This is a genomic window from Micromonospora sp. NPDC049047, from assembly GCF_040649135.1.
Classification (GTDB): domain Bacteria; phylum Actinomycetota; class Actinomycetes; order Mycobacteriales; family Micromonosporaceae; genus Micromonospora.
Genome location: NZ_JBEZEY010000029.1, coordinates 1 through 98,049, shown reverse-complemented (window position 1 = coordinate 98,049; position 98,049 = coordinate 1). Strand labels below are relative to the sequence as shown.

General features: G+C 71.7%; 98 protein-coding genes and 1 tRNA gene. 60 read left to right on the top strand and 39 right to left on the bottom strand.

Features of this window, described 5'->3' with window-relative positions; genetic code table 11:
• Window positions 1–233: 233 nt before the first annotated feature.
• Window positions 234–1,328 carry a 3-deoxy-7-phosphoheptulonate synthase gene (locus tag AB0B86_RS30825; RefSeq protein ID WP_357406999.1) on the bottom strand — a complete coding sequence of 365 codons (1,095 nt, stop codon included), beginning with the start codon at window positions 1,326–1,328 and terminating at the stop codon, window positions 234–236.
• A gap of 274 nt (window positions 1,329–1,602) precedes the next feature.
• On the opposite strand from AB0B86_RS30825, the gene AB0B86_RS30820 reads away from it, so the two are divergent.
• The gene (locus AB0B86_RS30820; RefSeq protein WP_357406997.1) at window positions 1,603–1,821 is read left to right on the top strand and encodes a hypothetical protein; all 219 of its coding nucleotides are present in this window, start codon (window positions 1,603–1,605) and stop codon (window positions 1,819–1,821) included.
• On the opposite strand, the gene AB0B86_RS30815 is transcribed toward AB0B86_RS30820, so the two are convergent.
• A complete protein-coding gene (locus AB0B86_RS30815; RefSeq protein ID WP_357406995.1) occupies window positions 1,788–2,525 on the bottom strand; it encodes a phosphodiesterase in 738 nt (245 codons plus the stop codon). The genes AB0B86_RS30820 and AB0B86_RS30815 overlap by 34 nt on opposite strands.
• A gap of 100 nt (window positions 2,526–2,625) precedes the next feature.
• Between AB0B86_RS30815 and AB0B86_RS30810 the strand changes: the two genes are divergently transcribed.
• The 4 genes from AB0B86_RS30810 to AB0B86_RS30795 all read left to right on the top strand — a co-directional run bounded on the left by AB0B86_RS30810 (window position 2,626) and on the right by AB0B86_RS30795 (window position 7,125).
• The gene (locus tag AB0B86_RS30810; protein ID WP_357406993.1) at window positions 2,626–3,915 is read left to right on the top strand and encodes a pitrilysin family protein; all 1,290 of its coding nucleotides are present in this window, start codon (window positions 2,626–2,628) and stop codon (window positions 3,913–3,915) included.
• Window positions 3,912–5,249: a pitrilysin family protein gene (locus tag AB0B86_RS30805; RefSeq protein ID WP_357406991.1), complete on the top strand. Its 1,338-nt coding sequence runs from the start codon at window positions 3,912–3,914 to the stop codon at window positions 5,247–5,249. Before AB0B86_RS30810 ends, AB0B86_RS30805 begins: the two co-directional genes overlap by 4 nt.
• A gap of 296 nt (window positions 5,250–5,545) precedes the next feature.
• Window positions 5,546–6,571: an aspartate-semialdehyde dehydrogenase gene (locus tag AB0B86_RS30800; protein ID WP_357406989.1), complete on the top strand. Its 1,026-nt coding sequence runs from the start codon at window positions 5,546–5,548 to the stop codon at window positions 6,569–6,571.
• Window positions 6,572–6,684: 113 nt separating this feature from the next.
• The gene (locus AB0B86_RS30795) at window positions 6,685–7,125 is read left to right on the top strand and encodes a PPOX class F420-dependent oxidoreductase (RefSeq protein WP_357406986.1); all 441 of its coding nucleotides are present in this window, start codon (window positions 6,685–6,687) and stop codon (window positions 7,123–7,125) included.
• 10 nt (window positions 7,126–7,135) lie between these two features.
• On the opposite strand, the gene AB0B86_RS30790 is transcribed toward AB0B86_RS30795, so the two are convergent.
• The gene (locus AB0B86_RS30790; RefSeq protein ID WP_357406984.1) at window positions 7,136–7,714 is read right to left on the bottom strand and encodes a nucleotidyltransferase family protein; all 579 of its coding nucleotides are present in this window, start codon (window positions 7,712–7,714) and stop codon (window positions 7,136–7,138) included.
• 250 nt (window positions 7,715–7,964) lie between these two features.
• Here AB0B86_RS30790 and AB0B86_RS30785 point away from each other — a divergent pair, with 250 nt between their 5' ends.
• The 6 genes from AB0B86_RS30785 (at window position 7,965) to AB0B86_RS30760 (ending at window position 13,529) form a co-directional block, all read left to right on the top strand.
• A complete protein-coding gene (locus tag AB0B86_RS30785; protein ID WP_357406982.1) occupies window positions 7,965–8,381 on the top strand; it encodes a CBS domain-containing protein in 417 nt (138 codons plus the stop codon).
• A 207-nt stretch (window positions 8,382–8,588) separates the two neighbouring features.
• Window positions 8,589–8,957 carry an SCP2 sterol-binding domain-containing protein gene (locus tag AB0B86_RS30780; RefSeq protein ID WP_357406980.1) on the top strand — a complete coding sequence of 123 codons (369 nt, stop codon included), beginning with the start codon at window positions 8,589–8,591 and terminating at the stop codon, window positions 8,955–8,957.
• Window positions 8,957–11,017: a glycogen debranching N-terminal domain-containing protein gene (locus tag AB0B86_RS30775; protein ID WP_357406978.1), complete on the top strand. Its 2,061-nt coding sequence runs from the start codon at window positions 8,957–8,959 to the stop codon at window positions 11,015–11,017. Before AB0B86_RS30780 ends, AB0B86_RS30775 begins: the two co-directional genes overlap by 1 nt.
• Before the next feature lie 84 nt (window positions 11,018–11,101).
• Entirely contained in the window at window positions 11,102–11,854 is a 753-nt protein-coding gene (locus AB0B86_RS30770) for a lysophospholipid acyltransferase family protein (RefSeq protein ID WP_357406976.1), read from the top strand.
• A gap of 81 nt (window positions 11,855–11,935) precedes the next feature.
• The gene (locus AB0B86_RS30765) at window positions 11,936–12,544 is read left to right on the top strand and encodes an isochorismatase family protein (RefSeq protein WP_357406974.1); all 609 of its coding nucleotides are present in this window, start codon (window positions 11,936–11,938) and stop codon (window positions 12,542–12,544) included.
• Window positions 12,545–12,548: 4 nt separating this feature from the next.
• Entirely contained in the window at window positions 12,549–13,529 is a 981-nt protein-coding gene (locus AB0B86_RS30760; protein ID WP_357406972.1) for a DJ-1/PfpI family protein, read from the top strand.
• Here AB0B86_RS30760 and AB0B86_RS30755 read toward each other — a convergent pair.
• The 4 genes from AB0B86_RS30755 to AB0B86_RS30740 form a co-directional block, all read right to left on the bottom strand.
• Window positions 13,411–14,133 (bottom strand): hypothetical protein, encoded by a 723-nt coding sequence (locus tag AB0B86_RS30755; RefSeq protein WP_357406970.1) that lies wholly within the window; start codon window positions 14,131–14,133, stop codon window positions 13,411–13,413. The genes AB0B86_RS30760 and AB0B86_RS30755 overlap by 119 nt on opposite strands.
• A 72-nt stretch (window positions 14,134–14,205) precedes the next feature.
• Complete coding sequence (locus tag AB0B86_RS30750) at window positions 14,206–14,919, bottom strand: response regulator transcription factor (RefSeq protein ID WP_355028971.1); 714 nt, start codon at window positions 14,917–14,919, stop codon at window positions 14,206–14,208.
• Window positions 14,892–16,007, bottom strand: a complete 1,116-nt coding sequence (locus tag AB0B86_RS30745; RefSeq protein ID WP_357407109.1) for a hypothetical protein — start codon at window positions 16,005–16,007, stop codon at window positions 14,892–14,894. The genes AB0B86_RS30750 and AB0B86_RS30745 overlap by 28 nt, the downstream gene beginning before the upstream one ends.
• Before the next feature lie 82 nt (window positions 16,008–16,089).
• Entirely contained in the window at window positions 16,090–17,265 is a 1,176-nt protein-coding gene (locus AB0B86_RS30740; protein ID WP_357406968.1) for an ATP-binding protein, read from the bottom strand.
• A 356-nt stretch (window positions 17,266–17,621) separates the two neighbouring features.
• Here AB0B86_RS30740 and AB0B86_RS30735 point away from each other — a divergent pair, with 356 nt between their 5' ends.
• The 3 genes from AB0B86_RS30735 (at window position 17,622) to AB0B86_RS30725 (ending at window position 20,256) form a co-directional block, all read left to right on the top strand.
• Window positions 17,622–18,623: a hypothetical protein gene (locus AB0B86_RS30735; protein ID WP_357406967.1), complete on the top strand. Its 1,002-nt coding sequence runs from the start codon at window positions 17,622–17,624 to the stop codon at window positions 18,621–18,623.
• A gap of 254 nt (window positions 18,624–18,877) precedes the next feature.
• Window positions 18,878–19,624, top strand: a complete 747-nt coding sequence (locus AB0B86_RS30730) for a GAF and ANTAR domain-containing protein (RefSeq protein WP_357406965.1) — start codon at window positions 18,878–18,880, stop codon at window positions 19,622–19,624.
• Between the two features lie 302 nt (window positions 19,625–19,926).
• Entirely contained in the window at window positions 19,927–20,256 is a 330-nt protein-coding gene (locus AB0B86_RS30725) for an STAS domain-containing protein (protein ID WP_357406963.1), read from the top strand.
• 112 nt (window positions 20,257–20,368) lie between these two features.
• On the opposite strand, the gene AB0B86_RS30720 is transcribed toward AB0B86_RS30725, so the two are convergent.
• Both AB0B86_RS30720 and AB0B86_RS30715 read right to left on the bottom strand, forming a co-directional pair.
• Window positions 20,369–21,415 carry a hypothetical protein gene (locus AB0B86_RS30720; RefSeq protein ID WP_357406961.1) on the bottom strand — a complete coding sequence of 349 codons (1,047 nt, stop codon included), beginning with the start codon at window positions 21,413–21,415 and terminating at the stop codon, window positions 20,369–20,371.
• Complete coding sequence (locus AB0B86_RS30715) at window positions 21,415–21,912, bottom strand: SigE family RNA polymerase sigma factor (RefSeq protein ID WP_357406959.1); 498 nt, start codon at window positions 21,910–21,912, stop codon at window positions 21,415–21,417. Before AB0B86_RS30715 ends, AB0B86_RS30720 begins: the two co-directional genes overlap by 1 nt.
• A gap of 658 nt (window positions 21,913–22,570) precedes the next feature.
• On the opposite strand from AB0B86_RS30715, the gene AB0B86_RS30710 reads away from it, so the two are divergent.
• Complete coding sequence (locus tag AB0B86_RS30710; protein ID WP_357406957.1) at window positions 22,571–22,873, top strand: MerR family transcriptional regulator; 303 nt, start codon at window positions 22,571–22,573, stop codon at window positions 22,871–22,873.
• Between the two features lie 42 nt (window positions 22,874–22,915).
• On the opposite strand, the gene AB0B86_RS30705 is transcribed toward AB0B86_RS30710, so the two are convergent.
• The 3 genes from AB0B86_RS30705 to AB0B86_RS30695 all read right to left on the bottom strand — a co-directional run bounded on the left by AB0B86_RS30705 (window position 22,916) and on the right by AB0B86_RS30695 (window position 24,977).
• Window positions 22,916–23,473 (bottom strand): dihydrofolate reductase family protein, encoded by a 558-nt coding sequence (locus AB0B86_RS30705; protein WP_357406955.1) that lies wholly within the window; start codon window positions 23,471–23,473, stop codon window positions 22,916–22,918.
• A 74-nt stretch (window positions 23,474–23,547) separates the two neighbouring features.
• Window positions 23,548–24,468 (bottom strand): sigma-70 family RNA polymerase sigma factor, encoded by a 921-nt coding sequence (locus AB0B86_RS30700; RefSeq protein WP_357406953.1) that lies wholly within the window; start codon window positions 24,466–24,468, stop codon window positions 23,548–23,550.
• Between the two features lie 128 nt (window positions 24,469–24,596).
• Window positions 24,597–24,977 (bottom strand): VOC family protein, encoded by a 381-nt coding sequence (locus AB0B86_RS30695; RefSeq protein ID WP_357407107.1) that lies wholly within the window; start codon window positions 24,975–24,977, stop codon window positions 24,597–24,599.
• 119 nt (window positions 24,978–25,096) lie between these two features.
• Between AB0B86_RS30695 and AB0B86_RS30690 the strand changes: the two genes are divergently transcribed.
• A complete protein-coding gene (locus AB0B86_RS30690; protein ID WP_357420293.1) occupies window positions 25,097–25,621 on the top strand; it encodes a hypothetical protein in 525 nt (174 codons plus the stop codon).
• A 104-nt stretch (window positions 25,622–25,725) separates the two neighbouring features.
• On the opposite strand, the gene AB0B86_RS30685 is transcribed toward AB0B86_RS30690, so the two are convergent.
• Window positions 25,726–25,798: transfer RNA gene (locus AB0B86_RS30685), tRNA-Arg, on the bottom strand.
• Window positions 25,799–25,958: 160 nt separating this feature from the next.
• On the opposite strand from AB0B86_RS30685, the gene AB0B86_RS30680 reads away from it, so the two are divergent.
• Window positions 25,959–26,654: a hypothetical protein gene (locus tag AB0B86_RS30680; protein ID WP_357420292.1), complete on the top strand. Its 696-nt coding sequence runs from the start codon at window positions 25,959–25,961 to the stop codon at window positions 26,652–26,654.
• Between the two features lie 29 nt (window positions 26,655–26,683).
• Here AB0B86_RS30680 and AB0B86_RS30675 read toward each other — a convergent pair whose 3' ends face one another.
• Together AB0B86_RS30675 and AB0B86_RS30670 are read right to left on the bottom strand one after the other, a co-directional pair.
• Window positions 26,684–27,715, bottom strand: coding sequence for an alpha/beta hydrolase (locus tag AB0B86_RS30675; protein WP_357420291.1), 1,032 nt, complete (start codon window positions 27,713–27,715; stop codon window positions 26,684–26,686).
• A gap of 161 nt (window positions 27,716–27,876) precedes the next feature.
• Entirely contained in the window at window positions 27,877–28,317 is a 441-nt protein-coding gene (locus AB0B86_RS30670; protein ID WP_357406917.1) for an HPF/RaiA family ribosome-associated protein, read from the bottom strand.
• A 304-nt stretch (window positions 28,318–28,621) separates the two neighbouring features.
• Between AB0B86_RS30670 and AB0B86_RS30665 the strand changes: the two genes are divergently transcribed.
• The 3 genes from AB0B86_RS30665 to AB0B86_RS30655 all read left to right on the top strand — a co-directional run bounded on the left by AB0B86_RS30665 (window position 28,622) and on the right by AB0B86_RS30655 (window position 32,361).
• A complete protein-coding gene (locus AB0B86_RS30665) occupies window positions 28,622–29,437 on the top strand; it encodes a single-stranded DNA-binding protein (protein WP_357420290.1) in 816 nt (271 codons plus the stop codon).
• A gap of 288 nt (window positions 29,438–29,725) precedes the next feature.
• Entirely contained in the window at window positions 29,726–30,823 is a 1,098-nt protein-coding gene (locus tag AB0B86_RS30660; RefSeq protein WP_357406913.1) for a cobalamin biosynthesis protein, read from the top strand.
• Window positions 30,820–32,361: a cobyric acid synthase gene (locus AB0B86_RS30655; RefSeq protein ID WP_357420289.1), complete on the top strand. Its 1,542-nt coding sequence runs from the start codon at window positions 30,820–30,822 to the stop codon at window positions 32,359–32,361. The genes AB0B86_RS30660 and AB0B86_RS30655 overlap by 4 nt, the downstream gene beginning before the upstream one ends.
• A gap of 491 nt (window positions 32,362–32,852) precedes the next feature.
• Here the strand turns inward: AB0B86_RS30655 and AB0B86_RS30650 are convergent, their stop codons facing one another.
• Complete coding sequence (locus AB0B86_RS30650; protein WP_357067235.1) at window positions 32,853–33,254, bottom strand: rhodanese-like domain-containing protein; 402 nt, start codon at window positions 33,252–33,254, stop codon at window positions 32,853–32,855.
• Between the two features lie 299 nt (window positions 33,255–33,553).
• Between AB0B86_RS30650 and AB0B86_RS30645 the strand changes: the two genes are divergently transcribed.
• The 4 genes from AB0B86_RS30645 (at window position 33,554) to AB0B86_RS30630 (ending at window position 37,914) form a co-directional block, all read left to right on the top strand.
• Window positions 33,554–34,180: a hypothetical protein gene (locus tag AB0B86_RS30645; protein WP_357406909.1), complete on the top strand. Its 627-nt coding sequence runs from the start codon at window positions 33,554–33,556 to the stop codon at window positions 34,178–34,180.
• A 260-nt stretch (window positions 34,181–34,440) separates the two neighbouring features.
• Entirely contained in the window at window positions 34,441–35,784 is a 1,344-nt protein-coding gene (locus AB0B86_RS30640) for a dipeptidase (protein WP_357420296.1), read from the top strand.
• A gap of 80 nt (window positions 35,785–35,864) precedes the next feature.
• Window positions 35,865–36,071 carry a hypothetical protein gene (locus tag AB0B86_RS30635; protein ID WP_030488220.1) on the top strand — a complete coding sequence of 69 codons (207 nt, stop codon included), beginning with the start codon at window positions 35,865–35,867 and terminating at the stop codon, window positions 36,069–36,071.
• Between the two features lie 250 nt (window positions 36,072–36,321).
• Entirely contained in the window at window positions 36,322–37,914 is a 1,593-nt protein-coding gene (locus tag AB0B86_RS30630) for an ATP-dependent DNA ligase (RefSeq protein ID WP_357406905.1), read from the top strand.
• Window positions 37,915–37,923: 9 nt separating this feature from the next.
• Here AB0B86_RS30630 and AB0B86_RS30625 read toward each other — a convergent pair whose 3' ends face one another.
• The gene (locus AB0B86_RS30625) at window positions 37,924–38,568 is read right to left on the bottom strand and encodes a hypothetical protein (RefSeq protein WP_357406903.1); all 645 of its coding nucleotides are present in this window, start codon (window positions 38,566–38,568) and stop codon (window positions 37,924–37,926) included.
• A 139-nt stretch (window positions 38,569–38,707) separates the two neighbouring features.
• Window positions 38,708–39,529, bottom strand: coding sequence for an SURF1 family protein (locus AB0B86_RS30620; protein ID WP_357406901.1), 822 nt, complete (start codon window positions 39,527–39,529; stop codon window positions 38,708–38,710).
• Window positions 39,530–39,700: 171 nt separating this feature from the next.
• Here AB0B86_RS30620 and AB0B86_RS30615 point away from each other — a divergent pair, with 171 nt between their 5' ends.
• Window positions 39,701–41,101: a cobyrinate a,c-diamide synthase gene (locus AB0B86_RS30615; RefSeq protein WP_357420288.1), complete on the top strand. Its 1,401-nt coding sequence runs from the start codon at window positions 39,701–39,703 to the stop codon at window positions 41,099–41,101.
• Between the two features lie 30 nt (window positions 41,102–41,131).
• Here the strand turns inward: AB0B86_RS30615 and AB0B86_RS30610 are convergent, their stop codons facing one another.
• Window positions 41,132–43,261, bottom strand: coding sequence for a transglycosylase domain-containing protein (locus AB0B86_RS30610; RefSeq protein ID WP_357406897.1), 2,130 nt, complete (start codon window positions 43,259–43,261; stop codon window positions 41,132–41,134).
• 121 nt (window positions 43,262–43,382) lie between these two features.
• Here AB0B86_RS30610 and cobC point away from each other — a divergent pair, with 121 nt between their 5' ends.
• The 3 genes from cobC to cobA are packed head-to-tail and all read left to right on the top strand — an operon-like array spanning window position 43,383 to window position 46,928.
• Window positions 43,383–44,450, top strand: coding sequence for an Rv2231c family pyridoxal phosphate-dependent protein CobC (gene cobC, locus AB0B86_RS30605; protein ID WP_357420287.1), 1,068 nt, complete (start codon window positions 43,383–43,385; stop codon window positions 44,448–44,450).
• Window positions 44,450–45,583, top strand: a complete 1,134-nt coding sequence (locus tag AB0B86_RS30600; protein WP_357420295.1) for a nicotinate-nucleotide--dimethylbenzimidazole phosphoribosyltransferase — start codon at window positions 44,450–44,452, stop codon at window positions 45,581–45,583. Before cobC ends, AB0B86_RS30600 begins: the two co-directional genes overlap by 1 nt.
• 40 nt (window positions 45,584–45,623) lie before the next feature.
• Window positions 45,624–46,928: a uroporphyrinogen-III C-methyltransferase gene (cobA, locus tag AB0B86_RS30595; protein ID WP_357406893.1), complete on the top strand. Its 1,305-nt coding sequence runs from the start codon at window positions 45,624–45,626 to the stop codon at window positions 46,926–46,928.
• Between the two features lie 211 nt (window positions 46,929–47,139).
• On the opposite strand, the gene otsB is transcribed toward cobA, so the two are convergent.
• The 4 genes from otsB to AB0B86_RS30575 all read right to left on the bottom strand — a co-directional run bounded on the left by otsB (window position 47,140) and on the right by AB0B86_RS30575 (window position 51,956).
• Window positions 47,140–49,719, bottom strand: a complete 2,580-nt coding sequence (otsB, locus tag AB0B86_RS30590) for a trehalose-phosphatase (RefSeq protein ID WP_357407101.1) — start codon at window positions 49,717–49,719, stop codon at window positions 47,140–47,142.
• 26 nt (window positions 49,720–49,745) lie between these two features.
• On the bottom strand, window positions 49,746–51,146 hold the full coding sequence (locus AB0B86_RS30585) for a trehalose-6-phosphate synthase (RefSeq protein WP_030488230.1): 1,401 nt from the start codon (window positions 51,144–51,146) through the stop codon (window positions 49,746–49,748).
• 143 nt (window positions 51,147–51,289) lie between these two features.
• Window positions 51,290–51,679, bottom strand: a complete 390-nt coding sequence (locus AB0B86_RS30580; RefSeq protein ID WP_357406891.1) for a hypothetical protein — start codon at window positions 51,677–51,679, stop codon at window positions 51,290–51,292.
• A complete protein-coding gene (locus tag AB0B86_RS30575) occupies window positions 51,672–51,956 on the bottom strand; it encodes a hypothetical protein (RefSeq protein ID WP_357406889.1) in 285 nt (94 codons plus the stop codon). The genes AB0B86_RS30580 and AB0B86_RS30575 overlap by 8 nt, the downstream gene beginning before the upstream one ends.
• A 211-nt stretch (window positions 51,957–52,167) precedes the next feature.
• On the opposite strand from AB0B86_RS30575, the gene ettA reads away from it, so the two are divergent.
• The 4 genes from ettA (at window position 52,168) to AB0B86_RS30555 (ending at window position 55,751) form a co-directional block, all read left to right on the top strand.
• Window positions 52,168–53,844, top strand: a complete 1,677-nt coding sequence (ettA, locus tag AB0B86_RS30570) for an energy-dependent translational throttle protein EttA (RefSeq protein ID WP_357406887.1) — start codon at window positions 52,168–52,170, stop codon at window positions 53,842–53,844.
• A gap of 12 nt (window positions 53,845–53,856) precedes the next feature.
• Window positions 53,857–54,303, top strand: coding sequence for a thioesterase family protein (locus AB0B86_RS30565; RefSeq protein ID WP_357406885.1), 447 nt, complete (start codon window positions 53,857–53,859; stop codon window positions 54,301–54,303).
• Window positions 54,300–55,034, top strand: a complete 735-nt coding sequence (locus AB0B86_RS30560) for a hypothetical protein (protein WP_357406883.1) — start codon at window positions 54,300–54,302, stop codon at window positions 55,032–55,034. The genes AB0B86_RS30565 and AB0B86_RS30560 overlap by 4 nt, the downstream gene beginning before the upstream one ends.
• A gap of 132 nt (window positions 55,035–55,166) precedes the next feature.
• Window positions 55,167–55,751, top strand: coding sequence for a YbjN domain-containing protein (locus tag AB0B86_RS30555; RefSeq protein ID WP_357406881.1), 585 nt, complete (start codon window positions 55,167–55,169; stop codon window positions 55,749–55,751).
• A gap of 19 nt (window positions 55,752–55,770) precedes the next feature.
• Here the strand turns inward: AB0B86_RS30555 and AB0B86_RS30550 are convergent, their stop codons facing one another.
• The 3 genes from AB0B86_RS30550 to AB0B86_RS30540 form a co-directional block, all read right to left on the bottom strand.
• Window positions 55,771–56,199, bottom strand: a complete 429-nt coding sequence (locus AB0B86_RS30550; protein ID WP_357406879.1) for a globin — start codon at window positions 56,197–56,199, stop codon at window positions 55,771–55,773.
• A 160-nt stretch (window positions 56,200–56,359) separates the two neighbouring features.
• Complete coding sequence (locus tag AB0B86_RS30545) at window positions 56,360–57,742, bottom strand: MFS transporter (RefSeq protein ID WP_357406877.1); 1,383 nt, start codon at window positions 57,740–57,742, stop codon at window positions 56,360–56,362.
• A 233-nt stretch (window positions 57,743–57,975) separates the two neighbouring features.
• Window positions 57,976–58,986 carry a mechanosensitive ion channel family protein gene (locus tag AB0B86_RS30540; protein WP_357407099.1) on the bottom strand — a complete coding sequence of 337 codons (1,011 nt, stop codon included), beginning with the start codon at window positions 58,984–58,986 and terminating at the stop codon, window positions 57,976–57,978.
• A 337-nt stretch (window positions 58,987–59,323) separates the two neighbouring features.
• On the opposite strand from AB0B86_RS30540, the gene AB0B86_RS30535 reads away from it, so the two are divergent.
• Window positions 59,324–59,860 carry an HNH endonuclease gene (locus tag AB0B86_RS30535; RefSeq protein WP_030333470.1) on the top strand — a complete coding sequence of 179 codons (537 nt, stop codon included), beginning with the start codon at window positions 59,324–59,326 and terminating at the stop codon, window positions 59,858–59,860.
• A gap of 79 nt (window positions 59,861–59,939) precedes the next feature.
• Here AB0B86_RS30535 and AB0B86_RS30530 read toward each other — a convergent pair whose 3' ends face one another.
• Window positions 59,940–61,520 carry a DUF6194 family protein gene (locus tag AB0B86_RS30530; protein WP_357420286.1) on the bottom strand — a complete coding sequence of 527 codons (1,581 nt, stop codon included), beginning with the start codon at window positions 61,518–61,520 and terminating at the stop codon, window positions 59,940–59,942.
• Window positions 61,521–61,575: 55 nt separating this feature from the next.
• Between AB0B86_RS30530 and AB0B86_RS30525 the strand changes: the two genes are divergently transcribed.
• Window positions 61,576–62,349: a TioE family transcriptional regulator gene (locus AB0B86_RS30525; RefSeq protein ID WP_357420285.1), complete on the top strand. Its 774-nt coding sequence runs from the start codon at window positions 61,576–61,578 to the stop codon at window positions 62,347–62,349.
• Here the strand turns inward: AB0B86_RS30525 and AB0B86_RS30520 are convergent.
• From AB0B86_RS30520 to AB0B86_RS30510, 3 genes are all read right to left on the bottom strand, one after another.
• Window positions 62,292–63,068 (bottom strand): class F sortase, encoded by a 777-nt coding sequence (locus AB0B86_RS30520; protein WP_357407095.1) that lies wholly within the window; start codon window positions 63,066–63,068, stop codon window positions 62,292–62,294. The genes AB0B86_RS30525 and AB0B86_RS30520 overlap by 58 nt on opposite strands.
• A gap of 102 nt (window positions 63,069–63,170) precedes the next feature.
• A complete protein-coding gene (locus tag AB0B86_RS30515) occupies window positions 63,171–63,695 on the bottom strand; it encodes a hypothetical protein (RefSeq protein WP_357406842.1) in 525 nt (174 codons plus the stop codon).
• A gap of 142 nt (window positions 63,696–63,837) precedes the next feature.
• Window positions 63,838–64,290, bottom strand: a complete 453-nt coding sequence (locus tag AB0B86_RS30510) for an Lrp/AsnC family transcriptional regulator (RefSeq protein ID WP_357406840.1) — start codon at window positions 64,288–64,290, stop codon at window positions 63,838–63,840.
• A gap of 147 nt (window positions 64,291–64,437) precedes the next feature.
• On the opposite strand from AB0B86_RS30510, the gene AB0B86_RS30505 reads away from it, so the two are divergent.
• From AB0B86_RS30505 to AB0B86_RS30440, 14 genes are all read left to right on the top strand, one after another.
• Complete coding sequence (locus tag AB0B86_RS30505; RefSeq protein ID WP_357406838.1) at window positions 64,438–65,340, top strand: tryptophan 2,3-dioxygenase family protein; 903 nt, start codon at window positions 64,438–64,440, stop codon at window positions 65,338–65,340.
• Between the two features lie 14 nt (window positions 65,341–65,354).
• Entirely contained in the window at window positions 65,355–66,635 is a 1,281-nt protein-coding gene (kynU, locus tag AB0B86_RS30500; RefSeq protein WP_357406836.1) for a kynureninase, read from the top strand.
• The gene (locus AB0B86_RS30495) at window positions 66,632–67,969 is read left to right on the top strand and encodes an NAD(P)/FAD-dependent oxidoreductase (RefSeq protein WP_357420284.1); all 1,338 of its coding nucleotides are present in this window, start codon (window positions 66,632–66,634) and stop codon (window positions 67,967–67,969) included. The genes kynU and AB0B86_RS30495 overlap by 4 nt, the downstream gene beginning before the upstream one ends.
• 23 nt (window positions 67,970–67,992) lie before the next feature.
• Window positions 67,993–69,474 carry a 2-hydroxymuconic semialdehyde dehydrogenase gene (locus AB0B86_RS30490; RefSeq protein WP_357420294.1) on the top strand — a complete coding sequence of 494 codons (1,482 nt, stop codon included), beginning with the start codon at window positions 67,993–67,995 and terminating at the stop codon, window positions 69,472–69,474.
• A gap of 20 nt (window positions 69,475–69,494) precedes the next feature.
• Window positions 69,495–70,292 carry a fumarylacetoacetate hydrolase family protein gene (locus tag AB0B86_RS30485; protein WP_357420283.1) on the top strand — a complete coding sequence of 266 codons (798 nt, stop codon included), beginning with the start codon at window positions 69,495–69,497 and terminating at the stop codon, window positions 70,290–70,292.
• Window positions 70,293–70,368: 76 nt separating this feature from the next.
• Window positions 70,369–71,301, top strand: a complete 933-nt coding sequence (locus tag AB0B86_RS30480; RefSeq protein WP_357420282.1) for an acetaldehyde dehydrogenase (acetylating) — start codon at window positions 70,369–70,371, stop codon at window positions 71,299–71,301.
• Window positions 71,298–72,359 carry a 4-hydroxy-2-oxovalerate aldolase gene (gene dmpG, locus AB0B86_RS30475; protein WP_357420281.1) on the top strand — a complete coding sequence of 354 codons (1,062 nt, stop codon included), beginning with the start codon at window positions 71,298–71,300 and terminating at the stop codon, window positions 72,357–72,359. The genes AB0B86_RS30480 and dmpG overlap by 4 nt, the downstream gene beginning before the upstream one ends.
• Window positions 72,356–73,129, top strand: coding sequence for a fumarylacetoacetate hydrolase family protein (locus tag AB0B86_RS30470; RefSeq protein WP_357420280.1), 774 nt, complete (start codon window positions 72,356–72,358; stop codon window positions 73,127–73,129). The genes dmpG and AB0B86_RS30470 overlap by 4 nt, the downstream gene beginning before the upstream one ends.
• Window positions 73,126–73,548, top strand: a complete 423-nt coding sequence (locus AB0B86_RS30465) for a RidA family protein (protein ID WP_357406824.1) — start codon at window positions 73,126–73,128, stop codon at window positions 73,546–73,548. Before AB0B86_RS30470 ends, AB0B86_RS30465 begins: the two co-directional genes overlap by 4 nt.
• Window positions 73,545–74,069: a 3-hydroxyanthranilate 3,4-dioxygenase gene (locus AB0B86_RS30460; protein WP_357406822.1), complete on the top strand. Its 525-nt coding sequence runs from the start codon at window positions 73,545–73,547 to the stop codon at window positions 74,067–74,069. The genes AB0B86_RS30465 and AB0B86_RS30460 overlap by 4 nt, the downstream gene beginning before the upstream one ends.
• On the top strand, window positions 74,069–75,076 hold the full coding sequence (locus tag AB0B86_RS30455; RefSeq protein ID WP_357420279.1) for an amidohydrolase family protein: 1,008 nt from the start codon (window positions 74,069–74,071) through the stop codon (window positions 75,074–75,076). Before AB0B86_RS30460 ends, AB0B86_RS30455 begins: the two co-directional genes overlap by 1 nt.
• Before the next feature lie 240 nt (window positions 75,077–75,316).
• Entirely contained in the window at window positions 75,317–76,780 is a 1,464-nt protein-coding gene (locus AB0B86_RS30450; protein ID WP_357406818.1) for an amidase, read from the top strand.
• Between the two features lie 75 nt (window positions 76,781–76,855).
• Window positions 76,856–77,152 (top strand): hypothetical protein, encoded by a 297-nt coding sequence (locus AB0B86_RS30445; RefSeq protein WP_357407091.1) that lies wholly within the window; start codon window positions 76,856–76,858, stop codon window positions 77,150–77,152.
• Window positions 77,139–77,546 (top strand): DUF5130 family protein, encoded by a 408-nt coding sequence (locus AB0B86_RS30440; RefSeq protein ID WP_357406816.1) that lies wholly within the window; start codon window positions 77,139–77,141, stop codon window positions 77,544–77,546. Before AB0B86_RS30445 ends, AB0B86_RS30440 begins: the two co-directional genes overlap by 14 nt.
• Before the next feature lie 64 nt (window positions 77,547–77,610).
• Here the strand turns inward: AB0B86_RS30440 and AB0B86_RS30435 are convergent, their stop codons facing one another.
• Window positions 77,611–77,841, bottom strand: coding sequence for a hypothetical protein (locus tag AB0B86_RS30435; RefSeq protein WP_357406814.1), 231 nt, complete (start codon window positions 77,839–77,841; stop codon window positions 77,611–77,613).
• A 131-nt stretch (window positions 77,842–77,972) separates the two neighbouring features.
• Window positions 77,973–80,522 carry an aminopeptidase N gene (pepN, locus tag AB0B86_RS30430; RefSeq protein ID WP_357420278.1) on the bottom strand — a complete coding sequence of 850 codons (2,550 nt, stop codon included), beginning with the start codon at window positions 80,520–80,522 and terminating at the stop codon, window positions 77,973–77,975.
• Window positions 80,523–80,742: 220 nt separating this feature from the next.
• On the opposite strand from pepN, the gene AB0B86_RS30425 reads away from it, so the two are divergent.
• From AB0B86_RS30425 to AB0B86_RS30410, 4 genes are all read left to right on the top strand, one after another.
• Complete coding sequence (locus AB0B86_RS30425; RefSeq protein ID WP_357406810.1) at window positions 80,743–81,369, top strand: disulfide bond formation protein DsbA; 627 nt, start codon at window positions 80,743–80,745, stop codon at window positions 81,367–81,369.
• Window positions 81,370–81,540: 171 nt separating this feature from the next.
• On the top strand, window positions 81,541–82,008 hold the full coding sequence (locus tag AB0B86_RS30420; RefSeq protein WP_357406808.1) for a hypothetical protein: 468 nt from the start codon (window positions 81,541–81,543) through the stop codon (window positions 82,006–82,008).
• Between the two features lie 80 nt (window positions 82,009–82,088).
• Window positions 82,089–83,288, top strand: a complete 1,200-nt coding sequence (locus AB0B86_RS30415) for a DUF1015 family protein (RefSeq protein WP_357406806.1) — start codon at window positions 82,089–82,091, stop codon at window positions 83,286–83,288.
• 88 nt (window positions 83,289–83,376) lie between these two features.
• Window positions 83,377–83,844 carry a ribose-5-phosphate isomerase gene (locus AB0B86_RS30410; RefSeq protein WP_357406804.1) on the top strand — a complete coding sequence of 156 codons (468 nt, stop codon included), beginning with the start codon at window positions 83,377–83,379 and terminating at the stop codon, window positions 83,842–83,844.
• 4 nt (window positions 83,845–83,848) lie between these two features.
• Here AB0B86_RS30410 and AB0B86_RS30405 read toward each other — a convergent pair whose 3' ends face one another.
• Window positions 83,849–84,190 (bottom strand): hypothetical protein, encoded by a 342-nt coding sequence (locus tag AB0B86_RS30405; protein WP_357406802.1) that lies wholly within the window; start codon window positions 84,188–84,190, stop codon window positions 83,849–83,851.
• 140 nt (window positions 84,191–84,330) lie between these two features.
• Between AB0B86_RS30405 and AB0B86_RS30400 the strand changes: the two genes are divergently transcribed.
• Window positions 84,331–84,876, top strand: coding sequence for a hypothetical protein (locus AB0B86_RS30400; protein ID WP_357406800.1), 546 nt, complete (start codon window positions 84,331–84,333; stop codon window positions 84,874–84,876).
• A 182-nt stretch (window positions 84,877–85,058) separates the two neighbouring features.
• Here the strand turns inward: AB0B86_RS30400 and AB0B86_RS30395 are convergent, their stop codons facing one another.
• The gene (locus AB0B86_RS30395) at window positions 85,059–85,325 is read right to left on the bottom strand and encodes a hypothetical protein (RefSeq protein ID WP_357406798.1); all 267 of its coding nucleotides are present in this window, start codon (window positions 85,323–85,325) and stop codon (window positions 85,059–85,061) included.
• Between the two features lie 115 nt (window positions 85,326–85,440).
• Window positions 85,441–87,585: a M14 family zinc carboxypeptidase gene (locus tag AB0B86_RS30390; protein WP_357406796.1), complete on the bottom strand. Its 2,145-nt coding sequence runs from the start codon at window positions 87,583–87,585 to the stop codon at window positions 85,441–85,443.
• A gap of 210 nt (window positions 87,586–87,795) precedes the next feature.
• Between AB0B86_RS30390 and AB0B86_RS30385 the strand changes: the two genes are divergently transcribed.
• The gene (locus AB0B86_RS30385) at window positions 87,796–88,305 is read left to right on the top strand and encodes a SigE family RNA polymerase sigma factor (protein WP_357406794.1); all 510 of its coding nucleotides are present in this window, start codon (window positions 87,796–87,798) and stop codon (window positions 88,303–88,305) included.
• On the top strand, window positions 88,302–89,141 hold the full coding sequence (locus AB0B86_RS30380) for a hypothetical protein (RefSeq protein ID WP_357406792.1): 840 nt from the start codon (window positions 88,302–88,304) through the stop codon (window positions 89,139–89,141). Before AB0B86_RS30385 ends, AB0B86_RS30380 begins: the two co-directional genes overlap by 4 nt.
• 40 nt (window positions 89,142–89,181) lie before the next feature.
• On the opposite strand, the gene eccCa is transcribed toward AB0B86_RS30380, so the two are convergent.
• A complete protein-coding gene (eccCa, locus tag AB0B86_RS30375) occupies window positions 89,182–93,204 on the bottom strand; it encodes a type VII secretion protein EccCa (protein WP_357406790.1) in 4,023 nt (1,340 codons plus the stop codon).
• Window positions 93,205–93,320: 116 nt separating this feature from the next.
• Between eccCa and eccD the strand changes: the two genes are divergently transcribed.
• Window positions 93,321–94,643 (top strand): type VII secretion integral membrane protein EccD, encoded by a 1,323-nt coding sequence (gene eccD, locus AB0B86_RS30370; RefSeq protein ID WP_357406788.1) that lies wholly within the window; start codon window positions 93,321–93,323, stop codon window positions 94,641–94,643.
• A gap of 33 nt (window positions 94,644–94,676) precedes the next feature.
• On the opposite strand, the gene AB0B86_RS30365 is transcribed toward eccD, so the two are convergent.
• From AB0B86_RS30365 to AB0B86_RS30355, 3 genes are read right to left on the bottom strand one after another with little or no spacing between them, the layout of a single operon-like run.
• Window positions 94,677–95,012, bottom strand: a complete 336-nt coding sequence (locus AB0B86_RS30365; RefSeq protein WP_357406786.1) for a hypothetical protein — start codon at window positions 95,010–95,012, stop codon at window positions 94,677–94,679.
• A 20-nt stretch (window positions 95,013–95,032) separates the two neighbouring features.
• The gene (locus AB0B86_RS30360) at window positions 95,033–95,779 is read right to left on the bottom strand and encodes a hypothetical protein (RefSeq protein WP_357406784.1); all 747 of its coding nucleotides are present in this window, start codon (window positions 95,777–95,779) and stop codon (window positions 95,033–95,035) included.
• Between the two features lie 10 nt (window positions 95,780–95,789).
• On the bottom strand, window positions 95,790–96,083 hold the full coding sequence (locus AB0B86_RS30355; protein ID WP_357406782.1) for a hypothetical protein: 294 nt from the start codon (window positions 96,081–96,083) through the stop codon (window positions 95,790–95,792).
• Window positions 96,084–96,143: 60 nt separating this feature from the next.
• Between AB0B86_RS30355 and AB0B86_RS30350 the strand changes: the two genes are divergently transcribed.
• The 4 genes from AB0B86_RS30350 to AB0B86_RS30335 all read left to right on the top strand — a co-directional run.
• Window positions 96,144–97,004: a hypothetical protein gene (locus tag AB0B86_RS30350; RefSeq protein ID WP_357420277.1), complete on the top strand. Its 861-nt coding sequence runs from the start codon at window positions 96,144–96,146 to the stop codon at window positions 97,002–97,004.
• Window positions 97,005–97,070: 66 nt separating this feature from the next.
• The gene (locus AB0B86_RS30345) at window positions 97,071–97,406 is read left to right on the top strand and encodes a WXG100 family type VII secretion target (protein WP_357080014.1); all 336 of its coding nucleotides are present in this window, start codon (window positions 97,071–97,073) and stop codon (window positions 97,404–97,406) included.
• Window positions 97,407–97,425: 19 nt separating this feature from the next.
• The gene (locus AB0B86_RS30340) at window positions 97,426–97,719 is read left to right on the top strand and encodes a WXG100 family type VII secretion target (protein WP_357080017.1); all 294 of its coding nucleotides are present in this window, start codon (window positions 97,426–97,428) and stop codon (window positions 97,717–97,719) included.
• Window positions 97,720–97,855: 136 nt separating this feature from the next.
• Window positions 97,856–98,049 (top strand): hypothetical protein (locus AB0B86_RS30335; RefSeq protein WP_357420276.1); only part of this gene is annotated, 194 nt, incomplete at its 3' end.

The following is a 98,049-nucleotide window of genomic DNA, read 5'->3' as shown; positions in this document are numbered from 1 at the left end:
GGTGGACGTGTTCATCGGGGTGGACACCGGACCCGAGGTGGTCACCGGGTCGACTCCGGGGGCGGCGCTGGTGTCGGTGTGCAGGTCGCCTCTCGGCGAGTGGCACGACGCGGCTCCAGCCGAACGGTATTCCGCGAGGGCAATTTAGGTGAGGCCCGGGGACACTGGACACACCGACACCCCTGTCAACGAGGCTACCCCCGCCCGTGTTCCGTGCCCCGCGGTGTCGACGGTCACACCACCGCCGGCAGGGTGGCCCGGCGCGCCCGCACCGCGGTGGCCAGGTGGTCGAGCACCTCGACGGTGTCGTCCCAGCCGAGGCAGGCGTCGGTGACCGACCGGCCGTACTCCAGCTCCCGGGTCGGGTCGAGATCCTGCCGGCCGGGCAGCAGGAACGACTCCAGCATCACGCCGGTGATCCCGCGCTGGCCGGCGGCCAGTTGGGCGGCCACGTCGGCGGCCACCCGCGGCTGGTTGCGGTGATCCTTGCCGCTGTTGGCGTGACTGGCGTCGATCACCAGCCGCTCCGGCAGCTCGGCGGCGCGGAGCAGGTCGAGCGCTCCGGCAACCGAATCGGCGTCGTAGTTGGGTCGGCCACCCCCGCCGCGCAGCACCAGATGGCCGTCGGTGTTGCCCCGGGTGTGCATGATCGCGGGGGTGCCGGAGAAGTCGATGCCGGGGAACACATGCGGCACCCCGGCGGCGCGGATCGCGTCCACGGCGGTGCCGATGCTGCCGTCCGGGCGGTTCTTCATGCCGATCGGCATGGACAGACCAGAGGCGAGCTGGCGGTGCACCTGACTCTCCACGGTGCGGGCCCCGATCGCGCCCCAGGCCACCGTGTCCGCGATGTACTGCGGCGTGATCGGGTCGAGGAACTCGCAGCCCACCGGCAGACCGACCCGCAGCACGTCGAGCAGCAGCGCCCGGGCCAGCCGCAGACCGGTGTTGACGTCCCCGCTGCCGTCCAGACCCGGGTCGTTGATCAGGCCCTTCCAGCCGACGGTGGAGCGCGGCTTCTCGAAGTAGACCCGCATGACGATCAACAGGTCGTCGGCCAGCCGGTCGGCTGCCGTGCGGAGACGCCGCGCGTAGTCGAGGGCGGCGGCCGGGTCATGCACCGAGCAGGGGCCGACCACCACCAGCAGACGGTCGTCCTCGCGATCCAGCACCCGGCCCACCGCTCGGCGACCGGTCAGCACGGCCGACGCGAGCGGGGCGTCCAGGGGTAACTCGTGGTGCAGCAGGGCGGGCGTGGTCAGCGGCACGACACGGTCGATCCGCTGATCGCTTACCCGATCGGTCTCCGGGGTCGTCACGGTGGGCATCCTTCCGCCGACCGTGCCCGGGGCCGGTGCCCGGGACGAGCCGGCTGCTCGTACGCAAAAGGGCAGGAACGACAGCTCCTGCCCAGCCGGCTCGGTCCGTGGTGACGTCAGTTCATGGTGAAGTCACCGGCGTGCGAGCCGGCTGCCTAAACCATCGATAGGAACGTGTCACGGGGGCAAGCGTACCCGACCGGACGGGAACGGCCGGCCCGTCGTCCCAAGATGCGGGGCACAGCCCGCGTGCCAGGGGCGGGGTCGGGGTAACAGGGGTGCCATGACAGAACACCAGAGCGATCAGGATCGGGTGGAGTCCCGCGCCCACCACCTCCTGCCGGAGGAGGCCGCCGTGGGCAGCGACGACCCGGAGGCGCAGGCCGAGGCCATCCTCACCGAGTCGGACATCCGGGAGGCGGACCAGAACGCGGCACCCGACACGGTGCTGGAACGTCGTACCTCCGATCAGACAGTGGTCGCGGTCGAGCCGCCGGACTGAGCGGTGGCGCCCCGCGCCCGGCGGGACCCCCGGTAGGTGTGCTCCCGCAGCCAGGTCAGCGGACCTGCCGCCCGCAGTTCGGACGGCAGGTTCCGCACCGGGTCGAACGCGAGCGCGGCGTCCTGCTCGGCGCTGAGCGGGACACCGATCGCTACCTGCCCCACCGGCCGCCACGGCCCGACGGCGGACGCGACAGCGAGCACCAGGCGCGGCGTGTCCGTCCGGGTCGCGGCGGCCACCGCGGGCAGGCTGCACCCGAGGTCGACGGAGTCGGGGTCGGCCAGCGCGGCCAGCCAGATGCGGCGGCGGCCCACGCGGTAACCCACGATCGTGCTGTACGTCCCGGTGAAGCAGCGTCGGGGCAGCGGCAGGTGTCGCAGTAGCGGGGCCGCGCCGCTGGAGCTGACCAGCAGGTCGAACGGTCGGCCCGCGTCGCGGTGCAGGCGCAGCGCGACGCCCAGCACGTCCGGCCAGCCGTCGGGCGTGGGGGTTCCCTTGGACAGCCGGACGGTGGCCCGGTACCGGCCGGGATCGTCAAGCAGGCCGACCCCGGTGGGCGGTCCGGGCGTACCCCAGATCATCACCTCGCCGACGAACGAGCGACCGGCCGGATGCAGCAGCCTGCCGTGGCGCAGCCGGCCGAGCGCGGCGCTGGCCCGTTCGACGACGACGGCGGACCGGGACGGGGGCGGGGTGACTGTCATTGCCCTCCGGTACCCCGGACGGCGGTCCCGATGCCCCGGGTCGGCTCGCCGACCCACCACAGGTCACCTTTCCGCCCACGAGATCGGATAGCGTCGGGGTATGCCCGACAGCGGTTACCCCTGGCCCATCGAGACGTCCCGACTGGACAACGGCCTACGCGTGGTGGTGAGTGAGGACCGCACCGCACCCGCGGTGGCCGTCAATCTCTGGTATGACGTCGGCTCCCGGCACGAGCCGACCGGGCAGACCGGCTTCGCCCACCTCTTCGAGCACCTGATGTTCGAGGGCTCGGTGAACGTGGCGAAGACCGAGCACATGAAGTTGATCCAGGGCTCCGGCGGCTCGCTCAACGCCACCACCAACCCGGACCGGACCAACTACTTCGAGACGGTTCCGGCCGAGCACCTGGAGTTGGCGCTCTGGTTGGAGGCCGACCGGATGGGCGGGCTGGTGCCCGCGCTCACCCAGGAGACGCTCGACAACCAGCGGGACGTGGTCAAGAACGAGCGCCGGCAGCGGTACGAGAACGTTCCGTACGGCGACGCCTGGCTGCGGTTGCTGCCGCTGCTCTACCCGCCGGGACACCCGTACCACCACGCGACGATCGGCTCGATGGCCGACCTGAACGCCGCCGACCTCGCCACCTTCCAGGCGTTCCACCAGACCTACTACGCACCGAACAACGCGGTGCTCACCGTGGCCGGCGACGCCACCGCGTCCGACGTGTTCGCGCTCGCCGACAAGTATTTCGGCGCGCTGCCGGCACGCGACGACATCCCGGCCGCCCCGGACGGCCGCACCGTCGCGGCGACCGGGCAGACGGCTGTCGAGTCGGTACGCGCCGACGTGCCGGCGCCGCGGGTGTACATCGCCCACCGGACCTACCCGTTCGGCAGCCCGGAGTACCACGTGGTCACCGTGCTCGCCACAGTCCTCGGCAGTGGGCGGGGCAGCCGGCTCTACCAGCGACTCGCCGACGGTGAACGGATCGCCCAGCCGGACCTGGTCGGGGCGTACGGGGTGGATCTGGCGCACGCACCGGCGCCGCTCATCGCCACCGCCACCGCCCGCGCCGGAGTGGGCGCCGAGCGGCTGGCCGAGGGCTTGGCCGAGGTGGTCGACGAGTTGGCCACCGTGCCGGTCACCGCCGCCGAGCTGGATCGGGCCAAGGCGATGCTCAGCACCGGGTGGTGGCGTCAACTGTCCACGGTGGATGGCCGCGCGGACCTGCTCGGCCGGTACGCCACGCAGTTCGGTGACCCGGCCCGCATCGCCGACCAGTTGCCGGGTCTGCTCGCCGTCACCGCCGAGCAGATCGCCGAGGCCGCCGCCGAGGTGCTCGCCACCGACCGGGTGCTGCTGACCTACCTGCCCGAGGAGACCCCATGACGCTTATCGCCGACCGTCCCGGCCCGGGTGCCGCCCGCCCGTACCGGTTCCCGCCGGTGGTCCGTCGCACCGCGGCCGGTGGTCAGGTCGTCGCCGCGCACCTGCCGGGGCAGAACCTCGCCGTGGCCCTGTTGCTGCTCGACGTGGGCGCGGGCCAGGAGCCGGTCGGCAAGGAGGGCCTGTCCGGGGTGTTGGCCAAGGCCCTCGAAGAGGGGACCGCGCAGCGGGACGCCGCCGCGTACGCGCTCGCCGTCGAAGGGCTGGGCACCGCGTTGTCGACCGGGCTGGACTGGGACTCGTTCCAGGCCAGCGTGGTGATCCCGGTGGACCGGCTCAGCGCCGCCGTGGAGTTGCTCGCCGAAGCGGTCCGTACGCCGAGGTTGGACCCGGCCGACGTCCGCCGGGTCCGGGACGACGAGGCGACAGCGCTGCGGATGGACTGGGCCAACCCGGGCCCCCGCGCCGACGCCGCGCTGCGCGGTGACCTGTTCGGCGCCCAGCACCGTTGGGGTCGGCCGATGCACGGCGACCCGGAGTCGGTCGCCGGGCTGGACGTGGAGGACGTCACGGTCTTCCACTCCGAGTGGTTCCTGCGCCCCGGCACCCTGGTCGTCGCCGGTGACCTGGACCGGATCGACCTTGACGCACTGGCCGCCGCGGCGTTCGCCGGCACCGGTGGCGGCCCGGCCGAGCGGGGCGGGCCGATCGAGGTGCCGCTGCACGACGGGCGGCGGATCATCCTGGTGGATCGGCCCGGCTCGGTGCAGTCCACGCTGCGGCTGGGCCACCCGTCGCCGCACCGGGCGCATCCCGACCACGTGCCGATGACGCTCGCCGGCACGGTCCTCGGTGGGGCGTTCACCTCCCGCCTCAACCACCTGCTGCGCGAGGTGCACGGCTACACCTACGGCGTCCGGGGCGACTTCGCCTCGTCGCGCCGCTTCGGTCGGTTCGGGGTCAGCTCCGGCGTGCAGACCGCGGTCACCGTGCCGGCCCTGGTCGAGGCGGTGGGTGAGATCAGCCGTACCCAGGCCACCGGGGTGACCGAGGACGAGCTGGCGGTGGCCCGGTCCTGGCGGGCCGGGCAGCTCTCGGTCGAGTTGCAGAGCCCTCGGGCGATCGCGTCCGCGCTCACCACGCTTGTGGTGCACGACCTGCCGGACGACTACCACGCCCGGCTGCGCGAGTCGCTGCTGGCGGCGGACGTGGACCAGGTCTCCGCGGCGGCGGCCACCCACCTGCACCCGGACGCACTGACCCTGGTCATCGAAGGCGACGCCGCGGTCATCCGCGACGACCTGACGGCCGCAAACCTAGGCACCATCCTCCCCTGACCCCATCCCGACCCACCCCACCCGGCCCACCCCGCCCTTCGGCCGGCCCCGCCCTTCGGCCGGCCCCGCCCTTCGCCGTTGATCATGAAGTTGTTGTCACCTGCCTCGGCGTGTCGTGGCAATAACTTCATGATCAACCGGGAGGCGGGCGGGTGGGCGGGGGCGGGTGGGAGGTGGGAGGGGGAGGGCGGGGGGCGGGGTGGGAGGGGTGGGGTGGGGTTTGGGGGTGTGATGCGGGACCCGGGGGGTGGGAAACGGTTCCCGTGTTCGGGGGTGGGCTGGGTAGCCTCGCGGGCATGAGGATCGGCATTGTGGGGGCCACCGGCCAGGTCGGTGGCGTGATGCGGCAGGTGCTGGCGGAGCGGAAGTTCCCGGCGGAGCAGGTGCGGTTGTTCGCCTCGGCGCGGTCCGCCGGGCGTGCGCTGCCGTGGCGCGACGGCGAGGTGACCGTGGAGGACGCCGCGACCGCGGACTACGCCGGGCTGGACATCGTGCTCTTTTCGGCAGGTAAGGGCACGGCACGGGAGTTGGCGCCCCGGGTCGCCGAGGCCGGCGCCGTGGTGATCGACAACTCCTCGGCGTTCCGGATGGATCCCCAGGTGCCGCTCGTGGTCGCCGAGGTCAACCCCCAGGCGGCCACCGACCGCCCGAAGGGCATCATCGCCAACCCGAACTGCACCACGATGGCCGCGATGCCGGTGCTGCGCCCGCTGCACGCCGAGGCGGGGCTTGTCGGCCTTGTCGTCTCCACGTACCAGGCGGTGTCCGGTGCCGGGCTGGCCGGCGTCGCCGAGCTGGACGAGCAGGTCCGCAAGGTCGCCGAGCACGCCACCGCGCTGGCCTTCGACGGCTCGGCCGTGGAGTTCCCCGCGCCGCGCTCGTTCGCCGAGCCGATCGCCTTCAACGTCCTGCCGCTTGCCGGTTCGATAGTGGACGACGGCTCGTTCGAGACCGACGAGGAGCAGAAGCTCCGCAACGAGACCCGCAAGATCCTGGAAATTCCTGACCTGAAGGTGTCCGGGACCTGCGTCCGGGTGCCGGTCTTCACCGGGCACTCCCTTCAGATCAACGCCCGGTTCGCCCGGCCGCTCACCCCGCAGCGGGCCCACGAGCTGCTGACCGACGCGCCCGGGGTGGCACTCACCGACGTGCCGACGCCGCTGCAGGCCGCCGGCCAGGACCCGACCTACGTCGGCCGGATCCGCGCCGACGAGACCGCCGAGTACGGGCTGGCACTGTTCTGCTCCAACGACAACCTGCGCAAGGGTGCCGCCCTCAACGCGGTGCAGCTCGCCGAGCTGGTCGCCGCCGAACGTCGCTGACCGTCGCGTCACCCGAGCCCTCGCCGGTCAGCGGCGGGGGCTCGGTCGCGTTCCGGGCGGCGGTCGGCCGGGCATGCTTGGATGGACAAAGCCGACGTCCACCTGGAGGAACCGTGCCGGACGACCGCACCCAGCAGGCGCTTACCGATCTGATCGCCGGCCGCTCGATGGGCGTGCTGGCAACGATCAGGCGGGACGGACGACCGCAGCTGTCCACAGTGGTCTACTCGTTCGACAGGGACGCCGGGCTGATCCGGGTCTCCGTCACCGACGGGCGGGCCAAGACCGCCAACCTGCGCCGGGACCCGCGGGCCAGCTTCCACGTCAGCAGCGAGGACGGCTGGGCGTACGCGGTGGTCGAGGGGCGCGCCGAGCTGACCCCGCCCGCCACCGAACCCGACGATGCCACAGTCGAGGAACTGGTGGACCTGTACCGGACGCTGAGCGGCGAGCACCCGGACTGGGACGAATACCGCCAGGCCATGGTCGACGACCGGCGGCTGGTGCTGCGTCTGCACGTGCAGCGCGTCTACGGGCTGGCGCCCCGCCGCTGACCCGGCCGAGTCAGCCCGGCTCGATCACTGTCACGCCGGGCCAGCGGTGCGCCGGCCGGTGCCGGGCCAACCGTTGCCGGGACCGGCCCACGTCCACCCGGGTCGGGTTGTGCCGCCAGATCCCGTCCAACAGATCCGTCAGACCGTACGGCGCGCAGATCTCCAGCTCGTCTGCCGAGCCCAGCCGTACGGCCACCGCTGTCGCGTACTCCGGCCAGGTGGCTACCGCCTCGGCCACACTGCGGTACGGCTCGATCGGGTCGCCGCCGAACTTCGCCGCGTACCAGGTGTGTACCGCCGCCTGGTTGCGGGCCTGCCACGGCGGTTCGGGCCATGCCGTCACCAGTCGGGCGGTGGCCCGCTGGTCGTCGTCGCGGCTCAGCCTCGCCGGGTCGAAGAAGACCACGTCCACGTCGTGGACTGTGGTCGGGTCGAACCCGTCGCCGTAGCGCTCGCCCCAGACCAGGTCGCGGAGAACACCCGCGCCGATCCAGGCGTCCGGCAGGCCGGAGTCACGCACCACGGTCAGCGCCCGGGTCAGCCAACCGTTGTCGGCGATCAAACTCCGCAACTCCTCCGCGCCGGTCATCGGTTCACCATAAGCGGCGGAGCCGACCTGCGTCCGCCTCGGCCGGGTGGGCCGGTGGTCGACCCGCCCCGCCCCGACCGCCCCGGCCCGCCGGCCCGCGCCGGCCCAGCCGACCGACCTGCCCCGGCCCGACCGGCCCGGCAGCAGCGGCACGGCGGGTGGCAGCGCGTCGGTAGTGGCGGGGAGGCCGGCGTTACCCCCTGCCGAGCGGCGGGTAGACGGGCCGTGCCGACACCGAGAGGGGAGCACCATGACAACGGTCGGAGAGTTCATGACGACCCGGTTGGTGACGATGGACGGCAACGACACACTCATCGCGGCCGCGCAGGAGATGCGCGACAGTGCGATCGGTGACGTGGTGGTGACCGACGGCGACAACGTGGTCGGCATCGTCACGGACCGGGACATCACGGTCCGGGGTGTCGCGGAGAACATGGACGCGGGTTCGACGCGGCTGAACCAGATAACCACCCGTGACGTGATCACGGTGAGCCAGTACGACGACGCGGTGGCCGCCGCGGACCTGATGCGCACGTACGCCGTACGCCGGCTTCCGGTGATCGACGACGGGCGCCTGGTCGGCCTGATCTCGATGGGCGACCTCGCGGTCGAGCGGGAACCGCAGTCGGTGCTCGCGGACATCAGCGCCGACGACCCGAACAACTGACCGTCCGCCGCGGGCGCGCGCCGGCTCTCCCCTCGCGGGGCGGGCCGGCGCTGCGCTGCCGGGACGCCGCCGCAGCTCACCCGATCCGGGCGAGATTGACCGGAGGGCCGGCGGGGACCCGTGCGGGGACGTGCAACGCCGGCCGGCCGCGCGACGCGAGTGCGGTGTGGGATCCCGGGCCCGGCAACTGGGAGGAGTTGACTCGAGGTGGACGCGACCACGAGGTTCTTCGAGGACCTGGACCGGCGGGGGTACGAACCCCTGCTGGCGAAGACCTCCGGGACCCTGCGTATCGACCTGCACGAGGGGGCGCAGACCCGGCACTGGCTGCTGAGTATCGACCACGGGCGGCTCGACGTGAGCCAGGAGGATCGAGAGGCCGACACGGTGATTGGTGCCAGCCCCGTCCTCTTCGACGACATCGCCTCGGGTCGGGAACACGGCCTCGCCGCACTGTTGCGTGGAGACATGACGGTGACCGGTGACGCCCGGCTGGTGGTGCAGGTGGAGCGGATCTTCCCGAGTTCGCCGGACGCCCGCGGGCCCCGTCGACGCTTCGCCGAGGAGGAATTCTGATGGGGCAGTCGAACACGGTCCGGATCCTGGACGGCAACACGTTCGTCGTCTGCGAGGACACCGGCGACATCGAGGCGACTCCGAGCGAGCCGACCGGGCTCTTCTCCATCGACACCCGGTTTCTGTCCACCTGGGTGCTGACCGTCAACGGTGAGCGACTCAACTCGCTCTCCTACGACGATCTGCAGTACTTCGAGTCGCGGTTCTTCCTCGTCCCCGGAATGGCCACGCACTACGTGGACGCGAAGCTGTCCATCATCCGCGAGCGGATGGTGGGCGGCAGCTTCCGGGAGCAGCTCACCATCCTCAACCACGACGAAAAGCCTGTCGATCTAGAGGTCCGGATGGACGCGGCGTCGGACTTCGCCGACCTGTTCCAGGTCAAGGACGAGATCCTCAACAAGAAGGGCGAGATCTACGCCGAGGTCGAGCCGGAGCAGCTCCGGCTGGGCTACCGCCGGGGCAACTTCCAGCGGGAAACGGTGATCTCCTCCTCGATGCCGGCCCGGTACGACCGCGACGGTTTCGCGTACACGGTTCATCTGGAACCCAACGAGCAGTGGGAAGCCTCGATCGACGTCCGGACGCACGCGGTTGGTCCGGGTGGCCGGGACCTGCGGTTCGGGCTGCGGGTGCACGGCACCGAGCGGCTCGCCCTGCAGCACGACCTGGAGCGGTGGATCGCCGACGCGCCGAAGGTCAACAGTGAGCATGGCCGGGTGGCCAGCACCTACCGGCGCAGCCTGATCGACCTGGCCGCGCTGCGCTTCTCGCCCCTGTCGCTCGGCGGCGCCACGCTGCCGGCCGCCGGCCTGCCCTGGTTCATGACCATGTTCGGTCGGGACAGCATCCTCACCTGCCTGCAGACGCTGCCGTTCACACCGCAGTTGTCGAAGACGACGCTGCGCATTCTCGCCTCGTTGCAGGGCAGTCGCTTCGACGACTTCCGGGACGAGGACCCGGGGCGCATCCTGCACGAGATGCGCTACGGCGAAACCGCGGCCTTCGAGGAGCAGCCGCACTCGCCGTACTACGGGTCGGTGGACGCGACGCCGCTGTTCGTCGTGCTGCTCGACGAGTACGAGCGGTGGACCGGGGACGTCGCGCTCGTCAAGGAGTTGGAGCAGGAGTCCCGCGCGGCGCTGCGGTGGATCGACAACTACGCCGACCTGGTCGGCAACGGCTACATCTGGTACGAACGGCGCAACACCGACACCGGCCTGGAGAACCAGTGCTGGAAGGACTCCTGGGACTCCATCTCCTACGCCGACGGGACGCTGCCGCCGTTTCCGCGTGCCACCTGCGAGGTGCAGGGGTACGCGTACGACGCGAAGATGCGCGCGGCCCGGATGGCGCGCCAGTTCTGGGGCGACCCGGCGTTCGCCGACCAGTTGGAGCGGGAGGCGGCAGCGCTGAAGGAGCGGTTCAACCGGGACTGGTGGGTGGACGACGGCGAGTTCTACGCCCTGGCCCTGGACCCGGACGGCCGCCAGTGCGACATCCTCAGCTCCAACATCGGCCACCTGCTGTGGAGTGGAATCGTCGAACCCGAGCGGGCGGAGAAGATCGCCCAGCACCTGGTGGGGCAGCGGCTCTTCTCCGGTTGGGGGGTGCGGACGCTCGCCGTGGGGGAGGCCCGGTACAACCCCATCGGCTACCACAACGGCACGATCTGGCCGTTCGACAACTCGTTCATCGCCTGGGGTCTGCGCCGATACGGCTTCGCCGAGGAGGCCGCGACAATCGCCAACGGCATCCTGGACGCGGCCACGTACTTCGACGGCCGGTTGCCGGAGGCGTTCGGCGGCTACCCACGGGACCTCACCAAGTTCCCTGTGGAGTACCCGACCGCGTGCAGCCCGCAGGCCTGGTCGACAGGCACCCCGCTGCTGCTGCTGCGGACCATGCTCGGTCTGGAACCGCACGACGGTCACCTGTCGGTCGAGCCGCGACTGCCGGTGGGCATGGGCCGGATCGAGGTGCTCGACATCCCGGGTCGCTGGGGTCGGGTGGACGCGTTCGCCCGGGGCCGGCTGGAACTGGACAAGCTCGCCGACTGACGGACCCGCCGGCCGACCCGGCGGCGGCGCGCGGGGCACGCCGCCGCCGGGTCGCCACCCAGCCTGGCAGGGTAGATTCTGCCAATGCCGGAGCTCGTGTACCCGCCCGTTATCGCCGCTGCGAAGACGATGTTCCGTCTTCTCGATCTCAAGATCACCATTGAGGGTGCCCACCACGTACCTCGTACCGGCGGGGCGGTGCTGGCCGGCAACCACATCAGCTACCTCGACTTCATCTTCGCCGGCCTGGGCGCGAACGCGTCGGGCCGACTGGTTCGGTTCATGGCCAAGAAGTCGGTCTTCACGCACAAGATCTCCGGCCCGCTGATGCGCGGGATGCGGCACATCTCGGTGGACCGGGACGCCGGCGCCGCCTCGTTCCGCACCGCCGTCGCCGCTCTCAAGCGCGGCGAGATCGTCGGCGTCTTCCCGGAGGCGACGATCAGTCAGTCGTTCACCGTCAAGGAGTTGAAGAGCGGCACGGTCCGGATGGCCCGCTCGGCGAAGGTCCCGGTGTTGCCTGTCGCGTTGTGGGGGACCCAGCGGCTCTGGACCAAGGGCCGCCCACGCACCCTGACCCGTCGGCACACGCCGATCACCATCCTGATCGGCGAGCCGATCGACCCGGCGGACTTCCCGGACCCGAACCTGCTGGCCGCCGAGCTGACCACCCGGCTCAGCGCGCTCGTCGAACGGGCCCAGCGGGAATACCCGGACGCGCCGGCCGGCCCGGACGACACCTGGTGGTTGCCCGCGCACCTGGGCGGCAGCGCTCCCACTCCGGAGGAGGCCGCCGCGCTGGAGGCCGCGGAGGAGCAGCGCGAGACCAGCCGCTGACAGTGGGTTGGCCGGATCGTTCCGCACCCGGTCAGGATGATGTCTGCCGGTGCGGACGCCGTTCGGTCAGGATCTTCAGACATGAGCAGAGCGGCCCTCGTCGTGATCGACGTCCAGGAATCCTTCCGGCAGCGCCCGATCTGGGCGTACGGCTCCAACCCCGACCTGGTCCGGCAGGTCGAACGGCTGGTCGCCGTTGCCCGTGAGCGCGGCGACCTGGTGGTCTGGGTGCTGCACTCCGAGCCCGGCACGGGCGGGGTGTTCGACCCCGCCGTCGGGCACGTGCGGCTGATCGACGGGCTGGTGCCGGCCGCTGACGAGCCGACGCTGGTCAAGACCGCGCACAACGCCTTCACCACCACTAACCTCCAACAGCTACTCACCCAGGCCGGCATCCACGACATCACGGTCTGCGGCATCCGCACCGAACAGTGCGTGGAGACCACCACCCGGGTCGGCGCGGACCTCGGTTACCGGATGACTGTCGTCACCGACGCCACGCTCACCTTCCCGATCCCGCACCGGGACCTGCCGGAGACCGCCACCGTCGCCGAGATCCTCGCCGACCCGCGCACCCTCACCAACGAGGAGATCGTCACCCGCACCGAGTACGCGTTGGCCGGCCGCTTCGCGACCATCCGTACCGTCGACGAGGTGACCGGCGCGACCCTCGCCGGCACCCGGAGCTGACCCGATGACCCGGGTCGTGTTCCTGCTGGTGCCACAGTTGCACCTGCTGGACCTCGCCGGACCGGCCCAGGTCTTCTCCAGCGCCGCCGACCTCGGGTACGACTATCTGTCGCACTACGTCGCCGAGCGGGAGCACGTGCCCACCGTGCAGGGCGTACCGCTGGTCGCCGACACCCGGTGGCCCGAGCTGACCCCGGACGACCTGCTGATCGTGCCGGGTTGGCGGCCGGCGGCCCATGGCCCCGAGGGGCCGGTGTCGCCCGGCGACCTGCGGCGGCTGGCCGAGCACCACGCGGCCGGCGGCACTGTGGCAAGCGTCTGCTCCGGCGCGTACGCCCTGGGCCGGGCCGGGCTGCTCGACGGCCGGCGGTGCACCACCCATCACGAGGTGCAGGACGACCTGGCCCGCCGTTACCCGGCGGCCCGGGTCGTCCGCGACGTGCTGTACGTGGTCGACGACCGGGTGGTCACCTCGGCCGGCATCGCCAGTGGAATCGACGTGGCGCTGCATCTGATGGCCACCCGGCACGGCCCGGCGGTGGCGGCGGAGATCGCCCGGACCCTGGTCGTCCACGCCCGCCGCAACGGGCACGAGCAGCAGGCGAGCGCGCTGATGCGGCACCGTTCCCACCTGTCCGACTCGGTGCACCGGGTGCAGGACCTGATCGACGCCCGGTACGCCGAGCCACTGCCACTGGCCGACCTGGCCGCCGCCGGGGGCGTTGCCGAACGCACGCTCACCCGGCTGTTCCGCGCGATGACCGGGCTCACCCCGCTCGGCTACCAGCAGCGGCTGCGGGTGGAGCGGGCCGAGCACCTGATCGGGCACGGCGCGACTGTGGAGTCCGCCGCCCGGGCCGTCGGCTTCACCGATGCCCGGATGCTGCGCCGCCTGCGAGCCCGCTCCACGGGGTCGGCTCCGGCCCTGAGCGATAGTAGTCGTCCCGGGAGTGGAACTCCACAGGCAGCGACCCGGGCAGCGTGACCCGGGCGTCCCCGGCCAGCAGACTGGGGCCGGCCCGCAGCAGCAGCACGTCGCGTTCCTGGGCCGAGAGGTCGACAAGTTGGGGGCGGGTGAGCCGGAACTCGGCCACCGCCCGGCGGACCTGCTGGGCCAGCGCCACCACCGCGGCGGACGGCCCGCCCAGGGCCAGCGCCGGCTGCTGGATGGTGCGCAACGCGTCGCAGACGATCAACAACTGCGGCGGAGTGTCCCGCTCGGCGGCCGGCAACTCCAACCGGGACGGCCACTGCCAGCGGATCTGGCCGCTCATCAGGCCGTTCAGCCGGGCGGTTGGCCGGACCCGGGGCGTGTCGCCGCCGACCAGCGACAGCTGCGCGCCGCTGCCCACCCAACAGATCCGCTGGTCGGTGACGGTCACCGAGACCGGTCCGGGCAGCTGCCAGCGACGCCGCGCCTCGGTCGGCCCGAGCAGGTAGCCCGCGACCAGCAGCCGGTGCCGCCCGAGCACCCGCTCACCGGGTGCGGGGCGCAGGTTGTAGTGGCGATCCAGGGTTGGCCCCGCATCATCGTCCGGAGCGTCGAACCGGTGGGGCCCGATGAAGAAGGGGGACGTGTCGGCGTGCATCGTCACGACCTTCCGGTCAGCTGGCTTATGTAGGCAGCCTGCCGGATGCCAGCGGCGCTGTCATGACGCCCGTTAGGGGGTCGGCCGGTCGTGCGTCGCGTGTGACCGGTAGATGCCAATCTCCTCCGGGCGGACGAGGCCGTCCTCGATCGCCCGGGCGAGCAGCGCCGACTTGGTGGCCGCTGGCCGCCCCGCCCGGGTGTACTTGATCCGGGCCCGGTCGACGTACTGCTTCACGGTGTGTTCGCTGATCTGCATCCGGCGGGCCACCGAGGCCTTGGACATCGACTGGAACCAGAGCAGCAGCGCCTCACGCTCCTTGTCGGACAGCATCGGCCGGTCCGGCCGTGGGTCGCCGACCATCGCCCCGGCCAGCGCGGGTGGCACGTACGGGCGGTCGCTGGCGGCAGCCAACACTGTCGCCACGCAGTGCTCCCGACCCTCGTGCTTGGCCAGGAACGCCACCGCCCCGGCGTCCAGCGCCGCGAGCATGGTCGGCGGGTCGGTGTGCTCCGAGTAGACCACCACCCGCCGCCCGGCGGCGCTGAGCTCGGCCAGCTTGTCAAGCGCCATCCGTCCGTGCAGCCGCAGGTCGAGCAGGACGACGTCGGCGTCCGGTGCCGTCCGCAGCACCTCGTCCGGGTCGTCCCCGGTGGCCAGTACGGTCAGCCGCGGCTCGGTGGCGAGCCAGGCGCGGACCCCCTCGACCACCACCGGGTGGTCGTCGACGATCGCCACCCCGATCGGCCGGTCACCGGTCACCGCCGCCACTGGGTCTGCGCCCATCTGATGCTTCCGTCCCGTTCGTAGAGGTGCTGCACCGGACCGTCGTCGTGCTCACCGGGGGGTGGGCCGGTGGCGTCCGGGCCCTCCCGGTCCGGTGTGACAAGGCTGACCACCACCTCGTCCGGCCCCGACACCACTGTCAGCCGGGCCCAGTCCCGGGCGTCGGCGAGGACGCCGGTAAGCGGGTCGGCCAGCCGGCGTCGGATCTCCACCGGCAGCGGCGGCGGCGTGCCGATGGTGACCAGGTCGATCGGTAGGCCGTTGCGTTCGGCCAGGTCGGCGGCGGCCCGCAACTCGTGCAGCAGCGGGTCGGGCACGTCGTCGGACTCGGCGATCAGTCGGCGCAGCCGGGCGGCGGCCAACACGCAGCGACGCTGCACCTCCGGGTCGTCCGGGTCGGCCTGGCCGGCGGCCAACTCCCCGAGCACGCGCCCGGCCGCCGAGCTGACCAGGGCGAGCCGCTCCCGGCGCTCCTGGAGGCCACGTTCGGCGGCATCGCGCTCCGCCGCCATCGTGTGACCGGCGGCGGAGACGGCGGCCCGCTCACGAGCCAGGCTGACGATCGTCGCGCTGCCCACGAACACCGCCACCGGGAGTGAGAACGTGCCGTAGACGTACATCACGTAGCGTGCCACGTCGGCCGGGTCGGGGCCGTGCCCGAGCACCGCGACGAGCGCGATGGCCGCGTGCGTGCTCAGCAGCGCGACAAGCCCCACCACCCGCCGGCCCCACAGTGCCAGCACGAAGAACCAGCCGAGCGTGCTCCAGACCCAGTTCGCGGCGGTGAACAGTTGTCCCTCGCCGACCGCGGCGAAGACCGCCACGTCGACGGCCAGCAGCAGCCCGGCCAGCGGCCACGGCGGCAGCGGCGAGCCGCGCAGCAGCCGCACCCCGGCCACCGCGCCGGCCACCGCGACCACCGCCCAGGCACCGAGCACCACGGTCGGCGCGGTGAACTCCGTGCGGACGGCCAGCACCGCGGGCAGCCCGATCGCGACGTGCCAGGCCAGCGCGATGGCCACGGCGGCGATCCGGGCACCCCGGTCGGACGCCTGCGCCACGGCGGCCGGCGCGGCGAGCCCTGCCACGGATGCCGGCTCCCGGGGGGTGGGGACCCGGGGGTGCTCCGCTGCCTCCGGAGGGCCGGTGTGCGGTGCTGGTGCGTCGAGATCAGCCGACACCGGGCCACTCCAGTCGGATCCGGGTGCCGGCTCCGGGTGCCGATCGCACGTCGGCCCGCCCGCCTACCGATTCCATCCGGCCGTGGATCGACTCGCGCAACCCGTACCGGTGGGGAGGCACGGTCGCCGGGTCGAAGCCGGGGCCGTCGTCGCTGACCTCGACCACGACGCCGATCGCGTCGCGGCTCAGCCGCAGCGCGACACCCGCGCCCGGCGCGTGACGTGCCACGTTGGACAGCGCCGCGTAGGCGCTCTCACCTATCGCGTCGGCCACCCCGGCCGGAACCGCGGCCGGTGCCAGGTCCAGCTGCGGGGAGAGCTCGGGCAGCCGGCCGGCCGCCGCCCGCAACCGCGCGTCGAGCGGCACCGGGCCGTCGCCGGCCACCGGGTCGACGTCGGTGAGTGCGACGAGGGTACGCAGGTCGCCGGCGCACCGGTCCCGGAAGCTGGCCGAGGACCCCGCCACCGCGCCGAGCCCCACCATGGTGAGGCTGCCGAGCACAGTGTCGTGCAGGTCGCGGTTCTGCTGGCGTTCGGCGTCGCGGGCGGCGCGGGCGACTAGCGCCTCCCGGGTCAGCCGCTGATGCTCGACGAACGCGCGGTCGGCCCGACCGATGCGTCGACGCATCACCGCCGCCATCATCGCCGTGCAGGCGGTCTGCACAAGCAGAGTGGCCGCGTGCGCCCGAGCCTCGGTGGGGCTGCCGGCCGCCTGTGCGCCAGTGGCGTACGTGGCGGTGAGGAGCAGCCCGGCCGGGATCGACAAGCGCGCCGGGGCGGTGGCCTGTGTGTTGATCACCGTGGTGCTGGCCAGCACGGCGATCCAACTGCCCTCGCCGGGCAGCACACCGGGTGCGACGAGCACGGGGATGAGGAGGCAGGCCAGCGCGGTGAGCGCGACGTCGGCGGCGACCAGGTGCGGGGTGATCCCGTGGCGTATCGCGCGGTAGGCGTACCAGATGGACCAACCGGTGAGCGTGGCCACGACGGGCAGCAACACGGCTGGTTCGACCGGGTCGGCCTGCACCGACAGGGCCACCGCCCCACCGACCACTCCGCAGGTCAGACGCAGCAACGCCGGGATGGTGGTGAAGATGAGGCCCAACGCGCCACCGGCCGGGTTGTCCAGCGTGGGCGACACGGCGGGGGAGGCAACGGCCGGCATCGGGAGGTGTCCTTCCGACAACGACCCGGTAGGGGTCCGCGCGGCAGAGATCGACATCGGAGAATAACATGCGCGGCGGTGAGCGTAACCCACTGTACGTGCAGTGTCGCCGATGCGTCATAGGGTGCGGCCGGTGTCCTCCAGCGACTCGAAACCGAGGTCGCCGGCATGGCTGTCGACCGCCTCGTCGTACCCCCTGACCAGCAGCGCGCCAAGGTGCCGGCGGGCGTCGCGGGTCTGCCCGGCGTCCCCCGGTCGCTCGGGTCACGCCCGACGGCCTGGCGCCCCGACCGTCCGGTTGGAACCGGGCGCGCCCGTCGCCCGTCCCATCCTCGGGTGGAAAGGTGGTGAGCCGGATGCGCTCGGGTCGAACGGCACTGACTGTGGCACTGCTCGGCGTGGCGCTGGGTGGCTGCGGTGGCACGGGCAGCGGGCCGGGTGGGGGCGGCGAGCCCGGCCCGGCCCAGATCGTCGAGACGTGGACCTCCTGCGCCGAGGCGGCACCGCAGGCCGGCGCGATCGTGTCCGTGCCGAGAACGGGAGCGCCGACACCGACCGGAGTCGAACCGACGGTCGGGCGCGTCGACGCCGCGTTCACCCCGGTCGCGGCAGTGCTCTGCGGGCGGGAGCTCAAACCGCGCCCCGGCGGAGGACGGGACCAGGTCGCCACCGAGCGGCGCGCCGCACAGATCGCGCCGCTGCTCGCCGCGCTGCGTCTGCCCGATCAGGAATCCGACAGGGGGATGGCCTGCAGCCTGGAGATGGTCGTGCCACCGTGGCTGGCCCTGCTCGACGACCGGGGCCGCTGGCTGCGGCCGTACCTGCCGACGGACACCTGCGGCAAACCGCGCGCGGAGGTGCGGACCGCACTTGCCGAGTTGCCGACGACAGTCGTGGCCAGCCGCGTCGTCGGGCAGGTCGAGGGCCCGGCTGCCGAGGCCGCCGGATGCGCGCAGCGGTGGACGGACCTGGTGTGGGTGGAGACAAACAACGGCCGACCCGGGCCACCCGCGCCGGCCACCTCGCCGGCCGCCGGGCCGCTGCGCCTCTGCGTCTACGAGGTGCCCCCGGCGGAGCGGGGTGGCGGCAAACCGGCAGGCGATTTCGTGTACGGCGGGCAACTGCCGACCGAGCGTCAGGCGGGCGTGCTGCGGGCGCTTGCCAACCGTCGCGCGGTGGCCGACTGCACCACGCCGGCGTCCCGTTTCGCGGTGCTGCGCCCACTGGACGGCACCGCCGGCCCCGACCGGTACGTGGAACTCGACGGCTGTCGACGCTTCCTGGTCGCGGCGTCGACAGGCGGTGGGCAGCTCGGCCAGGGCGACGAGGCGCTGGCCGCCCTGCTGGGGCCCGTCTGAGCCGGCGCACCGGATTCGGCAGGCGGCACCCGCCGTCTGCCAGCGGTAGGGGGGACGCTTCGCGGCCAGGGAGTAGGGTGAAAATTCTGTAGCCGATGCTCCTGGACGGGGCGAGGCGAGCCGGCGTCAAGAAATCGGCGCGGGTTCCAGATCTGTCCGAGGATCTGTGCAGCAGTGCGCCAGGCGCGCTGCCATCCGCGCGCCCATCGGCTCCGCTGCCCGGCGGGCGCGCCGGCACCGAGGATCTGGTGCACATGCCCCGCCGACCGACCGACCCCGCCGCCGCCTTCGCCGAACTCGGGAGCATCAAGCTCTCCGAGGTCAGTCTCGACGAGGTTCTGCAGCGCGTCGCCGAACTCGCGAAACGCGTCCTGCCCATGCCGGTGGAGGTGTCGGTCACGTTGATCCGCGGTGGGGTCGGACACACGGCGGCCTTCACCAGCGAGCTGGCCCGTGAGACGGACGATCGGCAGTACGCCGAGGGCCGCGGTCCGTGCCTGGACGCCGCGGCCAGCGGTGACGTCCTGTCCGTGCCCGATGTCGCAAGCGAGGACCGGTGGTCCGAGTGGGCCGACCGCGCGCGGCAGCAGGGCCTGGGCAGTTCACTGTCCATCGGCCTGCCGATCCAGGAAGCTGTCGTCGGAGCGCTCAACGTCTACGCGCACACACCCGAGGCCTTCGACGCCGAGACCGTGACGGTGCTGGAGACGTTTGCCGCGTACGCAGCGGTCGCCCTGTCCAACGCCCAGCTCTACGACAGCACCGCGAACCTGGCCCGGCAGATGCATGAGGCGATGGTCAACCGGGCGGTCATCGAGCAGGCCAAGGGCATCATCATGGGCGAGCGGCGCTGCACCCCGGACGAGGCGTTCGCGGTCCTCGCCAAGGTGTCCCAGGACGCCAACCGCAAACTGCGCGACGTCGCCGCCGCGCTGGTCGAGAGGGCCGCCCGGCCGTCGAGCCCCAAGCGTGATCGCGGCGAGGTGGGATACCTACCGTGACCGCTCGACAACGGGTGTGCCGCCCGTGGTGACGGTCCGGCAGGCGTAGGTCCGGCCGGTCCGCCACCGGGCGTACGAGTCGACTGGCGGTCGGCGGTCGGTCCCATTACCGTGGAGTTCGGGTCAAGCCACGCGCCCATCCTGTTACGGATCATGACAGGGGGCACGAGCCTATGATCGAGCGTCAATCACTTTTCCAACCGCATTTCACGCGTCCCACTGCGGCAGTCAGCCCTGGGCCTGTCGCCCCAGCGCCACTCGGCACCCACCATGCGGCTGACTCGGCCGAGTTGTCGTTTCAGGTGACTCGCTTCACCGAGCCCACGGACCTGACCGCGACCATCTCCGCCGACCGGATGGTCGTCGCCCCGGTCGGCTATGTCGACATGGACACCGCGCCGCGCCTGGCGACGGCACTGTGCAACGCGATCGACAGCCATCCCGAAGTCTGCTGCGACCTCACCGGCATCAGCTTCTTCAGCGCGGCAGGTGTGCACGCCCTCCTGCTGGCGCGTGACCGGGCGGATCGGGTCGGTTCCCGCTTCTCGATCCGAGGCGCCACCGGAGTCACCCTGCGGGTGCTGCGGATCACCGGGGTGGCTCCTCTGCTCCTCGACCACGAACGTGGCTGAGACGCTCCGATCTGTGGGGCCGGCGCACCCCCGTCGACGGGCGGGTGCCCAGGCCAAGCAGTGCCGATCCCTGGCGTCCGCCGACCTGTTCGGGTCACCCGCCGCGGCGGCGTCACCAGGTGTCGGGGCGATCCAGGTCGCGGATCGGCTGGTAACCGCCGAGGACCACCAGCCCGTCCGACTCACCGTAGCCTTTCCCCCAACCCCTGAGGAACGCCTCGACGACGCAGGGCGCGGCGACCATCTGCAGGACGTCGCTCCCCTGCCGACGCGCCCGATACGGGCCCGCGACGAGATCGCCGGATCCGACGTCGTAGCCGTTCGGAGCGGGTTGGGCCCGGACGGTGAGCCAGCGACCGGCGTCGTCACCGACGACGAGTGAGCCTTCGACGAAGGAGCCATGCCCCGACCGGCCGAGGGTGACCGAGCATTCGAGCAGCCGTCCGCCGGGAGGCATCGACTCCAGGCGGAACGGCACGACACAGCGGTGGGCCGCGTCGAACCGGACCCGGCTCGTCATGGCTGTCGCCTCGTCACGGCTGGCGGCGTACGTGTCCAGTTGGGCCCAGAGCCCGTCGGCGGGTTGCCAGCGCACGAACCAGAGCTTCTGGTCGCCGGACGGATCGAACCAGGCGACCCCGGGCCGGTCACCGACGCGCACGTCGGTGTGGGCCTGCGGCCGTCCAATCGAGGGCAACGTCTGCTGTAGATCGTCCAGCGACGTCACGGTGCGGGCAAGCGCGAACCGGGCCTGACCGGTCGGCCCCCGAAGCTCGACGCTCTCGATGCCGCGCCCGGCGCGCCAGGTCGCGTACTCGGCGCCGTCCACCAGGGAATCGACCGAGAAGTGCACAAGGTCAGGGTCGACGCCGACGTCCTCCGGGCGTGCGGTGGCGCCGGCCTGCCCGGACGCTTCGGGCAGCAGGAGCGCCGCGGCCGGCATGATCGGCTTATCGGCGCCCCCGCCGATTGGCAGCGCCACCACCGCGGCGAGAGCGAGACACGCCGCTGCCACGCCCCCGGCCACGAACCCGCGGTGACGGCGTCGGAGCTGCCGACCCCGCTGACGTGCCTGTTCCACTATCGGTGTCGGGTCGATGTCGCCACCCGCACGCCTGTTGAGCGTGGCGGCGAGCTGCTGATCGAGGTCGCTGAACATCAGAACCCTCCTGTCCGGGCGGGGATCGTGGCTTCCTGCCGCTTCCGCAGCGCGGCCAGCGCACGCTTCGCGTGGGTGCGAACGGTGCCTGCCGAACACGACATGATTTCGGCGATCATGGCGTCGTCCAGATCCTCGTAGTAGCGCAGAACGATCACGGTGCGCTGACGGGTCGGCAGCTCACGGACGAGTCGCCACAACGCGTCGCGTTCGGCGACAGTTGCGGCCTCGTCCGCAGTGCCGACCCGGTCCGTCACCGCGGCGACCGAGACCTCCCGGCTGCTGCGACGACGCCACCACGAGTGCTGCGCGTTGACGAGCATCCGACGGACGTAGGCGTCCGGCTGATCCGTCCGGGAGATGCGCCCCCACCGGGCGTAGGCCCGGGCGAGAACCTCCTGAACGAGATCCTCAGCTCGGTGCTCGTCGTCGGTCAGCAGCCGGGCGAGCCGGATCAGCGCTGAAGTGCGAGCGAAGGCGTACTCCTCGAACGTCACGCCCTATTAACGCCGTGGGTCAACCGGCCCGTAGACACCCGCCGGGTGTTTCTCGTCGGCTGCGCGGCGTGTGCCCGACCGACCGGCGGCGGTCCCGGCCGCAGGCCGCCGGGCCTCCTCACGCCGGCAGAGAAAATCTTTGTCCGAAGCAATAGATTTTCTGCCGGCCGTGAGCTAACGTTCCTGAGGTCAAAGACGGAGCACGTAAAGACGCTGACGTGACCGCCCCACCCGAGGGCGAAGGAGCGAGGCCAGAAACGAGGGCCCGCTCGCAACAGGTACGGGTGCGGCCAACGCACGTTCAGGGCTGCACCCGAGGCAGGGTTCGTCGTACGTGTCAGGGCCAGGAAGTCGCGTGGGGCTCCGACACCGACGGACAGCACGAGGAACGACAGAGGAAATCAGAGGCAAGGGAGGGCGCAACACCGTTGGATCGCCCGCCGTCAGCCGCAGTCCTGGGCTGGGCGCGGACACCGCAGTTTCCATCGAACGAAAGGTGGTCTCCGGTCACGCTTATGCGATCCTCGCACCCGACTCCGTCGTCGACGGCCGGTGCGGACAAGACAAGCCGACGATCCGTCGGCAGATGGTGTTCCTGACCCACAACCCTTGGGCCCCGGTGCTTCCGAGCACCGGGGCCCTCGTGACGGAGGTTTCATTGACCCAATCCGACGACATGCTCGACGACGAGGACTACCCCGCCTACACCATGGGCCGTGCCGCCGAGATCATCGGCTGCTCGCAGGACTTCCTCCGTAGGCTCGGCGACGCCAAACTGATCGACCCGCAGCGCTCCAGTGGCGGGCACCGCCGCTACTCCCGCTATCAACTGCGCCTTGCCGCGCGCGCCCGGGAGATGTGCGACCAGGGCACCGACATCGCCTCGGCCTGCCGGATCCTCATCCTTGAGGACCAACTCGAAGAGGCCCTTCGACGCAACGAGCGCTACCAGCAGGGCTGAGCACTCCCCGTCGGCCGTCCAGCCGACCAACGGGCGATCGGGTCATCGGGCCGGCCTCCCGTACCGGCTGAGGACAGCGGCGCCGACCTGCTCGGCCGACAGGCATTCCAGGTACGTGGGTGGACCGCCGGCGGGAAAGAGCCGCTCCTCGGTGCCGAGGATGGTGGGGAAGGTCAGGAGCCGGTACTCGTCGATGAGGTCTTCGGCCATCAGCGTGTGCACGACGCGCAGGCTGCCAGTGATGATCACATCGCGTTGTTCGTGTTTCACGGTGTCGGCGAGGTTGCCGTTGATGACCTGCGAGTTCGTCCACGCCGAGGCGTCGGTCAGGGTGCGGGAAGCGACCAGCTTGGGGATGGTGTTCATCCGGACGGAGAACGGGTCGTCGCGTCCTGGCCACAGCCGCGAGAAGAGCTGCCAGGTCGTGCGGCCGAGCAGCAGGACGCCGTCGTCCAGTGCGCTGCCGAGCCGGAACTTGTCTCCGGCGACGGTCTCGGGGCCGTGCCGGAACGCCCAGCCGCCGGTCGGCGTGCCACCGGAGCCATCCGGGTCAGACACGATGCCGTCCAGGGTGATGAACTGTATGACGATGACGCTCACGATGGTGTCCCTCTCCGTCGATGGTCACCGGTACATACCTGCGGCTCCCCCCGGACTCATCGCGGTCGACGAAACTAGTCACCAGGAATCTGTCGGGGCAGGTCGAATGCCTCCCATACGGCAGGGTCAGCGAACACGACGTTGCGCGCGACCCGGCCGTCGTCGACGCTGAGGACCTGCAGCGTGTGCAGCCGGTGTCCGCCGCCGGGCTCCGGCGCGTAGGCGGCGAGCGCGGGTTGCCCGTTGGCGGTCAGGTGTGTGACCCGCCAGCGCGTCCCGCGCATCTGGAACACCCGGTCCATGAACCGCCCGTAGTCGCTGTTGCCTCGGTACCACAACGGCACGGGCGGCATCTCCAGGACAGCGTCGTCGGTGAGCAACCGCACGAGCCCGCTGACGTCGGCCGCCTCGAACGCTCGCGCGTACCGCTGGATCACCGCGCGTACCCGCGGATCGTCAGGCTCGGTGACCTCGTCGAGATCCCCCACGTCGGCCAGGGCGGCGCGGGCCCGCTGGAGCGTGCTGTTCACCGCCGGGACCGTCGTCGCCAACAGCGCGGCGACCTCGGCGGCGCTGAAGTCGAGTACGTCGCGAAGCAGGAGTACGGCCCGCTGACGCGCGGGCAGGATCTGCATCGCCGCGATCAGCGCGAGCCGCAGGCCGGCTCGCGCCTCCTGCTCGATCCGCCCATCGGGAAACGGCTGCAGCCAGGGGATGTCGAGCGCCGGGGTGAGCGGCGCGCCGGGATCGTCGCTCGGCGCGCCCAACCCGGACGGCAGCGGCCGTCGCGCCCGCCCCTCCAGCGCGGTCAGGCACGCGTTGGTGGCGATCCGGTACAGCCAGGTCCGCACGGACGCCCGACTGGGGTCGTACCGGTCGAGGGCCTTCCATGCCCGCAACATCGTCTCCTGCACCAGATCCTCGGCATCATGGAACGAGCCCAGCATCCGGTAGCAGTAGGCCAGCAGCTCACCCCGATAGCGCTCCAACTCCACGCGATCATCATGGGGCACACCATCGCCGCGTCCGCTCACGTACGCGCGGGCGGGCGGTGCAAGAGATGGCCATCGCTGGATCCGGTCTGATGTCAGGCGCTGATCGGGTCGGCGTGTTCGGGCACGGGTCAGAGCCGCTGGACGATCTGGATCGGGTTGCCGTCCGGGTCAGCCGTCCAGGCGATCAGCAGATGATCGAGCCACCGGTGCGGCGCGGCCAGCGCGGGGGCGCCCTTCGCCGTCAGTCCGGCGTACGCGCCGGCGGTGTCATCGGTCCACAGGATCACCGCCGCCCGCTGGCCCCGGGACACGGGGTCGAGCCCGTGATCGTCCCGTGTGGAGGCCACCGAGGCGATGCCGATCTTGTAGCCGTCCAGCATGACGTCAATGTGGATCGGCACGCCTTCGGTCGGCACCCGGAAGGTCTCGGTGAAACCAAGACCGGCGTAGAACTCGGCGGCGCGCGGCACGTCCTCAGTAAAGAGGATCACCTGAGGGGTGCGGAACATCGACACCCGACGACGCTAGCAGCGCTACGGCAGGGCTGGAGTCCCTGTTCATCCTCGATGCCGTCAAGCCGTCCCCCCGTCGTGACCATCTGGTGACCGTCGGTGCTCACGCTGAAGGGATGCGACGGGCGGGGACACTGGGACTGATCTGCGCGTTGGTGCTTGCCGGGCTGACCGGATGCAGCCCAGTCACCGAGGGCGCGGTCGGGGTACGGCTGGACGCCGACGGTCAGCTGGTGGGAGTGTTCGACTGGTGCCGGGGCAAGGGGAGTGCCGACATCACCCTCTACCTCGGCGATGGAGACGGCGGGGTCACCGAGAAGGTGATTGAGCTCGATCGGGATCCCGGCCACCGCGCCCGCACCGCGGAGGAAGTCGTGCTGCTCAACCCGGCGACCGGCTGGCAGACGAAGCTGGCACCGCCCACGCTGGACGACGACAAGGTCTACGACCTGCGCTCGTGGAACAGCGGTGGCGGGCCGGTGGAAGACTTCCCGTTCCGGATCAGCGAGTTGCGCGGCCGGTCCGGCTCCGCCGTGATCCTCACCAAGCGGTGGGAGGGCGAGGAGAACGGCGGATACGTCGCCACGTTCCACACGCTCGAGGGCTTCGCCCGTTACGCCGACACGGTGTGCGACGACTGAAAAGGCCGCACCGGACCCGCTCGGCACCCTCTGGCGTGCCGACGCGCAGTGCCCCTGACCCCGGCGGGCGGGAGCGGCAAGCCGCTGACCTGCGGTGATGTGGGTGCGCCCGGCAGGATTCGAACCTGCGGCCTTGGGATTAGAAGTCCCCTGCTCTATCCGCTGAGCTACGGGCGCGTGTGGCGTGAATGTCGCGCCCAGAGGGTACCGCCGCCCAACTGTCCGGCGGCGAAAAGGGTGCCCGCGTCCACGTTGCCGAGCAGGGTCTCACGTTGACCGCGTGGCGGGCATCCGGGTTCCCCCGAACCGGCCTGGCTCCGAACCGTACCTTTGGCTGGTGCTGCTGGATCCCGACGTCGAGAGCGACGTCGCCTACGAGCTGTGCCAGATCGTCGGTCGTGCCATCCTGCCGTACCGGTCGGGCGACGACTTCGGCACCGCGTTCTTCTTTCGGGGTGGCGAGGACCCGGTGGGGGAGTCGCTGCTGACGGCGGCCGACCTGGTCGGCACGCCGGGTGGTGAGCTGGGGCTGCGGGCGAGCGTGACCGAGCCGGCCGGGGTCGCCCCGGCCGTCGTCCCCGCGGTCGAGATCGTGCCCGGCTGGTCCCGGTTCCCGCCCGACGGCGTGGCGGTGCTGCCGACCGCGGGTCTGCACCGGTACGCCGGGGACGGCGGCTGGCGGTGGCGGGTCCAGCCGGTGCCGGCGGGGATCGCCGCCGGGCCCGAGGTGGTCGCCCGTCTCACCGCCCACGCCGGTTCCGCTTTCGTGCTTGCCCACGGGGTACGCGAAGACGGGTCGCGCCCGTTGGAGGTCGCGATCGAGCGGGTGGTCCGCGACGGGGACGCCGTCCAGATCACCACCGAACTGCCGCAGGGGTACGTGGGTGCCCCGGTCTTCGTCGTCCAGCCCGACGCCACGGGGGAGTTGTCGCCGTACTGCCTGGGTCTGGTGCTGCCCGGCGTCGGGGCGCACCCGGTGGTGACCTTCGACCGGATCCGTGCGGTCCTCCCGGCGGCGTCCGGCGACGTCTGAGCGGCGAGCCGCGTCGGTCTTCGGATCGGTCAGCCGCCGGTTGTCGCCGCGCCTGCCGCCGCCGTGTCTGTCGGTGCGGGGTTGGTGGTGACCGGGTCGGCGGGCGCGGTGGGGCCGGCGGCGAGGAACGCCTCGGCCCAGCGGCCGACCTCGTCGAAGACCTTCCTGCGGACGGCCGGGCCGGAGAGCGTGAGGTCGTGCAGCCCGCCGTCGAAACGGGCCAGTGTGACGTGGCGGCCGAGGCGGGGCGCGTACCGGACCATGTGCTCGACGTCCAGCACGGCGTCGGCCAGTGTCGCGTTGTCATGCCACTTCGTGCCTCGGAAGGAGCGGGTCGAGCAGGCCAGCAGCACCGGCACCTGGATGTCCAGACCGGCGCGCAACCGGCGTTGGCCGGTGCGGATCGCGTTCAGCCAGCCGGCCCGGACCGGGAACCCGGCGAGCGGCTTCCAGGCCAGGTCATAGGTCCACTCGCCGCGGTGGTCGGAGTGGATGCTCTCGCCGTACACAGTGCCCAGGCCGAACGGCAGGATGCGGTGCGGCGCCCTGCGGCCCAGTCGGGAGGCGGCGGCCGCGAGGGGTCGACGGACCGCCCAGGGGGCGTTCAGGTCGAAGAAGGGGCTGTTGAGCACCAGGCCGTCGACGGTGCCGGTGTCGCGGCGGGCGTCCGCCCAGAGCGAGAGGATCAGACCGCCGGTGGAGTGGCCCATCGCCAGCAGGGTGTCGTGCCCGTCGTCCGTGCGAATGATCTCGGCGGCGGAGTCCAGCTCGGGAAAGTAGTCGCTGATGTCGCGGCAAAAGTTGGGGGTCTGGCCCGGGAGCAGACTGCGACCGTATTTGCGCAGGTCGAGCGCGTAGAAATCCCAGCCGCGCTCGGCGAAGAAGTCGGCCAGGTGGGTCTGGAAGAAGTAGTCGACGAACCCGTGTACGTAGAGAACGGCCCGGCCGGTGGGGCGCTCGGCCCTTCGCCGGACCAGTGTCGCGACGACCGGTCCTTCGTCGTCGGTGCCCAGGTCGATCGTCTGCCGCTCGTACGGCGGCCCCAACACGTCCGGTTCCACGCCCGCGACGCTACGCCGCCCCACCTACCCGACGGTAGCCCCGCCCCCGCCCGGCCGCCCGGCCTCCCCGGTCGATCATGGAGTTGTGGTGGTCTACAAAAGGGGTATTCGTGGATCTAATGCCCGCCACAATTCCATGATCGACTCGGAGGGGGTCAGGGTCAGGCTGTTTCCGCGTCGGCGCGGCTCGGGTCGGCGGTGGGCAGCTGCTCCTGGTCGTCGGTGGGGTTCAGCTCGCCCTGGGGCTGCGGGAGGTCGCGCAGGTGCTTGTTGTGCCGGGGCTCCTGGCGGGTCTTGGCGTCGTTGAGCCGGCGGCGCAGGTCGTCGCGGACGTCGTTGAGCGCGGCGTGCAGGTCCTCCTCGGCGGAGGTGGTGACGATCTTCTGCCGGCCGGCGATCCAGCACTCCAGGGTGACCTTCTGACCACGCGCTTCCCGGTCCTTCACCGACACCTCCAGCTCGGTGGCGTCGGCGTGGAAGCTCGCCAACCGGGCGTCGAGCGTGGCGAACTGCTCGGCGATCCAGTTGCGGTCGCCCTGCGAGAACCCGGCGCCCACCCGCAGGCACTCTGCGACGGTGGCCGGGTTCGCCGCGGCGCTCATCGCCGAACCTCGGAAGCGATCGCGGAGCCGATTCTGGTGATCATCATGGCGCTGACCTCTCGTCGACGTGGAGCTGTCGGTGGTGCGTTGATCAAGTGCTTACCCAAAGTGGTTGGTCTCGGAAACCGCTGACGCCCGGCCGGCCGGGTTGGCCGTACCACACCAGGGCGTGATCAGGGCGTTGTCCACAGGCGGGTTCGTCGTCCACAGGTTGGGGTCGGGCGCTGGTGATGCCCGCCCACAGCACCGAGGCTCGGTATCGAGTCGACTCGCGCTGGCAGGCCCCGATCCCCCTGGAGGGACGATGTTCGACACTTATGTAACAATAGTCGGCAATGTGCTGACTGCTCCGGAATGGCGGCGCACCAGCCAGAGCAACACGCTGGTGGCCAACTTCAAGGTCGCCTCCACCGCCCGTCGACTCGACCGCGACAGCGGTCGGTGGGTCGACGGCAATTCGCTCCGCGTACGCGTCAACTGCTGGCGCAAGCTCGCCGAGGGCGTGGCGGCCTCCGTGATGGTCGGCGATCCGGTGGTCGTGTGCGGGCGGCTCTACACCCGCGACTGGACCGACGACGCCGGCAACCACCGCACCCTCTACGAGTTGGAAGCGGTTGCCGTCGGCCACGACCTGTCCCGGGGCCGGGCCCGGTTCCTGCGCAACCGACCGAGCTTGACCACGAGTACGGTGGAGGACGCCGAGGCCGAGAGCCGGGTGCACGGCGAGCCCACCGAGCCGGTGCCGGCCGGGCACGAGCCCGCGCTGCCGGTCGACCGCTCGCTTGACGACGACTTCGAGCTGCCCGACTACGCCGCGCTGCGGACCAGCCCGTTCGTCGACGACCCGATGGCCGGCGAGGGCCCCGCGATCGGCGACTTCTCCTCGTCCGACGATTTCTCCCCGTCCGGCGGGGTTCCCCCGACCAGTGGGGAGATCGGGCCGGGCGACGCCCCGACCGGTTTCGACGTCGAGTCGGGGCGTCCGCCCGAGGGGGATGACAACGGCAACGACGCCGACCTGGACGACGAGTTGGAGCCGGTGCCCGACGACGGGCCGCAAGAGCCGGTGCCGACGGGCCGGGGGCGGCGTGGTCGGGGCCGGGTCCCGCAGCCGGCCTGACCGCTCGGCTCAACGATCGAACGTTCGCGGCGGCTCGACGTTCGCGGATCGGGCGGCGACCGGGCGATCGGGGCCCGGTGCTGATCGCCGGTGCCACGGCGGGGCGGCCGACGCGGCCGGGCACGACGGGGGCGGGGTGGCGGCGCGGCAAGCGTCGTCACCCCGCGTGACAGCAGCCCAGGGGCGTCGGCAAGGGCCCGGTGCGAGGCACTGGTAGCCCGAGCGCGCCGTGGGTCGGCGTGGTTTCCGGGACGCTCGTCTAGGCTGGCCGGCTTGGAGGTGGTGCACGTGCGACGGAGCGCGCCGGTGGCGAACGCGGTGGGGCTGCTGGCCGGGTACGCCCTGGACAGGCTGCTCGGTGATCCGCGCCGATGGCACCCGGTGGCCGGCTTCGGGCAGGCCGCGGGCGCGCTGGAGCGCCGTCTCTACCGCCCGGACCGCACGGCGGGCGCGGCGTTCACCGCGCTGGCCGTGGGCGGGCCGGTGCTGCTCGGGGCGGTCGCCGCCGCAGCCACCCGGCATCGGCCGCTGACCCGGGCGGCGCTGGTGGCCGCCGGCACGTGGACGGTGCTGGGTGGCCGCACCCTGCGCCACGAAGCCACCGCCATGGGTCGGACGCTGCGTGACGGTGACCTGCCCGCTGCCCGACGACGCCTCGGCCACCTCTGCGGGCGGGACCCGTCGACGCTGGGTGAGTCGGAGTTGGCCCGCGCCACCGTCGAGTCGGTCGCCGAGAACACCTCCGACGCGGTCGTCGCCCCCCTGGTCTGGGGTGCGGTCGCCGGCCTGCCCGGCCTGCTGGGCTACCGGGCGGCAAACACCCTCGACGCGATGGTCGGGCACCGGTCGGCGCGCTACGCCCGGTTCGGCACACCGGCCGCGCGGTTGGACGATCTCCTCAACCTGGTGCCGGCGAGGATGACCGGGCTGCTCACCATCGCCGTCGCGCCGATCGCCAACGGGGATCGGCAACGGGCCTGGCAGGTCTGGCGGCGTGACCGCAACGACCACCCGAGCCCCAACGCCGGCCAGTGCGAGGCGGCGATGGCCGGCGCGCTCGGCGTCCGCCTCGGCGGTCGCAACGTCTACTTCGGTCGCTCCGAGGTGCGGCCGTTCCTCGGCGACGGTCCCCGCCCGGAGGCCCGTCACCTCAAGCGGGCCGCCCGGATCTCCGGCGCGGTCGGGCTGGCCGCGGTGGGGCTGGCCGCCGCCTACCCGGTGACCCTCGGCCGCCTGGTTGGTGCCGTTGGTCGCCGTGGCCTCGGTGCCGTTGGTCGCCACGGGTCCGCTGCCCTGGGTCGCGGTGGGCACGGGCTCGCTGCCCTGGGCCGCCGTGGGCAGGGGCTCGGTGCGGCCGGCTGGTCGCGACAGGCGAACGGGCGGTGAGCGGCGGGCTGCTTGTCGCCGGCACGACCTCCGACGCCGGCAAGAGCGTGCTCACCGCCGGCATCTGCCGCTGGCTGTACCGGCAGGGCGTGAAGGTGGCGCCGTACAAGGCACAGAACATGTCGAACAACTCGGCGGTGGTCGTCGGGCCGGACGGGCGCGGCGGCGAGATCGGACGGGCCCAGGCCATGCAGGCCGCCGCCTGCGGCCTCGCGCCTGACCTGCGGTTCAACCCGGTCCTGCTCAAGCCGGGCAGCGACCTGGCCAGTCAGGTGGTGCTGCTCGGCGAGGCGGTCGACACGATCACCGCGGGCACCTTCCGGCACCTGCGCCCCCGGCTCGCCGAGACCGCGTACGCGGCACTCGCCGAACTGCGCGACACGTACGACGCGGTGATCTGCGAGGGCGCCGGCAGCCCTGCGGAGATCAACCTGCGGGCCGGTGACTACGTCAACATGGGGCTGGCCCGGCACGCCAACCTGCCCACCATCGTGGTCGGCGACATCGACCGTGGTGGCGTCTTCGCCTCGATGTTCGGCACCGTGGCCCTCCTGGACCGGGCCGACCAGGCGCTGGTCGCCGGCTTCGTGATCAACAAGTTCCGCGGTGACCGCGGGCTGCTCCAGCCAGGGCTGGACATGCTGGGTCACGTCACTGGTCGCCCCACGTTCGGGGTGCTGCCCTGGGCACTGGACCTGTGGCTCGACGCGGAGGACTCCCTCGCCTACGGCCGGGTGCTGGGCCGCCCCGCGGCGCCGCACGGCACCGAATGGTTGGACGTGGCGGTCGTCCGGCTACCCCGGATCAGCAACGCCACAGACGTGGAGGCGCTGGCCACCGAGCCGGGCGTTCGCGTCCGGCTCACCATCGAGCCGACCGAGTTGGCCGCCGCCGACCTGGTCGTCCTGCCCGGCTCCAAGTCCACCGTCGCCGACCTGGCCTGGCTGCGCGAGACGGGCCTCGCCGACGCGGTGACCACGCACGTGGCGGCCGGCAAGCCCCTGCTCGGCCTCTGCGGTGGTTTCCAGATGCTCGGCCGCGCCATTCACGACACCGTCGAGAGCCGGCGGGGCAGCGTGCCAGGGCTTGGCCTGCTGCCCATCGAGATCACCTTCGATCCGCGCAAGACCGTCCGGCAGTCGGTGGGCACCGCCCACGGCGACGTCGCGGTGCGCGGTTACGAGATCCACCACGGGTTCGTCTCGCACACCGACCCCACCCTGGCCCCGTTGCTGACCGGCGACGACGGTGTCGGCGAGGGAGCGGTGTCCGGTCCGGTGCACGGCACCCACTGGCACGGGGCGTTCGAATCCGACGGGTTCCGCAGGTGGTTCCTCACCGAGGCGGCGCGCCTGGCCGGGCGCAGCGGGTTCCGGGTCGCGCCGACGACCAGCTTCGCCGCCGCCCGGGAGCGTTCCCTCGACCTGCTCGGTGACCTGGTCGAGGAGCACCTGGACACCGCCGCCCTCTGGCGGCTCATCGAATCCGGCCCACCCGCCGGCCTCCCGTTCATCCCACCCGGCCCGCCACCGTCCTGACGGTCTGCCGTCCCACTCGGCCCGCCACAGTGCTGCCCGGCCCGGCCCGGCCCGCCACCGTGCTGCCCGGCCCCTCGTCCGGGCTGCTCGGCTCCCCACTGTCGTGACGGTCTGCCGTCCCACCCGGCCCGGCCCGCCGTCCGATGCGGAGTGTGGGCGGGCATCGAGGGGTGATCGTGCTCGATCCTTGTTGTAGTGGCCTCGTGGCCGAGGGGAGGGGCCTCTTTCCTGGATCGAGCACGATCTTGAACCGGCCACCTGACGAATCGGTCCATGATCCGCGCACTTTCCCTGAAACTGCTGCCTCACCAGGCCGGGAGGCAGCAGTTTCAGGGAAAGTGCGCGGCGTTTCAGCATCCGGCGCGGTTGTCGCCGTGCATCGTCGGTGTCGGTGTCGGTGTCGGTGTCGGTGTCGGTGTCGGTGTCGGTGTCGGTGTCCGGGGTCTTGGGTCTGGGGTCTGGGTCGTGGGGCCTTGTCCGGATGGACGGAGTCAGGGGCGGATGTCGGCGGGCCGATCACTGGTGGGCAGACCGGCGGCGAGCCAGGCGTCCACACCGCCGATCATGTCGGTGGCCCGGCGTAGACCAAGGGTCTGCAGGCTGGCGGCGGCGAGGCTGGAGCTGTAGCCCTGTCGGCACACCAGCACGATCTCCCGGTCGTATCCGGTGGCTTCCGGGATCCGCCAGGCGCTGGCCGGATCAAGCCGCCATTCCAGCACGGTCCGGTCGATGACTACCGCACCCGGCAGGTCGCCCTGTTCACGGCGTTGCAGGTCGGTGCGGGTGTCGACAAGCAGCGCGCCGCCGCGGACCGCCTCGACGGTCTGCTGCGGAGTCAGTCGGTGCAGCCCGGCGCGGGCCTGTTCGAGTAGGGCGTCGATGCCGGGGCTCATCACGTCTCGGAGCACCACCCGATCATGCCGATTTGGTAGCGCCCCGGGCGGCGAACGGGCCGCCCGTCACCCGTCGCCGCCCCAATTCCCCCGGACGTGACGGCACCCGGCCAGGTTGGTCAACCGGACGTGTCGGCACGGCCGTCGTCGACAGCCGTTGCCGCGTGATCCACTCGGCTGCACGAACACCGCGGTGTCCCGCCATCGGGATACCGCGACATCGATGATCTGGAGCCGATCATCACTGGACTGCTGTCGGGCGGCATACTTCGGTAATGCGCCGGGCGAGGCTGTGCTGAATGCCGGCCGTGGTGGTTGTCGAGGCGTACGCCGAGTTGGCTCGTCGGGTGCTCGCGGGCCCGGCGCGGTTGGGGCGGACCCGGCTCGTCGCGGTGGACGGGCCGAGCGGCGCGGGTAAGAGCCGGTTCGCCGCGCACCTCGCGGATGCCCTGGCGGCTCGGCTCGGCGGCGCCCGCCCGCCCGTGGTGCACACCGACGATCTGCTTGACGGTTGGGACGATCAGGTCACCTTCTGGCCCCGGCTCGACGAGGAGGTGCTCGCCCCGCTGCGCCAGGGGAAACCCGGTGCCTACCGGCGCTACAGCTGGGTGCGGCGGCGTTTCCTGGCCCGGCCGGTGCCCGTGCCGGTGGCGCCGGTGCTGGTGGTGGAGGGGGTCAGCGCCGCCCGCGCGGTGGTCCGGCCGGAGTTGACCCTGGCGGTGTTCGTCACCGCGCCCGCGTCGTTGCGGCTGGCCCGCGCGGTTGCCCGGGACGGGTCGGAGATCCTGCCCGAGCTGCGGCGCTGGCACACCGGGGAGCGGGCGCACTTCGCCGCCGACGACACGGCCGCCCGGGTGGACCTGCTGGTGGATGGCGCGCCGACGCTGCCGCACGACGCGGACCGCTATTACGTGCGCCTCCGCTGAGCGGGCGGTGGACGGCCGTCAACGGCAACGGCACGGTGCGAAAAGGCAACGGCACGGTGCGAGAAGGCCGCGACGACGACGGCTCGACACGTGTCTGCGAGGAGATCAAGGTGGCTGCCGCCACCGAGGCGGCGGGCCGCGCACAGCGTGCCGGTCGGGCCGCCCCGGGTGCCGGCCCGGCGGACGACGGTGCCGGTACGGGCTCCGCGGGCACGCCCCGGTAAGGCCGGCATACGATGCCGGTCATGACCTCACCGATCATGTCCGAGTCCGAGGTGCGGGCCGCCGTCGAGCGGGAGATGCCCGGCGTACGCGCCGACCTGGAACGCCTCGTCCGCATCCCCGGCATCGCCTTCGAGGGTTTCGACCACTCGCACGTGGAACGCTCCGCCGAGGCGGTCGCCGAGTTGCTGCGCGGCTGCGGCCTCGACGTCGACATCGTGCGTTCCGGCGGCCAGCCGGCGGTGATCGGCCGGCGGGCCGCTCCGCCCGGTGCCCCGACCGTCATGCTCTACGCCCACCACGACGTGCAGCCGGTCGGCGACCGGTCGCTGTGGGAGTCCGACCCGTTCGAGCCGGTGGAACGGGACGGTCGGCTCTACGCCCGGGGTGCTGCCGACGACAAGGCCGGCATCATGGCGCACGTCGCGGCACTGCGGGCGTACGGGGACGCGCTGCCGGTGGGCGTGGTGCTCTTCATCGAGGGTGAGGAGGAGTACGGCTCCGACTCGCTCGAGCGGCTGCTCGCCGAGCACCGCGACAAGATCGCCTCGGATGTCATAGTGATCGCCGACTCCGGCAACTGGGACATCGGCGTACCGGCGTTGACCACCTCGCTGCGCGGCATCGTCAACTGCTTCGTCGAGGTGCGCACGCTTGACCACGCGGTGCACAGCGGCATGTTCGGTGGCGTGGTGCCGGACGCGCTCACCGCGCTGGTCCGGTTGCTGGCGACGCTGCACGACGACGCCGGTGACGTGGCGGTGGCCGGGCTGGTCGGCCGGGAGGGCGCCACGGTCGACTATCCGCAGGACCGGGTCCGGGCCGAGGCCGGGTTGGCCGAGGGCGTGCAGTTCATCGGCACCGGCCGGATCACCGACCGACTCTGGACCAAGCCGGCGCTGGCAGTGCTCGGGATCGACGCCCCGGCCACCGGCGAGGCACCGAATGCCCTGGTCCCGGCCGCGAAGGCGAAGCTCAGCATCCGGCTCGCCCCGGGCGACGACCCCAAGCGGGCGTACGCGGCGGTGCGTGCGCACCTGGAGCAGCACGCCCCGTGGGGCGCCCAGGTGACCGTCAGTTTCGAGCACGACGGCAACCCGTGCGTGATCGACGCGTCCGGGCCGATGTTCGACGCTGCCCGGTCGGCCTTCCGGACCGCCTGGGACGGCACCGACCCGGTGGACATCGGTGTCGGCGGCTCGATTCCGTTCATCGCCACCTTCCAGGAGATGTTCCCGAAGGCGGCGATCCTGGTGACCGGTGTGGAGGACCCGCACGCCCGGGCGCACGGCCCGAACGAGAGCCTGCACCTGGGTGAGTTCGCCAAGGTCTGTCTCGCCGAGGCGCTGCTGCTGGGCAAGGTGGCCGCCGCGGCCAGTTAGGTGTCGGAACGGCGGCGATTTCGGGCCTGATCTGGGAGTTAACGGCGTGTCGGGCGGGCGGTTGTTATAGCCTTTCGTACATGAGTACGAACGAGGTGATGGCCCGGTTGGGGGCCGCTGTCAGCGCACTGGGAGATGTCGACGTCTCCGCGTGGTCCGAGGACACGCTCAACGAACAGCTCGGTGAGCTCTCCGCTGCTCTGGTCGCCCTCGACTCGGTGCTCTCCCGGGTCGCCGGCGAGGTCCGCGCGCGGGGGTTGCGCATCGAGGAGCCCATCTCAGCTTAGGGCCTGCTTCATGAGGACTGGCCGGCCTGCGGCGGTCCCGGACGACGCCCGGCGGCGTTGCGGTTTCGTCCGGATACGACACCGGTATCCGGACGAAACCGCGCCTTGCCGGATCGCCGCCCGGACTCCGCCTCGGCTCGACCGCCCTCATGAAACAGGCCCTGATCCGTCGTCCGCGGAAGCGGGCGGCACCCTGCCGACACCGCCCGGGCACGGCAATGCCCGGGCGGTGTCGGAGGTGACTGGCAGGATGGGCGACGTGCGGTTCCTCGACCTGGCAGCGACGTCCGCGGCCGTCGGCGCCACAAGCGGCCGGCGGGCCAAGGTGGAGCTGCTCGCTGACGCGTTGCGCCGGCTCGACCCGGCCGAGGTCGAGCCGGGCGCCGGCTACCTCGCGGGTGAGCTGCGCCAACGGCAGACCGGCGTGGGCTATGCGAGCCTCCGTGACCTGCCGCCGCCGGCCGCCGAGCCGACGCTCACCGTGGCCGCCGTCGACGCGGCCATCGAGCAGCTCGCCGCTGTGCACGGCCCGGGTTCGCAGGCTCGGCGCCGAGCGCTGCTCGGTGCCCTCTACGCCGCGGCGACGGCCGAGGAGCAGCGTCTGCTCACCGGTCTGTTCGGCGGTGAGCTGCGGCAGGGCGCCCAGGCCGGGCTGCTCGCCGACGCGGTGGCGCGGGCCGCCGACGTGCCGGTGGCGGCGGTCCGCCGGGCGTTGCTGCTCGCCGGCGACCTGCGCGCCGTGGCGGTGGCCGCGCTGGCCGGTGGCGCGGCCGAGTTGGCCGGCTTCGGCCTGCGGGTCGGTCGACCGTTGGCGCCGATGCTCGCGCAGAGCGCCCCCTCGGTCGACGAGGCGCTGGCCGCGACGGGCACCCCGGCGGTGGTCGACGTGAAGCTCGACGGCATCCGCATCCAGGTGCACCGGTCCGGGGCGGACATCGCCGTCTTCACCCGCAGCCTCGACGAGATCACCGGCCGGGTGCCCGAAGTGGTCGCCGCGGTCCGGGCCCTGCCGGGGCGGGAGTTGGTGCTCGACGGCGAGGCGATCGGCCTGGACCAGACGGGGCGTCCACTTCCGTTCCAGCAGACGTCGAGCCGGGCCGCCCGACGCACCACCCCGAGCACCACCGGGCGCACCCCGGTCGCCCCGGCGGTGCTCGCGGCGGCAGCCAGCACCGGCGCGACGGTGCTCACTCCGTACTTCTTCGACCTGCTGCACCTCGACGGGCAGGATCTGATCGACCTGCCCGGCCGCGAGCGGTGGGCCGCCCTCGCCGGTGCGGTGGATTCGTCGCTGCTGGTCGGGCGGATGGAGGTCGACGGTCCGGAGCAGGCCGCCGCCGCGTTCGCCGCCGCACTGGACGCCGGGCAGGAGGGCGTCGTGGTCAAGGCACCGGACGCCCCCTACGACGCTGGTCGGCGTGGTGCCGCCTGGGTCAAGGTCAAACCCCGGCACACCCTGGACCTGGTGGTGCTCGCCGTCGAGTGGGGCAGTGGCCGGCGCAAGGGCTGGCTGTCCAACCTGCATCTGGGTGCGCGTGACCCGCACACGGGTGGCTTCGTCATGCTCGGCAAGACGTTCAAGGGGCTCACCGACGAGTTGTTGCGCTGGCAGACCGAGCGTTTCCTCGACCTCGCCGTGGAGCGCGGCGACTGGGTGGTGCGGGTCCGCCCCGAGCAGGTGGTGGAGATCGCCTTCGACGGGGTGCAGACCAGCTCGCGTTATCCCGGGGGGATGGCGCTGCGGTTCGCCCGGGTGGTGCGGTACCGCGACGACAAGTCCGCCGCCGAGGCGGACACCATCGACGCCGTGCGGGCCATCCACGCCGGCCGGGTTGCCGGCTGACCGGCCGGGTCACCTGCCAGACAACGACCGGGCGTAGTTGACCTGGTTGTTGATGTGCTGCACCTGGCCCTGGTCGCTGACCGGGATCCGGGCTACGTACTGCTGATGGCCGTTGGTGACCATCACCTGCACGGTGCCGTGGTGTCGGGTCTCCTTGATCAGCAGGAAGAGCAGGCTGAACAAGGTCAGGCAGAAGAAGCCGACGATCGCGCAGACCAGCGCCCAGGTCGCCACCTTCTCCTCGCTCTGCCAGTAGTCGGTCACGTGCCAGCTGGCACCGGCCAACGGCAGCACTCCGGCGGGCGTGCGGATGACCGGCGGGCACACCGCGATCTCGCCGATCTGCACCGCGACCACCTCCGGCCCGCCGAACGCGAGCGGTGCCGGGTGTGCGGAGACCGGCGACGGAGGGTACGGTCCCGCCGCCGGCCACGCCCCGCCGGGCAGCGCCGAGTGCTGCGCGGGCGGGCCGGAGAACTGCGGTGCTGGCGGCGCCGAGAACTGCGGTGCTGCCTGCGCTGGGAACGGCGGTGCTGGAGGCGGTGTGGCCTGCGGAGGCACGCTCGGGAAGGGTGTCGTCGACGGGGTGGTCGGCAGCTGCTCGGTCGACGAAGCGGCGGTCCATGGATCGATTGGCCGCTGCGGTTGGGTCACCGGCTCAGGCTGCGCGGCCGTGGGATCCGAATTCACCGAGACCTCCAACACGGGATCGTCACGTGGCGCAGGCTACCGGCTGCCCTGTCGTCCCGCATGCCCCCGAGTGTCTGTTTGGGACGCCGACCCCGGGTCTCGGTCAGGCGCTCGCGCTCGGCGTCGGTTCGGCGGCCCGGTCCAGCGGGGCCGCGGTGACGCCGATCCCGGCGGCCCGGCGGGCCTCCCGGCGGGCCACCCAGCCGTAGCCGAACAGGGACATCACCGCGAACAGCCACCACTGCACCACGTAGCCGAAGTTCTGCCAGTTGTTGGCGTGCCCCACGGGCACCGCCTTGAACACCGGATCGGCGGCCGGGGTCTGCTCGTCGAGCAGCAGGTAGGCGCCGTAGACGGGGTAGGGCAGCTCGCCGGCGAGGCGCGACACACCAATCCGCCGAATCTCCAGCCGCCCGTCGCGCCGCGCCACAGCGCCCGCGCCGCTCTCGGTCTCGTGCACCCGGCCGATCACCGTCACGTCGCCGGTCGGCACGGCGGGCACCGCCGGCTGGGCGGTCGCCCCACCCGGTGCCGGCGGGATCCAACCCCGATCCACGAGCAGCGCCGTGCCGTCCGCGAGCACCAGCGGGGTGAGCACCTCGAAGCCGACCCGGCTGTCCACCGTCCGGCCCCGGACCAGCACGGTGTTCGTCGGGTCGTACCGGCCGGTGACGGTGACCCGGGTCCAGACCTTCTCCTCGGCCGGCGCCGGGCCGACCGTCCCCGCGCCGCCGGTGGGGGCTCGCAGGGCGTCGGCCAGCGGCGTGGGGGCCATCCGCTGGCCCGCGTCGATCCGCTCGTTGACCTCGGTACGCCCCCGGTAGCGGTCCAGCTGCCAGTTGCCGAGGAACACCATCACGGCGGCGGCGACCAGGGTGAGCGCGAGAGCGCCCAGCCAGCGTGGGCTCAGCAGGAACCGGTACACAGCACGAGGCTACCCGTATGACCGGCGCCACTGACCTGGACCGGGCCGGGAGCGGGCCGCCGGCCCCGGTTGGCGGTGCTCGCGTCGGCAGCCGGCCGGGTATCGTCACGCCGACGGATCGGCCCCGGTCGTCCCCGTCGCGTACCCGCCGCCGCTCGCGAGGAGTCGATGATGACCGTCGTGCCGCGCCTGGTGCTCAGCGCGCCGTCCTCCGGGCACGGTAAGAACGCGCTGGCGATCGGGCTGCTCGCCGCCCTGGCTGAGCGTGGGGTCGACGTCGCCGGGTTCAAACTCGGTCCGGACCATGTCGACGCCGCGTACCTCGGGCTGGCCGCCGGCCGGCCGGGTCGGGTGATCGATCCCCGGCTGGTCGGCACCGACCGGCTCGCCCCGCTGGTGGCGCACGGCGCGGCCGGAGCCGGGCTGGCCGTGGTGCAGGGCAGCATGGGGCTGTACGACTCGGTCGGTGGCCGCCCCGAGCAGGAGTCCACCGCCGCCGCGGCAGCCGCGCTGCGCAGCCCGGTGGTGCTCGTCGTCGATGTGGCAGCGATGGGTCAGTCGGTGGCGGCCCTGGTGCATGGTTTCCGCTCGTACGACGAGCAGTTGTGGCTCGGCGGGGTGATCCTCAACCGGTTGGCCTCCTCGCGACACGAGGGCATGCTGCGTGAGGCGTTGGACGACGTGGGGGTGCCGGTCTACGGTGCGCTGCGTCGGCACGACCTGCCGGCGGTGCTGCCGTCGCGGCGGCACGGTGTGGCGCCGGTGGTCGACGGGTCGGCCGACGCCGTCCGAGCTGTTCGCCGGTTGGGTGAGGCCGTCGCCGCCACAGTGGATCTGGAACGACTTCTCGGCCTGGCCCGCTCGGCCCCGCCGATGCCGGCTCCGGCCTGGTCTGCCGAGGAGGCCCTCGGCGGGTTCACCGCCCCGGCGGACCGCCCGCTCGTGGCACTTGCCGGTGGGCCGGGCGGCAGCTTCAGCCACCCGGAGACCGCCGAGCTGCTGCGGGCCGCCGGCGCCGAGGTCGTGACCGTCGACCCGCTGCGCGACGAGGCACTGCCGGTCGGCACCCGCGCGCTTGTCGTCGGGGGCGCGTTGCCCGAGGCGTACGCCGAGCAGTTGTCGGCCAACCGCCGGCTCTGCATAGCGGTGGCCGAGTTGGCGCGGACCGGGCGTCCGGTGATCGCCGAGGGCGCCGGCCTGCTCTGGTTGGCCCGCGAGTTGGACGGGCTGCCGATGTGCGGGGTCCTCGACGCGGTGGGGGTCAGCCGGGACGGCCTGGTGGCGGGCTACCGGGAGGCGACCGCCCAGACCGACAGCGTGGTCGCCGCCCACGGCACGGTGCTTGTCGGCCACAAGGCGCACCGTGCGGTGCTCACCCCGCGCGCTGGTCAGCGCCCGGCGTGGAGCTGGGAGGGCGGCACGCCGGAGGGTTTCGTCTGGCGCAACGTGCACGCCTCGCAGCTCACCCTGCACTGGGCCGGTCATCCGGCCACGGCGGCCCGGTTGGTCGCCGCGGCGGCCGACCCGACGAGTGCGGCGGTGCCCGCGGAGTCCGGCGGGGTGCCGGTCTGATCCCGCGGAGGGCGGTACGCACCGCCCGGGTCAGCCGACGATCGCGTCCGACGGTGGGGTGAACTGGCGGGTCGGTGTGCCCTTCAGCCCGTCGCGGAGGGTTTCCGAGACCGCCTTGATCGGGATCTGGGACTGCCCGTCACCCACTGCGTTGAACGGGTTGTCCGGGTCGGAGATGAAGCTCGCCGCTGCCAGTTCCGGGGTGTAGCCGACGAACCAGGCGGACCGGGTGCTGTCGGTGGTGCCGGTCTTGCCGGCCACCGGGCGTCCGACAGTGCCCCGCACGCTGTCGGCGGTGGACCAGCCGCCGCAGCTACCGCGCGCCGGGGTGTCTCCGGTCGGGCAGCGGGCGGCGTCGGTGGCCGCCCGAGCGGCGTCCGCGCTGACCACCTGCCGGCAGCGGGGCTTGGCCACCTCACGATGGATGCCACCGGGGGTGGCGTACGTGGCGGGCGTGCCGTCCCGATTCATGATCGATTGCACCGGGATCGCCTCGCAGTAGCGGCCGTCGGCGGCGATGGCGGCGTAGGCGTTCGCCATCTCCAGCGGCGTGGCGTCGGAGACGCCCAGGGTGAACGCGCCCCACTTCTTCACCTTTGTCGGGGACGCCTGTTCCCGGTCGACGTCGGTGCGCCACCGCAGCCCGAGCTGCTCGGCCAACCGGACCGCCCGGTCCGCGCCGACCTTCTCCTCCAGCCACACGAAGTACGTGTTCACCGACTTGCCGAAGCCGGACCACATGGTCTGCTGGCCGGTCATGGCGGCGCTGGCGTTGGAGGGCGCCCAACCGTCGTAGACTGCCGACTTGTAGCGGTAGGGGGCGTTGAACGAGGTGGAGAGCGTCATCCCCGAGTCCAGCGCGGCAAGCATCGGGAACATCTTGAACGTCGACCCGGCCTGGTAGCCGGCCAGGTCACCGCCGCCGAGCAGCGGCGCCACCGTGTTCGGGTAGTTGGCCTTCACCTTCGGCCCGGCCTCGGGGTTGGAACTCGGCGGGTTCTCGCTGAGGTCGAGTGAGTACGTCCGGTTCACCGCCATCGCCTTCACCCGGCCGGTGCCCGGCTCGGAGACCACGATCCCGTTGGCGAACGGGCTGCCGGTGGCCTCCTTGCTGCCGACGTTCTTTTCGGCCGCCGCCTGGATCTTCGGGTCGAGGCTGAGCACGATCCGGTAGCCGCCCCGGCGCAGCTTGTCCATCCGTTCCAGCGGGGTCGCGCCGAAGGCGGGCTGCGCGCTCCACCAGTTCTTCAGGTAGTCGCAGGCGAAGCCCCAGCTGTTGTACTTCTCCGTCACCGCGGCACAGTCGTGTGGCGGGGTGGTCAGCTTCAGCCGGATCGGCTCGGACTTGGCGGCGGCGGCCGAGTCGGGGGAGAGGTACCCGAGCTGGCTCATCCGGTCCAGCACGTAGTCCCGCCGCCCGGTGGCCTCCTTCTGGTCGGAGTCGGCCGGGTCGTACTCCGACGGGGACTTCACCAGCCCGGCGAGGGTGGCGGCCTCGACCGGGGTGAGGTCCTTCGGGGTCTTGGAGAAGAAGATCTCGCTGGCCGCGTAGATGCCGTACGCCCGGTGCCCGAAGTACGCGGAGTTGAGGTAGCGCTCCAGGATCTGCTCCTTGCTCAGCTCCTTCTCCAGGTCCAGCGCCATCCGCATCTCCTTGACCTTGCGCAGGCTGGTCTGCTGGGTGGCCTCCTGCACCTCCTTGGGGGTGGTCGCGCTGTCCCGCAGGGCCATCCGGACGTACTGCATGGTCAGGGTCGACGCGCCCTGGGAGCCCCCGGAGCGGGCGTTCGACACGAAGGCGCGGGCGACGCCCTTCGGGTCGACGCCGTGGTGCTGGTAGAAGCGGTTGTCCTCGGCGGCGACGATCGCCTGCTGGATGTTCGGCGACATGTCCGACAGCTTCGTGTACTGCCGGTACTCCTCGTAGAACATGGTCAGCACGGTCTTGCCGTCCGGCGCGTACACGTACGAGGTCTCGGCGGGCAGGGCGGTGGTCAGGATCTTGGTCTTCTGCTCCACGGCGTGCGCGGTGGCCTTCGCGCCGATCCCGGTGAGGGCGACGAGTGGGTACGCGACGGCGGCGATCACGATGCCGGCGATCAGGCCGGCGCGCAGGAGAGGGACGAGTCGACCAGCGGCAGTAAGGGGTCGGTTACTCACATGGCCAAGTTATGACATTTCCGATTCGTACCTGAGAAGAACTCATAAACCGACGAGTGGTGACGTGGCTTACGCCGAGATCGTCTGTCCCAACGGCCGCCTTCCCGGCAGGATCGCGAACATGCCCGAGCCGATCGCCGCCATCGAGCCCGACCTGGCGCACCACGGTGACGTCGAGGTCGGCGACGGCCTGATCGACCTCGCCGTCAACGTCCGCCGGGCGCGTCCGCCCGCCTGGCTGGCCGAACCGGTCGCGGCCACCCTGACCGACCTGGCCCGCTACCCGGACCCGGCGCCGGCCCGGGCGGCGGTCGCCGCCCGACACCACCGTCACCCGAACGAGGTGCTGCTCACCGCCGGCGCCGCCGAGGGCTTCGTGCTGATCGCCCAGGCGTTGCGCGGGGTGCGCCGGCCGGTGGTGGTGCACCCCCAGTTCACCGAGCCGGAGGCCGCGCTGCGGGCCGCCGGGCACCGGGTCGAGCGGGTGCTGCTCGACGCCGCCGCCGACTTCCGGCTCGACCCGTCCCGGGTGCCCGCCGACGCCGACCTGGTGATGATCGGCAACCCCACGAACCCGACGTCGGTGCTGCACCCCGCGCGGACGGTGGCCGCGCTGGCCCGCCCCGGCCGGGTGCTCGTGGTCGACGAGGCGTTCGCCGACACCACAATGGCCGCCGGGCACCCCGGCGAACCGGAGTCACTTGCCGAACGCGGCGACCTGCCCGGGCTGCTCGTGGTGCGCAGCCTCACGAAGACCTGGGGCCTGGCCGGGCTGCGGATCGGCTACCTGCTCGGCGCCGCGGACCTGCTGGCCCGGCTGGCCGCCGTCCAGCCGCTCTGGGCCGTCTCCACGCCCGCGCTCGCCGCCGCGTCGGCCTGCGCCACAGACGTCGCCGTCCGGGCCGAGCGCGCCATCGCCGCCGATCTCGCCGCCGACCGCGATCACCTGGTCGCCCGCCTGGAAAACCTGCCCGGGGTACGCGTCGTCGGCCGTCCCGCGAGTGCGTTCGTCCTGCTGCACCTGCCGGGCGCGAGTGAGATCCGCGCCGCCCTGCGCGAGCGCGGCTGGGCGGTCCGCCGGGGCGACACCTTCCCCGGTCTCGGGCCGGACTGGCTGCGGGTGGCGGTACGCGACCGAAACACCTCAGACGCGTTCATCGACGTGCTGCGCGAGACCATGGAGGCATGATGCTGGAGACCACGATCGCGGCGATCCGCCCGGCGGACGAAGCGGCCATGGCCGCCGCCCGCGAGCTGCACGGTCGGCTGACCAAGCCGGCGGGCTCGCTGGGTGCGTTGGAGGAGCTTTCGGTACGCCTCGCCGGCCTGGCCGGAGCCTGCCCACCACCGCTGCCCGAGCCGGCCGCAGTGGCGATCTTCGCCGGTGACCACGGGGTGCACGCCCAGGGGGTGAGCCCCTGGCCGCAGGAGGTCACCGCGCAGATGATCGGCAACTTCCTGGCCGGTGGAGCGGTGGTCAACGCGTTCGCCCGGCAGGCCGGCGCGTCGGTCACAGTTGTCGACGTCGGCGTGGCGACCCCGCTGCCCGCCGACCCGGCCGTCGTCGACCCGGCCGTCGTCGACCCGGCCGTCGCCGACGCGGCCGTGCTCGACCCGGCCGTGCTCGACCCGGCTTTGCCCCGGCTGGTTGTCGCGTCCGTCCGTCGGGGCACCCGGGACCTCACGGTGACCGCCGCGCTGACCCGGGACGAGACGCTGGCGGCGGTGCAGACCGGCATCCGGATCGCCGACGAGTTGATCGACGCCGGGGCGGGCATCCTGCTCACCGGGGACATGGGTATCGGCAACACCACCCCGGCCGCCGCGCTGATCGCCGCGTTCACCGGCGTCGACGCGCTTGACGCCACCGGTCGGGGCACCGGGGTCGACGACCCGACGTACGCGCACAAGGTGGCGGTGGTACGGGCCGCGCTGGCCCGGCACACCCCCGACCCGGCCGACCCGCTGGGGGTGCTGGCCGCCGTCGGTGGCCTGGAGCACGCCGCCCTGGCCGGGCTGATCCTGGGGGCCGCGGCGCGCCGCACACCGGTGCTGCTGGACGGCGTGATCGCGGTCTCGGCCGCGCTCGCCGCCGCCGCGTTCGCCCCGGACGCGGTAGGCGCCATGGTCGCCGGCCACCGCTCGGCCGAGCCCGGTGCCACTGTGGCGCTGCGCCACCTCGGCCTCGACCCGCTCATCGACCTGGGGTTGCGCCTCGGCGAGGGCACCGGCGCGCTGCTGGCGTTGCCCGTGGTCACCGGCGCGGTCCGGGTGCTGCACGAGGTGGCGACGTTCGACTCCGCCGGGGTGGCCGAGAAGTGACCACACGCGGCGAACGAACCCTCCGCCCCGGTGGTGCGGCGTGACCTCCAATCCGTACCCCCTCGGTCTGCGGCTGCACGGGCGGCGGGTGGTCGTGGTGGGCGGCGGCGCGGTCGCCACCCGGCGCGTACCCGCGCTGCTGGACGCCGGTGCGGACGTCCTGCTGGTCTCCCCGGAGCTGACCCCGGCACTGCGTGCCCGGGTCGACGCGGGTCGGCTGCACTGGGTGCCGCGCCGGTTCCTGCCCGAGGACCTGGACGGCGCCTGGCTGGTCCAGGTGGCGATCGACGACCCGATAGCGGCGGCCTCGGTGAGCGCCGTCGCCGCCGAGCGGCGGATCTTCTGCGTCCGGGCCGACGACCGCACGGCCGCCACCGCCTGGACCCCGGCGGTGACCCGGCACGGCCCGGTCACCGTGGCGGTGCTCGGCGGCGGCGACCCCCGCCGGGCGATGACCGTCCGTGACGCGATCCGCGACCTCCTGGCGGTCCGCCTGGCACCGGACGGAGTCGCTCCGACGCCGAGCCAGTCGACCGGCACGACCGGCACGACCGACGCGGCCGGTGCGGCCGGTGTGGCCGGCGCGGCCGGATCGGCCGGTGCGGCCGGTGGGCGGCGGGCCGGGCGGGTGGCGCTTGTCGGGGCGGGGCCGGGTGACCCGGAGCTGATCACCGTGAAGGGTTGGCGGCTGCTCACCGAGGCCGACGTGGTGGTCGCCGACCGGCTGGTGCCCGGGCTGCTCCTCGACGAGCTGCGCCCGGACGTCGAGCTGGTGGACGCCTCGAAGATCCCCTATGGACCGTCCCGCGCCCAGGAGGAGATCAACCAGATCCTGGTCGACAGGGCCCTGGCCGGTGCCTTCGTGGTACGGCTCAAGGGCGGTGATCCGTACGTCTTCGGCCGCGGCGGCGAGGAGTTGCTGGCCTGCGCGTCGGCCGGCGTTCCGGTGACAGTGGTGCCCGGGGTGACCAGCTCCATCGCCGCGCCGGCCGCCGCTGGCATCCCGGTCACCCATCGGGGGGTGGCGCACGAGTTCACTGTGGTCTCCGGGCACCTGGCACCCGACGCTCCGGCCTCACTGGTGCGCTGGGACGCCCTCGCCGGCCTGCACGGCACCCTGGTGATCCTGATGGGGCTCAAGAACCTCGCCGCCATCACGGCCACCCTGATCGCCCACGGTCGGTCACCGCAGACGCCGGCCGCCGTCGTTCAGGAGGCCACCACGGGCACCCAGCGGGTGCTGCGGTCCACGCTCGGCGCGGTGGCCACCGACCTGCTCGCCGCCGACCTGCGCCCGCCCGCAGTCGTCGTGGTGGGCGACGTGGTGGAGGCGCTCGACGGCTGAGGCGACGGAGCGCGGCGAGGCCCCAGCCCTGTCGAGCGGGTGCCCGTGGTCCGCCGCACCCCCCGGGTCGATCATGGAGTTGTGGTGGTGGACAAATGCCGCGATCATCCGCACAACGGGCACCACAAGTCCATGATCGACCGGGGAGGGGGGCTGGCACGGAGGACGGGCCGGAGCAGCCTGCTCCGGCCCGTCGTGGTTCGTTGCCCGATTACTGCTTGAGCATGTTGTCGAGCAGGAGGGCACAGCGGATCAGACCCAGGTGGCTGTACGCCTGCGGGTGGTTGCCCAGCCCGCGCTCGGCGAGCGGGTCGTACTGCTCGGGGAGCAGCCCGGTCGGGCCGGCGGTGAGCACCATCTGGGCGAACAGCTCCTCGGCGTCGGTGCGGCGGCCGGTGCGCAGGTACGCCTCGATCAGCCACGCCGTGCAGATGTGGAAGCCGCCCTCGCGGCCGGGCAGGCCGTCGTCCCAGTGGTAGCGGTAGACGACCGGACCGCTGCGCAGGTCGGCCTCGATGCGCAGGACTGTGGACAGGAAGCGCGGGTCGTCACCCGGGAGCAGGCCGGACAGCCCGATCCAGAGTGACGAGGCGTCCATGTCCTCGTCCCCGTACGCGACGCTGTACGCCTCGACGTCGGAGTGCCAGCCCTGCTCCAGGACGTTGGCGCCGATCCGGTCGCGCAGGTCCTTCCACTCCGGCCGGTCCTCGCCGCCGTGCTCGCGCATCACGTGCAGCGCCCGGTCGACTGTCATCCAGCACATCACCTTGGAGAAGACGTGGTGCCGGGGTGGCAGCCGGGCCTCCCAGATGCCGTGGTCGGGCTCGTGCCAACGGCGGCGGACCGCCTCGACCATGTTTTCCAGAACCCGCCACTCGTCCTCGCGAACCGAACCGCGGGCGTCGGCGACGGCCGCGATCAGGTCGGCGATCGGACCGAACACGTCGAGCTGGAGCTGGTGGTTGGCGAGGTTGCCGACCCGGACCGGCCGGGAGCCGGCGTACCCGGGCAGCGTGTCGATCACCGCTTCGGCGCCCAGCTCGTACCCGTCGATGGTGTAGAGCGGGTGCAGCCGTTCCGGGTGCCCGCCGGTGCGCTCGATGCAGCCGTCCACCCAGCGCAGCAGCGCCTCGGCCTCCTCGACGGAGCCGAGGTCGACAAGTGCGCGGGCGGTCAGCGCGGCGTCGCGCAGCCAGCAGTAGCGGTAGTCCCAGTTGCGGACGCCACCCAGCTCCTCGGGGAGCGAGGTGGTCGCCGCGGCCAGGATCGAGCCGGTGGCCTCGTGACAGAGCCCGCGCAGGGTGAGGGCGCTGCGCGCGACCAGGTCACGGGCGGTGGACGGCAGCCGCAGCGAGGCCACCCAGTCCTTCCACGGCTGTTCGGCGGCGGCCTGCCGCTCGTGGATCGGCACCCGGTGGTGCTCCAGGCTGTGCGTGCCGAAGCGCAGCTCAAGCACTACCTGTCCACCGGCGGCGGACAGGTCGACGATCGCCTTGGCGGTCTCGTACCCGCCGTCGTTGCCGACCTCCCACTGCACGCCGGGGGCGTAGAGCGCCACCGGTTCGTTGGAGCCGAGCACCAGCAGGCCGTCGCCGAGTGGCTGCAACTGCACGGCGACCTGCCCGAACTCGGGCCTCGGCGCGAACTCCACCCGGGCCTTGCCGCTGCCGGTGAGCACCCGGATCAGGGTCGAGTCGCCGGTGATGACCGCGGGGCTGTCGTCCGGAGTGGTCTCCCGGGCCGGCTTGTCCAGCCAGTCGGTGACGGTGAGCCCGGACCACCGGGTCTCCACTGTCATCGTGCCGGAGCGGTAGCGCTGGCCCAGCGGGATGCCGCCGCGTTCCGGGGCGACGCTGAAGTGACCGGCCGGGCTGCCACCCACCAGGTCGGCGAAGATCGCCGCCGAGTCCGGCTTGGGGTGGCAGAGCCAGCTCACCTTGGCCTCGGGGGTGAGCAGCGCGACGGTACGGCCGTTGGCCAGCATGGAGTGGCGCTCGATCGGCACCGCCCGCTCACCGAACAGCCAGTGTCGACGGGTCTCCAGCAGCAGCGCCAGCGCGCGGGCGGCCTCCAGCGGGTCGGCGACCCGGAAACCGGCCTGGGTGTCCCCGGGGCCGATCTTGATGCCGAGGTCGGGGCCGTGCAGGTGCGCGAACCCGTTCTCGTCGGTGATGTCGTCGCCGATGAACAGCACCGCGCTGGAGGCGAGCTGGGTCCGCAGCTGGTCGAGTGCGGTGCCCTTGTGGGTGGCCACGACGGAGAGCTCGATGACCTCCTTGCCCTGGGTCACCGTGACGCCGTCGAAGGTCGCCGGGCCGTTGCGGACCGCCTCGATGGCGGCGGCGGCGACCTGCGGGTCGACCCCTCGGGTGTGCATGGCGACGCTGGCCGGCTTGCGTTCCAGCCGGATGCCCTGGTGGTTGGCGGCGATCTCGCGCAGCGCGTTGCGCACCCGCTGGCGCACCGCGACCAGCTCGGGCGAGAGTCGCTCGACGAAACCGATGTCGAACTCGGAGCCGTGGCTGCCGACGAGGTGCACCTCGCTGGGCAGTCGGGACAGCGCGGCCAGGTCGCGCAGCGCCCGGCCGGAGACGACAGCCACTGTGGTCTGCGGCAGCGCGGCGAGCGCGCGGACCGCGGCCACCGACTCGGGCAGCGGGACGGCTGTGCTGGGATCCTCCACGATCGGCGCCAGTGTGCCGTCGTAGTCGCAGGCGACCAGGAGTTGGGGGACCCGGGCGATCCGGCCGATGGCGGCGCGCAGCTCGGGGTCCATCACCCCGGTGGCCATGGCCGCCCCATCATTGACTGTCGTGTTCACTCGGCCTCCGCCTCGGGGACTCCGAGTTCGGAGAGGAAAGACTTGGCCCAGTGGCCCACGTCGTGGGTACGCAGGTGACGTTGCATTGTCCGCATCCGGCGGCGTGCCTCGGTTTTCTCCACGTGCACGGCCCGGAGCAGGGCATCCTTTACCGCGTCCGGGTCGTGCGGGTTACATAGAAAGGCCTGGCGCAGCTCCGTTGCGGCGCCGGCGAACTCACTGAGCACGAGCGCGCCACCCTGATCGGCGCGGGACGCCACGTACTCCTTGGCTACCAGGTTCATGCCGTCGCGTAGCGGTGTCACCATCATCACGTCGGCGGCAACGTACATCGCGGCCAGTTCACTGCGACTGTACGACTGATGCAGGTAATGCACGGCCGGCACGCCGACCCGGCCGAATTCACCATTAATCCGGCCAACCTCACGTTCGACCTTGACTCGAAGTGCCTGGTAGTGCTCGACCCGCTCGCGGCTGGGTGTGGCCACCTGCACCATAACCGCGTCGGGAACTGTCAACTTTCCGTCAGCAAGCAACTCCCGGAAGGCCTTGAGTCGCAACTCGATGCCCTTTGTGTAATCCAACCGGTCCACGCCCAGGATTATCGTCTTCGGGTCGCCCAACTCGGCACGGATCTGCTTGGCCCGAGCCTGGATCGCCGGGTCGGCGGCCATCCGCTCCATCTCCTGGGTGTCGATCGAGATGGGGAAGGCGCCCGCCTTCACCTGCCGACCGTCGACCTGGATCATCTGCCCTTCGTAGCGCAGTCCGAGCAGGTGCCGGGCCAGCCGGACGAAGTTCTGCGCGGCCAGCCGCTGCTGGAAGCCGACCAGGTCGGCACCGAGTAGACCGCGCAGGATCTCGGTGCGGAACGGCATCTGCATGAACAGCTCGATCGGCGGGAACGGGATGTGCAGGAAGAACCCGATCCGTAGGTCCGGGCGCAGCTCACGGAGCATCGCGGGGACCAGCTGAAGCTGGTAATCCTGCACCCAGACCGTCGCACCCTCGGCCGCGACGTCGGCGGCGGCCTCCGCGAACCGGGCGTTGACCAGGCGGTACGCCTCCCGCCAGCGGCGCTTGTAGGCGGGCGTCTCGACCGCGTCGTGGTAGAGCGGCCAGATCGTCGCGTTGGACTGGCCCTCGTAGTAGCGCTCCAACTCCTCAGCGCTCAGCGGGACCGGGTGCAGCCGGATCCCCTCCAGGTCGAACGGCTCGGGGGCGGCACCGGTGCCACCGGCCCAGCCGACCCACGTGCCCTGGTGTTCGGCGAGCACTGGGTGCAACGCGGTGACCAGCCCGCCAGGGCTGCGTCGCCACTGCCGGCCCTCGGGGGTGCTCACCTCGTCGACCGGCAGACGGTTCGCCACTACGACAAAGGAGCTACGGACGGTCACGATCGGCCACCTCCGGGTACTGACGGGTCCACCGCGATCAGCGTACTGAGCGTAGCTGCGGCGTCTTGTGCCTAGTGCCGGAGTCTCCTACCCGCCTCGTGCTCCTCAAAATCCGGGAGGTGATCTTGTCGACAGCCAGTGCCTCAGAGGTCGATGATCGGCCATTCCTTCGGCAGTACCTCGCCGAGCAGCTCCCGCCGATCCGTCATGATCGGAACGACCGCTCGGGCTGCCGCTTCGATCGCAACCTGGGCGAGGTCGATGCTGCCCAGGAGGCGGGACCAGCCCCCCAGGATGGGGCACATGTTGTGATCGACCGGCGTGACAAGTACGGCTTCGAGATCGGAGACGATGTCAAGCAGCGGCCAGCCGTCGCTAGACACCCGGCGATACGCGGCTGTCAGGCACATGGCCGGAATGATCACGGACTCCCGGCGGTAGGCAACCTTGGCGATCTGGACGCCAACAGCCGGTTCTCCTTCGGAGTAGGCCAACAGTGCGGTCGTGTCGAGTACGAGTCCCGCGTCAGTCACAGACCTGCATCCGTCCCCGCGACGCCTCGTTCAGCAGCGCGGCGGCCTTGGCGCGCAACTCGGGAGTTATCGCCTGGCGCGCCTGATCCAACTTGCGCCCGGCCTCCGCGAGCCCTTCGTCGGTGATTTTGAAGCCGAGCTGCTCCAGGGTCCGCCGTGTTCGCTCACCGGCCATTCGTTGGCGGATGCTCTCCGTCACGAAGGCGGACACGTTGGGCTCGGCGGCCAGCCGCTCTGCCACGTCATCCGGCACGCTGATGGCGATCTTCTTGGTCATACCAAGGACGCTAGCGAGTAATACCATGCTCGGCAAGGAGGCTCGCCCGCGTACTCCTGGGGTGGGGTGATGTGGGCGAAGCGCGCCGTACCTGTCAGGATTGACGATGGCGTGCGCGCGGCCGGCTCCCGGCCGGCGGCGGTGGGCGGTCCTCACAGCCCGCGCCCGTGCCGCCGATCAGCGACAGCAACCGACGGAGGTAGCCCGCACCGTGGCCCAGTACATCTACGTCCTGGAAAAGGCCCGCAAGGCGCACGGCGACAAGGTCGTGCTCGACAACGTGACGTTGAGCTTCCTGCCGGGGGCCAAGATCGGTGTGCTCGGTCCGAACGGCGCCGGTAAGTCGAGCCTTCTCAAGATCATGGCAGGCCTGGACAAGCCGAGCAACGGCGAGGCCCGGCTCATGCCCGGCTACACCGTCGGCATGCTCGCCCAGGAGCCCCCGCTCAACGAGGCCAAGACCGTGCTCGGCAACGTCGAGGAGGCGGTCGCCGAGACCAAAGCCAAGCTGGAGCGGTTCAACAAGATCGCCGAGCAGATGGCCACCGACTACTCCGACGAGCTGATGGAGGAGATGGGCAAGCTCCAGGAGGAGCTGGACCACCTCGACGCCTGGGACGTCGACTCCAAGCTCGAACTGGCAATGGACGCGCTGCGCTGCCCGCCGCCGGACGCCGACGTGACCCAGCTCTCCGGTGGTGAGCGTCGCCGGGTCGCGCTCTGCAAGCTGCTGCTGGAGGCGCCCGACCTGCTGCTGCTCGACGAGCCCACCAACCACCTGGACGCGGAGAGCGTCTCCTGGCTGGAGCAGCACCTGGCCAAGTACGCCGGCACCGTCATGGCGATCACCCACGACCGGTACTTCCTCGACAACGTGGCCAACTGGATCCTCGAACTGGACCGTGGCCGGACCTACCCGTACGAGGGCAACTACTCCACCTACCTGGAGAAGAAGGCCGCCCGACTGGCCGTCGAGGGCCGCCGCGACGCCAAGATGAAGAAGCGCCTCACCGAGGAGCTGGAGTGGGTCCGCTCCAACGCCAAGGCCCGGCAGACCAAGTCCAAGGCCCGCCTGGACCGGTACGACGAGATGGCCACCGAGGCGGAGAAGACCCGCAAGCTCGACTTCGAGGAGATCCAGATTCCGCCGGGCCCGCGCCTGGGCAGCACGGTGATCGAGGCGAACAACCTCAGCAAGGGGTTCGGCGACCGGCTGCTCATCGACAACCTGTCGTTCTCGCTGCCCCGCAACGGCATCGTCGGCATCATCGGCCCCAACGGCGTCGGCAAGACCACGCTGTTCAAGACCATCGTCGGGCTGGAGGAGCCGACCAGCGGGTCGGTCCGGGTCGGTGAGACGGTCTCGCTGTCGTACGTCGACCAGAACCGCGAGGGCCTCAACGGTGACAAGACCGTCTGGGAGGTCGTCTCCGACGGGCTTGACTACCTGATGGTCGGCAAGGTCGAGATGCCGTCGCGGGCGTACATCGCCGCGTTCGGCTTCAAGGGCCCGGACCAGCAGAAGCCGACGAAGGTGCTCTCCGGTGGTGAGCGCAACCGGCTGAACCTGGCGTTGACCCTGAAGATCGGCGGCAACGTCATCCTGCTCGACGAGCCGACGAACGACCTGGACGTGGAGACGCTGTCCAGCCTGGAGAACGCCCTGCTGGAGTTCCCCGGCTGCGCCGTGGTCATCTCGCACGACCGGATGTTCCTGGACCGGGTCGCCACGCACATCCTGGCCTGGGAGGGCGACGACCAGGACCCGTCCAGGTGGTTCTGGTTCGAGGGCAACTTCGAGGCGTACGAGAAGAACAAGATCGACCGCCTCGGCGCGGAGGCTGCCCGGCCGCACCGGGTGACCTACCGCAAGCTGACCCGCGACTGACCGGCGCAGACGGTGTCTGACCGGTTCGTCTACCACTGCACGCTGCGCTGGTCCGACCTGGACGCGTACGGGCACGTCAACAACTCGCGCTTCCTCACCCTGTACGAGGAGGCGCGGGTGGCGTTGATGTTCGCCGGCGGGCGGGCCTGGGGGGTCGGCTCGTTCGCCGACGGGGTGGTCATCCGCCGGCACGAGGTCGACTACCTGCGCCCGGTCGACTACGCGCTGGGTCGGGCCACCGCGGAGGCCGCGCCCACCGTCCGGATCGAGCTGTGGGTGGAGGAGATCCGGGCTGCCTCGTTCACCGTCGCCTACGAGCTGTACGACGGCGAGGTGCTGGCCAGTCGGGCCCGTTCGGTGCTGGTGCCGTTCGACCTGACCTCCCAGGTGCCCCGGCGGATCACCACCGAGGAGCGGGATTTCCTGCTCACCTACGCGCCGCAGGGCGGCCTGGCATGACCCGGCCGGGCCCGGGAGGGGCGACGGCGTCCACCCCGACACACGGTGTGGCCGGGGTGGCCGACGCGGGTGCCTTCCTGGCCCGGCTGGTCCGGTTGGATCCGGCCGCACCGGTCCGGTTGCGGTCGGCCGGTGGGCCCGGTCGGATCGCCCTCTGGGCCCGCCTGCCCTGGCAGGTCCTGGTGGTCCGGACGGTGGCCGGTGGGCCAGCCGACGGCGCCGCCGAGGACGTCACGGTGGCGGCCGCGGAGTTGCTCGCCGAACTGGAACGCGGTGGTACGGCCCGGCCGGTCCGCCGGGACGCGCAGTGGCGTTGGCCGCTGCCTCCGGCGCGTAGCCGGATGGTGGAGGCGCTGCCCGTCGGCGAGCTGCGGCGGATCGCGGACGCGGCGGCGGGCACCCTGCGCACGGCGAGCGAGCAGGGCGTGGCCGGGCGCGCGGTGGGCCAGCGGGCGCTGCGGGACGCGCTGCTCGATCACGTGGCGGTGCTTGTCACGCCGGACGGGCCGCCCGCCCCGCCGGTCGAGGTGTCGCAGCGGCTGGTGCAGGGGGTGGTCCGGATGGGCTTCCTCGGTGCCGCCGACGGCCCGACCGGCGGCCCCGGCGAGGCGACCGCTCAGGTGCGGGTGGCCGGGCGTTGGGTCGGCCTGGTGGGACCATACGGAGCGGCGTGGTCGCAGACCGCCACGGATCTTGCGGTGAGACCCCTCGGTAGTCCTCCGAACGGCTGACCCCTGCTCATTCTTCTGGGCTGGTGCGGTCGTTGGGGGGGTGCCTCAACTCGGCTGTCCGGGTACCGTCCATGCTCGGATCCAACGCACCGTAGGCGTCTGGATCCGCTGGGGAGTGAGGTGCGACGAGCGATGCCGTGGTGGTCATGGCGCCCCGGTCCCGCCGACGGCGGCGATCCGGAAACCCGAAGCGGGATCACAGTGGAGAGCGCGGTCCGGGTCGGACCGCCCAACCCTCGCCAGCCGGGAGACGACTGCCCGGCCAGCGAACGACCGGTGTTACCCGAGATGCTGGCCACTGTCGAGCCGGTGAGTCTGCGCCGCGTCTGCGACGCACTCGACCTGCTCGACGTGCGCTATCTGGCCGACGGCGACGGCAACCTGCTGGCCATGTGGGAGCGGCACGCGGTGCTTGTCACCCTCGAAGGGCCAGAGGACGAGATCCTGGTCATGCGGGCCCGCCCGCACGCCACGGTCCCACCGGACTGGGCCGACCGGGCCTATCGGGTGGTCAACGAGTGGAACCACACCCGGCGGTTCTGCAAGGCGTACATCGGCGACCCGACGGAGCGCGGGCAGTTGCCGATCTACGCCGAGCTTCAGGTGCCGCTCGGCGCCGGCACCCACGACGCGTTGCTCGTCGAGATGCTCGACTGCGGCGCGGCGGTGGCCACCAGCTTCGTGGACTGGCTGCACGACGAGGGCGCGCTGCTCTGAGGCTGCCCCGGCCGGGCGGTCAGCCGCCGTGGGCCGGGTCCTCCTCGGCGTTGACCATGAAGTACGCGGCCCGCTCCAGGTAGTCCCAGAGCGTGGCGGCGATCGCCGGATCGAGGTCGAGCTGGTCCACCGCCCGGCGCATGTTGCGCAGCCAGGCGTCCCGCTCGGCCGCGCCGATCCGGAACGGCGCGTGCCGCATCCGCAGCCGCGGGTGGCCACGCTGGGCGGAGTAGGTGTTCGGGCCGCCCCAGTACTGCATCAGGAACAGGGTCATCCGATCGGCGGCCGGCCCCAGGTCGTCCTCCGGGTACATCGGGCGCAGCAGTGGATCTGTGGCCACGCCGGCATAGAACTCGTCGACCAGCCTGCGGAAGGTGGGCTCGCCGCCGACGGCTTCGAAGAGGGTCGTCGAAGCACCGGGACGCTCGGATTCACCTGCGGGGTTCACCGTTCCATCCTGCCAGGTGCGCCAGGCGCCGGACCGACCCGCACACCGTGCGTCGGATCACGCCGGGCCGATGCCGGGCTCCCGGCCTGCCCGGGTCCGCCGATCCCGTCGAGCCCGCCGCGCCCGCCGGGTCCGTCCGATCCGGGCCGGCGGGTCCGGATCAGGTGACCACGTGCCGGCGGTCGCCGGGACGTGGCTCGGGAGGGCCTGCCGCCGGGTCGCCGCCGGTGGCGGGGGCGTCCGGGTGCTCGATCGGCTCGGCATTGGCCGCCGTGGCCGCCGCGATCGCGTCGCTGAACGCCTGCCGATCCGGCCAGCGCAGCGCGGCCACCGCCATCAGCACCACGCCGGCCGCGCTCCACAGCCCCACCACCAGGGGGATGTTGTCGAAGCGGTCGGCGATCAACCCGGTCGCCAGCACGGCGAAACCCTGGATGACCTGGACACCGGTCGCCATCACCCCGAAGGCGCGGGCCCGGAAGCCGTTGGGCAGGGCCTGGACGAAGAGCCCGTTCGCCATCGGCAGCATGCCGGCGACCGCGAATCCACACAGCGCGGCAAGCAGTGCCACCACCAGGGGGGACGGGTCGAGCAACGTCGGCACCAGTATCAGGGGGGCGAGCACCGCGAGCGGCCGCATCAGTTTCAGCCGGCGGGCCGGCCCGAACAGGCGGCTCACCAGCAACCCGCCGAGGATGAAACCGACCGGGCCGGCCACCATGATCACTGCCTGGGCCGTGGTCGCGCTCATGTCGCCGTGACCCTCGTCGTGTGCCCAGCCGACGGCGAGCCCCTCGGGGAGGACCGAGAAGAGCATCGCGCTGAACACCAGCACCGCGATCGCCCGCAGCACCGGTGTGCCGAACACGATGGCGAAGCCCTGGCGGGTCTCCTGCAGGAGGTGACCGCGCTGCGCCGGGTTCGGCACCGCCGAACGGTTTCGCACTCCGAGGCGGACCAGCAGCGCCGAGGCACCGAACGTGGCCGCGTTGAACAGCAGCGCGACCTGCGGGTCGATCGAGGCGACGGCGGTGCCGAGCACGTACCCGACGATCTGGGCCGCCTGCCCCACGCTGCTGTTGAGCGACAACCCGAGCACCAGCCGGTCCCCGGCGAGCATCTGCGGCATCAACGCGGACTTCGCCGCCTGACTCGGCGGGTTGGCGAGCGTGGCGGCGAAGATGAGCACCAGCACTGCCTGGTACGGCAGTTGCGGGATGGCGATGAGCAGCATCAGGGCCATCCGGATCAGGTCACACGCCACCATCACCCGCCGGTACGGGTACCGCTCCGCGAGTGCGGCGAGCACCGGACCGCCGAGCAGCCAGGGCAGGAAACTGACAGCGAAGGCAGCCGCGGAGAGCCCGACCGACGAGGTCTTCTGATAGACGAGCAGGGTGACGGCAGCCTTCGCGACGTAGTCGCCGACCCAGGAGAGAGCGCCCGCAACGAACACGGCGCGGAACTCTTGCTGGGCGAACACCTCGCGAAAAGTAGCTGGGCCTTCCGCGGAAGGTCGCTCGTCGGGCACCGTCGCCTCCATCGGCCTCCGGGTCGGCCGCTCGTGGCAGCCCGGCCGGAAGCGCTCGTCAGATCTACGGATCAGCGAGGTTGTGATCACGCTTTGGCGGGAACGCGTGCTCCGGATTCTGCCCGATCGTCTGACAACTATCTAGGTCGAACGGGTCGTTCGTCGCTTCCCCGACTGAACGAACGGACGATACCTGAGGGGCCGGGCGGCTCGCGACCCCGGATTCGAGGACAATGTCGGGTGGGTCAGGTGGCACCACCCTGGCCCGTTTCCCCTTCGGACAGCGGCCGGGTGGGCAGCCCGGGGAAGATGCGACCAGCGGCGATCTGCGCGGTGATCCCCGAGTTCTCCAGCGACTCCGCCAGCCGCCTCCGCAGCTCCCGGCCCACCGCGAACTGGCCGTCCGCTGTCGTCTTCACCACCGTCCGGATGACCGCACCGTCCACCGTCACCTGCTCGACGCCCAGCACCTCGGGCGCCTCGACGATCTCCGGCGACAGCTCCGGGTCCATCGCCACCGAGGCGGCCGCGGTCCGCAGGACGGCGGTGGCCTCCTCGGTGCTGTTGAAGCCGATCGGCAGGTCCACCACCACGAGGGCCCAGCCCTGGCTCTTGTTGCCCACTCGGATGATCTCGCCGTTGCGGATGTACCAGAGCACTCCGCGCCCGTCGCGCACGGTGGTCACCCGGAGCCCGACCGCCTCGACCACGCCCATCGCCTCGCCCAGGTCGACGTTGTCGCCCACGCCGTACTGATCCTCGATCAGCATGAACAGGCCGGCGATCAGGTCCTTGACCAGGCTCTGCGCGCCGAAACCCAGCGCGACCCCGGCGATTCCCGCGCTGGCCAGCAGCGGGGCCAGGTCGAAGCTGAACTCCCGCAGGATCATCAGCAGCGCGATGCCGAAGACGAACGCGGTGGTCAGGCTCCGCAACACCGAGCCGATCGCCTCGGCACGCTGCCGTCGTCGCTCCGGCACGAACTCGGTCGGGTCGGCCGCCGCGCTCGGCACCCGCTCGCGCAGCGGACGCAGCATCGTCGGCACCGCGCCGTCGGTAGTCGTGCGGACCAACCGGTTGATCGTGCGATGCACCGCCCAGCGAGCCACCATCGCCAGCGCCAGGATCAGCAGCACCCGCAGCGGCTTGAGCAGGATCCAGTAACTGCCCTCGGCGAACCACGCCGAATGGGTCATCTCGTACAGGAACTCGCAGGAGGAATCGCCCTGGCAGTTCACCGACCCGACGGTGGACAGGGCAAGGGGCGTCACGGTTGCGGCACTCACCCTGTCTTAGTACCGCAAGGGGCCCGAGCGCCCACCGCCGACCCACCGGCCACGACCACGTTGACCAAGGGCTGTCAACCAGTGTCAGGCAACGGAAAGGGTTCGCCCAGGCCAGCATGGTGATCCGCCCCGATGCGGATGATCCTCATACCCCATGCGGGATTAGTACGTGCAATCCGGGGTCCGATCAGGGACTATTGGCGCAACGGACGTCGGTGATCGGCCCGGCGTCGACCGTGTGGGTGGTCATGCCCGCGCTCGGTCGACGGCGGTGCGCAGCAGCCGCTGAACCGGGAGGGTGATCGCGATGCCTGACATACGACCCACGGTGGGCTCTGGCGCTCTGGTCCTCAACGCCACCTACGAGCCGCTGTGTGTCGTGTCGGTGCGTCGCGCCGCGATTCTCGTCCTCTCCGCCAAGGCTGTCTGTGTCGCCGACGGCGATGGCATCCTGCACAGCGCCCGGGACGCGCTCCCGGTGCCCTCCGTGGTCCGGCTCACCCGCTTCGTCCGCGTGCCGTACCGCACCCACGTCGGGCTGTCCCGGCGGGCGATCTTCGCCCGGGACGGGTGGCGGTGCGCGTACTGCCGAGGCCCGGCCGAGACCATCGACCATGTCTTCCCCCGCAGTCGGGGCGGCCGGCACGCCTGGGAGAACGTGGTCGCCGCGTGCGCCCGGTGCAACCACACAAAGGGCGACAAGACGCCGGCGGAGATGGGGTGGCGGTTGCACGCGCTGCCCGCCGCGCCGAAGGGCACCGCCTGGCGGGTGCTGGGGCACCGCGCCCCCGATCCCCGTTGGGCCGACTGGCTGGACCTGCGGGAGCCGGAAGCCGCCGCCTGACTCCGCCAGCGGCGGCTGACCAGCCCGGATGTGCCGTTTGGTGCGGCTGCCCGGGTGCGATGCCCTCGGGGTTGCTGCCTCAGCGCCGCTTGCGGGTTGCCTTGCGTGCGGCGCGCTCGACTGCTCGTCCGTGTGCGACCGCCAGCAGCCGGTCGATCTCGGGCAGCAGTTGCGGACCGGGCATGACGATGCTCGCGAAGCCGTGCAGCGCGTAGCCGGGGTGCGGGGTGAGGGTGTCGAGCCGGGCGAAGTCGAATTCGTCCCGGTGGTCCTCGAACGCCTTGGGCGGAAAGCCGAAGAGTCGCTCGAACTCGTCCCGGCCCAGGTCCAGGTTGAGCCGGAAGACACCGGGGCGGTCCAACTGGGCGGCCTCGTCGAAGCCGGGCACGTCCTGCTCGACGATTGTGGCGAACGGCTGCCGGCGATCCGGGCCGACGAAGAAGAAACGGTCGCCCCAGGCCGCCTCGGGTGATCCGTTCTCCGCACTCGCCACTACCTGCTCGACGCCGGCCAGCGCGACGATCCGATCGGCGAGCACTGCCGCGTCGACGCCGGTCGGCACGTGCAGGACCACGTCGGCGTGTTCGATGGTGGTTCGGTCCAGCGGGAAGTAGCGGTAGTCGTGCGTCCGCCGCTCGGCCGGTGCGATGCCGGACGCCGGCACGTACCGGGGGATGCCCGTGTCCTGCTGGAGTCTGCCCTCATAGGTCGACGCGGCGGGCGCCTCGATGCCGAGCGCCGGGCTCGCGCCCAGGCTGCCGACGATCACCGCGTACCGGTCGGCCAGCAGCGTAGCGATGATCGCGCCGGCGCCGGCCCACGACACCTCCGTTGCGGCAAGCGTCATCGTGCCCGGCTGGCGCTGCAGGTGCGTGTTGTGCCCGAAGACCAGTGTGGGCCCACGGTGGGCCTCGACGGATCGGATCGCGAGCAGGTTCTCGGCCATCAGCGCGTCCCGGACCGCGGCCAGGCGGACGAAGCGTTCCTCCTGCGCCAGCGGTGCGGCGGCCGCGGCGTGGTAGCGCAGCACCGCGACCGCGGACGTCGCGTGCACGAGCGCCGTCGGCCAGCCCGCGGCCCGCGAGGGCGCCCGCAGGTACAACTCGGTAAGCAGGTCGTCGGCGAGCACCCGCAGTGCTTGGGCGTCGCTCGAGCGCCCCACCGACCGGCCCGGCTCCCAGACCGCGGCCGGGTCGGCCCACCGCGACTCGGCCCCGACCAGGTCGTCGATCTCGGCGGATCGGTCGAGGCCGAGGAAGTCACAGACCTGGGTGAGATAGCGACGCGGGCTCGGGGCGTTGTCCAACTCCAACGGCGCGTCGAAGCCGTGGAACGTCAGCCGTTCGGCGGGTGGTCGTCCCGCGTTCCACTCGCGCATCCGCACCAGGAGGTCGCGGTTGGCCGGGGCGGCGCCGAGCCCGTGGCTGAACCCTTCGGCGAGCGCCCGTTCGAGCGGCACTGCGGCGTCGCCCTGCACGAACGCGTCGGCGACCAGCCCGGCCGCCCGGTCGCTCTCCAGCGCGATCGACAGGTAGCCGTGCGCCGTCAGCGACATGAAGGCGTCGTTACGCAGTTGCAGGAAGGCGGGCTCGCCGTGCGTCGGCTCACCGAGCGCGAGTAGCTCCGGGGACACCCCGAGCAGGTCGAGAAAAGCTGGCATTCCATAAACCGTATCGTTGAACCAGCGGTTGAGACTCAGCAGCGATGGAGCACGGGTGCCGACCAAAAAACCTTCAAACCATGGGGTACGCCGTCCGGTCGACCTCGCGCGTGTGCACGGTCTCTCCGCGCAGGCGGTGCGCAACTACGAACGAGACGGCGTCCTGCCGCCGGCGCAGCGCACACCGAACGGCTACCGCCGGTTCACCGAGACGCACGCCAAGGCGTTGAGTGCCTACCTCGCGCTGGTCGCCGGTCACGGCTACGCGGCCAGCGGCGAGATCATGCGGGCCGTCAACCGGGGCGAGACCGACGCGGCGTTGCGCACCATCGACAAGGGTCATGCTCTGCTCCAGCGCGACCGGGAGACCCTGGACGCGGTCGAGACGGCGGTGGTGGCACTGACCGCGACGCGGCCGCAACCGCAGATCCGGAAGCCCGTGTCGGTGAGCGTGCTGGCGCACCGCCTCGGTGTCCGACCCGCCACGCTGCGCAAGTGGGAGCGGGCCGGGGTGCTGCGACCGGGGCGCGATCCGGCGACCCACTACCGGGTCTACCTTCCGGACGACGTCCGCGATGCTGAGCTGGCCCACCTGTTGCGCCGCGGCGGGTACCGGCTCGACCACATCGCGGGCGTGTTGCGTCAGGTGCGCGGTGCGGGCGGCACCGAACCGCTCGCGGCGTCGCTGAGTCGGTGGCGGGCCCGGCTGACCGAGCGCGGCCGGGCGATGCTCACCGGGGCCGCCCGACTCGCCGACTACCTCGACGCCGCTCAACCACCGTCCCGCGCCTTGATCAGCGAGGCGAACACCACCACGTTGTCCGAATAGCCGGTCTCGCCGCCGACCCACTGTCCGCCGCAGGTGATCAGTCGCAGGCTCGGGTGGCTGAAGTCGCCGTACACCTCGTCCACCGGCAGCCGGCCCTTGTCGAACTTCTCCACCGAGTTCACCTCGAAGACCGCCACGCTGCGGTCGGTGCGGGTGACCTCGATCTGGTCGCCGTCACGCAGTTCGCGTAGACCGTGGAAGACCGCCGGCCCGCTTGTGGTGTCGACGTGCCCGACGATCACCGCCGGGCCGTACTGACCCGGGGTCGGTCCCTGGTCGTACCAGCCGGCCTCCTGGGCGCGGGCCGCGTCCGGCACCGCGATGGTGCCGTCCGGGGCGATGCCCACGTCGTGCACGGGTGCCCGCAGGTCGATCTTCTCGATGGCGAGGCTGGTCGGGCGGCTGGCCGGCAACACCGGGAACTTCTTCGGCGGCGGTCGGAACCCGGCGCTGAGCCGGTCCGGTAGCAGGCTCATCCCGGTCACCTGCTCGACGCCGAGCATCGCGACGATAAGCACCATCACCGCCGCGATGGCCAGCACCGGCAGCCCCGGTCCGGTACCGAAACGAGGTCGGAACGACAGCGGTCCGGTCGGTTGGCGCGGCGGCAGTGGGGCGGCGGCCGGATCCGGGGTGGCGACACTTGCCGACCCGGCCTGCCCGGCGACCCGACCCAGCCGGCCGGAGGCGCGGGCCACCAGCCGGCCGGAGGCGCGCAGCAGCGTCCCGGCCTGGAAGCGGGTACGGCGGTCCGGCCGCGCACGCGCGGCATCGCGGTCCCGCCGCGCACGCGCGGCATCGCGGGTCATGGGTCACCCGGCTCAGGAGCCGGCTCCGGTCCGACGTCGGCCGCCCGCCATCCCGAGCGCCACAGCGGTGGCGACCAGCGCCACGCCGCCGAGCACCAGCAACGAGCCGGTGCCCCGGCCGCCGGCCGTCCCGCCGCCGCCGGTCGCCGGTCCCTTACTGGGGGAGGCCATGTTCAACACGGTGAGCATGGTCGACGACGTCTCGCCGTTCTCGCAGCGCAGGTCGACCGGGTAGTCGCCGGCCGCCTTGTCGCGCGGAATCGTGGCCTGCCCGGTCAGGAAGCCCTTGTCCGGTTTGAGCGTCACGGGCCCGAACGCGTCGGAGTGCACGCTGGACTGCCTGTTGTTGTTGTCGTTGTCGCAGCTCGCCTTGATGCTCACCCGGCTGCCGGCCTGGACGCTGTTCGGTGTCACCTCGACGAAGATGTTCTCGCCGGCACGTGCCGGCGCCACCGACATCAGGACGAACGCCCCGACCAGCGCGACAAGTGTCAGTGCGGACGAGAGCGCGCGGTTGATCGTGCGGATTGCCTGCATGATTTCCCCCCAACCGGCGACGACCGCCGGAACCCAACGCCCCTCATTCCGCCTCCGCGCCGCAGGGCGGCACTCCGGACGGAAGGACGGGCGTCACCTAGGCACGGCGCTGCTTTCCCGCTGGCTCGGGGCCAAACCCGGGTCAGCCGCGGCGGGGGCTGGGCAGCGAGGTGATCGGTCGCCAGTCGAGCGGGGAGGAGAGGACCATCGTGCTCGACGGCTGGCCGTACGGGGCGAGCCGGTCGATGACCGCCTCGAAGTCGCCGATCGAGCCGGCGGCCACCTTGAGCATGCTGCACGCGTCGCCGGTGATCCGGTGGATCTCCAGGATCTCCGGCCAGTCGGCCACCGCCGGGTCGTGCAGGATGCAGCGCGCGCCGTAGCAGGACATCCGGATCAGCGCGACAACTGTGCGCCCGGCTCGGGTCAGGTCGACGTGGGCGTGGTAGCCGGTCACCACGCCGGCCTCCTCCAGCCGGCGGACCCGCTCCGCGACGGCCGGCGGGGACAGGTGCACCCGCCGGGACAACTCGCTGAAGGAGAGCCGCGCGTCGGCCTGCAACTCGCGCAGCAGCGCCCAGTCCATGTCGTCCACGCTCAGACCTTACTTTCGTGAACTGATCTCGCCTAGTTGCCTTCGGTTTGCCAAGACAATGCCGCGAGCGCCGTTGATCCGGCATTCCGCAGGCAGATCCGGCCGCGAGATCATGACGTCGACAGGTCCGGGGGAGGGAGACGACTGGTGGATCAGACGGAGCGGCGGGTGCCGAACCGCCCCGCCTCGGTGCGGCCGGTGACCCCGCGACAGCGGGCCGCCCGGGCCGCGCGCAACGGCGGCGAGCCGACCCTGGAGTTCGCCGACCTGGTGCCCTACGACGCGTACGTGCGAGCCAGCGCGCTGCACCAGCTTCAGCAGCCCCTCAGCGACGACCCCGGCGAGATGTCCTTCCTGATGGTCAGCCAGATCATGGAGCTGTACTTCGGGCTGACCTGCCACGAGCTGCGGGAGACCCAGCGCCTGCTCCGCGCCGACCAGGTCTGGGACGCGCTGGCCCCGCTGCGCCGCGCCAAGCTGCACCTGGAGGGGCTCAACGCGGCCTGGCAGGGGCTGCGCTGGATGACGCCGGCCGACTTCAACAGGTTCCGCAACCTGCTCGGCGAGGGTTCCGGCTTCCAGTCGGCGATGTACCGCCACCTGGAATTCCTGTTCGGGCTGCGCGACCCGGCTCTGATCAGGCCGTTCCGCCGACAGGCCGAGGTGCACGGCGCGCTGAGCGCCGCGCTGGCCACCCCGAGCCTCTGGGACGACGTGGTCGCGCTGCTCGCCCGGCGCGGCTTCGACCTCCCCGCCGACCTGCTCGACCGGGATGTGGCGGTGGAGCACGACCCGCAGCCGTCGGTCGAGGCGGCCTGGGTACGGATCTACGCTGACACCGGCCCGGACAACCATCTGCGCCTGCTCGGTGAGGCGCTCAGCGGCGTCGCCGAGGAGTTCGGCGACTGGCGTTGGAACCACGTCAAGGCGGTGCAGCGGACGATGGGCGCCAAGGTCGGCAGCGGCGGCTCCGCCGGACTGGCGTGGCTGCAGCGCAGCATGTCCCGGGTGGTCTTCCCGGAGCTGTGGTCGGCCCGTACCGCGATGTGACCGGAGAGCGAGACATGCACACCCCTCAAGAAGAAGCGCAGCGCCGGGACGAGGCCGATCCCGGCCACCGGCACCTGTTCCACGTGCCGCCGGCCGATGGCGGCGACCACCCCGAGGCGGCGTACCTGGCCGGAAACTCGCTCGGCCTGCAACCCCGGGCCACCCGCGACGAACTCCTCGCCGACCTGGACGCCTGGGCCCGACACGGCGTGGAGGGGCACCTGGAGGCGGAGCGCGCCTGGCTGCCGTACCACGAGCTGTTGACCGCGCCGGCCGCCCGACTTGTCGGCGGCCGGCCCGCGGAGACCGTGGTGATGAACTCGCTCACCGTCAACCTGCACCTGCTGATGGTGAGTTTCTACCGCCCGGCCGGCGTCCGCACCCGCATCGTCATCGAGGACGCGGCGTTCCCCTCGGACAGCTACGCGGTGCGCAGCCAGGCCCGGTTCCACGGCCTGGACCCGGACGAGGCAGTGGTCCGGTTGCGTCCGCGCGCCGGTGAGGACGCCCTGCGCACCGAGGATGTGACCGACTACCTGGCCGCCGAGGGGGACCGGGTGGCACTGGTGCTGCTCGGCGGGGTCAACTACCTCACCGGTGAGCTGCTGGACATTCCGGCGATCACGGCTGCCGGGCGGGCGGCCGGGGCGGTGGTCGGCTGGGACCTGGCCCACGCTGTCGGCAACGTGCCGCTGGCCCTGCACGACTGGGACGTCGACTTCGCCGCCTGGTGCTCCTACAAGTACCTGAACGCAGGACCCGGTGCCCTGGCCGGCGTGTTCGTGCACGAGCGGCACCTCGGCGATCCGGACCTGCCCCGCTTCGAGGGTTGGTGGAGCACCGCAGCGGCCACCCGGTTCGAGATGACAGCGGTGTCCCGCCCACCGGCCACCGTGGAGGCCTGGCAGATCTCCAACCCGCCGATCTTCGCGATGGGTCCGGTGCGTACCTCGCTGGAGCTGTTCGACACGGTCGGCATGCCGGCGCTGCGGGCGCGCAGCCAGCGCCTCACCGGCTGGTTGGAGTCGCTGCTGGACGAGGTCGTCGTCGGCCGGCCGCTGCGGGTGGTCACCCCGCGCGACCCGGCCCGGCGGGGCTGCCAGCTCTCGGTGCGCATCGGCGCCGGCAGCGCCGCCGAGCTGACCAAACGCCTGCGGTACGAGCACGGCGTCATCGCCGACGCCCGGGAACCGGACGTCGTGCGGTTCGCCCCGGTGCCGCTCTACTCCACGTACCTCGACTGTTGGCGGGCCGCCGCCGCGCTGGCGGCGACTGTCGGGCAGGTCAACCCGTGACCGCGCGACGCGACGAGATCGCGATCATCGGCGCCGGGCTGGCCGGCTGCCTGGCCGCCTGTTTCCTGGCCCGGCGGGGCTATCCGGTGGCTCTCTACGAGCGCCGCGCCGACCCGCGCGACGGCACCGCCGAGCGGGGGCGCTCGATCAACCTGGCGCTCTCCGAGCGGGGCCTGGACGCGCTGCGCCGCATCGGGCTGGCCGAGCAGGTGCTCAGCGACGCGCTGCCGATGCGGGGTCGGATGATCCACCCGGTGGTGGGGGAGCAGCAGTTCCAGTCGTACAGCGCGGCCGGCGACCGGGCGATCAACTCGATCAGCCGGGGCGCGTTGAACAACGCCCTGCTGGACGAGGCCGCCGCGCTGCCCGGGGTGCGGGTCGTCTTCGACCACCGGCTGGTCGGGCTCGACCCGACCGACGGTTCGCTGAGCTTCGACACCCCGCAGGGTCCGGTCGCCGCGAAGGCGTCGGTCGTCCTCGGTGCCGACGGCGCCGGCTCCGCGGTGCGCGGGCAACTGCTCGGGTACGGGCTGCTTGACGAGCGCGTGGACTTCCTCGACTACGGCTACAAGGAGTTGACGATCCCGCCGCTGGGTGGGGACTTCGCCCTGGACCCGGACGCCCTGCACATCTGGCCGCGCGGCACCTCGATGATGATCGCTCTGCCGAACCCGGACCGCTCCTTCACCTGCACGCTGTTCTGGCCGAACGACGGCCCCGGCAGCTTCGCCGCGCTGACCGGCCCGGCGGAGATCGAAGAGCACTTCGCCGAGCACTACCCGGACGTAGTCCCGCTGGCCCCGAACCTTGTCGACGACTACCGGCACAACCCGGTGGGCGTGCTCGGCACTGTCCGCTGCGCACCGTGGCAGGTGTTCGGCACGGTCGGGCTGCTCGGCGACGCGGCGCACGCGATAGTGCCGTTCTACGGTCAGGGCGCCAACTGCGCGTTCGAGGACGTTGTCGAGTTGGACCGCTGCCTGGACGAGTGCGCCGACGACTGGTTGGCGGCGCTCCCGCTGTTCCAGCGACGCCGGCAGGAGAACGCCGAAGCCATCGCCACGATGGCACTCACCAACTTCGTGGAGATGCGGGACAAGGTCGCCTCGCCGGTCTTCCAGACCCGGCGGCGGGTGGAGCACGCACTGGAACGGGCCCTGCCCGGCCGGTACGTTTCGCAGTACGAGTTGGTGTCGTTCTCCACCACCCCGTACGCGCAGGTGCGCCGCCGGGTGCGCCGACAGCACCGGGTGCTCGGGGCGGTCGTCGGCGGGGCCGCGCTGCTGCTGGTCGGCGCGATCGGTGCGGCACTGAGCCGAGGGAGGCGCGCATGACCGGCACCTGGGAACCACGACTGATGGCCGGCCACGCGCCCGGTGGCCCGCACCGGTTGCGCAACTTCGTGGGCGGCGAGTTCGTCGACGGCGGAACGACGTTCGCCAAGGCCAGCCCGGTCACCGGGGAGCAGGTCTTCGAGGTGGTCGAGGCGTCGAAGTCCACTGTCGACGACGCGGTGGCCGCCGCCCAGGCGGCGTTGCGTGGGCCGTGGGGCCGGATGGGTGAGCGGGAACGCGCCGAGGTGCTACGCCGGGTCGCCGACGAGCTGGAGCGCCGCTTCGACGACCTGGTCACCGCCGAGGTCGCCGACACCGGCAAGTCCATCGCCCAGGCCCGCACGCTCGACATCCCGCGCGGCGCGGCGAACTTCCGGGCGTTCGCGGAGATCGTGGCGACCGCGCCCACCGAGTCGTTCACGACAGTCACTCCGACCGGCGGCCGGGCGCTCAACTACGCGCTGCGCAAACCGGTAGGCGTGGTCGCCGTCATCGTGCCGTGGAACCTGCCGCTGCTGCTGCTCACCTGGAAGGTCGCTCCGGCGCTGGCCTGCGGCAACGCCGTGGTGGTCAAGCCCAGCGAGGAGACGCCGGCCTCGGCGACGGTGCTGGCCGAGGTGATGGCCGCCGCGGGCGTACCGGAGGGTGTGTTCAACCTGGTGCACGGGTTCGGGCCGGACTCGGCGGGGGAGTTCCTCACCCGGCACCCCGGCGTCGACGCGATCACCTTCACCGGCGAGTCGGCAACCGGCGGCGCGATCATGCGGGCCGCCGCCGACGGGGTCAAGGCGGTCAGCTTCGAGTTGGGCGGCAAGAACGCCGGCCTGGTCTTCGCCGACGCCGACCTGGACGCCGCGGTGGCCGGCTCGGTGCGGTCCAGCTTCACCAACGGCGGGCAGGTGTGTCTCTGCACCGAACGCATCTACGTGCAGCGTCAGGTCTTCGAGGAGTTCACCGCCCGGCTGGCGAAGCGGGCCGGTGAACTGGCGTACGGCTGGCCGACCGACGAGGCCACCGCCACCATGCCGCTGATCTCCCACCAGCACCGGGCGAAGGTGCTCGGCGCGTACGAGCTGGCCCGCGCCGAGGGCGCCGAGGTGCTGACCGGCGGCGGCGCGCCCACCTTCGGCGACGCCCGCGACGGCGGGTCGTACGTGCAGCCGACGGTGCTCACCGGGCTCGGCCCGGACGCCCGCACCAACCGCGAGGAGATCTTCGGGCCGGTGGTGCACGTGGCGCCGTTCGACACCGAGGACGAGGCGTACGCGTTGGCCAACGGCACCGAGTACGGCCTCGCGGCCACCGTGTGGACCCGGGACGTCGGTGTCGCACACCGGGCCGGTGCCCGACTGGACGCCGGCATCGTCTGGGTCAACACCTGGTTCCTGCGTGACCTGCGCACCCCGTTCGGCGGGGTGAAGGCGTCCGGCATCGGTCGGGAGGGCGGCGTGCACTCGCTGAACTTCTACTCCGAGCTGACGAACGTCTGCGTGGACCTGTCGTGAGCCGTAGCAAGGGAGCGGGCGTGGAAGCTGACATCGAGGCCGCCAACCGGGAGTTGGCCGACGCCCGCAGCACCGGCAAGCCGTGCCCGCCACTGCGCGGGCGGCTGCTGCCGGAGGGCGACGTCGAGTCCGCGTACCGCGTGCAGCAACTCCAGGCGCGGGCCTGGCAGGGCCGCGGCGAACGCCGGGTCGGCGCGAAGATCGGGCTGACCTCCCGGGCGGTGCAGGAGACCTTCGGGGTGTTCCAACCGGACTTCGGCATGCTCACCGACGCGATGGCGGTCGGCGACGGGGTCGAGGTGCCGATCGACCGGCTGCTCCAGCCGCGGGTCGAGGCGGAGATCGCGTTCGTGCTCGACAAGGATCTCGCCGACCCGCAGATCACCACTGTCGACCTGATCCGCGCTGTGGATCACGTGCTGCCGGCGATCGAGATCGTCGACTCACGGATCGCCGGCTGGGACATCTCCATAGTGGACACCGTCGCGGACAACGCCTCAAGCGGGCTCTTCGTGCTCGGCACCACGCCCCGCCGACTCGCCGACGTCGACCTGCGGCTGTGCGGAATGGTGCTGGAGCACGCCGGTGAGCCGGTCTCGGTGGGCGCCGGCGCGGCCTGCCTGGGCAACCCGCTGCACGCGCTGCACTGGCTGGCCGGCACCCTCGCCCGCGCCGGTGACCCGCTGCGCGCCGGCGACGTGGTGCTCTCCGGGGCGCTCGGTCCGATGGTGCCGGTCACCCCCGGTGCCGCGTACGAGGCACGGATCTCCGGGCTCGGCTCGGTGCGCACCTGTTTCAGCAAGGAGGTCTCGTCATGAGCGAGCGTCAGCGAGCGAATCATCGGCGCAGGTGTGTCGACGCTCAGGGCGGCATGGAGCGAAGCGGAGTGTCGGCATGAGCGTCGGTGTGGCGGTGCTCGGGCCCGGCAACATCGGCACCGACCTGATGATCAAGGTGTTGCGGCTGAGCGACAGCCTGCGGATGGTGGCGATGGCCGGCATCGACCCGGCCTCCGACGGGCTGGCCCGGGCCCGTCGGCTCGGCGTGGCCACCACCGCCGACGGCGTGGACGGGCTGGTCGCGATGCCCGAGTTCGCCGACGTCGAGCTGGTCTTCGACGCCACCTCGGCCGGCGCGCACCGACGCCACGACGAGGTGCTGCGCGCCCACGGCCGCACGGTGATCGACCTGACCCCGGCCGCGCTCGGCCCGTACGTCGTGCCGCCGGTCAACCTCGACGAGCACCTGCACGAGCCGAACGTCAACATGGTGACCTGCGGCGGGCAGGCAACGGTGCCGATCGTCGCCGCCGTCGGCCGGGTCACCCCGGTGGCGTACGGGGAGATCGTCGCGTCGATCGCCTCGAAGTCCGCCGGGCCGGGCACCCGGGCCAACATCGACGAGTTCACCGAGACCACGGCCCGGGCCATCGAGGTGGTCGGTGGGGCCGAGCGGGGCAAGGCGATCATCGTGCTGAATCCGGCGGACCCGCCGCTGCTGATGCGCGACACCGTCTACTGCCTTTGCCCGGACGCCGACGCGGACACCGATGCCATCGCCGCCTCGGTGACCGACATGGTGGCGACGGTCCAGGAGTACGTCCCCGGCTACCGGCTCAAGCAGGACGTGCAGTTCGACCGGGTGCAGGCGTACGTGCCGACGCTCGGGCGGCAGCTCACCGCGTTGCAGGTGTCGGTCTTCCTGGAGGTCTCCGGTGCCGGGCACTACCTGCCCGCGTACGCCGGCAACCTGGACATCATGACCTCCGCCGCGCTGCGTACCGCGGAGCGGCTGGTCGCCCTGCGCTCGACGGGAGCGGTGGCATGACCGACCTGTACATCCAGGACGTGACGCTGCGCGACGGCATGCACGCCATCGCCCACCGGTACACGGTCGACCAGGTGCGCACGATCGCCGCCGCGCTGGACGCCGCCGGGGTGGCCGCCATCGAGGTGGCGCACGGCGACGGGCTGGCCGGTTCCAGCGTCAACTACGGTCACGGCGCGGCCAGCGACGCCGAGTGGATCTCCGCAGCCGCCGAGGTGCTGACCACGGCGAAGCTCACCACCCTGCTGCTGCCCGGCATCGGCACGATCGCCGATCTGAAGGCCGCGCAGGCGCTCGGCGTGACAAGTGTGCGGATCGCCACCCACTGCACCGAGGCGGACATCTCCGCCCAGCACATCTCCTGGGCCCGGGAGAACGGCATGGACGTGTCGGGCTTCCTGATGATGTCGCACATGAACGATCCGGCCGGGCTGGCCGGGCAGGCCAAGCTGATGGAGTCGTACGGTGCGCACTGCGTCTACGTCACCGACTCCGGTGGTCGGCTGCTGATGTCCGACGTTGCGCAGCGGGTCGACGCGTACCGGCAGGTCCTCGACCCGCAGACGCAGATCGGCATCCACGCCCACCACAACCTGTCGCTCGGCGTCGCCAACAGCGTCCTCGCGGTCGAACACGGCCGGATCACCGGCTCCGCGCCGGTCGGCCCCGACGCACCCCACGGCCGGACGGTCCGTGTCGACGCCTCGCTGGCCGGCATGGGCGCCGGCGCCGGCAACGCCCCGCTGGAGGTCTTCGTCGCGGTCGCCGAGCTGCACGGTTGGAAGCACGGGTGCGACGTGTTCGCGCTGATGGACGCCGCCGACGACATCGTCCGCCCGTTGCAGGACCGGCCGGTCCAGGTGGACCGGGAGACGCTCTCCCTGGGGTACGCGGGCGTCTACTCAAGCTTCCTGCGGCACGCCGAGCGGGCCTCCGCGAAGTACGGCGTGGACGTCCGGTCGATCCTTGTCGAGCTGGGCCGGCGTCGGATGGTCGGCGGCCAGGAGGACATGATCGTGGACGTCGCACTCGACCTGGCCGGCAAGGAGCCCTCATGATCGGACCGGACGTCGCAGGGATCGCCGAGCAACTGGGTGTGGCAGCGGCCACCGCCACCGCGATTCCGCAGCTCGCCGCCGAGACCGGCCTGGACGTGGACGCCGCGTACGCGGTGCAGGCCGCCCTGCTCCAGCGCCGGGTCGACGCCGGTGAGCGGCTGGTCGGGCTGAAGATGGGACTGACCAGCAGGGCGAAGATGGCCCAGGTCGGCGTGGACGAGGTGATCTGGGGGCGGCTGACAAACGCGATGCGGGTGCCCGACGGTGGCGTGGTGGACAGCGCCGCGTACATCCATCCCCGGGTCGAGCCGGAGGTGGCGTTCCTGCTGGACCGGCTGCCCGAGCCGGGTGAGCCGGTCGGCGACTTCGCCAGCGCGGTCCGTGCTGTCGCCCCGGCCATCGAGCTGATCGACTCCCGGTACGCGGACTTCCGCTTCTCGCTGCCGGACGTGATCGCCGACAACACCTCCGCCGCCGCGTTCGTGATCGGGCCGTGGTCGCCGGTGCCCGACGGGTTGGACAACCTGGGCGTGCTGCTGGAGGTCGATGGGCGGGTCGCCCAGGTCGGCTCGACTGCGGCGATCCTCGGTGATCCGCGCCGGGCGCTCGACGAGGGCATCCGACTGGCCGGCCGGCACGGTGTGCGGTTGCAGTCCGGGTGGGTCTTCCTGGCCGGTGCCGCCACCGCCGCCGTTCCGCTGCGTCCCGGCGCGCACGTCCGGGCGGTAGTGGAGAAGCTCGGCACGGCGTCGTTGCGGGCGTCGTCGTGACCGCGCGGGTGGTGGCCGGGAAGGCCGTCCCGCGAGGGGCTTTTCCGCACGTCAAGGTGGCGGGTGGGTTCGTCTTCGTCTCCGGTACGTCCTCGCGGCGGCCGGACAACAGCTTCGCCGGTGTCGCTGTCGACGAGTTCGGGACCACCAACCTCGACATCCGGGTGCAGACGCGGGCGGTGATCGAGAACATCGGCGATCTGCTGCGCTCTGTTGGCGCGGAGCTCACCGACCTCGTGCAGGTGACGTCGTACCTGGTCAACATGAACGACTTCGCTGGTTACAACGAGGTGTGGGCGGAGTTCTTCGACGCGTCCGGGCCGACCCGCACCACTGTGGCGGTGCACCAGTTGCCGCACCCGCACCTGCTCATCGAGATCCAGGCCGTGGCCCTTCTTCCCTCGGGAGGTCAGTCGTGAGTGAGATCGCCGAACCGTTCAGCTTTCCGGGCTGGATCGCCGACAACCAGCACCTGTTGAAGCCACCGGTGGGCAACAAGGAGATGTTCCCCGGCGGGGACGACTTCATCGTGATGGTGGTGGGCGGGCCCAACCAGCGCACCGACTTCCACGTGGACCCGTACGAGGAGTTTTTCTACCAGGTCAAGGGCAACATGCACATCAATCTGATGACCCCGGAGGGGCCGCGTACGGTGCACGTGCGCGAGGGTCAGATGTGGATGTTGCCGCGCAACACCCCGCACTCGCCGCAGCGCCCCGAGGCCGGCTCCATCGGCATGGTCGTCGAGCGGGTCCGGGAGGAGGGCACGCTGGAGACGTTCCAGTGGTACTGCCCGCAGTGCGGCAACAAGGTCCACGAGGTGGAGTTGCAGGTCCGCGACATCGCCGCCGACCTGCCGCCGGTGTTCCAGGCGTTCTACGCCGACGAGGCGGCGCGTACCTGCGCGAGTTGCGGCACCCTGCACCCGGGCAAGGGCTGATGTCAGCAGGCATGGTCGACGTGCACACGCACGTCGTACCGAAGGGGTGGCCGGACCTCGGCGCGGCGTGCGGTGGGTCCGGCTGGCCGTGGCTGCGTGTCGATTCGGAGCGGGCCGCCATGATCATGGTGGGGGAGACGGAGTTCCGCCCGGTCGGCGCCGAGTGCTGGGACGCCTCGACTCGGCTGGCCGACATGGACGCCGACGGCGTGGCAGTGCAGGTGGTCTCACCGACGCCGGTCTTCTTCAGCTACGACCGTCCGGCCGACCAGGCGGTGAAGGTCGCCCGGATCTTCAACGACCTCACCCTGAAGGTCACCGCGGCCGGCGGCGACCGACTGGTGCCGTTCTGCCAGGTGCCGCTACAGGACCCGGACGCCGCGTGCGCCGAACTGGATCGCAGCCTGGCCGCCGGGCACGTGGGTGTCGAGATCGGTAACCACGTCGGCGACCGGGACCTGGACGACGCCGGGGTGGTCACCTTCCTGACGCACTGTGCCGAGGTGGGCGCACCCGTCTTCGTCCACCCGTGGGACATGCCGGGCGGCCCGCGGCTGGACCGCTGGATGGCCCGCTGGCTCACCGGGATGCCGGCCGAGACACACCTGTCGGTGCTGGCGATGATCCTGGGCGGCGTCTTCGACCGGGTACCCGAGACGCTGCGGATCTGCTTCGCACACGGCGGTGGGAGCTTTCCGTTCTGGCTCGGCCGCGCCGACAACGCCTGGCACCGCCGGGGCGACCTGGTCCGTGGTGCGTCCGCCGCCCCGCCCAGCAGCTACGTCGACCGGTTCAGCGTCGACTCGGTGGTCTTCGCGCCACCCGCGTTGCGGCTGCTTGTCGACACCATGGGGGAGGACCGGGTGCTGGTCGGCAGCGACTACCCCTACCCGCTGGGCGAGCGGCCGGCCGGCGCGGTCGTCGACGCGGCCGACTTCCTCACCGACGCCCAGCGCGACAAGCTCCGATCCGCCAACGCACTGCGCTTCCTGTACGGGCGGCGCTGACGGCGTACCCCTGGTAGCGCCCTCGGACGACGGACGGCTGCGACGGGCCGACGGACCTGTTCTGTTGCCTTTGCTCTGCTTCAATCCACGCAACACCAGGTGTCCGATAATCGGACATCGGCTGTTTCCTCTGTTGAAGCAGAGCAAAGGATGCCGGCGGGTGGTGCGGTCGAGGGCGCAGTCCGATGCCGACGCCGTGTCGGTCCGCTGACAGCCGCTCCCAGCGGGCAGGATGAGGGCATGGCCGAGCCGCACGACCTGACGGCGCTGGAGCAGGCCGCCGCCATCGCCCGCGGCGAGCTGTCCAGCGTCGAGCTGGTCGAGCACCACCTGCGCCGGGTCGCGGCGCTCGGCGACACCGTGGGCGCGTTCGTCACCGTCACCCCGGACCTCGCCCGAGAGGCCGCCCTCGCCGCCGACGCCACCCCCGTTGACCGGCGCGGTCCGCTGCACGGCGTGCCGACCGCGATCAAGGACCTGACCCTCACCGCAGGGGTCCGCACCACCTTCGGCTCCGCCGCGTTCATCGACTTCGTCCCGCCGGTCGACGCCGACGTGGTCCGGTTCATCAAGGCCGCCGGCCTGGTCAGCCTCGGCAAGACCACCGCATCCGAGTTCGGCTGCTCGCTCTACTCGGAAGGCCGGGTCGCCCCGCCGGCCCGCAATCCCTGGCAACTGGCGTACACCGCTGGTGGGTCCAGCGGCGGCGCGGCGGCGGCGGTGGCGGCCGGGCTGGTGCCGGTTGCCCAGGGGTCCGACGGCGGTGGCTCGCTGCGCATCCCGGCATCGCTCTGCGGCCTGGTCGGCTACAAGCCCAGCCGTGGCCTGGTCTCCGGTGGGCCGCTCGGCTCCGGCGCGTTCGGCCTGCCCACCAGCGGCCCGCTCGGGCGCACCGTCACCGACGTCGCCGCGCTGCTCGACGTCATGGCCGTGCCGGTCCCCGGCGAGCCCTACCTGCCGCCAACCCCGCCGCCGGGCGGCTACCTGGCCACCGCCCGCCGCGCCGCGCCCGGCCGGCTGCGGATCGGCAGGTTCACCACGCCGATGCTCGCCGACGAGCCGGTGCACCCCGACTGCGTGGCCGCCGTGGACCGGGCCGCCGCGCTGCTCACCGCGGCCGGCCACGAGGTGGTCGAGGTGGCACCGCCACTCGGGCCGGCGGCGTGGCCCCTGTTCGAAATCCTCTGGTACGTGCTGGCGCTCGTCCCGGTGCCGCCCCCGCGGGAGGTGGAGCTGCTGCCGCTCACCCGGTTGCTGCGAGCCCGGGGTGGCGAGATCTCCGCCGGCGCCCTGGCCGCCACCCTCGGCGAGTTGCAGGCACAGGTCCGTCTCGGCGTCGGTAGCACCGCCGGTTGCGACCTGCTGCTCTGTCCCACCCTGGCGGCTCCGCAGGCGCCCGTCGGCTGGTTCACCGCCGACGGCGACCCGGCGGCCGATTTCGACAGGCAACGCCGCTTCTCGCCGTACTGCGCCATCTTCAACGTGACAGGCGATCCCTCAGTCTCCCTGCCGGTGGGTGCCACGACCGACGGCCTGCCCGTCGGGGTGCTGCTCACCGGCCGGTACGGCGACGACGCGCGCCTGATCGCGACCGCTGCGCAACTGGAGAACTCCAGTGACGGATGGGATCGGCACCCCGCAATCTGGCGGGCCGTCGACTCCGCTAACGTGAATGGTGACGGAGCCGGGTGGTCAGCATCATGATCGTCCACCCGACCCGGTTGTTCGAGGTCGTCCTTCTTCCGCCTGGGGGCGTTGGGATTGTCTGTTACCGAGACGTTGCTGGTCTTCGTCGGCATCCCGTTGGCCGCGGTGCTGGTCATCGCCGGCCTGTCGTACGCCGGTAGCCGTGGGGGTGCCACCGGCGGTGGCGGTGGCGCCAAGCGCTACCGGCCGGGCCGGCCCTTCGACTTCACTCCGGTCTGGTTCGTGGGCCGCCCGGAGCAGCTGGCCGACTCGGCTGGCACCGCGCTGACGGCGGGGGCGCAGGCGCCCGCGCTGACCAGCCACAAGCTTGAGCAGGCCAGCGTCGAGGCGCCGGCCGGTGGAACCGGAGGCGCAAGTGACCGTTGGTGAGAAGCAGGCCGGGTCGGAAAATCCGCCCGAGGTGCTGGACGGGCCCTTCTCGACCCGCCAGCTGCTGCGCATCGACGAGGCGCTGCGCCTGGCTGACAGGGGCACCGGCCTGGTCTTCTCGGTCTTCGTCGGCGGTCTCGACGAGCCGATCCGGGAGCACGCCCAGCGGCTGCACCGCCAGCTCGCCGACCCCGACAAGTCGGTGCTGATCGCGGTCTCGCCCAACCAACGCCAGTTGGAGATCGTCACCGGGCGTTACGCGCGCAAGCGCATCCCCGACACGTACGCCAAACTGGCAGCGCTCTCCATGGCCGGCGCGTTCAGCGGCGGTGACCTGGCCGGCGGCATCATCAACGGCCTCGACCAGCTCGCCAGCCACGCCGGCAAGGGCTGAGCCCCTCGTACGACGAAGCCCGGCCCGCTGGAGAGCGGGCCGGGCTTCGGTGTGTCTGGACGTCTCAGCGGGGCCAGACGGAGGGGTCGAGGAGCATCGGCCACGGCTCGTCGATCTGCACCGGATCGTCCGGGCCGACTGTGCCGAGCAGGTTGTAGTGAACGCCCTTTACCAGCTCGTAGCGGTATACGACGGGACCGAAGTCGCCACGTTCGACACGCCAATAGGCGGGAATGCCTGCCTCGGCGTAGAGCGACGGTTTGGTGAACCGGTCATGTCGACGGCTGCTGCTCACGCCAGCCCCGCTCCGGGGGCTGCCACTGGTAGGTCGGATGCGCCATCGCGTTCACCTCCTTCCGCAACCATAACGGCCCGGGCCGGCGTGAGCTCTCCGCCCACGCCGGCCCGGGCCGGTCACGCCGCTGTTCAGGCGCTCTGCGCGTCCTTGGCGCGGGCCTTGAGCGCCCGCACCACACCGTCGCGGCCCTCGGCGACCAGGCGACGCAGCGGACCCGGGTGGCCGTCCTCGGCCAGCCACGCGTCGGTGGCGGCCACCGTCTCGTCGTCCACCAGGTAGACCGGGTACGCGAGCTGGGCGAACTCCTGCGCCGGCTCGCTGTCCCGGCTGGCCCACACCTGGCCGATCGCCGCGAAGTAACGCTCCCGGTAGGGCGCGATCAGGTCCACCTGCGTCGGGTGGGCCAGGCCCTGCAACAGCGCCCGGTTCCGCCAGTTCGGCAGCGCGTCCGGGCCGGTCAGCAGCGCCCACACGGCCGCCTTGTTCTCCGCCGTCGGCACCAGCGCGTGCGCGTACGCGGCCTCCCGCTCGCCGCTGGCCGTACGGTCGCCGGCCAGCTCCGCCTCGATCTCGGGCGCGCCGGCCGCGCCGTTGGCGACAAGCGCGCCGAGCACCGTCCAGCGCAGCTCGGTGTCCACGGTCAGCCCTTCCGGCGCGCCGGTGCCGTCCAGCCAGCCGCGTAGCGTGGCCAGGTCCTCGTCGGAGCGGGCGGCCGAGGTGAACGCCCGGGCCCAGGCGAGCTGGAAGCCGCTGCCCGGCTCGGCGGCGGCAAGCGCGTCCCGGGCGGTGCGGGCCAGGTCGGCCCAGCCGGTCGGCGCCCAGGCCGGATCGGCGTAGAGGGTCAGCGCGGTGGTGGCCTGGCGCAGGGTCGCGGTGACCAGGTTGATGTCGGTCTCTGCGGGCAGCCCGGCCAGCGCCAGCGCCACGTAGTCGCGGGCCGACAGCTCGGCGTCACGGATCATGTCCCAGGCCGCCGTCCAGCAGAGCGCCCGCGCCAGCGACGACTCGAAGCCGCCGATGTGCTGCACCACTGTGGCCATCGACCGGTCGTCGAGGCGCAGCTTGGTGTAGCTCAGGTCGTCGTCGTTGAGCAGCAGCACGTCGGCGGCCCGGACGCCGCGCAGCTCGGCGAGCTCCGTCCGGTCGCCGGTCACGTCCACCTCGTGCCGCTCACGGCGCACCAGCCGGCCGTCGGTCAGGTCGTACAGGCCCACGCCGATGCGGTGCGTGCGCAGCGTCGGGTACGCCGTCGGCGCCTCCTGGAGGACCGCCACCTGTTCGTACGTGCCGTCCGCGCCGATCGTCACCTCCGGACGCAACGTGTTGACCTGCGCGGTCTCCAGCCACTGCGCGGCGAACTTGCGCAACTCCCGGCCCGAGGCCGCCTCCAACTCGGTCAGCAGGTCGTCGAAGGTGGCGTTGCCCCAGGCGTGCTTGCCGAAGTACGCCCGCAGCCCGGCGATGAACGGCTCCTCACCCACGTACGCGACGAGCTGCTTGAGCACGCTCGCACCCTTGGCGTACGTGATGCCGTCGAAGTTGACCTCGACGGCCTCCATGTCCGGCATCTCGGTGTAGACCGGGTGGGTGGAGGAGAGCTGGTCCTGCCGGTAGCCCCAGTTCTTCCGGATGGACAGGAACGTCGTCCACGCCTCGGTGAACCGGGTGGCGTTGGTGTTGCACCAGTGGCTGGCCCACTCGGCGAACGACTCGTTCAGCCACAGGTCGTTCCACCAACGCATGGTGACCAGGTCGCCGAACCACATGTGGGCCAGCTCGTGCAGGATCGTGTTGGCCCGCTGCTCGTACTCGTAGTCGGTGACCTGCGAGCGGTACAGGTAGTGCGACTCGGCGTGCGTCACGCAGCCGAAGTTCTCCATCGCGCCGGCGTTGAAGTCGGGCACCCACAGCTGGTCGTACTTCGGCAGCGGGTAGCGCACGCCGAACTTCTCGTGGAAGAAGTCGAAGCCCTGCTTGGTGATCAGGAACAGGTCGTCGGAGTCCAGATACCGCGCCATCGAGGCCCGGCAGAACACCCCCAGGTCGATGCCGTCGTGGCTGTCGCGCACCTCGTGGTACGGCCCGGCGCACATCGCCGTGATGTAGGTGCTCATCCGGGGCGACTCGGTGAAGTGCAGCGTCTTGAGCCCCTCACCCGCGGGCTCCTCCCGCTGCACTGGCATGTTGGACACCGCCCGCCAGTGCGCCGGAACTGTGGCGTGCCAGGTGTAGACGCTCTTCAGGTCGGGCTGGTCGAAACAGGCGAACACCCGCTGCGCGTCGGCCGTCTCGAACTGGCTGTAGAGGTACGTCTCGCCGTCCACCGGGTCGACCGTCCGGTGCAGGCCCTGCCCGCTCGTGGAGTAACCGAAGTCGGCGTCGACGACAAGGGTGTTGTCGCTCGCCAACGCGGACAGGACCAGGCCCTTCTCGGCGGACCAGTCGGCAAGGTCGACAGGCGTGCCGTTGAGCGTCGCGGACCGCACCGACTCGGCGGCCAACTCGATGAACGTGCTCGCGCCGGGCTCGCTGCAGCGGAACCGGACCTCGGTCGTCGACCGGAACGTGCGGCCCTCGGCCGCCAGCACGGCGCTTGACAGGTCCAGACTGATGTCATACCCCGTCACGTTGAGCAGGCGGGCCCGCTCGGTCGCCTCGACCTGCGTCAGGTTGCGCACTCCCGGCACTGTTTGTCTCCATCCCACATCTCGCCGTACGCCCGGCGGCGCCCGTTCGCCATCCGCTCGTGGCGGTCAGCCCGATTCGAGTCTTCCACGTACGGGCAGCCTGCGGTGGCTGAGGTCACGCTCTCATTCGGGTGCCGATCGACGCGCTGCGGGGTGAAGATTCTCGAAAGGCGTCGGGCTTGCGACGCCAACCGCGCGAAGGGACCCCACCGTGACCGATCGTGTCACCGCCGACATGTGGTTCGACCCGGCCTGCCCGTGGGCCTGGATCACGTCCCGCTGGCTGCTTGAGGTCGAGCAGGTCCGCGCCGTGGACATCCGTTTCCACGTGATGAGCCTCGCCGTGCTCAACGACGGCCGGGACGAGCTGCCCGAGGACTACAAGTCGTTCCTCCGTACCGCCTGGGGCCCGGTGCGGGTCTGCATCGCCGCCGAGCAACGGTACGGCAACGACGCCCTGCGTCCGCTCTACACAGCGCTCGGCACCCGGATCCACCTCGGCAAGCAGGAGCGCAACGAGGAGCTCTACGTCGCCGCGCTCACCGACGCCGGCCTGGACCCGGCGCTGGCGGCTGCCGCCGAGAGCACCGACTACGACGAGGCGCTGCGGGCCAGCCACGAGGCCGGCATGCGCCCGGTCGGGCAGGACGTCGGCACTCCGGTCGTCCACGCGCCCGGCCCGGACGGCAGCCCTGTCGCGTTCTTCGGCCCGGTGATCACCCCGGCCCCGAAGGGGGAGGCCGCCGGTCGCCTCTGGGACGGCGTCCTGCTGGTCGCCGGCACCCCGGGCTTCTACGAGCTCAAGCGCACCCGCGAGCAGGATCCGATCTTCGACTGAGACACGGCGGGCCGCCCGGCCAGTGCCGGGCGGCACCGCGCCGTGCGCGCTCGGCGTGTCGTGGGTCCGCCGTGCCTGCCCCCGTCACCGGTCGACTGCCGGGTCGTTGGCCTGCATGTCCGCCGCAGCGGCCCGCAGGGCCGCACGCCGCAGTTCGTGGAGGCATTCCCGATGGCCAAGCACCGTGCGTCCGGTGACGATCAACTGACCCGGCCGGGGGTGATCGAGACTCCCGGCGCGGCCTACTGGTCGGTCGACGACTCCCGCTGGCCGGCGGTCCGTCCCGACCTTCCCGCCCACGTGGTGGATCTGCTCGCCCCGCCCATCGTGGTCGGGGTGGCCCGGGTCCCGGTGACCTCCCTGCTGACCCCGGCCGAGCCGGCGGCACCGCTCGCCGCTGCCGCGCCGGCCGAACCCGCGCCGCCCCCGCCGGCCCCCGCCGCGCCGCGACCGGTGCCGACACCGCCGTTGAGCCCGCGACCCGTCCCGTCGCCGCCTCCCGAGCGTCCGGTGCCGGGGCCGCCCGCGTCGCCCCGCCGGGCCGTGAACACCGGGCCGATCGGGACCGGTCGACGGGTGAACGCCGGACCGGCGGCGGCGGGCAGGCACCGCCGGGGCACCTCCGACCGCGCCAGCTGACCGGCTCGGCCCCTTTCATCTGGTGGACCCCACGCGGGTCCCCGTCGGCGGCGACACCGCCGCCGGTAGCGTCAGTGGGTATGACCGTCGTGCATCCGATCTCCCGGGCGTGGGTCACCACTGGTGGCACCGGCGCGCAAAACTACGACGAGTTCGCCGACGACGCGGAGATCACCGCGATCATCGAGGCGAACCCGCACAGTGCTCTCGGCATCGAGATGCCGCATCGCGCCCCGCAGAGCCTGGGCAAGTCGTTCCTCGACGCGCTGCCCGACGCGGTGGCCCGCCTCGCCGAGGCGAAGGCCGACGGCAGCTACACCCCCGCCGAGCAGGTGGTGGTGCTCTACCGGATCAGCGCGCCCGGCGAGGAGTCGGCGTACGGGCTGTTCGCGATGGTGGACACCGACCAGATCTCCACCCGGGCCGACGAGCCGGGCCTTGTCATCCGCAACGAGGACGTCTTCATCGCCAAGGTGCGCGAGCGGGTGGCGTTGGCCGACGCGCTGGGCCACCTGCTCTCACCCGTACTCCTGTTGCAGACCGGGCGCGGCGACGAGCTGCACGCCGCGCTCGCGGCGGCGACCGAGACGGCCGGTGCGCCCGTCGCGACGGACACCGACCAGGCGGGCCGCACCCATGCCATCTGGTTGCTCGGTCCCGGCCCGGAGCAGGCGACGCTCACCGCTCTCGCCAGCGGTGGGGAGCTGGTGGTCGCCGACGGCAACCATCGCAGCCTGGCCGCACAGACCGGCGGGCTGCCGCGCTTCCTGGCCGTGGTCACCACGCCCGCGTCGGTGGCCATCCAGCCCTACAACCGCCTTGTCAGTGAGCTGACCACCACCCCGGCCGAGCTGCTCGACCGGCTGCGCGCGGCGGGCGCCGAGGTCACGCCGATCGACGGCCCGGTCGAGGTGCCGGCGGCCGGCGGCACCGTGCACCTCCGCCTCGGCGACCAGGGGTACGCGGTGCGCCTGCCGGCCACGGCCGCCGGTGACCTGGAGAACCTGGACCACGCCCTGGTCGAGCGGCTGCTGCTGCGCGACGCCCTCGGCCTGGACCCGGGCGACAAGCGGATCACCTACGTCGGCGGTGACTACCCGGCGAGCTGGCTCACCGGTGAGGTCGACGCCGGACGGGCCGAGTTGGCGATCCTGATCGCGCCGGTGACAGTGGCGGACTTCGTCGCGGTGAACCTGGCCCGCGAGAAGATGCCCCGCAAGAGCACCTGGTTCACCCCGAAGGCGCGCGGCGGTCTGGTCGTCGCTGAGCTGCCGCGCTGAGCGGTCCCACACCCGACCGTGTGACGAACCCGGCTCTCCGACGCCGCCCGTGCGGCGTCGGAGAGCGCGGCCTGACAGACTGCGCGGTATGCGCGTCTACCTGGGATCCGATCACGCCGGTTTCGAGTTGAAGGTGCACCTGGCCAACCACCTGGCCAAACAGGGGTACGACGTGGTCGACGTCGGCCCGCACAGCTACGACCCGGACGACGACTACCCGACGTTCTGCCTGCACACCGGCGACCAGGTGGTGGCCGACGAGACGGGCCTTGGTGTGGTCATCGGTGGGTCCGGCAACGGTGAGCAGATCGCCGCGAACAAGGTCGCCGGGGTCCGCGCCGCGCTGGCCTGGAGCGTGGAGACCGCTCAGCTGGCCCGCCAGCACAACGACGCGAACGTGGTAGCGATCGGTGCCCGCCAGCACACCTTGGACGACGCCACAGGCATCGTCGAGGCATTCCTGAACACGCCGTTCTCCGGAAACGAGCGGCATGCCCGTCGGATCGCCCAGGTGGCCGACTACGAGAAGACCCGGCAGCTGCCCGACCTGCCCTGACGGGTCAGCGCGGCGAGCGGGGCAACTCCTCGCGGGGCACCCAGTTGCGTCGGACGACCACCACCCGGGCCTCCGCCTCGGCGAGGTCGTCGTCGGTGGGCCGGGCCGCGTCCCGGGCCCGTAGCGCGGCGCTGAGCCCCACCTGGGACGACCCGGAACCGACCAACCCGCGCAGGCCCCGCTCGCCGTCGCGCTCGTCACCGCCGAAGTTCCGCCGGCGCGGGGGCGGGTCGTCGCCGTCGTGCACGCCGGCGGTGCTGGCCGTCGGGCTGTCGGCGCTCCGACCGGCCGCCTCACTGTCGGAATGGTGGCGTAGCCGTCGCCGTCGTCGGTCGGGGTCACCCATCAGCCGACCGTACCCCGCCCGGCGGACGATTCGGCACTGTCGTGCCGGTCCGCGTCCCGGGCGGGTTCGGCGACCTGTTTGTCGGCTGGTTACGCTCGGATTCAGGCGGCGGTGATGCCGTCGGTCAGGGGGAGGACGAGATGGCAGACCAGACGCAGCCGTGGGCGGAGCGGACCGTGGAGGTGCCACCGCAGGCCGGCGTCGGGGTGCCGCCGCAGCGTGACGGGTTCCGCCGGGGCGTTGCTCCGGTGGGTCAGCCGCGCAGCCCGCGGACCGAGCCGTTCCCGGTGGTCGAGCAGGAGCCGACCGGCACCGGCTGGCCCGGTGAGCCCACCCCGCGCCGGCCGCTGAGCTGGCGGATGGCGCAGCTGCGGCGCGGCGGTGAGTGGAGTTCGGCGGCTGGGATGTTCGCGTTCGTCTGCTGGGGGATCTGGGCGCTCTCCGGCCAGGGCGACCTGAGTGGCCCGCTGCTGGTGCTGGTGCTCAGCCTGCTGGTGGCGATCGGGCTGTTCGCCCTGTCCCGACTGGTCGGCCGGGTGGTGTGGGAGCGGCAGCTCGGACGGGTGCGGCGCAGCGCCCGAGGCGCTCACCTGGCGACCGCGGTGTTCCTCGTCGGCCTGGGCGTGGCGTGGCTCCAGCAGACCGACTGGGTCGTGTCGGCCTGGAACTGGATCTCCTCGAACTGATCGCGGGGCGCGTACGGGCGGGTCGGCTCGCCGCCCGCCCGTACGCCCGTTCGCGGCACGCCGCGACACCGGTCGTCTCCCCACCAGGCAAGGCTGCTGCTTACCCGGCCGGCCACGGTTCATCCGTGTCCGGCCGATCCGGCTGTCACCTCGTTCGGGGTCCTTCGATCCCGGCGGTGGCGTCAGTGGCTGCCGCCGTGCCCCTCGGCGTCGGCGCGGGGCGAGACGACCCGGGCGGCCGGATCCTCGACGCCAGGCTCGCCGCCGTCGGGGGCCACCATCCCGTCGTAGTTGTAGAGCGGCTGGCCGTCGTCGTGCTGCTTGGTCGTCTTGATGTAGCGGTGCATCATGCCGTCGTTCTCCACCTCGACGAGGGCCTCGCCGCCGGTGTCGTGGGTGCTGCCGTCGTAGGGGCCGCCAATGAGGTGGGCTGTCGTGTTCGTGTCCATGCACTAGGCCGTACCCACGGGTCACTGGGCGGAAACTGGCGAAATGTCGCCGGCTGCTCCGATGGCTCCCGGAGCGGTGTCGTGCCCCGGCGCGGACACGACACCGCCGAGAGGATCAGGGGGCGGGCTGGGCCGCCGCGTGGTCGCGGGCCACCCGGACCAGTTCCACAAGCCCGCCCGCGTACTCCTGGGACTCGCTGTGCGCCTCGTCGAACGGCGGCTGGAAGCCGACGCCCTCCCACTCGCCGGTCGCCGGGTTCCACAGGTCGTTGCCGACCTCGAAGTCCCAGGCGAAGATGCCCAGCTCGTAGTAGAGCTGGTCCGCCGAGTTGCCGGCGGCGGAGTACAGCACGTCGGCGACCGGGCCGGTCTGCGACGGCCAGGTGACGGTCCCGCGTTCCTGCGCGATGGCGCCGACGATCCGCCGGGCACTGTTGAGGAACAGCGTCGACTCGTCGATCGACGGTCGCGGCAGGGTGATCCGGCCATCGGCCCGGTACGCCCCCGGCGGCCACATGAAGTACCCACCGTAGGAGTGCACGTTCATCGCGAACCTGATGTTCGGGTGAGCCTGGGCGAGCGCGATCACGTTGCTGCTCTCCGCCTCGGACAGCTCGGCGGTGCCCGCGTAGGTGCCGGAGAGGCAGTTGGCGCTGGCGCCCACGTACCCGTCGAAGTACGACCCGACTGTGTAGTTGCGGTTGACGTCCACACCCCACGAGGTGCGGTACTTCGGGTCGCGGGTCGCGCCGGTGCAGTGGTTGACGAGGTTCTTGCGCTGCATGTTGAAGTCGTTGAACGAGTAGTTCGCGCCATCCGGGTTGACCGTCGGGATGACGAAGATGTCGACCTGTTCCAGCAGCTCGCGGGTAGCCGGGTCGGTCCGGGAGTTCGCCAGCATCCGCTCGGCGAACTCCAGCGTCACCAGCGGCGTGGCCCACTCCCGGGCGTGTTCCTGGGAGTACGCGAGCACGCCGACCCGGGAGCCGTCCCGGTGCACGCCGAGGCGCAGCGCCTGCACCGTCCACGGCCGCTTCGGCACCTCGGTGCCCTGCAGTCCGTCGTCGAGCCGGGCCGGACCGGCGACCGGCATGGGCAGCCCGGTCGAGCCGTCCTCGACGGTGGCCCGGAACCGGTTCGGCTGGCGGGCGTTGATCGCCGCGGCGACCTCGTCGGTGGTGCTCACCGTCTTGCCGGCGGTGTCGGTGGCAAGCGACACGGTCAGCACGCGATCGCGGTAACCGACGGTCAACTGTCGGTTCCGCCGACCCGGGTCGACAGTCCGCACCTGCACCCCGTTCATGCCCTGGTCGCCGAAGCGGACCGACTCGACCACCACGGCCGCAGCCGCCGGATCACCCAGGTACGCGACGGCGTTGCGCCGGTACCCCTGGGTCTTGTTCGGCAGGTCGATCACGTCCACCAGATCCCGGTACTGGCGGGCCAGTCGCTTGATCCGCGCCTGGATGTCGGTCGGCGTGAGGTACGCGTCGATGAAGTCCTTCTGGTAACCGGTCGGCAGGGGCGGTGGGGTCGCGTTCGGCCAGAGCGTCGGCGTGATCACGCGGCTGACCCCGCCGAGGCTGGAGGTGGCGGTCAACTGAACCGGCCGGCTCGGCACCGGCTGGGGCAGGTTGTAGTGGTACTGGTACTCGCCGGAGTCCTCGAACCGGTACAGCGGGAACGACCCGGTGGCGCCGTCCGCCGTTCGCCAACTGACGGTGATCTCCACGTCCGGGTCGTCGGTGGCGGTGGTGGCCACCTGGGCCTGGAGGAACGTCTGACCGTTCGTGGTCCACCAGTACGCCTGCTGCACCTGGAGGGTGTCCACTGCCGCGGCGGCGGTGGTCCGCTGGCCGGCGGCCGGAGCGCGCAGTCCGGCGGCGGTGCGGGCCTGCGCGGCGCGCACGCTCTCGGCATGGTGGCGGCTGCCGTCCCCGGCGCGCTGCACGACCTGTACGGCCTTCGCGCCCTGGGCGGTCAGCTCGGCGAGCTGCGTGCCGCTGAGCACGAGGTCGGCGATGATCCGTCCGTCCCGCGCCCGGGGCCGGTTGGCCAGGTCAGCACCGGTGGCGACGAGCCGGTCGAGCTGTGCCTGGTCGCGGAGCTGCACCCGGACCAGTGCGGTCTCGGTGGCGCTCAGGGTGATCTGTGGTGCGGGATCCGCGGGTGCCGCGGTTCCCGGAGAGGGGTGGGACAACACTGCGCTGAACAGGATCGCTGTGGTGGCGGCAGCTGTCCACCGTCGTCGGACGATCATGTGCCCTCCTGACGGACATCGATGTGCCTGGTCCTTACACCAGTGCATAGATCGACACCTGTCAAGGTGAGGTGGCGCGTCCAGCGACTTCCCGGCGCGCCTGGCGTCCTCCCGGCGCGTTTATCCCACCGAGAAAAGTGTCCGACTTCCAAAGCAACCCATCCGGTCGGACCCCGCGTGACTATCTCGACACGGGGATCGGAGGCCTGAATGAGCGACCGCGACAAGGCGTTCGCCGAGTACTTCGCGGCACGGTCCGCTGCCATGCGCTCCACCGCGTACCTGCTGTGTGGCGACTGGCATCGGGCGGAAGACCTGGTGCAGACCACTTTTGTCAAGCTCTACCGGGTCTGGCACCGGATCTCGCGGCACGAGGTGCTCGACAGCTACGTCCGGCAGATCCTGATCCGGACGTTCCTCGACGAGCGGCGTCGCGGTTGGTGGCGGCGCGAGCGGGTGGGGAGCGAGGAGGCCGAGCCGGCGGCTGTCGCCGACTCGCCGGAGAGCCGGCTGGTGCTGCTCCAGGCGCTGGCCCGCGTCGCGCCGCGTCAGCGGGCCGTGCTGGTCCTCCGCTACTGGGAGGACCAGTCGGTCGAGGACGTCGCGGCGCTGCTGGATTGCTCTGCGGGGACGGTGAAGAGCCAGGCGGCTCGCGGGCTCGACACGCTGCGCGGCCTCCTGGCACCCACCTACAGCGGGATCGAGATGGGGGAACGATGAACGGAGAAGAGTTGCGCGACGCGTTGCGCAGCGAGATGGCGAGCACCACCCCGCCTCCACCGCCGGATACGGAAGCCACGCTCAGCGCGGCGCGTCGGGCACACAGGCGCCGCCGTGCGGTGTGGGCGTCGCTCGGATCGGCGGCGGTGGTGTTGGCGGTAGCCGGCTTCGCGGCCGTCGGCAGCCCGGAGGGCCCTCTCTACCAGCCGGCGGGCGGCGGGTTCCCGGCCCCGGGTTCTTCGACAGACACCAAGCAGCCGTGGCCGACCGGGCCGGACGGTCAACCGCAGGAGGACCGGACCGCGCGGGCCGGCTCCAAGTACGACAAGGGGGTCCACCTGCTCAACGAGGTCGTCGCAGTGGTACCTGCCGGCTTCACCGCGCCGGAGGATCCGGCTGACCTGCCGGCTGACGAGCGGGTGTTGCGGACCCACCAGGCGCAGTTCGAGGAGAAGGTCGACGGCGTCGACAGGTGGAGTTACCTCTCCTCGGTCGCCGTGGCCCAGGGCAACGGCACCGGGCGGGTGATCGTCGAGGTGCACGACGCCGGCACCCGGTTGCCGACCGAGCCGTGCGCTCTGGCCCGCAACTTCTGGGGCATGCAGGGCGAATGTCAGGTCGAGACCGTCGGAGCGGCGCAGGTCGGCGTGGTGGTGCGACCGGGCAACGACGACCGGCTCGACCAGTGGTCGGCGTACCGGCACCCCGACGGCGTGGTGGTCTACGTGGCGCAGGGCGCGCAGCTCGACGAGACCCGGGCGGCGTTGGCCAGGTTGCCCTTCTCCGTGCCGCAGTTGGCGGCCCTCGCGGTCGACGACCGGTTTCACCTGCGGTGATCCGCTCCCGCCCGGGTTCCGGCCCGGGCGGGGCGTCGGCCTACTCGACGTAGGCCAACTGCACGAGCGTGGTGCGACGGCCACGACGCACCAGCCGCCCCCGGCCGGGGGGTTGGACGGAGAGGTGGGCCTGCGGCCAGAGCTGGCCCTCCTGCCGCTCGCCGGAGAGCAGCAACCCGGCGCAGCCGACCTCCTTCATCCGCTGCGGCACCGGCTCGTGAATGGCCCGGCCGGCGCCGCCGCTGCGCCGCGTCAGCACCAGGTGGAAGCCGAGGTCCTTCGACTGCGGCAGGAACTCCAGGAACGGCCCCAACGGGCCGGCGCCGCCAGTGGGCAGCAGGTCGTAGTCGTCGCAGAGCACCACGATCTCCGGCCCCGTCCACCACGACCGGCTGCGTAGCTGATCGACGGTGAGAGTGTCGGGTGGTAGCCGGTCGTGGAGTACCGAGGCGAGATTCTGCACCAGGCCCTGGGCGGCCTTGGCGGTGCCGGCGTACGCGCCGAGATAGGCCTCGGGCACCGCGTCCAGCATGGTGCGCCGCAGGTCGATGACCGCGAAGACCAACTCGTCGTCGGTGAACTGCGCGCTCAGGTCCCGGACCAGCAGGCGGAGCAGCGACGTCTTGCCGCTTGCCGAGTCGCCGAAGACGAGCAGGTGCGGGTCGGTGCCGAACAGGTCGAGCATGGTGGGTCGCAGCTCGGCCTCGTCGAGCCCGAGCCGGACCCGCCGGTCGGCGGGGAGCCCGTTGGCCACCTCCCCGTACCCGATCATGGTGGGTAGCATCCGGATGGCGGGCGCCGACGGGCCGGTCCAGGCCGTGGCCACCCGGGACACCAGATCGTCGAGCCCCTTCGGCAGGGTGGTCACGTCGTCGCTGCCATCGATGCGGGGCAGCGCGATGTGCGCGGTCAGCGCGTCCTGGGTCAGGCAACGGCCCGGGGTGTCGGCGCGCAGGTTCTCGGCGGCCTGCCGCTTGATGGTCGAGTCCAGCGGGTCGTTCAACCGGAACTCGATCTTCGAGCCGATCACCGCCTGGAGCTGCATCCGCAGGTCCGACCATCGACCGGCGGTCAACACCAGGTGTACGGCGTAGCCGAGCCCCCGCGAGCCGATGTCCTGGACGAGATCGGCCAGATCCTCGAACTCTGTCTTCAGCACCGGATAGTTGTCGATCACCAGCACGACGTCGGCGGCGGCCAACTCGGGCAGTCGACCCTCCCGGTGCATCCGCCGCATCGTGTCGATCGAGTCGATGCCGTGGGCGGCGAACAGCTCCTCCCGCTCGGTCATCAACATGCTGACCTCGGTCACCGTCCGGCGGATCCGGTCCGGGTCCAGCCGACCGGCCACCCCACCGACGTGCGGCAACCCGGCCAGCGCGTTGAGCGCGCCGCCACCGACATCGACGCAGTAGAACGCGATGTCCTGCGGCGTGTGGGTCAGCGCGGCACCGGACACCAGGCTGCGCAGCAACGTCGACTTGCCGGTCTGCGGCGCGCCGAGCACACAGACGTGCCCACCCGCACCGGAGATGTCGAGCACGAACGGTTCCTGTTTCTGCTCGGTGGGTCGATCGAGCAGGCCGAGCGGAATCCGCAGCCGCCCGCGCCGCTCCACCGGGGCCACCAGGCCGTACGCCGGGTCGATCTCCAGCGGGCCGACGACGGAGTCCAGCGGCAGCGCGGCAGGTAGTGGCGGCAGCCAGATCCGGTGCGCCTGCCGCCCGTGTTCGCGCAACCGGTCCACCACGACGTCCAGGGTGCTCGGCGCCGAGACGCTCTCGTCGGCCGCCGCTGACTCCTCGGTCGTCAACGGCTTCGGCAGGTGCCGGGCCACGTTGTACATCAGGAAGACCGTCGGGTCGGGTGCGGCGTCCACCACCTCCTCGCCGGCCGGCGGCCGGTACGTGCCGGACACGTACGCGGCCTTGAACCGCTCGAAGACAGTGGTATCGACCTTCAGGTAGCCCGATCCGGGCAGCGGCGGCAGCCGGTACGCGTCGGGCACCCCCAGCACGGTGCGGCTCTCCTGCTCGTTGAAGGTGCGCAAGCCCAGCCGGTACGACAGGAACGACTCCAACCCGCGCAGTCGACCCTCCTCCAGCCGCTGCGAGGCGAGCATCTGGTGGATGCCTATCGATCGGCCGATCCGGCCGATGGCGATGAACAGCTCGATGAAGTCCGGTTTGGCGGTCAGCAGCTCGCTGAACTCGTCGATGATCACCATCAGGTTGGGCAGTGGCGGCAGCGGCCGGCCGGCGTCCCGCCGCCTGTTGTACTCGGTGATGTTCGCCAGTTGCCCGGCGTCGAGCAGGATCTGCTGGCGGCGCTTCATCTCGCCCTGGATCGCGTCGTGCAGCCGGTCCACCAGGCCGGCGTCGTCGGACAGGTTCGAGATCATCGCCGAGGTGTGCGGCAGGTGTTCCAACCCGGCGAAGGTCGCGCCACCCTTGTAGTCGACGAGCACCAGGCTGAGCCGCTCGGGCGGATGGGTCATCGCCAGGGTGAGCACCAGCGTCCGCAGGACCTCGGACTTGCCGGAGCCGGTCGCGCCGACGCAGAGCCCGTGCGGCCCCATGCCGCCCAACGCGGACTCCTTGATGTCCAGGTGCACCGGGTTGCCGTCCGGGCCCACCCCGAACGGCACAGTGAGGAAGTCCGGGAGCATCCGGGGCGCCCACAGTGAACGCACGTCGTAGCTCGCCTCGTCCACGATGCCGAGCAGGCCCCGCAGGTCGACTGTCGCCTCCAACGGGGCGTCGTCCACCGTGTCGGCCACCAACCGCAGCGGCGAGACCCGTCGGGCCAGCAGCTCCATCTCGGCCAGGTCGAGCTGGTCGACCGTCCCGGCGGGTGCGCCGCGCAACCGCTCGCGCTCGGCCAGGATCGCCTGCGCCCGGGTATCGGTGACCTTGCGCAGATCCTGCACGGTGACCTGGTCGCCCTCGCAGAGCACCCGGACGTCGACCTGGGACGGCTCGTGCTGCTGGTCGTCGACGAGCACCACCACCGCCATGCCCAGGTCGTCGGGGGCGAGGCCGGCTTCGAGGTGACCGAGCGGGTCGGCCCGGCCGGCGGAGATCTGGTCGACCACGACCACCAGCCGACTGCCCCGGAACCGGTGCTGCGGATCGCCAAGTCGCCGGGCCCGGTTGACCTCACCGACGCGCCGGGACAGCTCCGCGGTGAGCAGCGACGCCAGCGCAGTCGGCTCGGCGGCCACCAGTCGCTGCGGGGCCGGGCCGTCGTACTCGCTGGGGTGCAGGCAGTGCGGCAGCCACTTCAGCCAGTCGAACTCCGGCCCGGCGGTGCCGCCGAGCAGCCACGCGAGGCGTACGTCGTCCGGGGCGTGCAGGGTGGCGAGCTGCGCCACCAGCACCCGTACCAGATTGCGGGTGGCGGCCGGGCTGCCGACCACCGACACCACACCGGTGACCGGCACCGCGACCGGCATGCCGTCGAGCAGTCGGTCCCGGTCGACGACCAGCCGGGCGGCGGCCAGGGTGACCGGGTCCAGATCGACCATCGGATTGTTCTCGTCGGCCTGCAGAGTGACCCGACGCCACAGCCGATCCTGTCCGTGCCCGACCCGTAACACCAGGAAATCCGGGTCGGCCAGCCGTCGCTCCCACCGTCGGTGCGGGTCACGGAGCAGGTCCGGCAGCACCTCCGGAGCGGGGTGCCGGTGCTGGGCAGTGGCCCGCTGGGTGACCGCGTCCGCCCGGATCTGGTCGCGGATCCGGTCGATGTACTCCAGGTACCGCTGCCGTTGTCTGGCGAAGCGACGGGCCGCTCCGGTGCGCTGGGTGACGTACGCGGCGATCCCCCCGAACACAGTGGCGACCAGCATGCCGAGCCCGGCGATCATCATGATCGGGTTCTGGTTGGCCATCATCATGAGCAACATGCCGGCCCCGCCCATGATCGGGAGGAAGACCTGCATGACGCCCGCGAACCCACCGCCGCCGTCCGGCACCGCCGGTGGCGAGACCACGTCGAGCGCTGTCGACTCCGGCTCCGGTGGTGGGACCCGGGCCGGTCGGTGAATCACCCGCTGCGTCATCGCGACCCCTTCCGGGCCGAACCGATCGGTGCCTTCGCCGGGTTACCGGTAGTGCTTCGACTGCCTAGAGTAGTACCGGTCCACACAGTGAGCCGACCGTGCGGGGACGGAGGGTCATGGCAACCCGATTCACCCGAGTGACAGTGGTGGCTGGCGGACGCAGCCTCGACATCAGCCTGCCCGCAGCCCGCCCGGTGCTGGAATTCGTGCCGCAGGTGTGCGAGCTGCTCTCGCTCGCGCCCGAAGCCGCCGGGCGCTGGCGACTGTCCACGGTGGCCGCCGGTGGTCTGGACCCCCGCCGCTCCCTGGACGAGGCGGGCATCATCGACGCCGAGACGCTCTACCTGACCCCGCCCGAGCAGGCACCCCTGCCACCGTTCGTCGACGACGTGGTGGACGAGGTCCAGTCCACGTTGGACGGCGACGGCAGCGAATGGCGCGACGCCGCCCGGGTGACCGGCAGCGCGGCACTTGCCGGTGTCGCGGTGCTGACCCTCACGTACGCGCTCACCACCATGCCGGTGCCGGTGGCCGCGGCGCCGGCCATGCTGTTCGTGGTGGCCGCGCTGGCGGTGCTCGCCGGCCGGATGCTCGGCGGGCCCGGCGGCACACTCCTGATCGCCTCCGCCGTGCCGGCCTGGCTGGTCGCCGGCGTCGCGGTGGCCCGGGCGGCCGACTGGCCCGAGCCGGCCTGGTTCACCGCCGGTGCCCTCGGTGCCGGTCTCGGTGCCGCCCTGTTCGTGCTGGCGGGGGAGCGATGGTACGGCGTCGCCGCTGGCGGGCTCGCGGTGACGGTGCTCGGCGGGCTCGGCACCGCGCTGCTCGCCGCCGGGCTCGATCCGCAGCAGGCCGCCGCCGTCGGGTCCGTCGTGGTTGTCTTCGCGGTGGGGCTGGCGCCACAACTCGCGCTCGGCTCGGCCCGCCTCGTCGATCTGCTGCGCCGGCAGGAGGAGAGCCAGTGGGTCGGTCGGCACCTGGTCGCGGCGGCGGTCCGCCGTGGGCAGAGCGTGCTGTCCGGTGCCGTGGTCGGCGTCGCGCTGGCCGCCACCGCCGCCTGCGTGGTGCTGCTGACCGGCCCGGCCGGGGTCGGCGTGCTGCTCGGTGCGGTGCTGGGGCTGGTGTTCGCGCTGCGGTCGCGGGTCTTCACCCGCTTTGGTCAGGTGCTGCCCATGCTCGTGCCGCCGGTGACGGCGGCCACCGTGGCGGTGCTCGGTGCCGTCCGGCTCGCCGACGCCGACGAGGCGGTGCGGGCCTGGTTGGCGGTGGTCGGTGTGCTGGTGGTGGCGGGTGCCGTGCTCTGGGCGGGCCGTCCCCGGTTGGACGACGTGGGTGCGGCCCGGTTGCGACAAATCTTCGACCTGGCCGAGGTGCTCGCGGTGGTCAGCCTCGCGCCGCTGGTGATCGCGGTCTTCGGTGGCTTCGACTGGGCGGCCGGCTGAGCCGAGCGCCGACCGCATCCCCTGATCAGCCGATCAACGCGGTGTGGTCGCCGTGGTCGGCCCCGACCAGCTCGCCGGCCGCGCCGATCGCAGCAGGAGGGGACGCGAAGCGTCCGACACCTGTTCCGTGGCGCTGGTCGGGGCCAGGCCCCTTTTCTGGCGCTGTTGAGCGAGCAGACCGCCGATGCTCGTGATCGCCCAGACCGCGATCAGCAACAGGGCACCGACGACCAGGCTCGCGATCACCGTCGCGTAGGGACGGCGCAGGTCACGTGGGCCGCGCCGGGACCCGTGCAGGAGCGCTGCCTTGGCGGTCGCGGTACGCAGGGCGTGCGCCTCGACCACGACTCGGTCCCGCCCGTCAGCCACGACCGCGCCCAACCCGGTCGTCAGTCATCGTCGCGCCCGGCGTCGTCACTCCTGGCCTCGTCGTCGTTTCCGGCCTCGACGTCGCGCTGGGCCTCTTCGTCGCGCCTGGCCTCGTTGGCCGCCGCCACGTCATCGGGGTCAGCCGGCCTGATGCTCTGGGCCACCGCCACGATCACGTCGTTGAGCACCTGCTCCATCTCGGGGTGCGGTGTTGCGGCGCTGAGCACTGCCGTCCAGGTGGTGCCGGGTAGCGGCAGGAACAGCTGCAACACTGTCGAACGGACCCGGGTTAGGCCGCCCGGCGGCACCGTGGACGCGACGTCGCGATGCAACACCCCCGGCCCGGCCGGCGTCTCGACCTCCTCGGCCGTGCCGGTGCGCGGCAACGTCTGCCGGACCAGGGCCAGGCCGGCCGGCTGGGGGGCCGAGTTGAACCAACCCAGGTGCAGTCCGGCGCTGCCGACCGCACCTGTGGACATCCGACCGAGCTGCACCAGGCTCAGCGACGCGCCAGCGCGTTGACAGTCGGCGACGAGCTGCTCGACGAACTGGAGGACCTCCCGGCGCTCGGCGGCGCGTAACCGCTGCCCGAAGAAGCGATCATCGACCATCCGGGCGGCGCTGCGCTGCCAGGACTCCGGATTGGTGTCGAGCAGCACCCAGTCTGAGGGGACCCCGATGAACCACGGGAAGTCCGGGTGCGGGGCATGCGGGTTGAGCTTCAGGTCGTGGGCGGGCAGCGGATCGAGCATGGAGAGGTCGCTCACGCGGGCACCCCTACGATTCGGTGGGACGCAGCGCGGCGGCGGTCTGGGTGTCGAAGTCGGAGACCATCTTGCCGATCGCGGTGGAGAGCCCACCCCACTCGCCGATGTTGTTCATCAACTCGAGCAGGCTGGTCTTCCACTCGTCGCGAAAATCGGATATCGCGCTCTGGATGTCAGCATGATCATCGGTCAGACCGGCGCAGTCGACCACCCCGCGATGGTCCGTCTCCAATTGATCAGCGAGGGTGGTCAAGTTTCCACCTAGGCTCACCAGCGTCGCGTAAGGATACTGAACGTACGTCATCCCGCCTCCCCGTCATCGCTCGTCAAGGCTAACAACTAACGTCTATACGGGGGGACCCCGATGACCGAGTACCGACAGATCGGCCGGACGATGGTGCGAGCCCTCGACCCCCGCATCACCGCACGGCTGCGGGCCGAGCGGGAGCGCGAGGAAACCCTCTCCGCCCGGCTGCGGCCGGGCGTGATCGCCGTGGTCGGGCCGGGCTCGGGCACCGGCCGCTCGACAGTGGCCGCACTGGTGACCTCGGTGCTGGCCCGCCACCAGGGCACCAAGGTGCTCGCCATGGACACCGGCCACGGTGGTGGCCTGCACGACCGGCTGGCGATCCGGGCCGGTGGGTCGACAGAGGTGGTGCTTGCCGGTCTCGGCCTGCGTGGCGCCACCGCCGGTCGCCGGCCGGCTGTGGGCCACCGGTGGCTGCGGGAGCGTCTCGCCCTGGCCGAGCGGGCGATGCTGCTGGCGGGCCCCCCGGGCGACGCCGAGCCACCGGTCACGGCAGCCGAGTACGGCACGGTCTCGGCGACCCTCAGCCGCTGGTTTCCCCTGCGGGTCGTCGACACCCCGCCGCTTACCGACGATCCGGTCGTGCCGGCGGTGCTGACCCGGGCCGACAGGGTGGTGCTCGTGGCCCCGAACGACGAGCGTGGTCTCCGGTCGCTTGTCGGCTGCCGGTCCTGGATCGCCCCGCTGCTGCGCGAGCCGCTCGACCGGGTCGGCGTCCAGGTGCTTGTCGACAAGGACCCGCAGCCGGGCGCTGCCGCGTCCGGGCCGTCGCTCGGCGATCTCCCCACTTTCGTCCTGCCGTTCGACCCGGCCCTGCGGACCACCGATGCGCTGCACTGGGCTGATTTCGCGAGCGGTACGCGAGAGATCGTTCTTGGCCTGGTCGCGCAGATTGTGCGAGATATGCGACTCGGGTAGCACGTGAATGTCGTTGGGTGTCTATGTTCGAGTGACTGTGGGTCGAGTTCACGGGAGGGGCTTCGGATGGGTGCGAAGTTTTCGATCACCGACAATGCGGTCAATCAACACTCGTCGAATCTGGACACTTCGGTCGCGGCGTTGAACAGTCAGGCGCGGTCGTTCATCAGTGCGATCGAGCCGTTGCCGGCGGTGTGGAAGGGCTCGGCGTTTCAGAGTTGGGATCAGTTGACGCAGCGGTGGAACACGGCGATGGCTGATCTGAACAAGGCGTTGACGGATATTACGAGCCGGGTTGGTTCGGCGGGGCAGCTCTATGACACGTACCACTCGGAGCAGACGAGCCAGTTGCAGTCGACGATGGGGTCGGCCAACTGGGACAGTGCGAAGTTCCGGGGCTGACGGGGAGGGTGCGGGGATCATGGGTGATGTCTTCAGTTACGACGAGTCGACGGCGGGGTCGGCGCAGGGCGATATTGCGTCGGTCGCGAACGGGGTGCAGGCGAGTCTCGATGATCTGACCAACTTCGTCACCCGGGTGAAGGCCAACTGGGAGGGCGACGAGATGGAGATCTACAACGGTATTCAGATGCAGTGGAACACTGCGGCGGACACCGTGAAGCAGATCCTCGACTCGGTCAAGGGTGCTCTGGGTCAGACCACGACGTCGGTGCAGGAGATGCGCGGTCAGGTGCGGGGGACGTTGCAGGGCTGATCGATTGGCACGACCGCGTCCGGGCATCGTTGAAGGTCCGGGCGCGTCGTCGTGGTCCGTGGTGCTGGGCGTGTGGCTGTCCCGTGTCTGGCACTGCGAAGGGCTTGTTGGCGTGGGCACGGGGGAGGTCCGGGCGATGGCTGAGTTTCCGGCGCATTTGTTCAGGATGGATGGTGATCCGTCGGCGATTCGGTCGTCGGCGGGGCGGTGGTCTGGTTTTGGTTCGGCGGCGACGCAGGCGGCGGCGCAGATCACGGGTTTGGATACGAGTCAGTTCGTGGGTCCGGAGGCGGATCTGTTCCGGGAGGGCCTGAATGCCCAGATGCCGGG

Excerpts from the sequence above, each read along its gene's own strand:
- AB0B86_RS30825 (WP_357406999.1), bottom strand. The coding sequence starts at position 1,328 with ATGCCCACCGTGACGACCCCGGAGACCGATCGGGTAAGCGATCAGCGG.
- AB0B86_RS30820 (WP_357406997.1), top strand. The coding sequence starts at position 1,603 with ATGACAGAACACCAGAGCGATCAGGATCGGGTGGAGTCCCGCGCCCAC.
- AB0B86_RS30815 (WP_357406995.1), bottom strand. The coding sequence starts at position 2,525 with ATGACAGTCACCCCGCCCCCGTCCCGGTCCGCCGTCGTCGTCGAACGG.
- AB0B86_RS30810 (WP_357406993.1), top strand. The coding sequence starts at position 2,626 with ATGCCCGACAGCGGTTACCCCTGGCCCATCGAGACGTCCCGACTGGAC.
- AB0B86_RS30805 (WP_357406991.1), top strand. The coding sequence starts at position 3,912 with ATGACGCTTATCGCCGACCGTCCCGGCCCGGGTGCCGCCCGCCCGTAC.
- AB0B86_RS30800 (WP_357406989.1), top strand. The coding sequence starts at position 5,546 with ATGAGGATCGGCATTGTGGGGGCCACCGGCCAGGTCGGTGGCGTGATG.
- AB0B86_RS30790 (WP_357406984.1), bottom strand. The coding sequence starts at position 7,714 with ATGACCGGCGCGGAGGAGTTGCGGAGTTTGATCGCCGACAACGGTTGG.
- AB0B86_RS30785 (WP_357406982.1), top strand. The coding sequence starts at position 7,965 with ATGACAACGGTCGGAGAGTTCATGACGACCCGGTTGGTGACGATGGAC.
- AB0B86_RS30775 (WP_357406978.1), top strand. The coding sequence starts at position 8,957 with ATGGGGCAGTCGAACACGGTCCGGATCCTGGACGGCAACACGTTCGTC.
- AB0B86_RS30770 (WP_357406976.1), top strand. The coding sequence starts at position 11,102 with ATGCCGGAGCTCGTGTACCCGCCCGTTATCGCCGCTGCGAAGACGATG.
- AB0B86_RS30765 (WP_357406974.1), top strand. The coding sequence starts at position 11,936 with ATGAGCAGAGCGGCCCTCGTCGTGATCGACGTCCAGGAATCCTTCCGG.
- AB0B86_RS30760 (WP_357406972.1), top strand. The coding sequence starts at position 12,549 with ATGACCCGGGTCGTGTTCCTGCTGGTGCCACAGTTGCACCTGCTGGAC.
- AB0B86_RS30755 (WP_357406970.1), bottom strand. The coding sequence starts at position 14,133 with ATGCACGCCGACACGTCCCCCTTCTTCATCGGGCCCCACCGGTTCGAC.
- AB0B86_RS30750 (WP_355028971.1), bottom strand. The coding sequence starts at position 14,919 with ATGGGCGCAGACCCAGTGGCGGCGGTGACCGGTGACCGGCCGATCGGG.
- AB0B86_RS30740 (WP_357406968.1), bottom strand. The coding sequence starts at position 17,265 with ATGCCGGCCGTTGCCTCCCCCGCCGTGTCGCCCACGCTGGACAACCCG.
- AB0B86_RS30735 (WP_357406967.1), top strand. The coding sequence starts at position 17,622 with ATGCGCTCGGGTCGAACGGCACTGACTGTGGCACTGCTCGGCGTGGCG.
- AB0B86_RS30730 (WP_357406965.1), top strand. The coding sequence starts at position 18,878 with ATGCCCCGCCGACCGACCGACCCCGCCGCCGCCTTCGCCGAACTCGGG.
- AB0B86_RS30720 (WP_357406961.1), bottom strand. The coding sequence starts at position 21,415 with ATGTTCAGCGACCTCGATCAGCAGCTCGCCGCCACGCTCAACAGGCGT.
- AB0B86_RS30695 (WP_357407107.1), bottom strand. The coding sequence starts at position 24,977 with ATGTTCCGCACCCCTCAGGTGATCCTCTTTACTGAGGACGTGCCGCGC.
- AB0B86_RS30690 (WP_357420293.1), top strand. The coding sequence starts at position 25,097 with ATGCGACGGGCGGGGACACTGGGACTGATCTGCGCGTTGGTGCTTGCC.
- AB0B86_RS30670 (WP_357406917.1), bottom strand. The coding sequence starts at position 28,317 with ATGAGCGCCGCGGCGAACCCGGCCACCGTCGCAGAGTGCCTGCGGGTG.
- AB0B86_RS30665 (WP_357420290.1), top strand. The coding sequence starts at position 28,622 with ATGTTCGACACTTATGTAACAATAGTCGGCAATGTGCTGACTGCTCCG.
- AB0B86_RS30650 (WP_357067235.1), bottom strand. The coding sequence starts at position 33,254 with ATGAGCCCCGGCATCGACGCCCTACTCGAACAGGCCCGCGCCGGGCTG.
- AB0B86_RS30645 (WP_357406909.1), top strand. The coding sequence starts at position 33,554 with ATGCCGGCCGTGGTGGTTGTCGAGGCGTACGCCGAGTTGGCTCGTCGG.
- AB0B86_RS30640 (WP_357420296.1), top strand. The coding sequence starts at position 34,441 with ATGTCCGAGTCCGAGGTGCGGGCCGCCGTCGAGCGGGAGATGCCCGGC.
- AB0B86_RS30635 (WP_030488220.1), top strand. The coding sequence starts at position 35,865 with ATGAGTACGAACGAGGTGATGGCCCGGTTGGGGGCCGCTGTCAGCGCA.
- AB0B86_RS30630 (WP_357406905.1), top strand. The coding sequence starts at position 36,322 with ATGGGCGACGTGCGGTTCCTCGACCTGGCAGCGACGTCCGCGGCCGTC.
- AB0B86_RS30615 (WP_357420288.1), top strand. The coding sequence starts at position 39,701 with ATGACCGTCGTGCCGCGCCTGGTGCTCAGCGCGCCGTCCTCCGGGCAC.
- cobC (WP_357420287.1), top strand. The coding sequence starts at position 43,383 with ATGCCCGAGCCGATCGCCGCCATCGAGCCCGACCTGGCGCACCACGGT.
- AB0B86_RS30600 (WP_357420295.1), top strand. The coding sequence starts at position 44,450 with ATGCTGGAGACCACGATCGCGGCGATCCGCCCGGCGGACGAAGCGGCC.
- otsB (WP_357407101.1), bottom strand. The coding sequence starts at position 49,719 with ATGGCCACCGGGGTGATGGACCCCGAGCTGCGCGCCGCCATCGGCCGG.
- AB0B86_RS30575 (WP_357406889.1), bottom strand. The coding sequence starts at position 51,956 with ATGACCAAGAAGATCGCCATCAGCGTGCCGGATGACGTGGCAGAGCGG.
- AB0B86_RS30560 (WP_357406883.1), top strand. The coding sequence starts at position 54,300 with ATGACCCGGCCGGGCCCGGGAGGGGCGACGGCGTCCACCCCGACACAC.
- AB0B86_RS30555 (WP_357406881.1), top strand. The coding sequence starts at position 55,167 with ATGCCGTGGTGGTCATGGCGCCCCGGTCCCGCCGACGGCGGCGATCCG.
- AB0B86_RS30545 (WP_357406877.1), bottom strand. The coding sequence starts at position 57,742 with ATGGAGGCGACGGTGCCCGACGAGCGACCTTCCGCGGAAGGCCCAGCT.
- AB0B86_RS30535 (WP_030333470.1), top strand. The coding sequence starts at position 59,324 with ATGCCTGACATACGACCCACGGTGGGCTCTGGCGCTCTGGTCCTCAAC.
- AB0B86_RS30530 (WP_357420286.1), bottom strand. The coding sequence starts at position 61,520 with ATGCCAGCTTTTCTCGACCTGCTCGGGGTGTCCCCGGAGCTACTCGCG.
- AB0B86_RS30515 (WP_357406842.1), bottom strand. The coding sequence starts at position 63,695 with ATGCAGGCAATCCGCACGATCAACCGCGCGCTCTCGTCCGCACTGACA.
- kynU (WP_357406836.1), top strand. The coding sequence starts at position 65,355 with ATGCACACCCCTCAAGAAGAAGCGCAGCGCCGGGACGAGGCCGATCCC.
- AB0B86_RS30490 (WP_357420294.1), top strand. The coding sequence starts at position 67,993 with ATGGCCGGCCACGCGCCCGGTGGCCCGCACCGGTTGCGCAACTTCGTG.
- AB0B86_RS30480 (WP_357420282.1), top strand. The coding sequence starts at position 70,369 with ATGAGCGTCGGTGTGGCGGTGCTCGGGCCCGGCAACATCGGCACCGAC.
- dmpG (WP_357420281.1), top strand. The coding sequence starts at position 71,298 with ATGACCGACCTGTACATCCAGGACGTGACGCTGCGCGACGGCATGCAC.
- AB0B86_RS30470 (WP_357420280.1), top strand. The coding sequence starts at position 72,356 with ATGATCGGACCGGACGTCGCAGGGATCGCCGAGCAACTGGGTGTGGCA.
- AB0B86_RS30455 (WP_357420279.1), top strand. The coding sequence starts at position 74,069 with ATGTCAGCAGGCATGGTCGACGTGCACACGCACGTCGTACCGAAGGGG.
- AB0B86_RS30450 (WP_357406818.1), top strand. The coding sequence starts at position 75,317 with ATGGCCGAGCCGCACGACCTGACGGCGCTGGAGCAGGCCGCCGCCATC.
- AB0B86_RS30420 (WP_357406808.1), top strand. The coding sequence starts at position 81,541 with ATGGCCAAGCACCGTGCGTCCGGTGACGATCAACTGACCCGGCCGGGG.
- AB0B86_RS30415 (WP_357406806.1), top strand. The coding sequence starts at position 82,089 with ATGACCGTCGTGCATCCGATCTCCCGGGCGTGGGTCACCACTGGTGGC.
- AB0B86_RS30410 (WP_357406804.1), top strand. The coding sequence starts at position 83,377 with ATGCGCGTCTACCTGGGATCCGATCACGCCGGTTTCGAGTTGAAGGTG.
- AB0B86_RS30405 (WP_357406802.1), bottom strand. The coding sequence starts at position 84,190 with ATGGGTGACCCCGACCGACGACGGCGACGGCTACGCCACCATTCCGAC.
- AB0B86_RS30400 (WP_357406800.1), top strand. The coding sequence starts at position 84,331 with ATGGCAGACCAGACGCAGCCGTGGGCGGAGCGGACCGTGGAGGTGCCA.
- AB0B86_RS30395 (WP_357406798.1), bottom strand. The coding sequence starts at position 85,325 with ATGGACACGAACACGACAGCCCACCTCATTGGCGGCCCCTACGACGGC.
- AB0B86_RS30390 (WP_357406796.1), bottom strand. The coding sequence starts at position 87,585 with ATGATCGTCCGACGACGGTGGACAGCTGCCGCCACCACAGCGATCCTG.
- AB0B86_RS30385 (WP_357406794.1), top strand. The coding sequence starts at position 87,796 with ATGAGCGACCGCGACAAGGCGTTCGCCGAGTACTTCGCGGCACGGTCC.
- AB0B86_RS30380 (WP_357406792.1), top strand. The coding sequence starts at position 88,302 with ATGAACGGAGAAGAGTTGCGCGACGCGTTGCGCAGCGAGATGGCGAGC.
- eccCa (WP_357406790.1), bottom strand. The coding sequence starts at position 93,204 with ATGACGCAGCGGGTGATTCACCGACCGGCCCGGGTCCCACCACCGGAG.
- eccD (WP_357406788.1), top strand. The coding sequence starts at position 93,321 with ATGGCAACCCGATTCACCCGAGTGACAGTGGTGGCTGGCGGACGCAGC.
- AB0B86_RS30355 (WP_357406782.1), bottom strand. The coding sequence starts at position 96,083 with ATGACGTACGTTCAGTATCCTTACGCGACGCTGGTGAGCCTAGGTGGA.
- AB0B86_RS30350 (WP_357420277.1), top strand. The coding sequence starts at position 96,144 with ATGACCGAGTACCGACAGATCGGCCGGACGATGGTGCGAGCCCTCGAC.
- AB0B86_RS30345 (WP_357080014.1), top strand. The coding sequence starts at position 97,071 with ATGGGTGCGAAGTTTTCGATCACCGACAATGCGGTCAATCAACACTCG.
- AB0B86_RS30340 (WP_357080017.1), top strand. The coding sequence starts at position 97,426 with ATGGGTGATGTCTTCAGTTACGACGAGTCGACGGCGGGGTCGGCGCAG.